Source organism: Aeromonas sp. D3, assembly GCF_027705025.1.
Taxonomy (GTDB): Bacteria; Pseudomonadota; Gammaproteobacteria; order Enterobacterales; family Aeromonadaceae; genus Aeromonas; species Aeromonas salmonicida.
Genome location: NZ_JAPDBE010000005.1, coordinates 56,177 through 157,981 on the forward strand (window position 1 = coordinate 56,177; position 101,805 = coordinate 157,981).

Annotated in this window: 101 protein-coding genes, 2 tRNA genes, 2 pseudogenes and 1 riboswitch (1 of these 106 running past the window's edge); of the genes and pseudogenes, 39 read left to right on the top strand and 66 right to left on the bottom strand. The window is 55.4% G+C overall.

The genetic code is table 11. The features are described 5' to 3' along the window. The 5 genes from fliG to OKC28_RS05055 form a co-directional block, all read right to left on the bottom strand. Positions 1-787 carry the 5' portion of a flagellar motor switch protein FliG gene (gene fliG / locus OKC28_RS05035; protein ID WP_017412370.1) on the bottom strand. Its footprint begins 275 nt before the window's first position, so 787 of the gene's 1,062 nt are visible here — the first part of the coding sequence; it begins with the start codon at positions 785-787; the stop codon falls past the left edge of the window. Then, entirely contained in the window at positions 780-2,489 is a 1,710-nt protein-coding gene (gene fliF, locus OKC28_RS05040; protein ID WP_058395672.1) for a flagellar basal-body MS-ring/collar protein FliF, read from the bottom strand. The genes fliG and fliF overlap by 8 nt, the downstream gene beginning before the upstream one ends. 46 nt (positions 2,490-2,535) lie before the next feature. Then, entirely contained in the window at positions 2,536-2,853 is a 318-nt protein-coding gene (fliE, locus tag OKC28_RS05045) for a flagellar hook-basal body complex protein FliE (protein ID WP_011898507.1), read from the bottom strand. Positions 2,854-3,047: 194 nt separating this feature from the next. Then, positions 3,048-3,824: a beta cell expansion factor BefA gene (befA, locus tag OKC28_RS05050; RefSeq protein ID WP_021138433.1), complete on the bottom strand. Its 777-nt coding sequence runs from the start codon at positions 3,822-3,824 to the stop codon at positions 3,048-3,050. A gap of 198 nt (positions 3,825-4,022) precedes the next feature. Further along, a complete protein-coding gene (locus OKC28_RS05055) occupies positions 4,023-4,391 on the bottom strand; it encodes an ArsR/SmtB family transcription factor (RefSeq protein ID WP_021138432.1) in 369 nt (122 codons plus the stop codon). 251 nt (positions 4,392-4,642) lie between these two features. On the opposite strand from OKC28_RS05055, the gene OKC28_RS05060 reads away from it, so the two are divergent. Genes OKC28_RS05060 through OKC28_RS05070 form a run of 3 tightly spaced genes read left to right on the top strand, consistent with a single transcriptional unit; the run spans position 4,643 to position 5,639 of the window. After that, complete coding sequence (locus OKC28_RS05060; RefSeq protein ID WP_270687896.1) at positions 4,643-4,951, top strand: DUF134 domain-containing protein; 309 nt, start codon at positions 4,643-4,645, stop codon at positions 4,949-4,951. Next, on the top strand, positions 4,948-5,472 hold the full coding sequence (locus OKC28_RS05065) for a NifB/NifX family molybdenum-iron cluster-binding protein (RefSeq protein WP_270687898.1): 525 nt from the start codon (positions 4,948-4,950) through the stop codon (positions 5,470-5,472). The genes OKC28_RS05060 and OKC28_RS05065 overlap by 4 nt, the downstream gene beginning before the upstream one ends. Beyond that, positions 5,457-5,639: a hypothetical protein gene (locus OKC28_RS05070; RefSeq protein ID WP_270687900.1), complete on the top strand. Its 183-nt coding sequence runs from the start codon at positions 5,457-5,459 to the stop codon at positions 5,637-5,639. Before OKC28_RS05065 ends, OKC28_RS05070 begins: the two co-directional genes overlap by 16 nt. Positions 5,640-5,679: 40 nt before the next feature. Here OKC28_RS05070 and OKC28_RS05075 read toward each other — a convergent pair whose 3' ends face one another. Then, complete coding sequence (locus OKC28_RS05075; protein WP_270687902.1) at positions 5,680-6,816, bottom strand: HD-GYP domain-containing protein; 1,137 nt, start codon at positions 6,814-6,816, stop codon at positions 5,680-5,682. 293 nt (positions 6,817-7,109) lie between these two features. On the opposite strand from OKC28_RS05075, the gene rimO reads away from it, so the two are divergent. Continuing rightward, positions 7,110-8,438, top strand: a complete 1,329-nt coding sequence (rimO, locus tag OKC28_RS05080; protein ID WP_265448718.1) for a 30S ribosomal protein S12 methylthiotransferase RimO — start codon at positions 7,110-7,112, stop codon at positions 8,436-8,438. A 155-nt stretch (positions 8,439-8,593) separates the two neighbouring features. Here rimO and OKC28_RS05085 read toward each other — a convergent pair whose 3' ends face one another. Together OKC28_RS05085 and OKC28_RS05090 are read right to left on the bottom strand one after the other, a co-directional pair. Next, a complete protein-coding gene (locus OKC28_RS05085; protein ID WP_270687906.1) occupies positions 8,594-9,085 on the bottom strand; it encodes a TIGR00645 family protein in 492 nt (163 codons plus the stop codon). A 63-nt stretch (positions 9,086-9,148) separates the two neighbouring features. Continuing rightward, positions 9,149-10,171 (bottom strand): CNNM domain-containing protein, encoded by a 1,023-nt coding sequence (locus tag OKC28_RS05090; RefSeq protein WP_059112912.1) that lies wholly within the window; start codon positions 10,169-10,171, stop codon positions 9,149-9,151. Between the two features lie 299 nt (positions 10,172-10,470). Here OKC28_RS05090 and OKC28_RS05095 point away from each other — a divergent pair, with 299 nt between their 5' ends. The 4 genes from OKC28_RS05095 to OKC28_RS05110 all read left to right on the top strand — a co-directional run bounded on the left by OKC28_RS05095 (position 10,471) and on the right by OKC28_RS05110 (position 14,851). Further along, complete coding sequence (locus OKC28_RS05095; protein WP_219590268.1) at positions 10,471-11,268, top strand: undecaprenyl-diphosphate phosphatase; 798 nt, start codon at positions 10,471-10,473, stop codon at positions 11,266-11,268. 13 nt (positions 11,269-11,281) lie between these two features. After that, the gene (locus tag OKC28_RS05100; protein WP_270687910.1) at positions 11,282-12,352 is read left to right on the top strand and encodes an AI-2E family transporter; all 1,071 of its coding nucleotides are present in this window, start codon (positions 11,282-11,284) and stop codon (positions 12,350-12,352) included. Between the two features lie 439 nt (positions 12,353-12,791). Next, positions 12,792-13,466 (top strand): response regulator, encoded by a 675-nt coding sequence (locus tag OKC28_RS05105; RefSeq protein ID WP_270687912.1) that lies wholly within the window; start codon positions 12,792-12,794, stop codon positions 13,464-13,466. Further along, entirely contained in the window at positions 13,466-14,851 is a 1,386-nt protein-coding gene (locus tag OKC28_RS05110; RefSeq protein WP_270687914.1) for an ATP-binding protein, read from the top strand. The genes OKC28_RS05105 and OKC28_RS05110 overlap by 1 nt, the downstream gene beginning before the upstream one ends. 363 nt (positions 14,852-15,214) lie before the next feature. On the opposite strand, the gene glk is transcribed toward OKC28_RS05110, so the two are convergent. Further along, the gene (glk, locus tag OKC28_RS05115) at positions 15,215-16,183 is read right to left on the bottom strand and encodes a glucokinase (RefSeq protein WP_005319365.1); all 969 of its coding nucleotides are present in this window, start codon (positions 16,181-16,183) and stop codon (positions 15,215-15,217) included. A 349-nt stretch (positions 16,184-16,532) separates the two neighbouring features. On the opposite strand from glk, the gene OKC28_RS05120 reads away from it, so the two are divergent. Both OKC28_RS05120 and pyk read left to right on the top strand, forming a co-directional pair. Continuing rightward, positions 16,533-17,387, top strand: coding sequence for a MurR/RpiR family transcriptional regulator (locus OKC28_RS05120; RefSeq protein WP_165484139.1), 855 nt, complete (start codon positions 16,533-16,535; stop codon positions 17,385-17,387). A 163-nt stretch (positions 17,388-17,550) separates the two neighbouring features. Further along, positions 17,551-18,990, top strand: coding sequence for a pyruvate kinase (gene pyk / locus OKC28_RS05125; RefSeq protein ID WP_017412636.1), 1,440 nt, complete (start codon positions 17,551-17,553; stop codon positions 18,988-18,990). A gap of 61 nt (positions 18,991-19,051) precedes the next feature. Here the strand turns inward: pyk and OKC28_RS05130 are convergent, their stop codons facing one another. The 4 genes from OKC28_RS05130 to OKC28_RS05145 all read right to left on the bottom strand — a co-directional run bounded on the left by OKC28_RS05130 (position 19,052) and on the right by OKC28_RS05145 (position 26,379). Beyond that, a complete protein-coding gene (locus OKC28_RS05130; RefSeq protein ID WP_270687918.1) occupies positions 19,052-20,098 on the bottom strand; it encodes an efflux RND transporter periplasmic adaptor subunit in 1,047 nt (348 codons plus the stop codon). Between the two features lie 15 nt (positions 20,099-20,113). Beyond that, positions 20,114-23,179, bottom strand: a complete 3,066-nt coding sequence (locus OKC28_RS05135) for an efflux RND transporter permease subunit (RefSeq protein ID WP_270687920.1) — start codon at positions 23,177-23,179, stop codon at positions 20,114-20,116. Between the two features lie 173 nt (positions 23,180-23,352). Continuing rightward, positions 23,353-25,677: an acyl-CoA dehydrogenase gene (locus tag OKC28_RS05140; RefSeq protein WP_270687922.1), complete on the bottom strand. Its 2,325-nt coding sequence runs from the start codon at positions 25,675-25,677 to the stop codon at positions 23,353-23,355. A 48-nt stretch (positions 25,678-25,725) separates the two neighbouring features. Next, positions 25,726-26,379 carry a TetR/AcrR family transcriptional regulator gene (locus OKC28_RS05145; RefSeq protein WP_099993976.1) on the bottom strand — a complete coding sequence of 218 codons (654 nt, stop codon included), beginning with the start codon at positions 26,377-26,379 and terminating at the stop codon, positions 25,726-25,728. A 466-nt stretch (positions 26,380-26,845) separates the two neighbouring features. Between OKC28_RS05145 and OKC28_RS05150 the strand changes: the two genes are divergently transcribed. Next, the gene (locus OKC28_RS05150; protein ID WP_270687925.1) at positions 26,846-27,586 is read left to right on the top strand and encodes a phosphatase; all 741 of its coding nucleotides are present in this window, start codon (positions 26,846-26,848) and stop codon (positions 27,584-27,586) included. Positions 27,587-27,673: 87 nt separating this feature from the next. After that, positions 27,674-27,749, top strand: a tRNA-Thr gene (locus OKC28_RS05155). Positions 27,750-28,230: 481 nt separating this feature from the next. Here the strand turns inward: OKC28_RS05155 and OKC28_RS05160 are convergent. The 27 genes from OKC28_RS05160 to OKC28_RS05290 form a co-directional block, all read right to left on the bottom strand. Further along, complete coding sequence (locus OKC28_RS05160) at positions 28,231-28,527, bottom strand: TM2 domain-containing protein (protein WP_042044646.1); 297 nt, start codon at positions 28,525-28,527, stop codon at positions 28,231-28,233. Between the two features lie 206 nt (positions 28,528-28,733). Further along, complete coding sequence (locus OKC28_RS05165) at positions 28,734-29,405, bottom strand: hypothetical protein (protein ID WP_042044645.1); 672 nt, start codon at positions 29,403-29,405, stop codon at positions 28,734-28,736. A gap of 141 nt (positions 29,406-29,546) precedes the next feature. After that, positions 29,547-31,091 carry a formylglycine-generating enzyme family protein gene (locus tag OKC28_RS05170; protein WP_156991612.1) on the bottom strand — a complete coding sequence of 515 codons (1,545 nt, stop codon included), beginning with the start codon at positions 31,089-31,091 and terminating at the stop codon, positions 29,547-29,549. Then, on the bottom strand, positions 31,081-32,295 hold the full coding sequence (locus tag OKC28_RS05175) for an ABC transporter permease (RefSeq protein ID WP_232534702.1): 1,215 nt from the start codon (positions 32,293-32,295) through the stop codon (positions 31,081-31,083). Before OKC28_RS05175 ends, OKC28_RS05170 begins: the two co-directional genes overlap by 11 nt. Next, on the bottom strand, positions 32,282-32,992 hold the full coding sequence (locus tag OKC28_RS05180) for an ABC transporter ATP-binding protein (protein WP_042044643.1): 711 nt from the start codon (positions 32,990-32,992) through the stop codon (positions 32,282-32,284). Before OKC28_RS05180 ends, OKC28_RS05175 begins: the two co-directional genes overlap by 14 nt. Further along, the gene (locus OKC28_RS05185; RefSeq protein WP_232300573.1) at positions 32,992-34,893 is read right to left on the bottom strand and encodes a vWA domain-containing protein; all 1,902 of its coding nucleotides are present in this window, start codon (positions 34,891-34,893) and stop codon (positions 32,992-32,994) included. The genes OKC28_RS05180 and OKC28_RS05185 overlap by 1 nt, the downstream gene beginning before the upstream one ends. A 68-nt stretch (positions 34,894-34,961) precedes the next feature. Continuing rightward, entirely contained in the window at positions 34,962-36,101 is a 1,140-nt protein-coding gene (locus OKC28_RS05190) for a hypothetical protein (RefSeq protein WP_042044640.1), read from the bottom strand. 5 nt (positions 36,102-36,106) lie between these two features. Then, on the bottom strand, positions 36,107-38,794 hold the full coding sequence (locus tag OKC28_RS05195) for a putative virulence factor (protein WP_199428685.1): 2,688 nt from the start codon (positions 38,792-38,794) through the stop codon (positions 36,107-36,109). Beyond that, positions 38,791-41,859, bottom strand: a complete 3,069-nt coding sequence (locus OKC28_RS05200) for a virulence factor SrfB (protein WP_042044637.1) — start codon at positions 41,857-41,859, stop codon at positions 38,791-38,793. The genes OKC28_RS05195 and OKC28_RS05200 overlap by 4 nt, the downstream gene beginning before the upstream one ends. A gap of 18 nt (positions 41,860-41,877) precedes the next feature. Then, positions 41,878-43,356, bottom strand: a complete 1,479-nt coding sequence (locus OKC28_RS05205; protein WP_171269243.1) for an SrfA family protein — start codon at positions 43,354-43,356, stop codon at positions 41,878-41,880. A gap of 65 nt (positions 43,357-43,421) precedes the next feature. Next, positions 43,422-44,579, bottom strand: coding sequence for a hypothetical protein (locus OKC28_RS05210; protein WP_042044636.1), 1,158 nt, complete (start codon positions 44,577-44,579; stop codon positions 43,422-43,424). Positions 44,580-44,680: 101 nt separating this feature from the next. Then, complete coding sequence (locus OKC28_RS05215) at positions 44,681-45,172, bottom strand: hypothetical protein (RefSeq protein ID WP_042044635.1); 492 nt, start codon at positions 45,170-45,172, stop codon at positions 44,681-44,683. Positions 45,173-45,249: 77 nt separating this feature from the next. Beyond that, positions 45,250-45,972, bottom strand: coding sequence for a hypothetical protein (locus tag OKC28_RS05220; RefSeq protein WP_270687936.1), 723 nt, complete (start codon positions 45,970-45,972; stop codon positions 45,250-45,252). 229 nt (positions 45,973-46,201) lie between these two features. Then, the gene (locus tag OKC28_RS05225; protein WP_042044633.1) at positions 46,202-46,549 is read right to left on the bottom strand and encodes a hypothetical protein; all 348 of its coding nucleotides are present in this window, start codon (positions 46,547-46,549) and stop codon (positions 46,202-46,204) included. Between the two features lies 1 nt (position 46,550). Then, positions 46,551-47,093 (bottom strand): hypothetical protein, encoded by a 543-nt coding sequence (locus OKC28_RS05230; protein WP_171269241.1) that lies wholly within the window; start codon positions 47,091-47,093, stop codon positions 46,551-46,553. Between the two features lie 80 nt (positions 47,094-47,173). Continuing rightward, on the bottom strand, positions 47,174-47,536 hold the full coding sequence (locus OKC28_RS05235) for a hypothetical protein (protein ID WP_125602574.1): 363 nt from the start codon (positions 47,534-47,536) through the stop codon (positions 47,174-47,176). Next, on the bottom strand, positions 47,529-47,747 hold the full coding sequence (locus tag OKC28_RS05240; protein WP_256684712.1) for a hypothetical protein: 219 nt from the start codon (positions 47,745-47,747) through the stop codon (positions 47,529-47,531). Before OKC28_RS05240 ends, OKC28_RS05235 begins: the two co-directional genes overlap by 8 nt. Beyond that, on the bottom strand, positions 47,744-48,253 hold the full coding sequence (locus tag OKC28_RS05245) for a hypothetical protein (RefSeq protein WP_256684714.1): 510 nt from the start codon (positions 48,251-48,253) through the stop codon (positions 47,744-47,746). The genes OKC28_RS05240 and OKC28_RS05245 overlap by 4 nt, the downstream gene beginning before the upstream one ends. A 102-nt stretch (positions 48,254-48,355) precedes the next feature. After that, positions 48,356-48,547 carry a hypothetical protein gene (locus tag OKC28_RS05250; protein WP_270687944.1) on the bottom strand — a complete coding sequence of 64 codons (192 nt, stop codon included), beginning with the start codon at positions 48,545-48,547 and terminating at the stop codon, positions 48,356-48,358. After that, positions 48,544-49,041 carry a RadC family protein gene (radC, locus tag OKC28_RS05255; protein ID WP_270687946.1) on the bottom strand — a complete coding sequence of 166 codons (498 nt, stop codon included), beginning with the start codon at positions 49,039-49,041 and terminating at the stop codon, positions 48,544-48,546. The genes OKC28_RS05250 and radC overlap by 4 nt, the downstream gene beginning before the upstream one ends. Before the next feature lie 90 nt (positions 49,042-49,131). Continuing rightward, complete coding sequence (locus OKC28_RS05260; RefSeq protein WP_111875162.1) at positions 49,132-49,434, bottom strand: hypothetical protein; 303 nt, start codon at positions 49,432-49,434, stop codon at positions 49,132-49,134. After that, a complete protein-coding gene (locus OKC28_RS05265) occupies positions 49,409-49,837 on the bottom strand; it encodes a hypothetical protein (RefSeq protein WP_111875161.1) in 429 nt (142 codons plus the stop codon). The genes OKC28_RS05260 and OKC28_RS05265 overlap by 26 nt, the downstream gene beginning before the upstream one ends. Before the next feature lie 10 nt (positions 49,838-49,847). Continuing rightward, the gene (locus OKC28_RS05270) at positions 49,848-50,273 is read right to left on the bottom strand and encodes a DUF2787 domain-containing protein (RefSeq protein ID WP_270687949.1); all 426 of its coding nucleotides are present in this window, start codon (positions 50,271-50,273) and stop codon (positions 49,848-49,850) included. 524 nt (positions 50,274-50,797) lie between these two features. Beyond that, the gene (locus OKC28_RS05275) at positions 50,798-51,187 is read right to left on the bottom strand and encodes a hypothetical protein (RefSeq protein ID WP_270687951.1); all 390 of its coding nucleotides are present in this window, start codon (positions 51,185-51,187) and stop codon (positions 50,798-50,800) included. A 102-nt stretch (positions 51,188-51,289) separates the two neighbouring features. Then, positions 51,290-51,505 (bottom strand): hypothetical protein, encoded by a 216-nt coding sequence (locus tag OKC28_RS05280; RefSeq protein WP_270687953.1) that lies wholly within the window; start codon positions 51,503-51,505, stop codon positions 51,290-51,292. Between the two features lie 74 nt (positions 51,506-51,579). Beyond that, a complete protein-coding gene (locus OKC28_RS05285) occupies positions 51,580-52,050 on the bottom strand; it encodes a hypothetical protein (protein ID WP_111875158.1) in 471 nt (156 codons plus the stop codon). A 70-nt stretch (positions 52,051-52,120) separates the two neighbouring features. Further along, positions 52,121-52,912, bottom strand: coding sequence for a hypothetical protein (locus OKC28_RS05290; RefSeq protein WP_270687955.1), 792 nt, complete (start codon positions 52,910-52,912; stop codon positions 52,121-52,123). A gap of 147 nt (positions 52,913-53,059) precedes the next feature. On the opposite strand from OKC28_RS05290, the gene OKC28_RS05295 reads away from it, so the two are divergent. Beyond that, positions 53,060-53,404: a helix-turn-helix domain-containing protein gene (locus OKC28_RS05295; RefSeq protein ID WP_216955735.1), complete on the top strand. Its 345-nt coding sequence runs from the start codon at positions 53,060-53,062 to the stop codon at positions 53,402-53,404. Here OKC28_RS05295 and OKC28_RS22970 read toward each other — a convergent pair. The 3 genes from OKC28_RS22970 to OKC28_RS05305 form a co-directional block, all read right to left on the bottom strand. Next, positions 53,393-53,962 (bottom strand): lecithin retinol acyltransferase family protein, encoded by a 570-nt coding sequence (locus OKC28_RS22970; RefSeq protein ID WP_106552070.1) that lies wholly within the window; start codon positions 53,960-53,962, stop codon positions 53,393-53,395. The genes OKC28_RS05295 and OKC28_RS22970 overlap by 12 nt on opposite strands. An 11-nt stretch (positions 53,963-53,973) precedes the next feature. Then, a complete protein-coding gene (locus OKC28_RS05300) occupies positions 53,974-54,924 on the bottom strand; it encodes a DUF932 domain-containing protein (RefSeq protein ID WP_270687958.1) in 951 nt (316 codons plus the stop codon). Positions 54,925-55,018: 94 nt separating this feature from the next. Continuing rightward, on the bottom strand, positions 55,019-55,351 hold the full coding sequence (locus tag OKC28_RS05305; RefSeq protein ID WP_106552072.1) for a hypothetical protein: 333 nt from the start codon (positions 55,349-55,351) through the stop codon (positions 55,019-55,021). A gap of 115 nt (positions 55,352-55,466) precedes the next feature. On the opposite strand from OKC28_RS05305, the pseudogene OKC28_RS05310 reads away from it, so the two are divergent. After that, a pseudogene (locus OKC28_RS05310) lies at positions 55,467-55,637 on the top strand (IS481 family transposase); the annotation flags it as partial. Between the two features lie 141 nt (positions 55,638-55,778). On the opposite strand, the gene OKC28_RS05315 reads toward OKC28_RS05310, so the two are convergent. From OKC28_RS05315 to OKC28_RS05325, 3 genes are read right to left on the bottom strand one after another with little or no spacing between them, the layout of a single operon-like run. Beyond that, the gene (locus OKC28_RS05315) at positions 55,779-57,650 is read right to left on the bottom strand and encodes a methyl-accepting chemotaxis protein (RefSeq protein WP_270687963.1); all 1,872 of its coding nucleotides are present in this window, start codon (positions 57,648-57,650) and stop codon (positions 55,779-55,781) included. A gap of 59 nt (positions 57,651-57,709) precedes the next feature. After that, complete coding sequence (locus OKC28_RS05320) at positions 57,710-57,922, bottom strand: type I phosphomannose isomerase catalytic subunit (RefSeq protein WP_265328522.1); 213 nt, start codon at positions 57,920-57,922, stop codon at positions 57,710-57,712. Next, complete coding sequence (locus OKC28_RS05325; RefSeq protein WP_320205440.1) at positions 57,919-58,143, bottom strand: type I phosphomannose isomerase catalytic subunit; 225 nt, start codon at positions 58,141-58,143, stop codon at positions 57,919-57,921. Before OKC28_RS05325 ends, OKC28_RS05320 begins: the two co-directional genes overlap by 4 nt. Before the next feature lie 587 nt (positions 58,144-58,730). Between OKC28_RS05325 and OKC28_RS05330 the strand changes: the two genes are divergently transcribed. Further along, complete coding sequence (locus OKC28_RS05330) at positions 58,731-60,026, top strand: methyl-accepting chemotaxis protein (RefSeq protein WP_171268796.1); 1,296 nt, start codon at positions 58,731-58,733, stop codon at positions 60,024-60,026. 16 nt (positions 60,027-60,042) lie between these two features. Here OKC28_RS05330 and OKC28_RS05335 read toward each other — a convergent pair. The 5 genes and pseudogenes from OKC28_RS05335 to OKC28_RS05355 form a co-directional block, all read right to left on the bottom strand. Further along, a pseudogene (locus OKC28_RS05335) lies at positions 60,043-60,482 on the bottom strand (DDE-type integrase/transposase/recombinase); the annotation flags it as partial. A 54-nt stretch (positions 60,483-60,536) separates the two neighbouring features. Beyond that, on the bottom strand, positions 60,537-60,998 hold the full coding sequence (locus OKC28_RS05340; protein ID WP_270687966.1) for a hypothetical protein: 462 nt from the start codon (positions 60,996-60,998) through the stop codon (positions 60,537-60,539). Positions 60,999-61,002: 4 nt separating this feature from the next. Beyond that, a complete protein-coding gene (locus OKC28_RS05345) occupies positions 61,003-62,910 on the bottom strand; it encodes a hypothetical protein (RefSeq protein ID WP_270687968.1) in 1,908 nt (635 codons plus the stop codon). A gap of 253 nt (positions 62,911-63,163) precedes the next feature. Continuing rightward, positions 63,164-64,057: a YagK/YfjJ domain-containing protein gene (locus tag OKC28_RS05350; protein ID WP_270687970.1), complete on the bottom strand. Its 894-nt coding sequence runs from the start codon at positions 64,055-64,057 to the stop codon at positions 63,164-63,166. A 375-nt stretch (positions 64,058-64,432) separates the two neighbouring features. Continuing rightward, positions 64,433-64,648, bottom strand: coding sequence for a helix-turn-helix transcriptional regulator (locus tag OKC28_RS05355; protein WP_270687973.1), 216 nt, complete (start codon positions 64,646-64,648; stop codon positions 64,433-64,435). Positions 64,649-64,987: 339 nt separating this feature from the next. On the opposite strand from OKC28_RS05355, the gene OKC28_RS05360 reads away from it, so the two are divergent. Continuing rightward, the gene (locus OKC28_RS05360; RefSeq protein ID WP_270687975.1) at positions 64,988-66,616 is read left to right on the top strand and encodes a hypothetical protein; all 1,629 of its coding nucleotides are present in this window, start codon (positions 64,988-64,990) and stop codon (positions 66,614-66,616) included. Between the two features lie 372 nt (positions 66,617-66,988). On the opposite strand, the gene OKC28_RS05365 is transcribed toward OKC28_RS05360, so the two are convergent. Further along, complete coding sequence (locus tag OKC28_RS05365) at positions 66,989-68,341, bottom strand: tyrosine-type recombinase/integrase (RefSeq protein WP_270687977.1); 1,353 nt, start codon at positions 68,339-68,341, stop codon at positions 66,989-66,991. Between the two features lie 682 nt (positions 68,342-69,023). On the opposite strand from OKC28_RS05365, the gene OKC28_RS05370 reads away from it, so the two are divergent. The 11 genes from OKC28_RS05370 to OKC28_RS05420 all read left to right on the top strand — a co-directional run bounded on the left by OKC28_RS05370 (position 69,024) and on the right by OKC28_RS05420 (position 76,485). Next, positions 69,024-70,241: a tyrosine-type recombinase/integrase gene (locus OKC28_RS05370; protein ID WP_270687979.1), complete on the top strand. Its 1,218-nt coding sequence runs from the start codon at positions 69,024-69,026 to the stop codon at positions 70,239-70,241. 218 nt (positions 70,242-70,459) lie between these two features. After that, complete coding sequence (locus OKC28_RS05375; RefSeq protein ID WP_270687981.1) at positions 70,460-70,660, top strand: helix-turn-helix transcriptional regulator; 201 nt, start codon at positions 70,460-70,462, stop codon at positions 70,658-70,660. Positions 70,661-70,669: 9 nt separating this feature from the next. After that, positions 70,670-71,020 (top strand): helix-turn-helix domain-containing protein, encoded by a 351-nt coding sequence (locus OKC28_RS05380; protein WP_270687983.1) that lies wholly within the window; start codon positions 70,670-70,672, stop codon positions 71,018-71,020. A gap of 12 nt (positions 71,021-71,032) precedes the next feature. Continuing rightward, complete coding sequence (locus OKC28_RS05385) at positions 71,033-71,803, top strand: antA/AntB antirepressor family protein (RefSeq protein ID WP_270687986.1); 771 nt, start codon at positions 71,033-71,035, stop codon at positions 71,801-71,803. 365 nt (positions 71,804-72,168) lie between these two features. Beyond that, positions 72,169-72,336, top strand: a complete 168-nt coding sequence (locus OKC28_RS05390; protein WP_270687987.1) for a host cell division inhibitor Icd-like protein — start codon at positions 72,169-72,171, stop codon at positions 72,334-72,336. Next, positions 72,333-72,491: a hypothetical protein gene (locus OKC28_RS05395; RefSeq protein WP_270687989.1), complete on the top strand. Its 159-nt coding sequence runs from the start codon at positions 72,333-72,335 to the stop codon at positions 72,489-72,491. Before OKC28_RS05390 ends, OKC28_RS05395 begins: the two co-directional genes overlap by 4 nt. Then, a complete protein-coding gene (locus OKC28_RS05400; RefSeq protein WP_270687991.1) occupies positions 72,488-72,742 on the top strand; it encodes a hypothetical protein in 255 nt (84 codons plus the stop codon). Before OKC28_RS05395 ends, OKC28_RS05400 begins: the two co-directional genes overlap by 4 nt. A 14-nt stretch (positions 72,743-72,756) precedes the next feature. After that, positions 72,757-73,116, top strand: a complete 360-nt coding sequence (locus tag OKC28_RS05405; protein WP_270687993.1) for a hypothetical protein — start codon at positions 72,757-72,759, stop codon at positions 73,114-73,116. A 224-nt stretch (positions 73,117-73,340) separates the two neighbouring features. Next, the gene (locus OKC28_RS05410) at positions 73,341-74,681 is read left to right on the top strand and encodes a YagK/YfjJ domain-containing protein (RefSeq protein ID WP_270687995.1); all 1,341 of its coding nucleotides are present in this window, start codon (positions 73,341-73,343) and stop codon (positions 74,679-74,681) included. Positions 74,682-75,161: 480 nt separating this feature from the next. After that, positions 75,162-75,599, top strand: a complete 438-nt coding sequence (locus tag OKC28_RS05415; protein WP_270687997.1) for a hypothetical protein — start codon at positions 75,162-75,164, stop codon at positions 75,597-75,599. Further along, positions 75,583-76,485 carry a hypothetical protein gene (locus OKC28_RS05420; RefSeq protein WP_270687999.1) on the top strand — a complete coding sequence of 301 codons (903 nt, stop codon included), beginning with the start codon at positions 75,583-75,585 and terminating at the stop codon, positions 76,483-76,485. The genes OKC28_RS05415 and OKC28_RS05420 overlap by 17 nt, the downstream gene beginning before the upstream one ends. 1,211 nt (positions 76,486-77,696) lie before the next feature. Here the strand turns inward: OKC28_RS05420 and OKC28_RS05425 are convergent. Continuing rightward, a tRNA-Ser gene (locus OKC28_RS05425) sits at positions 77,697-77,786 on the bottom strand. 440 nt (positions 77,787-78,226) lie between these two features. Here OKC28_RS05425 and OKC28_RS05430 point away from each other — a divergent pair. Together OKC28_RS05430 and OKC28_RS05435 are read left to right on the top strand one after the other, a co-directional pair. After that, entirely contained in the window at positions 78,227-79,144 is a 918-nt protein-coding gene (locus tag OKC28_RS05430; protein WP_270688001.1) for a L,D-transpeptidase family protein, read from the top strand. 30 nt (positions 79,145-79,174) lie between these two features. Then, complete coding sequence (locus tag OKC28_RS05435; protein ID WP_270688003.1) at positions 79,175-80,173, top strand: DUF481 domain-containing protein; 999 nt, start codon at positions 79,175-79,177, stop codon at positions 80,171-80,173. Positions 80,174-80,309: 136 nt separating this feature from the next. Here the strand turns inward: OKC28_RS05435 and OKC28_RS05440 are convergent, their stop codons facing one another. From OKC28_RS05440 to OKC28_RS05450, 3 genes are all read right to left on the bottom strand, one after another. Further along, a complete protein-coding gene (locus OKC28_RS05440; protein WP_021138405.1) occupies positions 80,310-81,017 on the bottom strand; it encodes a MaoC family dehydratase in 708 nt (235 codons plus the stop codon). 242 nt (positions 81,018-81,259) lie between these two features. Beyond that, positions 81,260-82,216: a 23S rRNA (adenine(1618)-N(6))-methyltransferase RlmF gene (gene rlmF, locus OKC28_RS05445; RefSeq protein ID WP_270688005.1), complete on the bottom strand. Its 957-nt coding sequence runs from the start codon at positions 82,214-82,216 to the stop codon at positions 81,260-81,262. 150 nt (positions 82,217-82,366) lie between these two features. Continuing rightward, positions 82,367-82,831: a C40 family peptidase gene (locus OKC28_RS05450; protein WP_059113016.1), complete on the bottom strand. Its 465-nt coding sequence runs from the start codon at positions 82,829-82,831 to the stop codon at positions 82,367-82,369. Positions 82,832-83,129: 298 nt separating this feature from the next. On the opposite strand from OKC28_RS05450, the gene OKC28_RS05455 reads away from it, so the two are divergent. Both OKC28_RS05455 and OKC28_RS05460 read left to right on the top strand, forming a co-directional pair. Beyond that, positions 83,130-83,852 carry a 4'-phosphopantetheinyl transferase family protein gene (locus OKC28_RS05455; protein WP_270688006.1) on the top strand — a complete coding sequence of 241 codons (723 nt, stop codon included), beginning with the start codon at positions 83,130-83,132 and terminating at the stop codon, positions 83,850-83,852. Continuing rightward, a complete protein-coding gene (locus tag OKC28_RS05460) occupies positions 83,849-84,697 on the top strand; it encodes a tetratricopeptide repeat protein (protein WP_270688009.1) in 849 nt (282 codons plus the stop codon). The genes OKC28_RS05455 and OKC28_RS05460 overlap by 4 nt, the downstream gene beginning before the upstream one ends. Positions 84,698-84,840: 143 nt before the next feature. On the opposite strand, the gene OKC28_RS05465 is transcribed toward OKC28_RS05460, so the two are convergent. Both OKC28_RS05465 and ribB read right to left on the bottom strand, forming a co-directional pair. After that, positions 84,841-85,083, bottom strand: a complete 243-nt coding sequence (locus OKC28_RS05465) for an Lpp/OprI family alanine-zipper lipoprotein (protein WP_005334342.1) — start codon at positions 85,081-85,083, stop codon at positions 84,841-84,843. A 225-nt stretch (positions 85,084-85,308) separates the two neighbouring features. Continuing rightward, entirely contained in the window at positions 85,309-85,962 is a 654-nt protein-coding gene (gene ribB / locus OKC28_RS05470) for a 3,4-dihydroxy-2-butanone-4-phosphate synthase (protein WP_005316761.1), read from the bottom strand. A gap of 104 nt (positions 85,963-86,066) precedes the next feature. Beyond that, a riboswitch (FMN riboswitch) is annotated at positions 86,067-86,226 on the bottom strand. 209 nt (positions 86,227-86,435) lie between these two features. Between ribB and purU the strand changes: the two genes are divergently transcribed. Then, positions 86,436-87,272, top strand: coding sequence for a formyltetrahydrofolate deformylase (gene purU, locus OKC28_RS05475; RefSeq protein ID WP_059113012.1), 837 nt, complete (start codon positions 86,436-86,438; stop codon positions 87,270-87,272). A 69-nt stretch (positions 87,273-87,341) separates the two neighbouring features. Here the strand turns inward: purU and OKC28_RS05480 are convergent, their stop codons facing one another. Both OKC28_RS05480 and cls read right to left on the bottom strand, forming a co-directional pair. Beyond that, positions 87,342-88,604 carry a DUF945 family protein gene (locus OKC28_RS05480; protein ID WP_270688014.1) on the bottom strand — a complete coding sequence of 421 codons (1,263 nt, stop codon included), beginning with the start codon at positions 88,602-88,604 and terminating at the stop codon, positions 87,342-87,344. 95 nt (positions 88,605-88,699) lie between these two features. After that, complete coding sequence (cls, locus tag OKC28_RS05485) at positions 88,700-90,181, bottom strand: cardiolipin synthase (protein ID WP_021138398.1); 1,482 nt, start codon at positions 90,179-90,181, stop codon at positions 88,700-88,702. A gap of 96 nt (positions 90,182-90,277) precedes the next feature. On the opposite strand from cls, the gene OKC28_RS05490 reads away from it, so the two are divergent. Beyond that, entirely contained in the window at positions 90,278-90,820 is a 543-nt protein-coding gene (locus OKC28_RS05490; RefSeq protein ID WP_005316771.1) for a DUF1439 domain-containing protein, read from the top strand. A 4-nt stretch (positions 90,821-90,824) separates the two neighbouring features. On the opposite strand, the gene OKC28_RS05495 is transcribed toward OKC28_RS05490, so the two are convergent. Then, complete coding sequence (locus OKC28_RS05495; RefSeq protein ID WP_270688017.1) at positions 90,825-91,265, bottom strand: GNAT family N-acetyltransferase; 441 nt, start codon at positions 91,263-91,265, stop codon at positions 90,825-90,827. 473 nt (positions 91,266-91,738) lie between these two features. Between OKC28_RS05495 and OKC28_RS05500 the strand changes: the two genes are divergently transcribed. The 3 genes from OKC28_RS05500 (at position 91,739) to OKC28_RS05510 (ending at position 95,409) form a co-directional block, all read left to right on the top strand. Then, on the top strand, positions 91,739-92,902 hold the full coding sequence (locus OKC28_RS05500; protein WP_270688019.1) for a M23 family metallopeptidase: 1,164 nt from the start codon (positions 91,739-91,741) through the stop codon (positions 92,900-92,902). A 192-nt stretch (positions 92,903-93,094) separates the two neighbouring features. Then, a complete protein-coding gene (locus tag OKC28_RS05505) occupies positions 93,095-94,492 on the top strand; it encodes an alpha-amylase family protein (RefSeq protein WP_270688021.1) in 1,398 nt (465 codons plus the stop codon). Positions 94,493-94,647: 155 nt separating this feature from the next. Continuing rightward, on the top strand, positions 94,648-95,409 hold the full coding sequence (locus OKC28_RS05510) for a lytic transglycosylase domain-containing protein (RefSeq protein WP_270688036.1): 762 nt from the start codon (positions 94,648-94,650) through the stop codon (positions 95,407-95,409). A gap of 68 nt (positions 95,410-95,477) precedes the next feature. Here OKC28_RS05510 and aqpZ read toward each other — a convergent pair whose 3' ends face one another. The 3 genes from aqpZ to OKC28_RS05525 form a co-directional block, all read right to left on the bottom strand. Next, complete coding sequence (gene aqpZ / locus OKC28_RS05515; RefSeq protein ID WP_059113043.1) at positions 95,478-96,164, bottom strand: aquaporin Z; 687 nt, start codon at positions 96,162-96,164, stop codon at positions 95,478-95,480. A gap of 337 nt (positions 96,165-96,501) precedes the next feature. Continuing rightward, positions 96,502-97,023 carry a crossover junction endodeoxyribonuclease RuvC gene (gene ruvC, locus OKC28_RS05520; protein ID WP_017412842.1) on the bottom strand — a complete coding sequence of 174 codons (522 nt, stop codon included), beginning with the start codon at positions 97,021-97,023 and terminating at the stop codon, positions 96,502-96,504. A 183-nt stretch (positions 97,024-97,206) separates the two neighbouring features. Continuing rightward, on the bottom strand, positions 97,207-98,118 hold the full coding sequence (locus OKC28_RS05525) for a Gfo/Idh/MocA family protein (protein WP_270688024.1): 912 nt from the start codon (positions 98,116-98,118) through the stop codon (positions 97,207-97,209). Positions 98,119-98,393: 275 nt separating this feature from the next. On the opposite strand from OKC28_RS05525, the gene OKC28_RS05530 reads away from it, so the two are divergent. After that, positions 98,394-98,924: a DinB family protein gene (locus OKC28_RS05530; RefSeq protein WP_265457508.1), complete on the top strand. Its 531-nt coding sequence runs from the start codon at positions 98,394-98,396 to the stop codon at positions 98,922-98,924. Then, on the top strand, positions 98,921-99,361 hold the full coding sequence (locus OKC28_RS05535) for a hypothetical protein (protein ID WP_256684766.1): 441 nt from the start codon (positions 98,921-98,923) through the stop codon (positions 99,359-99,361). The genes OKC28_RS05530 and OKC28_RS05535 overlap by 4 nt, the downstream gene beginning before the upstream one ends. A 223-nt stretch (positions 99,362-99,584) precedes the next feature. Here the strand turns inward: OKC28_RS05535 and OKC28_RS05540 are convergent, their stop codons facing one another. Continuing rightward, positions 99,585-100,535, bottom strand: a complete 951-nt coding sequence (locus OKC28_RS05540) for a transposase (RefSeq protein ID WP_270688028.1) — start codon at positions 100,533-100,535, stop codon at positions 99,585-99,587. 129 nt (positions 100,536-100,664) lie between these two features. Continuing rightward, positions 100,665-100,880, bottom strand: coding sequence for a hypothetical protein (locus OKC28_RS05545; protein WP_270688030.1), 216 nt, complete (start codon positions 100,878-100,880; stop codon positions 100,665-100,667). A 415-nt stretch (positions 100,881-101,295) separates the two neighbouring features. Here OKC28_RS05545 and OKC28_RS05550 point away from each other — a divergent pair, with 415 nt between their 5' ends. Next, a complete protein-coding gene (locus tag OKC28_RS05550; RefSeq protein ID WP_270688032.1) occupies positions 101,296-101,628 on the top strand; it encodes a hypothetical protein in 333 nt (110 codons plus the stop codon). Positions 101,629-101,805 lie beyond the last annotated feature (177 nt).

Below are 101,805 nucleotides of genomic sequence, written 5' to 3' on the forward strand. Positions count from 1 at the left end.
CGTCGATGAGGTTCTCGAACACGAACATCAAATCCTGGATCTGCTGGCTCATCTCTTCGTCCGACTCGCGGATGGAGTCCATCAGCTGGCCTTCGATGTTGGTATCCAGGTAGTTCATGATGTTGGCTGCCGCCTTCAGGCCGCCCATCTTGGCTGCCTGGGCACCCGCCGCACCGGCGAACTGTTTCTCCATGATGTCGTTCAACTCTTGCAACGCCGCCGGTTGCACCTCTTCCAGGTTGGCGATCCGCATCACCAGATCCAGGCGCACCTGCTCCGGGAACTGGCTCAGGATCTCGGCCGACTGCTCAGGCTCCAGATAGGACAATACGATTGTCTGGATCTGCGGGTGTTCGTTCAGGATGATGCTGGCCACCTGGCGTGCATCCATCCACTTGAGGGAGTCGAGGCCGCGGGAGCCCGACCCCAATATGATTTGATCCACCAGGTTGCTGGCTTTGTCTTCGCCAAGGGCCGCCACCAGCGCCTTGCGCACGAAGTCTTCGCTGCCGATGCCGATGTTGGTGTACTTCTGGATATCGTCGATGAATTGACGATGCACCGCCGCCACCCGATCGTGGCTGAAGTCAGACATGGAGGCCATCGACATACCGAGTCGCTGTACCTGCTTGGGCTCGAGGTGACGGAAGATCTGGGCAGCATCCTCTTCATTGAGGCTCAGCATCAATACGGCCGCCATCTCCATCCCGCTCATCTGATCCAGGATCAGGCGCTGTCCCTCGGTAATGTCATTACCGGTGACTTGGGTCTTAATTTCTTCAGGCATCTTTGTTGCTTACCCATTCTTTAATGACCTGTGCGGCCAGATCCGGTTCGTTCGCCACCAGCGCACGTACCGCCTTGAGCAGATCCTCGTCACGGTGCAGATCCGGCAGTTTCAGATGGCCGTCACGTACCCCGAATACCGGCTCGGACTCGGCCTGAGCGGCCAGCAGACTGAGCTCGTCATCCCCACCCAGCACTATGCTGTTGTCCAGATCCAGATCCCCTTCCGGTCGTGCATCCGGGTAAAGCAGACGCTTGAGCATGGGGCGTACCACTGTGACAATCAATACGATAATCACCAGCACTGACGCTGCTATGCGCACCGCACGCCAGAACCAGGGTTGCTCGTAGATGGGCGCGTCGGCCACATTTTCAAGCTCGGGACGGTTGAACGGAATGGCGACCACTTCCAGAGTATCACCGCGGGTCACATCAAAGCCAAGCCCGCCGCTCAACAGACGACGCAGGGTATCGAGTTCGGCCTGGGAACGGGCCTCACGGGTGACGGCGCCATCGGCACCGGCGATGGACTTGTAATCCACGGCTACCGAGACTGTCATGCGGCGAATGCCCCCCATCTGGCGACGAATATGGCTGACGGTGGTATCCAGTTCGAAGTTGCGGGTTGCTTCCTTGCGGGAACGACCGGAGGAAGAGGCGGCTCCGCCATCCCCGCCTGCGGCTTCCTCGGGAATATTCGATGCAGCGGGTGGCTGATTGGTGAGAGCACCCGGCACACCGCCGTTGCCGCCGCTGGCACTGTTCTCTTCCAGCGTCATCTCGGAACGCACGGCAGGCAGGTCCGGGTTATAGGTCTTGCGGGTCTGCTCCTGCTGGGAGAAGTCGAGGGAGAGGTCAACCTCCGCCGTATAATTGTCGGCGCCCAGTACGGGTATCAGGATGGCGTCAATTTTTTGTTTGTATTCCACTTCCTGCTTCTGCTGCATCGCAAACTCCTTGCGGGTCTGGGCAGAGACAGGATCTTGCGAACCGGAATTGAGCAGGCGACCGTTCTGATCGGTCACAGTGACACGGGTCGGCTCCAGGCCATGAACGGCGGAAGCGACCATGTCGACGATGGAATCCACTTCCCCCTGACCAAGGGCATTGCCCTTGAGGCTCAGCACCACGGTCGCACTGGGTTTGCGCTCGTTGCGGGCGAACACGTTGTCTTTCGGAATGGCCAGCAGCACCTGGGCCTTGGCCACGTTCTGGAACTGCTCGATGGCGCTCGCCAGCTGGCGCTCACGGCTTAACTTGAGGCGCTCCGTCTCCATGCGCTGGCTGACGCCAAAGCTGGAATCCTTGAGCAGGATGGACTCGCCATCGTTGCTGGCATCGGTATTGGTGGCAAGGCCGGCGCGGGTCAGGCGCAGGCGGATATCGGCATATTTTTCGGCGCTGACCAGCACGCTCTTGCCATCCACCTCATAGGGGATCTTCTGGGCGTCAAGGTAGTCCAGGGTCTTGACCAGCTCCTGGGTGCTGTAGGTGCCAAGGGGACGCATGTCCGGCTCCTTGCCCCACAACAGGATGAAAACGGCGATCGCCAGACAGATGGCCAGCCCCAGGATCAGGGTAATTTGCCGCAGCACATCCGTGTTGGACAGGAAGCCGAGAGCTGAACTCTTTTGCTCGTTCTCATCGAGGGCAGCGGAGCTCTCCTCGTTGATCAGCAGTTCGCCATTTTGGTCAGTAGCCACGATTTATGTCCTTATTGCTGACATGTGCATGATATTCAGTAATCTCTTATACCGGCATGTTCATGATGGTCTTGTAGGCATCGACCATCTTGTTGCGCACCTGCACCGTAGCCTCGAAGGCGATAGAGGATTTCTGGCCGGCGATCATCACATCGGACAGATCGACTGACTTGTCGCCCATATCGAAACGGGTGCGCAGATCATTGGCGGCGCCTTGCAGTTCGTTGACGTTGCCGAGCGCCTGCTGCAGCAACTGACCAAAGTCAGAGGTGACCTGACGACCGGGCTGAGTCAGCGGCGTGGCGCCAGCTTCAACCTTGAGAGCCTGCATCTCTTGCATCAGGCTGCTTGCACTAATTTCCATATCTCATCCCCAGACAAATCATTGACGCTGGCATCCAACAAGCAATTAGAGTGCCAATGCGTTGCAAGCTACCAGTATCAGGAGATGACGGCGAAAAAACATGGGTAGACGAGAGTCGATGTGGTCATCAGTGCGGAATGAAGGCAATAAAATGGCCCGCATAATGCGAGCCATGTTGTGAGGGAAATAGAGGACTACCGGGTCAGATCCTTGTCCACCCAGTATTTGGATCCCGAGATGCTGGCATCGAGCAGCAGCCCCGTCTCGCCGATCTGATAGATGGCCATGCCGCCATTGTACTTGGCGGTGAGTCCGGCGCTCTCCTTGCCCGCTACCGCCCCCACCTCTGAGGTCGCCTCCCAGCCCTTGGTCACGAAGGCATCGAACCTGGCCTTGTCTTCAAACAGGATCACCTGCTGGTAGAACTTGCCGCCAAGGCCGGCCGAAAGGCCAGCGCCCAGCATTTTCATGTAGGTGTGCTGGCCGCTGCCGCGATTGATCGCCACCCCTGCCCCCTGATTGGTTTGCAACATCAGGGAGAACTTGCGTGAATCGAACACCGCATAGCCATACGCCCGGTCAAACAACAACTTGGCAGAGGGTTGTTCGTTGAACAGTCGCACCAGCGCGGTATCGGCCATGGTATCGAGGGCAAGCCGCGCCTCGTCGGCCGTCTTGGGCTCACGCATCTCGTCGAGCTTCTTGTCGGCTACCACCAGCCACTCCTTGCCGGTTGCTATGCTCTTGTCGGTCCAGGCCCCGGCGGTATTGAACGCCTCCGAGCCCCACTGGGAGACGGACGCCCAGGTCGCCTTGGAGAAATCGGTCACGCTCCGCCACGCCTCCTTGCTGGTGTCGCTCACAGCCGTGCCAAGGTCGGCGGCGGCCTCCTTTACCTTGGCCCAATCGGCCAGGATGGGGGTCGAGGCCAGCGCCAATGTCGTTGCCAATACCAAGAATCGAATCTTCATGGGTTCTCCACCATCTGTGATGAGCTGACCCTCACAGTAGCAGAATAAGGGACCGCCGGATAAGTGTGAGGCCCACAACACCAGTCAGTGGATGACGCACGGCCTGACCTCATATGAACACCTGAGCACCCAATCCGGTATCCGCGATGCCCGGCAAGCCTGGTTGAAAGGGTCAGTTCCCCCATGACGGCGCTGGCGTTATCCCTTGTCGCAGCAGGCGTTGGCAGGCAGAACATGAGGGGAACAACTGGACTCGGCACGCATCATGCCGCATGCCTCGGGGTGACCGGCGCAGCACTCCTCCGTGAGGTAGCCTATCAATGCCAGCATGAGAGGGATGTTTGCGCGATAACGCAGGAAGCGACCCTCTTGCTCCACCGACAGCAAGCCGGCGTGCAACATGGCCTTGAGGTGAAATGACAGTGTGTTGGGGGCAATATCGAGACTGCTGGAAAGCTCCCCGGCCACCCGTCCCTCCAGGCCCGCTTTCACCAGCAGACGCCAGACATCGAGCCGAATGCCGGAGGAGAGGGATTCAAACACCTTGGTGGCCATCGCTTTGTTCATGTCATTCACCTTGAATTTTCATCAATAACTCATTATTTCAGCAAGATACGTACGATTAACATGCGTGAGACAAGCAGCTCGCCCCTCCCGGGAACGAGCACTGATCGTTGCACAACCAGACCCAGCCATCTTGTGACCAGCGCACTGTAACAGGGCCTTCGTCCCTGATATGCAATGAAAACACATGTTTTATTCATTTGCATACCCTGATTGTCCGGCGTATAAGTGGCATATGCTAAATAGGAGTGCTTATGCCCAGACCCAAGATTGCCCGCCAGATCTGTGGCCGCCCCGCCAACAGTTGCTTCAAACCCAATGGCCGCCCCATACACCAGCTGGAACAGGTCGCCCTCGCTGCCGACGAATTCGAGGCACTGCGCCTGGTGGATCTGGAAGGCATGCAGCAACAGGAGGCCGCCGTCGTGATGGGGGTCTCTCGTCAGACCCTGGCCAACATCCTTAAAAAAGCCCGCTACAAGGTGGTGGACTGTCTGAGCCAGGGCAAAGCCTTGATGATGCAGGCGAGCGAGCCCGACACCAGTGGAGACATATCCCAATGAATACAGAACATGGCCTGATGATGGCGCCAGCAGCCAACCGCGCCGTCATGCTGACCCGGGGCCAGCTGGCCAGTCACTTTACCCGCGCCGAACAGCTGCAAATAGTAAGCCCCCAGGGCACTGTGCTCGCCACCCTGCCCAACCCGGCAGCCGGTGAGGGTTGTGGCGGCAAACAGGCGCTGCTGGTCACCCTCAAGGCTCATCAGGTCAACCAGGTAGTAGTACGCAATATCGGTGAGCGGATGCTGGGACGCTTGTTGACCGGCGGCATGCAGGTGGTGCAGTGTCGCTCGGCGCGACTGCCGTGGCCGGCACTGCTGGCTGAAGGCAATTTGCAACCTCTGACCGAGCCAAGCCAGGGCCGCAGGTCACAGCGCCATGCTGGCAAATCCGTCATCCACGCCATCAAACGCGATGGCCATGACGGCGCTGAGCGTCCCCCTTGTCAGGGAGGCTGCTGCGGCGAAGGGAACACAGGGTGCCACAACACCAAGGAGGCAAACTCATGTCACTGCTGCTGATCACCATACTGGCCGCCTTTGTGCTGATCGTCGCCATGGTCTCCCTGCTCTGGTGGCGCCAGTACAGGCTGGCGCAAAAGCGCGCGGATAAAGCGGTGCGTCCCTGTGGCTGCGCGAGCGCCTGCGCCGATCACCTCTACCAGATAAGCGAACCTGGACCCAAATAAGAAATGTGAGAAGCGGCGAGACTGGGGCAAATTGCTGACATCAGTGGCTTGAACCGCGGCCAGGTCTCGAAAGATCGCTGCCGACCTGGCTGGTGGCGGGCTCCTGATACTGCTGATGTATGGTGCGAAACGCCTCCTTGTTGCGAAGCGCGGCTTCTACACAGACGGGGTCAAACTGGCTGCCGGCATGATCTTCGAGGTAGAGAAAGGCCGCCTCGAACGTCCAGGCCTGTTTGTAAGGTCGCTCGCTGGTAAGGGCATCGAACACATCCGCCACCGCAACGATGCGGGCTTCCAGAGCAATGTCTTCCCCCACCAGCCCTTGTGGATAACCTGTGCCGTCAAAACGCTCATGATGGCAGGCGATGATGTTTTTCAACATGTCGGTGTGATGAATGCCATCGAGGCCAAACTCGCTGATCATCAGGGCAATCATCTCCCGCCCCTTGCCGGGGTGGATCTTCATGATCTCGAACTCCTCCGGTGTCAGCTTGCCCGGCTTGAGCAAGATGGCGTCGGGCACCGCAATCTTGCCGATGTCGTGCAGCTCGGAAAAGAGGTAGATAAACTCCACCTCCTCGTCACTCAGCGAATGGCGCGTCGCCACAGAGCGGGCGATCAGCCGGGAGTAAGCCGACATCCGGCGCAGGTGGTTGGCGGTCTCCTCATCCCGATAACGGCTGAACTCCCGCGCCGTGGTGAGGGCGCCACTCAGGGTCTGAATGGAGAAAAACTCAACGGCTATGATGGCTGCCAGCATCTGGGCATAGGTCGCCAGCTCGGTGCGAATGGGGGCATCGAAATAACCGGGCTCCCTGGCATCGCAAAACAGAAAACCGAACAGCTTGCTGTTGAACAGCAGCGGCTCCGTATAGCTGGAGGCATACCCCGCTTCCAGCAGCTTGCGGCTGTGCTCCGAGCTCGACCCCAACAGGGAGTCCAGGCTGTCTAGCACCCTGGGCTGTTTGTGTTCCGCCAGATAGCGCAGGGAGGGCACCTCGCTCAGTTTGACCTCGTACTGCACCAGAGGAGAGCTCCCCTCGGTGCTGTGGGCAAAGGTCTTGAGCCTGTCCGTATGCGGGTCATAGATAGCGATGGCCACCCGGCTCAACTTGTCAAAGCGCTGCCTGAGCGTGGCATGCAGATGCTGCATTCTCTCGCCAAATGAGCTTTCCATCCCGTCCTCCCTGCTGGTGTGCCTGTTGGGAGTATAGTGACGCCCATCAGTAGCCCCCCATCTCGTTAACTGAAAACTCAACAAGATGTGAGCGGGTCGACGATTCGGCTGACCCCGTCGAGACGCACCCAAAAGGGGTAGCCTGGCTGGCGCAGTACTTGGGTGCTGTGTAGGGGAATCTGCCTCCGCCAGAGATATTGTTCCGTTCTACCGTGCTGGCTGTATAGTTTTTGGTTAGCCATTCCGGTAAAATCCGCGCCCTTATAAGAGAGCCACCTAAGAGTGATTGAGCGATGTCCAACACAAAACAGGCCCCCAAAGTAGGATTCGTCTCCTTGGGTTGCCCCAAAAATCTGGTCGATTCCGAGCGCATCCTGACCCAGCTGCGTACCGAAGGGTACGATGTGGTGCCCAGCTATGACGATGCGGAGCTGGTGGTGGTCAACACCTGCGGCTTTATCGACAGCGCGGTACAGGAATCCCTGGAAGCGATCGGCGAAGCGCTGGCTGAAAACGGCAAGGTGATCGTCACCGGCTGCCTTGGCGCCAAAGAGAACCAGATCCGCGAGATCCACCCCAAGGTGCTCGAGATCACAGGCCCACACGCCTATGAAGAGGTGCTGGGTCACGTCCACAAATACGTGGCCAAGCCGACCCACAACCCCTTCACCAGCCTGGTGCCGGCCCACGGCGTCAAGCTGACCCCGCGCCATTACGCCTATCTGAAGATTTCCGAAGGCTGCAACCACCGCTGTACCTTCTGCATCATCCCCTCCATGCGCGGGGATCTGGTGAGCCGCCCCATCGGCGAAGTGCTGGCCGAAGCCAAGCGCCTGAAAGAAGCCGGCGTCAAAGAGATATTAGTGATCTCCCAGGACACCTCCGCCTATGGCGTCGACGTCAAGCACCGCACCGGTTTCTACGACGGCATGCCGGTCAAGACCAGCATGGTCGCCCTGTGCGAAGAGCTGGCCAAGCTCGACATCTGGGTGCGCCTGCACTACGTCTACCCCTACCCGCACGTGGATGACGTCATCCCGCTGATGCGCGACGGCAAGGTACTGCCCTACCTCGACATACCGCTGCAACACGCCAGCCCGCGCATCCTCAAGCTGATGAAGCGCCCGGGTACCGTCGAGCGCACCCTGGAGCGGATCCAGAAGTGGCGCGAGATCTGCCCCGAGATCACCCTGCGCTCCACCTTCATCGTCGGCTTCCCCGGCGAGACCGAAGAAGAGTTCCAGATGCTGCTGGACTTCATCGACAAGGCGGAGCTGGACAGGGTCGGCTGCTTCAAATACAGCCCGGTCGAAGGCGCCAAAGCCAACGAGCTGCCGGATCCGGTACCGGAAGAGGTTCAGGAAGAGCGCTTCCAGCGCTTCATGGAGCTGCAGCAGCAGGTCTCCATCCGCAAGCTGGCTCGCCGGGTCGGCAAAGAGATGACAGTGCTGATCGACGAGGTGGACGAAGAGGGTGCCACCGGCCGCTCCTTCGCCGATGCCCCCGAGATCGACGGCTTGGTCTACCTGAACGGTGAAACCGATCTGAAGCCCGGCGATCTGGTCAAGGTCCGCATCGATGAAGCGGACGAATACGACCTGTGGGCCAGCCTGATAGGCTAAGTCCGCAGTCCATGATGGCACCTGCCCGGCAGGCGCCAATAAAAAAGCCAGTCAGTGACCCTGACTGGCTTTTTGTTTATCCACTCGAGCCAACTATGAGTGATAAAAAACAGACCCGACAAGGGTGCAAAATCTCATCCCCCCAGCAGCAGCCATTATTTTCCCCGGGTTATTTTATCCAAGTACCCCATGGCAAACGCTGACAACACAAAGGTGATATGAATGAGTAAATACCATTTTATTTTATCATTTGGAATGTTCTCAGTATTCATGAACACCTTCAAAAGATGAATATATGATATGGCCACAATAGAGGCGGCAACCTTGTTTTTCAGGGAGCCAGCATCCAGTTTCCCAAGCCATCCCAACTTGTCATCACTGTCACCAACATCCAGTCGAGAAACAAAGTTTTCATATCCTGAGAACATGACCATTACGATCAATCCGCCTACCAATGCGATATCAATAAGCGACAAGGTCACCAGCACAAGGTCAACTTCACGGATTTCCAAAATATTTGGCAGGACGTGTAATATTTCCTGAAAAAATTTCACACCCAATGCCAGCAACACCAAACTCAAACCAAGGTAAATCGGTGCCATGATCCAACGTGAAGAATACATCAGTTTTTCAAAAACTCTTTCCATAAAAAACATATAACCTATGAAATGATACAAGTTGGTGAGATATTCTGGGCTTTCAAAAAACCATTAATCTTCCGTGATATTCTTCATTCTGTGCTGCCAGCGACGCTTGGCAAACCGTCTCATGTTGGGGATTTCATCAGTTTCATCCATAATTGGCTTGCCAATAATAGTTTCGATGACATCTTCCATAGTAACCAATCCCAGCCAGGTACCGTATTCATCATATACAAGAAACATGTGCTGTCTCTCTTGCATAAACTGACTCATGACGCTTTCCACATTGACCTTGTCGGTCACGATCGTGACCGGCTTCATTAGACTTGATACCGTCTCTGTATGGTCTGCATTTATCACATCATAACGGAATACCAATCCCAACGGATTTTCATCTTTATCAATCACCGGATAACGAGAAAAGCGACTGGCATGAGCATGATTGGCAAAATCAGCAACTGTCATCTCTGGAGTAACAATCTGGCACACAGTGCGCGGAGTCATAATGTCCCGTACACTGGTTTCATGAAGGTCCAGGATATTTGCAATAGTACGCTGCTCATCTTCATCAAGTTTATTCAGCTCACGACCAAGAATAGAAAGCGCCTTGATCTCTTGTCGTATGTCATGTTCCGGGGTATGACCACCAAACACTTTCATAATCTGATCAGAAACCCAGATAAAGGGTTTCAGCAAGAAAATCATCCCATTCAATAATCCAGGCAATACCGGCGCCAATGCGCGCCAATGGCGAGCACCAATGGACTTAGGCATTATTTCTGATAGCACGAGAATCAACACAGTCATAACAGCAGATGCGATCCCCAGATAACCATCCCCAAAGACAATCGTCACTTGAGCACCAACGCCTGTGGCGCCAACGGTGTGAGCAACTGTATTAAGCGTCAAAATCGCAGCCAATGGCTGATCTATCCTATCCTTTAACAGGCGCATACGCTCATAGAGCTTGGGATTTGATAGCTTCAGTTGGGCTATGTAACTAGGGGTGATCGAGAGGAGTGCTGCCTCCAAGATGGAGCATATAAAGGAAACACCAATAGACAATACAGCAAATGCTATAAGTAAACTCATAAAACTGAAATTGACCTTGCATGGTTTGAATTGACAAGATTTTAACGACTTTCAGGGCCCAAATGCAACGGATATTTAAGTAACCAACAGAACAAAAAATACATTCATTTCAATGACTTGCTTTGACTTATATTATTTTTTAATTTTTGTTTAATTGAGGGTGCCGATTGCCCTGAAGCGCCCCCAGGCACTATATGAATGTAACATGAACAATATGGGTTGTTTCAAGAAAAGTTGCCTTGGCATTCATGCGGGAAGAGTGATAAATTTTGCCATAAAAATAGAGGTATATTTATATAATGGACTTTTTACAATCAGCATTTCTTGCCTTGATTCAAGGGCTAACAGAGTTTTTACCTATCTCCAGCTCAGCTCACTTAATATTGCCAGCCAAAATTTTCGGATGGCAAGATCAAGGGTTGGCATTTGATGTCGCGGTGCATGTGGGTACTCTGTCTGCGGTTGTAATTTATTTTCGCACCGACATTAGTGCCATCCTGCTTGGCTGGCGACTGTCATTGACAGGCAAGAAAACGGAGCAAGGCCGCCTTGCCTGGCTATTAATTTTAGCGACCATTCCGGCTGCACTAATTGGTCTTTTAGGAAAGGGATTGATTGAAAGCAGTGCGCGTTCCACTCTGGTGATATCAATAACCACGATTATTTTCGGATTACTGTTATGGTACGCGGATCGCAAGTCTACTTTATCTAAAGAAACAAAGGATATTAGCATCAAGGATGCACTGAAGATTGGTTTAGCACAATCGGTTGCCTTGATACCAGGCACATCCCGTTCTGGAATTACCATGACAATGGCGTTATTACTGGGTTTTGACCGTAGAACAGCTGCTACATTTTCATTTCTCTTATCAATTCCAATAATTACACTTGCTGGTTTGTATTTAGGATGGCAGCTATTGATGAGTCCAATCCAAATAGAAATGGGGGAGCTATTGATTGGCATTATGGTAAGTTTTGTTTCAGCATATCTTTGCATTCATTATTTTTTGAAAGTAATAGAGAGTGTAGGTATGCTGCCATTTGTTGCTTATCGTTTAGCTTTAGGTACGTTACTGCTCGTCTTTAGCTTGCAATAATAGGGATTCATAAATGATTGCATCACTAGAAAACAGATCATTCATACTTACACTTGCCATTATTAGTGGCTTTTTTGTATGGATGTTACTACCATTTTTTTCTGCTATCTTTTGGGCCTGTATCATTGGTGTGATGTTCTTGCCAATAAAAGAGATAATCAGTAAAAAACTTAAACTAGGAAAAAATTGGGCATCGCTGCTAACCCTTCTCCTGTGTGTCATTGGGCTTGTCGTACCCGTACTTTTTATCGGCTGGTCGTTTGTTAACGAAATCAATAGTCTTTATCAAACAATGCAAGATGGAAAAATAAACTTTGGTGAGTATTTGGATACCATCAAGTCGTCCTTTCCTGCATTACAAAATATTATGAGCTCGCTGGGGATAGACTATGATGAAGTAAGAAACCAGTTAACCAATGCTGCCGTTTTTATAACTCGCTACATAGCACAACATGCACTCACTGTAGGGCAAGGAGCATTCACATTTGTTCTTGATATTTGTGTCATGCTTTACGTCGCATTTTTCATGATAAGAGATGGTCAGAATTTAGTTGAACGCATTATTGATGCTCTGCCACTGGGTAACAATCGAGAAAGGCTAATGCTTGCCAAGTTCTCCGAAGTGGCCAGAGCAACGATAAAGGGTAACTTTGCAGTCGCAGTGTTACAAGGGGTGCTGGGTGGAGGAATTTTTGCCGCTTTAGGCATTCAAGGTCCCATTATATGGGGTGTTGTGATGACATTGCTATCCATGATCCCTGTCGTAGGCGCAGGTTTGATTTGGGGGCCTGTAGCAATTTATCTATTTGCCTCTGGCAATATCATTGATGCAGTCATTCTTACTACCTTTGGGGCGCTAGTCATTGGTTTGGTTGACAATATACTTAGACCCATATTGGTTGGCAGAGACACAAAAATGCCTGATTATTTAATCCTGCTATCAACGCTAGGCGGCATCATTGTATTTGGCATCAATGGTTTTGTCTTGGGGCCAATTATTGCCGCCTTGTTTATCACCACCTGGCTGATATTTGGTGACGAGTTAGGTCGTGACAGCCAAGAGAATGAACATAATGCTAACTGACGGGTATGTTTGCATCTATGGTCACGCATCACCAGCTCTTCTCCAGGAGAAGGAGCAGAGGCAGCAAGCAAGATGACCACAGCGTTTCCCCATTAAAAAAACCTGCTCCGAAGAGCAGGTTTTGATTCTGGTCAATGCAGCGACGTCAAACCTTGCCCTGTTGAGTGACACCTAGTCGATTTAGAAGTTGGAGAACAGTTACAAACCTCTAAATAACTCTGATTTCCTTAAAGCTTTTCTCCTGTGATGATGGTTAAGCATCACAGGAGAAAAGCTTTATATTTCATCAATCCCTTGGCCAGCCAGCTAATGGCGCCAATGTTAGTAAAGGTTCCCCTCGATTCAGTCCCGATACAGGCGCGCCTGCTAGGATCCGGATTGACTCGCCCTGGCATAAACCCTCTAATTGACAGCCTGGATTCCCATGATCGCGCACCTAATGAAAATATTGTTGGTCGAAGACGACAAGCTGCTCAATCACCACCTTGCTACCCTGCTGACCGAGGCCCAGAATCAGGTCCACAGCACGGACAACGCCCAGGTGGCCCTGCATTACGCCACCGATTATCCCATCGATGTCGCCATCATAGACTTGGGGCTGCCTGACATGGACGGCCTGCAACTCATCAGGCAGTTGCGCGAGCGGCAGATCCCCTTCCCCATCATAGTGTTGACCGCCCGTGGCAACTGGCAGGACAAGGTGGAAGGACTGGAGGCCGGTGCGGACGACTATCTGGTCAAGCCTTTCCAGAAGGATGAGTTGCTGGCTCGCCTCAATGCCTTGGTGCGCCGCAGCGCCGGTTTCATCTCCCCCAGGGTCAAGGCGGGTGACTATGAGCTGGATCTCTCCCGCAAGGAGCTGACCATTGGCGGCGATCCTGTGGTGCTCACCAGCTTTGAATACCTGATCCTCGAGTACCTGATGCGCAACGCCCGCCAGGTGGTCTCCAAGCAGCAACTGCTGGACCAGCTCTATGGCGATGGCGAGGGTGATCCCAACACCATAGAGGTGATGGTGAGCCGACTGCGCAAGAAGCTGGACCCGGAGGGGAACATACAGCCCATCTCCACCATCCGGCGCCAGGGTTACATCTTCAACCTCTCGTGCAACTGATGGGTCTTCGCTTGTTGTCACGCCCCATGCAGCTGCTGCAGCGCTCGCTCCACATCAAGCTGATGCTGAGCGCCATGCTGGTCATAGCGCTCATCATGGCCTTCTCCGTCTATATCCTCTATCTGGGTCACACCGAAGAGCAGGCCCAGAAGGCCAGCACCCGCATGCAGGAGAACCTCTCCAAGCTGTTCTCTTCCAAGTTGCCGGAACCCCGCTCCACAACCGATCTTGGCAAGATAACGCCGGATGCCATCGACCCCAATCTGGATACCCTGATCTGCCGGGCGGATGGCCAGCTGAGCTGGTCCAGCCTGCATATGCCAGAGGTGGTCCAGGCCAGGGACACAATCTGTCAGGATCTGATGAATTACCTGGGCGGACTGGATCAGGACTACTTCTTCAAGCGCCACACCATCAAGAACGGCGAGAGCTACTTCATCTACAGCCTGCGTTTTCTACGCAATCACGGCGATGGCCCCACCACCTACTATGTGGTGATGGTCGATTCGGCCAAGCGCTATCTGGCCCAGACCCGCAACTACCTCTACCAATGCATTCGTCAGGCACTGCTGGCTTACTCACTGCTCGGAGCCCTCTTGCTGCTCACCAGCTTCTGGAGCCTCACCTCCTTGCGCACCATGGCGCGCCAGATAGACGAGATCAGGGCGGGCAAGCGGGAGGCCCTCTCCAATGACTACGAGCGGGAGCTGACGCCACTGACCGAGTCGGTCAACCAGCTGCTGGAGAACGAACGCCAGCAGAGCCAGCGCTATCAGCACGCCTTGAACGATCTGGCCCACAGCCTGAAAACCCGGCTGGCCCTGATCCAGATAACGGCGCAGGAGGTCAAGCTGGGGCACGACATCCACGACAACATCAATGAGCAGATCCTGACCATGGATCAGATCATCCAGTACCAGCTGCGCCGCGCCGTCACCGGTCGCCAGCGCCTCGCCAGCAAGGGCACAGAGCCGGTACCGCTCATCGAAAAGCTGCTGGCCAGCCTCGCCAAGGTCTATCGCCACAAGAAATTGCAAACCCGCTTCAAGTTCGATGACGACGTCTTCTTTGCCGGTGAACAGGGGGATCTGATGGAGCTGATGGGCAACCTGCTGGATAACGCCTTCAAGTTCGCCATCAGCGAAATCCAGGTCACTGTCAGTCGCCGCCTGGATCGGCTGCGCATAGAGATTGAGGACGATGGCCCCGGCATAGACCCGGACAGATCACAACAGATCTTCCAGCGCGGGGTGAGGGCCGACAGCTCACCCGGCCAGGGCATAGGCCTGGCTGTGGTCACCGAGATAGTGCACAGCTACGGCGGCCAGATCATGGTGGATGAGTCCCCGCTGGGGGGTGCCCGCTTTACCCTGGACCTGCCTTAAGCCACTCGGCTCATGCCGCCTCACGCCAGCCCATTCAGCACGCCTGCCCCTTCGCAGGCGTGCTTGCTGTTGCCTTCCTCCTGATGCCCAGATAGACACCCGCAACCCTCGTCATATCGATCACATATCAGCAAGGAAGCGACACACAAAAGCAGGATGCAGATCAGAAGATAAAAAAAAACCGGCCTCAAGGGCCGGTGAAACAGTTCAGGCTTGTCAGGTGACAAACGTACCCAGCGGATGAAGACAAGTTCCAACTCCCTGTGGAGCCCTGGCCTCTTGAGTACGTGCATTCACTTTATGCCATGGTCACTGAATCAAGGCTGAACCATGACGCAGTTGGCATTCCCTCCCTGTTTCTGCTTACAACTTGATACCGAGCGACTGGCGCAGATAGGCACCGGCACCGAGCAGACCCGGCCCCTCGTGAGTAATGAGGAAGACGGGGATATCCTTCAGATAGGATTTGAAACGCCCCTTGTCTTCAAACGCCACCCGAAAGCCCGAGCCAATAAAGAACTCCTGAAAACGCGGTACGATGCCGCCTGCGATATAGACGCCGCCGAAGGTGCCCATGTTGAGCGCCAGGTTGCCGGCAAAGCGGCCCATCAGCACACAGAACAGGCTCAAGGTGCGGCGGCAATCCAGGCAATCCCCCGCCAGCGCCCGCTCAGTGATGTCTTTGGGGGCCAATGCCTCTGGCTCGCGCCCATCGGACTTCACCAGACCGCGATAGATGTTCACCAGACCAGGGCCGGAGAGCAGCCGCTCGGCCGAGACATGACCAAGCTCGGCGCGCATGACCTGCAGCACCGCATCCTCTTCTTCGCTGTTGGCGGAAAAATCCACGTGACCGCCTTCGCCCGGCAGGCTCAGCCATTGCTCACCCGCCTGCACCAGGTGGGCGACACCAAGGCCGGTCCCCGCCCCATAAATGGCGATGGGTTTGTCCGCCACAGGGGCCCCGCCCCCCAGCTGGATGCGATCGGCTTCTGCCAGCACGGGCACCGCCATTGAGACGGCGGTAAAGTCATTGATCACCTGCAAGCGGGTCAGGCCCAGATTGGCCTGCATCTCGCCGATGGAAAACTCCCAGCTGTGGTTGGTCATGGCGACCCAGTCGCCGTTGATGGGGCAGGCGATGGCGATGCAGGCCTGGCTCACCTGCGCAGCGTGTTCGTCCAGATAGAGGCGCACCACGGCTTCTAGGCTGGGATGGGCCAGCCCGGAATAGGTCTTGGCCCGGGAAATGGTGCCGGTCGCCAGTTCGCACAGGGCCAGCCGTGCATTGGTGCCACCGACGTCACCGACCAGCGCATGGGTATGCTGCATAACATAACTCCTTCGTTACTTGGGTCGGGGCGGCGCTTACCGTCCCGCAATTATTATTTGGCAGCAATTCTACCCGAGCCCCTCCCCCGGCGGCGTGTTTGATCAATGCAACTGTGCGCCCGCTCACAGTGTTGTTGCTTTGCAACATTTGTAAGCGTTTTCATGGAGTGGATGGAAGTTTGTAACCAAAAAGACGAAATAATTAGACATGAGTCATACTTTGCAGGGCCGAGATTAGTTTCAATAAGAGCTTGTCTTGTATAGTCATCCAGTTGATTGGAAACATGCTTAGCCGTGAATTTAGTGCAAAGACACTGAAGCTAAATTACAAAAATGCCTGGTGGTGATGATGAATACCCTTGATAAAATTACTAACAATTTGGAAAGTTTCAGTAAATCAGAGCGTAAAGTGGCCGAGGTCATTCTGGCCTCGCCACAGACGGCCATCCACTCCAGTATCGCCACCCTCGCCAAGATGGCTGACGTCAGCGAGCCGACCGTCAACCGTTTCTGCCGCCGTCTCGATACCAAAGGCTTTCCCGATTTCAAACTGCATCTGGCCCAGAGTCTGGCCAATGGCACGCCTTACGTGAATCGCCACGTGGAAGCGGAAGACGGTCCCGAGACCTATACCGCCAAGATCTTCGAATCCACCATGGCCTGTCTGGACGCCGCCAAAAACAGCCTGGATATTTCCGCCATCAATCGCTGCGTCGATATTCTGACCCAGGCCAACAAGATCAGCTTCTTTGGCCTGGGCGCCTCCTCCGCCGTGGCGCGCGACGCCCAGAACAAGTTCTTCCGCTTCAATATTCCGGTAGTGAGCTTCGATGACATCGTCATGATGCGCATGAGCTGCATCAACAGCAGCGAAGGGGATGTGGTGGTGCTGATTTCCCATACCGGCCGCACCAAGGCGCTGGTAGAGATAGCCGCGCTGGCCCGCGAGAACGATGGCACAGTGATAGGCATCACCGCCAAAGACTCGCCGCTGGCCCGCGAGTGCAATCTGGTGCTCTCCATGGATGTGCCGGAAGATACCGACGTCTACATGCCGATGGCGTCACGCATCGCCCAGCTGGCGCTGGTGGATGTGCTGGCGACCGGTTTTACCCTGCGCCGTGGCATGAAATTTCGCGAAAACCTGAAGAAAGTCAAAGAAGGTTTGCGCGAATCCCGCTTTGATACTCCCCACTCCTCCTGAGGCAACGGGGGCCCCGGCCCCCGGCTGTCTATGCCACCCACCTTGGTGTAGTATTGTAATTTAGTAACAGAAGCCACCCAGATGGCTTGCAAGCGGATGCTATGGGTCATGCGCTTGCCGGGGCAGTATCTCAAGTCATATCAACTTCAAACTGGAGTCTTTCATGCCAAGACGTACAAAGATTGTAACCACACTCGGTCCGGCGACCGATCGCGAAGGGATCCTAGAGGCGATCATTCGTGCCGGCGCCGACATGGTGCGGATGAACTTCTCCCACGGCACCGCTGAAGACCATATCTTGCGCGCCAATCAGGTGCGTGACATTGCCGCCAGGCTCGGCCGCCACGTCGCCATCATGGGTGACCTGCAAGGCCCCAAGATCCGCGTTTCCACCTTCAAGGATGGCAAGGTCTACCTGGCCATCGGTGACAAATTCATTCTCGATGCGGCGCTCGGCAAGGGTGAAGGCTGCCAGGAACAGGTCGGCATCGACTACAAGAGCCTGCCCGACGACGTGATCGCCGGTGACATACTGCTGCTGGACGATGGCCGCGTGCAATTGAGAGTCGAGCTGGTCGAAGGCACCCGCATCCACACCACAGTGACGGTGGCGGGCCCGCTCTCCAACAACAAGGGCATCAACAAGAAAGGCGGCGGTCTCTCCGCCCCGGCCCTGACCGAGAAAGACAAGGAAGACATCAAGACTGCCGCCCTGATGAACGTGGATTACCTGGCAGTCTCCTTCCCCCGTTGTGGCGATGACCTGCGCTATGCCCGTGAACTGGCCCGCGAAGCCGGCTCCAACGCCAAGATTGTCGCCAAGGTCGAGCGCGCCGAAACTGTCGCCACCGACGAGGCGATGGAAGACATCATCCTCGGCTCCGATGCCGTCATGGTGGCCCGTGGCGATCTGGGCGTCGAGATCGGCGATCCCGAGCTGGTTGGCGTGCAGAAGAAGCTGATCCGTCACTCCCGCCGTCTGAACCGCGTCGTCATCACGGCGACCCAGATGATGGAGTCCATGATCAACGCCCCGTTGCCGACCCGTGCCGAAGTGATGGACGTGGCCAACGCCGTGCTGGATGGCACAGACGCTGTGATGCTCTCCGCCGAGACCGCCGCCGGCCAGTTCCCCATCGAGACTGTCATGTCCATGGCCAGCGTCTGTGTGGGTGCCGAGAAGCACCCAAGCCTGAACGTTTCCAACCACCGCATGAGCTACACCTTCACCTCGGTGGAAGAGGCAGTCGCCATGTCCACCATGTATGCCGCCAACCACCTGGAAGGGGTCAAGGCAATCGTGGCGCTGACCGAATCCGGCACCACACCGCTGCTGATGTCCCGCATCAGTTCGGGCCTGCCTATCTTCGCCATGTCTCCCCACAACAAGACTCTGGCCTGGACCAATCTCTACCGCGGCGTCACCCCTGTGCTGTTTGACGGCGACGAGACCAAGCCTGTCTACGAAGTGTGCCGCGACGCGCTGGATGTGCTTAAAGCCAAGGGGCTGGTCCAGAGCGGCGACATGGTGTTGCTGACCCACGGCGACAAGATGGAAACCGTGGGCAGTACCAACACCTGCAAGGTGATGATGGTCGAGTAACTTCCCCCCATCAACAAAAACGGCTCCCGCGGGAGCCGTTTTTCATTGACGAGTCTGGACCTCAACCGCGAAACAGTTCGACCTTGTCACCATGGCGCAGGCTACCTGCACCGCGTACCACCACCCTGTCCCCCTGCTTGAGCGCCCCGCTCACCGCCACCTGCTGACTGTCACCAAACAGCACTGTCACCGGCACCCGGTTGACCTTGAGCCCCTTGCCGCTCTGCTCCACCTGATAGACAACGCTCCCCTCGGTGTTGAGCACAAGGGCATCCCGTGGCAGCAGCATGGTGTGCTGCTCACCCAGCGGCAACGCCACCCGCACCGGCGACCCTATGATGAAGCTGGCCGATTCTGGCTTGAGGCGCAGCTCGATGAGGCGGGATTTGGGATCGGCACTCGCCGCCCGCTGGTAATAAATGCCATGGCCGCTGAGCTGATCACCCTCAACCCGCAATCGGGTCCGGGGCTCCAGGCGCTGAGCCCAGACGATGGGGGCCTGCAGGCGGATATCCGGCTGATCCGGGTTGACCAGCTCCAGCGCCTGCTCGCCGGCATCCACATGCTCCCCCGGCTGGATGAAGTGGTTGTTCACCACCCCATCGAACGGGGCGAAGATATGGCTGCGACGCAACTGCTCCTCAATCTGGCGCACCTGCACCCTCGCCAGCCGCTCGGCAAGCTCTGCCTGCTCCACCTCGTAACCGGCCTTGTCATACTGGCTGGCTGAGGCACTCTTCTGTTGGTGCAGTCGCTCGAGACGCACAAACTCGGCCTTGGCATAACGCACATTGCTGGCCCACTTGGCCTGCTCGGCCCGCGCCTGTTCCAGTGATAGCTGCAATGCAGCGCTGTCGAGACGCAGCAGCTCGTCCCCCGCCTTGACCCGACTGCCGAACTCGGCAATCCACTCCACCCGTCCGCTCACCTCGGCACTCAACGCCGCCTGCTGACGGCTTGCCACAGTGCCACTGACCCAGATGCTGGCCGCCGCATCCCCTTGGGTCACGTCGGCAAGGGTCACCATCTTGCCTTGTGCCAGGGCGGGAAGCCCCCCTCCCGCCAGCAGGGCCGCACCCAGTACCATCCTTGTGAAAATTCGTTTCATCGATGAGCTCCTTGCTCAGGCCCGCTGCCGCAGGGCGAGCGGTGGCTGTTCAGTCTGCTCCCCCAGCCGCAGAAAGGCGGGTAACAGGATCAGGGTAAACAGGGCGCTGCAACTCATGCCGCCGACGATGACGGTGGCCAGTCCCCGGTAGATTTCGCTGCCCTCGCTCGGGCTCAGCATCAGCGGCAACATGCCAAAGATGCTGGTGAGGCTGGTCATGGCGATGGGCCGCATCCGGCTTCGCAGCGCATCGGCTACCGCACATTGACGACTCATGCCGTCCCGCTCGGCCGAGCGGGTCTGGTGCACCAGCAAGATGGCGTTATTGACTACCAATCCCAGCAGAATAACGAAGCCGATGATGGTCAAGAGATCCATCGGCAGCGGCACCAGCAGGCCGCTCAGGTGCAGCGTCAGCACACCGCCGACCGAGGCAAGCGGCAAGGTCAGCAACACCAGAACGGCATCCTTGAGAGAGGCAAACACGCCCCACAGCAGGATCAGCAGTATGATCACGGCGAACAGGAAAATGGCACCCAGATTGTCCAGCGCCTGTTGCAGACTGTCGGCGTTGCCAGCAATCCGCAACTCCCCACCAACGGGCAGCAGCGGGCGGATGGCGGCAAAGCTCCTGCCTTGAAGGGTGTCGAGCACCTGCTCCATGCTCATCCCCTCAGGCGGGGTGATCTGCAGGCTGATACTGCGCCGTCCATCGACCCGCAGTATGCTGGCCGGCCCCATGTCGTGTTCCACCTGCAGCAACTCACCCAGGGGAACGATCCGGCCGGACGGCGTCGCAAGCGGCACCGCCTTGAGCTCATCGGGGTTGGCGGAGGTCTGCCCCATCAACATGATGTCGAGCCGCTCCTCCCCATCAAAATACTCCCCGACCCGCAGGCCGTCGCCGAAGGTCTGGATGATGGCGGGCATGGGAGTGCGATCCCATCCCACCTCGGCGAGACGCCGGTCTTGGGGCACCAGCCGCAGCTCGGGGGCGGTGAAGTCGAGATCCGGCTCGGGCCGGACCTGGGCTCCCGGCAAATCCCGCTTCACGATGGCCATGCTCTCCCGGGCTGCCTGATAGAGCTCGGGCAGATTGCCCCCCTGCAGCAAGAGAGAAATACCGTTCTCGCTGTCAAAGCCACCGAACAAGGAGCCCTGGCCACCGAATGTCTGGGTATCGGGAATGCCCACCAGCAGTTGCTTCATCAGCAGGCTTTCCAGCTCCTTGATGCGGTTCTCATCCTTGGGCCTCACCCCAATCTGGGCACCGCCCGGGTAGCGCATTATGTAGTAGTTCTTGAGGGCAGGCTCCTTCTCCCCCTTCATGTAGGGAGCGAGCCGGGCGATCAGGGTGTCGATCACTTCTTCCCGCTGGGCCTTGAGATTAAAACCCGGGGTGAAGCTCATCCAGACATCCACCGCATCGCGTTTTACATCCGGCAGGTAATCCATCTTGGGCAGCAGGGCCCAGGTCGCCAGGGCTGGCAGACTCATCATCAAGATGATGATGCTCCAGCGGCGAGGCGCCGTGCCAGTCCAGCGGATCACATGGCGGGTTGTGCGCTGCCACAGTGAGTCATAGGGATCGACCAGTCGCTCGCGCCCCATCCAGCGCGCCGCTACCGCAGGCAGTACTGTGACCGCCACCAGCATGGAGACGGTCACGGCGCAGGCGATGGTCAGCGCCAGATCGGCAAACAGTTGACCCTCCACGTCGTTGAGCAGCAGTACCGGCAAAAAAATGGCCACTGTGGTCAGGGTGGAGGCCACCAGCGCAGTCCACACCTGTCGGGTACCCTCCAGCGCCGCCTCGGCCTTACTCAAATCACCCCGCTCATGGCGCCGGTAGATACTTTCCAGCACCACTATGGCGGCATCCAGCACCATGCCGACCGCAAAGGCGATGCCCGCCAGCGAGATGACGTTGAGGGTCCTGCCCAGTACCTTGAGCAGACAGAAAGTGAGCATGATGCTGATGGGAATGGCGAGCGCTATCATCAGGGTCGCCTTGAGCTGGCGCAGAAACAGCCAGAGGATGGCGCAGGAGAGCAGCACGCCGAGCCCCAGGTTGGCCGTCACCATGCCCACCGCCCGGTTGATGTAGAGAGAGGCATCGAACGACTGCTCCATGTGCAGCCCGACCGGCGCCAGCACGTCGCGGTTGAGATCGCTCACTTTGACCTTGATCGCCTCCAGCGCCGCCAGGGCATTGGCGCCACTCTCCTTGAAGATCTGCGCCGCTATGGCGGTATTGCCATTCTGGATGCGCAGTACCGGGTTCTCTTCCCGGGACAGCCTGATCTCTGCCACATCACGCAGATAGATGGGCAGACCATCGCGCCAGTCCACCACCTTGTCCCCCAGGGTATCGACGTCATAACGCCCTGCGAAGCGCAGCTTGTATTCCCAACGGCCTATGTCGAGGGTACCCGCCGACACATCCCAGCCGGTACTGGCCCGGCTGGCGAGCACTGGGATCTCCACCCCCAGCTCGGCGGCGCGATAGGGGTCGAAACGTATCTGGATCTGGCGCTCGTTGATCCCCTCCACCTCCACGGTCGATACCCCCGGGATCCGCTCCAGCTCAGGCTTGACCCGCGCCTCGATCAGCGCCTGATGATCGTCAATCTGTCCCTTGGCACCGGGCAGTTGCTGGATAAAAAAGAAGGTGAGGGTGTCGTTGCTGCTGTAATTGTTGACGTAGGGGCCACCTATGTTGTCCGGCAACCCGGACACCCGGTTCAGGCGAGAGATGACATCGAGCTGGGCCCGCTGCATGTCGGTACCGAGGGCGAACTCCAGATCAATTTCGGTAAAACCGGGAAAGCTGTTGCTGGTGAGACTCTTGAGCCCCTGCACGCCCTGCATCTCCTGCTCGATGGGGTCGGTGATTTCCGATTCCATCTCCTGAGGGGAGGCCGAGCGCCAATCCACCGAGATATTGAGGTGCGGGCGGTCTATGTCCGGGAACAGCTGGATGGGCAGCCCCCGAATGCTGAGCAGGCCCAGCAGAAAAATCAGCACGATCGACACCGCCACCCAGATGGGACGTTCGATCGCCGTTTTGGCGAGGTTCATTCACTCTTCCTGAGTTGTTGTTATCGGCCATTCCGCTGGCCTTGCTTCCTGCCCCAAGGGTGGGGGCCATTGCATTAAACTGGAATTAATCCAGGTTGTAAATCCATGGTTAACAAACAAAAAAACCGGCCAGATTGGCCGGTTTCTCGTCAGGTTCAGTGCCAGCGACGCGGTCAGGCGGCGTGCACCACAGGGTTCGGCTGAGACAGACCTTCCAGCTCGCCAGGAGCAAAGTTGTCCACCTGGATGGCTTCGTAACGCAAGGCATCGGCAGCCAGCAGCTTGTCGGCCTCATCCTTGCTCAGGATGGACTGGGACAAGGCGGCATCGACCAGCTCGGGCAACGCCATCTTGCGGGGCAGCTTGCCCTCTTTCTGGGCCTGTACCAGCTTCTTCTCGTAGGGCTGCACCGCCACCATGGCCAGGAAGGCACGCTCCATCAGACCGACGGGATCCGCGTCATCCTTGCCCACATAGCACAGTGCCGTCAGACGATCACGAAATTCACCCGGCTTCATCATGGCCAGACAGATGGCATGGCAGCGATCATCGGCCGGCATCTGGTAGCCGACGCCGAACGGGAAGACGACCCGCTTGAGCACGACACCCACCACCTTGTTCGGGAAGTTCTGGAAAAAACCATCGAACGCCTTGCCAATCAGGTAGAGGCTGCGTTCCACAGCATACTGCACGAACGGCAGATCGGAGACCATGCGGCCCTGATCTTCGTAATGCTTGAGGGTGGCAGAAGCCAGATAGAGGTGGCTCAGCACGTCACCCAGACGGGCAGATATCATCTCCTTGCGCTTGAGATCGCCACCCAGCATCAGCATGGAGACATCTGCGCACAGGGCCAGCCCTTTACTCATGCGAGCAAGCTGCTTGTAGTAACGGGCCGTCTCGCCCCCTACCGGGGAGCCATTGAACTGACCCAGGGTCAGCCCCTGGAACAGGGCGCCGAAGAAGTTGCCGGCACCAAACGCGATATGTTTGAGAAGCAGGTCGTCGAACTTCTCGAGGCCACGCTCAAAATCAGGATCGGCCGCCGCTTCCATCTCGCCAAACACATAAGGGTGGCAGCGGGTAGCCCCTTGCCCGAAGATCATCAGGTTGCGGGTCAGTATGTTGGCCCCCTCCACCGTGATGGCCACCGGAATGCCCATGTAGGCATAACCAGTGTAGTTTTTCGGACCCAGCTGAATGGCACGACCGGCGTGGATGTCCATGGAGTCATCCATGATCTGGCGCGCCATTTCGGTCATGTGGTACTTGGAAATGGCAGTGACGATGGCCGGAGCCTGACCCAAGTCCAGGGAACCTGCGGTCATGCGACGGGCCCCTTCCAGCTGATAGGTAAGACCACCGATGCGGGCCAGCGCTTCCTGCACCCCTTCAAACTTGCCGATGGACATGCCGAACTGCTTGCGCACATAGGAGTAGGCGCCGACGGTGCGGCTCGCCATGTGACCACAGGCGGTGCCGAGCGCAGGCAGCGAGATGCCGCGACCGGCGGAGAGACACTCCACCAGCATGCGCCAGCCACGGCCGGCGTAATCCGGACCACCGATGATCCAGTCGAGCGGAATGAACACATCCTTGCCGAAGGTCGGGCCGTTAAGGAATGCCAGCCCCATTGGATAGTGGCGATCGCCGACCCGCACACCCGGGTGGCTGGTGGGGATGAGGGCGCAGGTGATGCCGAGTTCTTCCTTGTCACCCAGCAGTTTTTCCGGGTCAAACAGCTTGAACGCCAGACCCAGCACGGTAGCGCGCGGGGCCAGGGTGATGTAACGCTTGTTCCAGTTCAGGCGGATGCCAAGCACTTCCTCACCCTTGTACTGACCCTTGCAGACGATCCCCTTGTCAGGGATGGCGCCAGCGTCAGAACCGGCTTCCGGACCGGTCAGGGCAAAACAGGGCACTTCCTTGCCATTGGCAAGACCCGGCAGCCAGAAATTCTTCTGGGCCTGGGTGCCGTAGTGCATCAGCAGCTCGCCCGGGCCAAGGGAGTTCGGCACCATGACGGTGACCGCCACGCTCAGACTCTTGGTGGCAATGCGAGTCACTATGGTGGAGTTGGCAATGGCCGAAAACTCGCGACCGCCATAGGATTTCGGGATGATCAGGGAGAAGAAGCCCTCCTTCTTCAGATAGTCCCACACCGGCTCCGGCAGATCTTTGGTTTCGTTGACGATCTTGAAGTCATCCACCATGGCGAGCAGGGTCTCGACCTGATTGTCGATAAAGGCCTGCTCTTCGGCGCTCAGTTCGGCCTTGCCGTAACCGTGCAGTTTTTTCCAGTCGGGGTTGCCGCGAAACAACTCGCCATCCCACCAGACGGAGCCGGCTTCCATGGCCTCCCGCTCGGTGGCCGACAAGGGCGGCAATATCTTCTTGAAGATGCCGAACACGGGACGGGTTACCACCTTTTTACGGATGGAGGGCACGCCGAGCAGGACGGCTATCGCCAGCACCAGCAGGATAAGCAATGTGATCATACCGAAGTTCCTTCTATTTCACTGTTTCCGTTGATTTATTGTTGGTTGTTACACGGCCAGGGAGAGCCTGGTCGACTCCACGGGCGCCCCGACACCAGACGCCAGATAAGGAATTACATTGCGCACCAGCCCTTCCACATCGAGCTGCTGACCAAAGTCGGCCAGGGCGATGTCGCGCAGGGCATCGGCGGAGGCCATGGTGAACACGACGGTGCCCAGAGTGAAATGCAGCCGCCAGAAGAGGTCGGCCGGTGACAGAGCCGGATTGGCCTTGGAAATCGCCTGGGTGATCCGCAACAAGATGGGGCCATAGTGAGCAGTAATGAAGCGGCGCAGGTGACCCTGACTGTCGATATAGCCACGTCCCAGCAGCTGCATGAAGATGGCGGGGCCATTGGCTCGCACTGCAATCAGCTTCATCAAGGGATCGACAAAGCTTTCAAATACCTGCAGCAGGGTCAACTGCTCCTGCTCCATCAGGGTATGCAGTCGTGCATCCAGATCCGGCATAAACAGGCTCAGATAGCGATCAAGTACAGCCTGGATCAGCTCCTTTTTGGAGCCGAAGTGATAGTTGACCGAGGCGAGGTTGACATTGGCTTCACTGGTGATCAGACGCAAAGAGGTATCGGCGAATCCCCGCTCGGCAAACAACACCTCGGCGGCATCAAGAATACGGTTTTTGGTATCGATTTTACTCACAGGACACCTCACTTAAAACGAATGTTTAAAAAGTACGTTTCACAACCATTTGTGTCAAGAGAATGTGAACATGTGTTAGCGAAATGTTTTTGCTAAAAAGGGGGAACAAGGCGGGAACTTAGCTGACAAACAGCACTCTATATCTATGCCACTGCAATTAAACATTAAGTCTCGCCCAACCTGCTCCATGCTAGTTGGGCATTTTTTTGCACTGTTGGTATTGGTGCCGATACGGGGGCAAAAAAAACCGTCGCTGGTAGCGACGGCGGGGAAAAGAGGTTGCACCATCCTGATCCAACCCATCGATGCGAGTTCAGGCTTTCATCGATTTGCCCATCATGGCGGCCAAGCGTGTTCAAACTTTGTCAGCGCCCCCGCAATTTGTGACAAAGTATGACAAGCCACAACATGGTCTCGACCCGCCACCTTTGTTATGCTGGCGCCTCACGCCAGAAGGGGAGAGAAGATGAAGTATACGGTCGATACCCACACCCATACCGTCGCCAGCACCCACGCTTACAGCACCATTCACGACTATCTGCCCATCGCTCGCGCGAGGGGGATCAAGCTGTTCGCCACCACGGATCACGGCCCCGACATGGCCGATGCACCTCACTTCTGGCACTTCGTCAATCTGCATGTGTTGCCACGGGTGGTCGACGGGGTCGGCATACTGCGCGGCATAGAAGCCAACATCAAGAACATTGATGGCGAAATCGACTTCCCTGAGCGCTACGAGTCGCGGCTCGACATGATAATGGCAGGCTTTCACGAACCTGTATTTCCCCCCTGCGATCAGGCAACCCATACCCAGGCCATGATCAACACCATCAGGAGCGGCCGGGTCGACATGATAAGCCACCCGGGCAATCCCGCCTTCCCCATCGACATCCAGGCCGTGGTCAAGGCCGCCGCGCAATACAGAGTGGCGCTCGAACTCAACAACTCCTCGTTCAGCCATTCCCGTCAGGGTAGCGAGAACAACTGCCGCGCCATCGTTGAAGCGGCGCGCGACCTCGGTGCCTATCTCACCTTCGGCTCCGACTCCCACGTTGCGTTCAGCCTTGGGAATTTCGAACACTGCCACCGACTGGTGACCGAGGCACACTTCCCCGAGGATAGGATCCTGGCGCGCTCTCCCCGCGCCCTGCTCGATTTTCTCGAGAGCCGCGGCCGAGCCCATATCCCGGAGTTTGCAGATCTCTGATCGTTTGGCCGTAACACAATGAGCCCACTCATAAAAGTGAGACAGGCTCATTGACTTGAACCTGCATTTTCGGGAATCTGGCCACACGCCGGTATAGCTCAGTTGGTAGAGCAGCGCATTCGTAATGCGAAGGTCACAGGTTCGACTCCTGTTTCCGGCACCATTTAAAACAATGATTTATGATTTCCACATGGCTGAAAAATTGTAGATTTTTGTCTTGGGTACCACATGGGGTACCACATTTGGCACGAGGTAGGAACTAACCTTACTCCCTAAGGGCCTTCCTAACGGAGAGTGCCACATTATCTCAATGTATTCCCTTAGTCGGGTAAAGCTGTGTTCATGAAGGAAAGTGTTACAACACCAAGATGACTCATTCGACCCCCAAACAACCTTTGGCGGCTAAGATATCAAGGGTGATAAAACATGTTGTTCTCTACGGCATGAACTAAGCCATAACAACTAAGCTATTGAAAAAAAGCACTTTCATATTAATGAAAGTGCTTTTTTAGTTTTGAACCCACATTTGAACCCACACCTACTCAACTAGACATCATTGTTGATGTTCCAATTGAGGTAAATGGTAAATCCTGAACCTAAAAAGCCCGCCGTGTAGGCAGGCTTAAGTGAGCACCAACTCCTGGCTACGCTTTGGCGTACTTCTCTGCGAACTTTTCATCAGACATACAGATGTACATGACGAACTCAATAAAGGCGATGACTGCCGGTATAAACGTCCAGCAAAAGATTAGATATAGGAACCCTTGCAGGGCCTTGCCAAGGTAAAACTTGTGAATGCCAATCCCACCAAGGAAAAAAGCGAGCAGGGCGGCAGTGATCCGGCTCTTGCTTGCGCCATATACCGCTCCACAATGGGGACATGATGTCGCTGTTTTGTGAATTTCTTTACCGCACCCACGACAAAAAACCATATCTGACATATAAGCTCCCTTTTTATATGATCGTTATTTATGAAAATTAAACCGCATACGATGATGTACGCTCAAAAAGATCGAAACATCCTCCTCTATTTACCCCACGCATCAGGAGTATATCTTTCCAATTTTGTCAATTTTACCACCGCGTTTTCCATTTCCCAACATAATTGCTCCATGAACTATTCATGAAATTTTTTCCGTGGTAGTTGTCAGTTCTTGCGTAGCATCACGCTGTTGATATCCCATACCCAACGCTCACTGGGATTACCGGGCAGATTGAGGGTAAAGCCGTTGGTGGTGGGGCTCAGTTTGCCTAGGTCACTACAGGTACCAAATGCTTCAGACATCATGGTGGGTGAGTCTTGTCTGACCACAACCAGCTGGTAGAGCACGGGGCAACCCACACCACCGCTGAACAGCTCAAGAAGTGCGGCTTTACCATCGGGTATTGCAAACTGGTGGGCCACATCGACACCGGCATAACTGTCGTGATGAGTCAGTAGCTCACCATTGAGCAGCACATCAAAGTTCAATTCGTCATTTTTGCGTACAGTAAATCCAGCCGATGCTTTTACCAGCTTGGGCTGAAAATAGACACTCCCATTGGTGTAAGTCACCATAGAGCCATCAAATGCTACCTGAGTTCCCACAAGTTCCATTAGAGCAGTGTAATCCTCATCGTTGAACCATAGCTCCACAGCATCTTTCCCTGATACTTCGACCCAGAATTTCATGCTGGCATAGCTCAGTTTTCCACTCAGAGTTGCAGGCACCTTGGTCTCAATCTCAAAAGTACCATCAGCAGCGAAGGTGGCCACCGAACATGTCAACAGAATACTAAATAAGGCCACGCGTAATATTTCGGTCAAAAAGTGGGTCATGATTTTCTCCATTGGTTTTGGGTAATCCCTTCATCTTTAGGGGCGTGATGACCCCTTCGCATGGGGACTCATAGATATTGGAATTCAGAACATGACCTCGCTATTGCTCAAATAGGCTAAGCATTTTTAAATTCAATTAAGTCATTGCAACTTCTTACAGTTTTCCAACCACATTACAGCATCAATTTTTCCATTTTGTAGATAACGCTGCTGGTTTGCCCAATGAGTTGCAAGAAATGGTCTAAGTCCATACAGCTTTTTATTAATTGTCAGCATTTGATTAAATACTGAAACTTGTTCTTTAATTGGGTCCTCACCATATAGGGATGCAGACTCGACCAAACCACTGGCGTAATAGCCCGTAAGTTGGCTGAGCCGCTCTTTTTGCTCATCCAGCTTGGTCTTGCGAACCGCGCAGTTTTTATCGGCTTTATCGCTACAGAGCAGCTCATAGTTGGAGCTAAGAAAATCCAAGAACTTGCCATCATCTTGTAACTTGGTGCAGAGGAAGGCACCCAAGTTAAGGCTGGCGCGAATCGACTGAGCACGCTCTTCCTGCTGCTTTTGGTTGCTCGCCCTAAGCTGCCCTTCCAGGTTTTTCAGTTTCTGCTTGAGCGCCTCATCGTCAACCCCAGAGGCCAGCGTGCTTAACTCGCTGACCGCATCCTTCTTGTCGCTGGCCTCCCCCGCTGGTTTGTTTGATCCCAGTTGCCGCCAACTGCTTTCGATACTCTTGACTCGCTGCGTCGATGTCATGGTTGGGGAGACCAATACCAACCGCAGCCCAGTACTCTTGCTGGTAAAGTGGCGATCCTCATCGTAGTAACTCACCTCTTTGCGGGCTGCGCTGCGCAAGGCAGCCTGCTCAGTGAGATAGTTACCACCGCGCACCACATAACCACCGGCCTGACCATGTTGGCGATCGAGCTTGTTGAGATAGAAGGGTTCAAACATCATCTCGTCCACGTTACCCAACATGTCGTGCAATCCGAGAGGGTTAGGAGCCAGCAGCCCCGCCAGTTGTAAGCGGCCATTGGCTGACTGGGCTCCGGCAAACCATTCATGCTCTTTGAGATCGTTCATGGGATATCGGATGTCACGAAAATCGGCGCTGTTGACCTTGAGCCCACCGCGCGCGGCAAATTCCCACTCAATTTCAGTCGGCAGGCGTACAAACCCCGCTTTACCATCTTCTTTGGGGATCTGGTCAGCGGCATGCTGTCTCAACCAGAGATTGTATTTATCGGTTGCCGCAACCGCGTCGAACCAGCTAATAGCGCTTACCGGGAGGCTCAGCTTTTTCGACTGTGTGGGGCAGGTATCTGCGGTAAGTGCCTGATATTGGAGCTGAGTCAGCTCATATTTGGCCATCAGGTAATAGCGGCCCTGCTCCTTAGCCGGCTGGGTGAAACTACCAGCAATAAAAGCAGGATGAGCGTGCTCGATAAAGCCCCAGTCACCGCCGTCTTGACCTACCTGGATCGGCAAGTCTTCCAGCGGGCCGTTGACCGGTACCTGCACTCGCCGAAAGGCCATGGCCCCCTCGCACGGCATCGGCAGGATCACATCCTCCACATCGGGTTTCGGATTGTAATTTTTATCTGGCCATGGTTCGGCGAATGTGCTGCCGCTGGACATGGCACATCCCATGATGATGAGCCGGGATAAGGTCTTCTTAGAGTTCACGCAAACTCTCCGCAGGTTGAATGGCAATGGCCCGTCTCGCACCAATAATGGCCACTAGAATGGCCACCGTCAGGGCCAGGAGCAGGGCCAGTAAGCTGTGTAATGGGGTTATCCGGCAGATCATCTGTTCAGTACTCTGGCTGCTGGCCAGCGTCCGATTAAACAGTGCACTGCCGCTCAGGTAGAGCAAGAGGCCACCACCATAGGCAAGCAACGTCAGGATCACCCCCTGAAGGATGATATAGAGGCCCACCGCCGGGCTGGTAAATCCCAGTAAGCGCAATACAGCAATATGCTTGCGCTTGCGATCCACGTTCGCGAGGAAGGCGCCGATCAAGGATGCGACACAGCCGATCAGCGCGGTGCCAGCGATGACGTTGAAGATGAGGCTAAGTACCCGGTTGATACTCTTTATGTTCTCGATATCGGCCAACCGGCTCACTGTCTCGATGCGCTGTTGCTTGAGCCAGAGATCGAGAGCTGCCACTTGGTCAATGCTGTTGGCATAAAGACGGGCGCGGGCGAATATCGGCGGTTTATCCGTTAACGGCTGACCTGTGCTAATCCCCAGCATAGGGATGCGATAGCCATCACGAAAAGACTCCAGCGCCAGCAGCAAGGGCTCATGCACGAACAGAGCGGGACGGTTGAAATAAGTGGGCGCCAATATTGCTCCCACAGTTAAGGTACGCTCCCCCCACTCTCGCCGATCTTCGAGCTGGCGCATGACGCGCAAGCGGATGGTTTCACCAGCACTGACCGCCAAGCGGCGTGCAGCCTCGGCACTGAGGATCACCTCATCCTCGCTCCCCAGTTGCAATGTTCCTAACAGAGGGTCGCCCTGAACGGTCGGGATTACCTCGGCATTTTCAATGAAATGGCTCATATCTTTCAGCAAATCGGCTTGGGTATTGAGGGATCGGGTTTGGCCGATGGCAAAGCCTACCTCCGATTTTTGCCGCAAGGCGGCGATCCATTCTGCTGAATAGTGGCCACTACTCACCATGCGGATCTCCAGATTGCGCGGATCTCGCGCGAGATCCTGCTGCAACTGGCTCACCACCCCATAACGCAGACCAAACATCAGCAGCAGCGGGGCTATCACGGCGATCAGTGAGGAAATAATACAAAATGATACCGAACGATCATGCCAAAGATCTTGCATGGCCAAGCGCAACAGTAGTCCGCGTTTATGAGAACGCAAAATGGGTCTCTCCCTGCGTTAAATTAGCCTTGAGACAGGGTAAGCCAAACGTCTTAACCAAACCCCAATCATGAGAGGCCACCAGCGCCGCAATGCCCCACTCTTGTACCAACTCGATAAAGAGCGCAAAGAGCAACCTGGCTGTGTGGGGATCAAGAGACGCGGTGGGTTCATCGGCCAGTAGTAGCTTTGGGCGGTGCGCCACCGCCCGCACAAAAGCGACTCGCTGCCGCTCCCCGATAGAAAGCTGGGCTGGTTTCTTGTGCAGCAATCCCTCCAACTTGAGGGTCTGGACAGCCCGCGTGAGTAAATGCTCATCTTCCGCTATGCCCAGTAGTTGGCAGGGTAACCGGATATTGTCTCTCACCGTCAGGAAGGGCAGCAGGCCGCCACTTTGCAACATGAAGCCAATTCTGGCGGCGCGGATGTCGGCTAATGCCGCTTGATCGTTAGCCGCCAGCAAGTGGGCAATATCGACAACAGCTGGGGCGGCGTCAATGAAGTCCATCTCAAAACGGCCAACGCGACTGGGGCTCAGTAATAGCCCAATCACCTCAAGCAGGGTGCTCTTGCCGCAGCCACTTTCGCCCGTCACGGCCACTACTTGTCCCAGAGGCAAGGTCAGTGCGGGCAAACAGACCCGGTGGGCCTGTTCACCGCTGCCCCGCACTATGCTCATATCTTCGATACATAGCATCAGGGCATCATTTCCAGGGGAATCGGATAGACGTGATCACGGGGATCGCTATCCTTGGCTAGCGCCACCCAGCGATCGACATCGGCGTTGTAACGCTGGTAATGGCGCAGCTTGGTCGCGAGGGTGCGGATAAACTTCTCCTGTGCCAATCCATCCCAACTCTTCCAGGTCTCCTCATCCAGATTGAGCACATCACTGCGATAAGGCAGATCGGCAAGGTATTCCCCCATCACTCCAAGATCCGTGATGCTGGTGTTATCCAACTGCTTGAGCTGGTTAGGATCTGCGCCCATGGTCGCCGCCACCGAGCGTAGTCGCTCGAACATCTTGGCCGGTGAGATCATACCTTCATTGGCCGCATCCAAAATCTGTTTCACCACATCGCTAAGGTCACTAAGTTGGCCCTTGGTGAGCAGCACCCTGACCTCGGTGGTAGGGATATTCTGCTTGATCAGATCCCGGTCGCTGATCCAGGCCTCGAACACCAAGGGAGCCTGAGTTCCACTCTTTTTACCGAGGTAGGAGAGTTGCATGGCATGACCGATCAGTGCTGTATCTTGCAGCAATTTTTGCGCCGGGGTGAGCGTGCCCTCCTCTTTGGCGTTACTGGCGCTGCCTACGGCCGGCTCACCAAAATAGGATGCTTTCACCTGATCGGTAATGGCGGTAGCCAATGCATCAACCTTGTTACCAAACTCGTTAACATCACCAGCATTAACCGGGTAGTAAAGCGAGGTATTGGTGCCACTGTAAGTTGATAACTCCTGATATTGGCTTGCGGCATTGGCGTGATCTTTCTTACCCGCCGCAGTTTTCAGGTGCAGGGTATATATCGCCACCCCAGGGTTGGCGGCTTCCAACCGGATCTGCTTGGCATCCAATCCAGTGGTAGACAGCTTGTTATCCCCTTCGATAGCCCCTGCATCGGTGATCAGCACCACATAACGGGCCCCAAAACGGCTCCAGTCGATCTGGTCTATCGCCTGCATTACCCCCGCATACGCGTCTTCATTGAACAGCTTGCTAGAAACGGTAGCCTGCTTGAGGTCGGCCACTTTTTTCAAGAAATCGGCACCGCCTTTGATTTCATTGGGGTCGGCATACATGCGGGTGGTGTACTCCAGACCCGGTACCTCCTTGGTACTGGAGCGAAAGGAGATCATGCCAAACTTCACCTGCTGCCCCAGATTTTCCTTGTTGATCCGCTCATAGACCTTGCGCACGGCCTCGCGGGTACGTTCGATATAAGGTCCCATCGAGATGGTGGAATCCACCACGAACACCACTGCGGCATTGAACTCTTTGAGCTGGCTCACCTTGGCGCTTGGTTCAACCGTGGCCGTATCAGCCTTACTGACCGAGGCCACATTGAGCAAGCGGGTGTAGAAGCCATCCTCGGTCATGACCTCTTCACCACTGAGGATGGGTAGCAGATAAAACTGTTGCTGCAGATCGACAAAGTATTCAGGCTCTTGTGCCAGTACCCCGGCGGCGTTGCCCTGCTTCTTCAATGCAGCGCGCAGCGGTGCTACCTTAGCGACCGGATCCGCCGCCTCCAGGATCTGGTTGAGTTGATCTCGCTCCTTGAAAAAGAGCAGGCGATCCCGGTTGGCAGGATTGGTGAAAGCCAGGGTCAGCTGCATCTTCCAATCCACGGTACAAGACTTGGGCAGCCAACCGATACTCTGACCATAACTGTCAGGGCCGACCTTAATCCAACCGGCCCCCTTGGCATTTACGTGCTCATAGACATAGAAGCTGCTGAAGGCTGGCTGCAGCACCCCTGACGCTTGACCCGCCTCGGCCACCAGCTCGCAACCTGGGGTGGTCAAGACTCGCTGATAAAGGCTCTTTTTTCCCTCCTGTAACAACGGGCGATGCTCGGATGTCGTCTCGGCCACGACAGCACCTGTACCGCCCAACAGCAGTAGGAGTGCTGCCGAGCAACGCAATGATCTGGTTGTTGCCATCACTTGCTTAACTCCTCATAGCGCTGTTTTGCCTCGGCATTATCGGGCTCAACCTGAAGTGCGGTGTCATACCAGTAAGCGGCAGTGGCGTTGTCGGCTTCTTTGAAGCAGTCGTTCGACTGGTGGAACTTGGGATCATATTCACGGGCATAGGCCAGGGCCACCTTGCTGTCCCCCCCCTGCGCACGGTTGGCATAAAGGCGCTGCGCCACCCCACATTTCTGGGCGGACTTGGCGTTCTGGATCACTGCCAATAAGGCATCGGTTGGCGGTTGCTCTGCGATACAGGCCTGCACAAACGCTAATTCGCTCTTGGTTGCCAAGTTAGTTGCACTGCAACCATCATCCGTTGCCTCACCGCTGGCCTCATTAACCACCGGCTCTGCAGCAACCAGTTCGGCAGCTGTTTCAGCAGTGGGATCGGTCACCGGTTCGGCAGCCGTGTCAGCAATGGAATCGGTTACCGGCGCAGCGGCGGATGGTGCATCTGCCGGGCGGCTAAACCAGAAGATCAGAGCACCGAGCAGCAGCAACAGCACGACACCACCAAGGATCAGTGGGGTCTTGGATTTGGGCGCAGCCGTAGAGGCCATTGGTAAGGGCGTAGCCACCGGCACGGGCTCTGGTTCTGCTTCGACCTCGGGTTCGGGTTCGGGTTCGGGTTCGGCACTGAAGGCTGGCAGCTCAATTTCAACCGGCACCCCAACAGGCGCTAGCTCTGGTACCTGAGGAGCTTCAACCACGGGCGTGCTAATGACACTACTGCCGCCATATTCACCCACCTCTCCTCGGGCACTGGAAGGGAGCACTGCCTCGCGCGCTACTTGCAAGGTGGTATGACGGTCTTCGCCAGAGGCCAGCTTGACGTGGAGCTGGATCGGACTCTGGTTGACCAGCAAGGGATCCACTATCGCGGCACCCACGCGAAAACCGCTACCGCTTTGCAGTGGATAACCGCCGCTGATGCTGAACCAATGGGGAGCCGGGCTCCACTGGTCCCCCTCTTGTAAATAGTTCTGCTGATTATTGAGCAGGGCAAATTCGAGACTCTCCACCAGATCGGTGACGCCCCGTAGCCGGATCAGTAGTTGGGCTTCGCCTGGCACAGCGGGGTCGGTAGCAATTATTTTGGCTAGCATGGTGCTTACTCTTGTTTTAATTGATGGATGATCTGACCCAGACGCTGATTCTGATCGTGAGAAATGTCCCGTGTGGCACTGTGGCCTGCGTTATCTTGCGTGATCAGTACCAGGGAAGAGAGCCAGTCCCCCAAATACGCCATGGCAGGGCTGAGCGGGGTAGGGGGTAGGCAAGGCAACTCGTTCGGGCCTATTTCAGCGCCACGGGCAAACAGCTTGCCCTTAACGCCCGTAAAGCTGTTTGGCACCTTCTCTGGTGGCATGCCCAAAAAACCAAACCAAGCCACGAAATCACGCAAGGTGAACTGAGCCTTCATCACTTGCCGTGCCAGCTGTTGTTCTCGCCGCACGCCCGCCTGCTCCTGCCCGGCCAAGGTTAGTTTCAACATACCTTCCAGATCCAAACGGTTGGCCGCTGTCACCAGCTCTTCGGTGAGCAAATCGATCAATTCGGTCTCGATACCAAGCTGAGCCAGCAGGGTTTTCTGCGTGGGCAAATCACGCAAATGAGCGACCCACGCCTTGAACGCCTCACGGGCGAAGCCATCATCCTGGCCTACCCGAGCTTCAGCCTTGGCGGCGGTGCTCACCACGGCGACATCAGCCGGCTCGAAGGGGCTGCTATCAAAAGGACTCGTGCCAAATGGCATCTGCCCAAATGGACTGGCAGGGCTACTGCCATAGGGCGAAATAGCAGTCGGTTCTGCCCCTGTCTCTCTGGATGCATCCTCGCGAATACTGAGGTAGATATTGCTCAACTCCGCTGCGGGCAGATCCAGCTGGCTAATCAGCTCACCGAGGGAGTTAACGCGGGCCCCGAGCCCGGTCCAGAGCAGCTTGCCTATCTCCCGCTTTTTCGCCAGTTGGCCGTCACCATCTTGCTCATACCAACGACCCAGCAGGTGCTCCGCCAGCTCTTTGCGCTTGGCGTGCAGCTGCTGTTGGATCCGGTCGAGCTTGAATTCAAGATGAGCCACCCCCCTCAGTTCGCAGCCAAGCCGGGTCATACCCCCATCGTTAAGCGAAAGCATGGCCTCCCACGCCGCCTTGGGATCGGCCAGATGCTGTGCCACGCCTTTTCCTGTCACGAAGGAGGTAGCCATCTGTTGCAGGACGCCGGCGTATTGAGGCGCAACATCCACTTCTCGCCCCCCTTCCATGCTCAAGAAAGGGACCGGCATACCGGGTTTACGCACCAAGAAACAGTTATTAAATGCCTGACCCGGCGCCCACTCCTGGATCCAGTCATATTGGCCAAAACGCTCCAGCAGGGTTTGCTGCATCAGGCCATCCCACCCTTCCTTGAGCTGAGCCTGCGTCAAGTTGAGCCCGCTGTTGATTCGCATGTCGAACATGGTCAGCGCCCAAAACAAGCCGGGTTTGCGACTCTTCCGCTCATTGGCGCTCTTGCCTTGGGTCTTCTCTACCCAGCGAGTGAGCACGGGGCCCACACTGGTCACGTCACTCTGCTTGGCGGCACTGGCACAGACCACCAAGGCATTCATCTCCTGGTTATCCGTATAACGCTCGAAGAGATATGCCACCTTGCCGCGCAGCAAAAGCTGAGAAATAGGGCTGCCGCCTGCGCTGGTGGCCTCCTCCAGCTTGCTAATAGCAAGGCGACCTCGGTAGCCGGGGAAATCGAGCAGATCCACCTGCTCCACCAAGCTATCCTCTGACCCCTCGACCATTGGAAAGATCAGTTCGGTGGTAAGGGCTGCCAGCTGGGCCTGGGCAATCGATGCGGGCGTGTGCCGGCCATCATCCCCCTGGCAACAGATCTCGATGTTCCTGTCCTGGGCGGATCCCAACAAGCTGAGGCTATCCACGTTCATGATACTGACGCTGCCGCTACCTTGATTCAACAGGCAATCAAGGGGGGCATAGACCGTCTTGGCATGCCCCAGTCTGGCAAGGCTGGTCGCTAGGCTGCGATAAGTCTCGGTCAGCTCAGCTTGCTCCCCCCACAACAGGGAGAACAACTCGGCCCGCTCGGTGGGCGTCAGGGTGGGTGCCAGCTGCAATACCCGCGGCCAATAGCCATGCTCGAGCTTTTCCACCGATTTTCTAAAACTGCCGTTCAGATAGTCCCACAGTGCCACCACATCATCACGGCTGACACCGTTGTTGGCCACTGGGTTGATGGGGCGATCCTCAAACGGTCGCAGCCGCGCCTCGATGCGCGCTTCATCGAGCTGATAGCTCAGCAGCTCGTGGTTGAAATCGTTGAACCAGGTGTTGGCCAGGATCTTGGCCAAGTCTATTTCGCTAAACAGCTGCAAGGGCACCGGGTAATTCGCCGGGGCTGTGGTCTTGGCACGGGTAAACCGCGTGACCAGACCGGTGGCCTCTTTGCCGCCGCCCACCGGGTTAACTTCCTTGATGAAGTCAACCGGACGCTCCCCATAGCGTCCCTCCAGCGCGCCATTGCAGCCCGCAGCCAAGGCTGAGATCAGATAGGATTTACCGGCTTGGGAAATGCCGAAAAACCCCACCGTCATGGGTGTGCCAGCCACCCGTTTGAGGCTGCTAGCCAGATTGCGGGCCCTGTGCAGACTGAGGTTGAGCTTATCCGCCTCGTTGTCGAGACGATGGGAGTCATGGCGTACTGCATCGACCCAGGCAAGTGCATCTAGGGCGCTGCGTTCGATGGTTGCCCAGCCCTGGCTTAGGATCTCCTGTTGAGGCTTCATTGTTGTTTTACACTCCCGCTATCTAGCCAGTGTCTGCTATCGATGAGTCCGGCATCTGGCATGGTGTTGAGCTCCAGTTCGAGATCCCGCTTATTGAACGTTTTGTCGGTGTTGCTGCTCACCTCGCTGACCACCAGCTTGTCACTGATAAGTCCCAATGCCCTGGCCCGGTTATCCTTGCCAATGGCCAGCTTTACCTCGAGATAAGGCGAGCTGCCATCCGTGGACTTGGCCTGGGTATATTTGGCCCGTCCCTCGTCACTGAAACGCAAGGTATAGAGGGGGGCCGCAGTCCAGCGTTCGGTATCGAGTTGGCGATACCCGAGTCGCAAATCACCACGCATGATCCAAGCTGGGGTATCAGTCTCTGAACTACCGCTGCTAGGCAGTCGGATCTGGCCCTCGTATGACTGAATGTCACGGTAGGTCACATCATGATCTCGGATGATATTTTGCAGATCGATGATCCCCATATGGCGGATGGTGGAGTAAGGCTTGAGCGCCGCCGTGCGGAAATGGAAGTTAGGAATACTGTGGTTGGCACACAATAAGGTGATCATGGCCCCCACCGAGGCGGTACTCTTCGGATCATCGATTTGGCCATTCTTGTGGAACGGATACCAGTTGCCGGTATGGTAACCATGAAGCGGTAAAATGCGTCCCGGCGGCAGTGGCAGACACATCCGAATAAAGGCCTGAATGCCCGGCAGCAAAGAGGGTCGCCCGGTTAACAGCAACATGTCGCAATGGTAATTGGCCATCACCTCACACAGCGCGGTTAATACCTTACAGATGTTAAAACGGCCAGACAGCAGCGCCTGATGCAATTGCGCCAAATTGAAGGTGATAGGTACCTCGCACAAATTTAAATCACTGCCACCGCCCGCTTTTTGTACCTCCCGCCGCACAAACGCCTCGACCGCCTCACTGATATTATTGGCTGGCAGCAAGTCGCCATAACGCAGGTTCTCGTTCACTTTCGCACTAGGCCCCTGCGGATCGTACTGCTCATAGCGACCCAACAGATTAAGGGCAATCGGGACAAATACCTGCAAGTTGAGTTGCTGGCGCAGCACCGCTTCCGCAGCACTGACGTTGTTGGCACCACAGAGCTGAGACAATAGGGTGTCCACTGATGCAACGCCGGTCTGCTTTAGCGCGGCCTCCAACGCAGGTAGCACCAACAATTGGATCACATCGAGCAGTATATCGTCCCCCGCAATTTTGAAACTGTCGCGAAAGCGCTGCTGCGGAACGATATGGGCATTCACGCCTGCCCCATGTTGCCCGCTGCGATCGAGGGCATAATCGGTGATCACCAGATCCGTGGTGCCGCCACCAATATCGATGGATGCAAGGGTGATGCTTTCACGGTTCTTTCTGTCGGGACGGCCCAGCGCGGCAAAAAACTCCTCCGGATGACCGGCAAAGTTTTGGTTGATCTCGGTATAGAGGTAGACCAGTTGGGCACAGGAGGCCTCGTCCCACTCCACCCGGACGCGGGGCAGTGGCACCTGGATGTTATCCTGCACATTCCCCTCTTCCTGACAACGGTAAGGGTCTTGTTCCCCCTGATGCCAGCGCAGCGCCTTCCACACCAGCCCCACGGCCTGGTGCATCCGTTCATCAAGAATGCAGCGCTCTGCCATCGGCATGCCGGGCGGTACGGTGAGGATAATATTGCGCAACTGACGCGGGATACCGGCATGACCCTGGCGAGTGCGCTGGGCCGGGCTGTTGATTTGGGTCAGCGTCTGGGTCAGTACCTCTGCGAGCATAAAGGTCATCAGGGCACTGCGTGAGTAGCGCGGCGTAAACACCGGGATGCGATCCATCTCATCCTCTATGGTGTGCAACGCTTCCCCTTTTTCATTGATAAGATTCGCAAACGGGGCTGCCGTTGCCAGCGGATGGGTATCGTGTTGCTGGTAGGCCGTGTTGAAGCGCCAACCCTGACCATAGAACTTCTCATCCCACAAGTAGCGCTTCGGACTGGACAGGCCAGTAGAGCCTTCACTGCCGCGACGGCGGCTGGCCAATCGGCCAGCTTCGTTGCCGATCCTAGCGATTGTCGGCCATTGGAACGCATCATGGCGGCCACTGCGTACCGAGCAGTGATCCTTGCCAAAGAAGGCCTGTGAAAATTCGATGCGACTCTCGAAGGGCTGGCTGTAAACCTGCTCGGGGGCATTCAGATCCCGCAGTTGCAGCACATAGTTGTGCATCAGGCCGGATCCGGACTGACCGTGATCCTCAATCAAAATGCCGCAAGTACGAGAGTTACCCACATCGAGCACTAGATCTACCGGGATCGGTTTGATGGCATTGGTTTCGCCGTTAGCGATGATGCGGAATTGTGGGATCTCGACCCGTGGCGGCTCCTTGCTTTGCTGATCGGCGACCGGCTTGGCCAGCAAGGAGAGCAGATTAAGGTAATGCGCAACCGGGTATTGTTGCTGTATCTCGCTCTCCCGCTCCTCTCTATCGCGCCCCTTGCTCGCATCATTAAAGACCTCAAGTAGCCACTCCTTTAGCCAAGGCTGGGTCAGATACCAACCAAGGGCATAGGTCGAGGTGGCTATCTGGAACGTGGCTCCCGCACTGACATCTTCCTGATTTGGTCCCAGATCGGCGGCACCGTGTAACTTGGCCATGATCCGGGTATCAAAAACCAGGGTCAGGCGATGGGTATGGCCATCCAGATCCGGTTCTTGCAGTTTCACCAGTCGAAAACGTGACCAGTTGATCGGCCCCTCGTTGTAGACGTGGGGAGGATTAAACCGGAACAGCGGTAGCGGCAGCCAGATCCCGTCCAGCAACTCGAGGCTATTCTTGAGTGCGATATCGTACTTGGCGCGTGCTTTTTCGATGGCGTCGGGCCCTGGCTGGAAAAAATGGAAATCCTTCTCTTCGTTGTACAGCAGACGAGTGAGCACGCCGCTGGCCAGCTCCACAAATTCGCCAGCCTGTTCGCGACCCAGTGTCAGACCGAAATCCATAAACTGGATCCCTGAATCACCCACCAGGGTGACCTGACGATCAAATGGTTTTATTTCTGGCAACATGATTGTCTCTTCCTGCCCTTAGGGAGTTTTCTGGCGCATTTTGATGGGGAACTGCTGCTCACCGTCATTGCTACCCACGCAGTCGGTACCATTGTCCGTACCCGGCTGGCATTCGATTTTGGGGATCATATAGCTGGATCCATCACTGCACTCAGCCGGCCCCTGATTGTTAATACTCAATTGGCCATCTGCCATCACTCCGTTTGCCGCCCCCTGACACACAACCCCATTGGACTGACGCAGGCTGACTTGGCCTTTACCATCTTTGAAGCTGTATTGCAGTTGCAAGGGCTTACCGGTCTGGGTGTCCTGAATACCCCCGTTGACTTTCCAATCACCGTCTAAAAACTGAGCTGGCCCATTGGCAATGGTCGGCGGTATCGCCAGCGCCTTATCTTGAGGAGCCAACTCGTGCGGGGCTCTTTTACTCGTCACTTCGCCAGCGGTGGGCGGACTCGCTGGCGGCGTGAGGTTAGCGGCTGGCGCGACTGGCATCGGTGTTTTCGGGGGATTGGATGGCGCGGATGCCTCACTGTTAGCCAAAGCGGCAGAAGGCGGCGTGAGCGGATCACCTGACGCTAAAGCGGCGCTAGCCGCAGATTTATCCTGCTCTGATGCCCGGCCAGGCACCGCAGCTGCCATATCAGCGCTCCCACCAGCACTATGCAGCGCAGGCAGCGAGTACCCTGATGATGGAACCGTTACCGTACTATCCCCGAGTATCGGCAAGCCCGTCGATGATACGCCTGGCAGCGAGATGCTGGGGGCACAAGCTCGTAGACCAAATAGCAACAACGCCAACAGTGCCAGCAACAACAGCGGCCAGAGCAACCAACGCCAGCGCCAGCGACACCACCAGCCTTCTGTCTGAATAGTCGGTGTTACCGGCTGGACATACACGGGAATCGTCTGCGCCGAGCCTGTGGCAGGCACAATCTCAAGCGCAGGGACGGGGGGACTAACGGCCGCTCCCGGCATGACCGAGCTCGAGCTAACGGGCCTTAGCCAGTGCATTGGGTCGCGCTGTTCGCCGTTATCGTGCACAAATCCCCAAAACGTGATCACTAACACCCCATCCACCAGATAAACAAAATCCTGATCCGGAAAATTGACCACCTGTTTGAGTAAACTCGCGAAGACCCGTTTGTCGCCACCACTGTGCTTGTCATCAGTGGTAAGTAGCCGCTCGCTAAGTGCCAACACCGCCAGCGTGAAGGATTCAAACTGCGAGTAAGCCGCTGCTCGCTCAGACTCCGTGGCACTGTTCCAAGGGATCACATCTCCCGCAAAGCTGCTGTACCAGTCAGTTCTATCTCCCCCCTGATCGTTTTGCGGGATTGCCAAATGGCGCGCAAGATTGTGGCCCGTATCCAAGCGGCGAATGGTCTCCCGTAATTGGGAGGCCATGCGGTAGACAGGGAATCCGGTCTCACCGAGCGCCTTAAACGCGGAATTATGACCACTGCGCAGTAATGGACCCTGAATGGAACCCTGCATCTGTAAACCCTCGAAAAGTCTAATTATGCTGTTGCGAGATCTAGTCTGCGTTGCAGCAGGCTAGGTCAGCGTTTACCCTTGGTTGGGTGCCACTCAAGACCCCATCCGAACGCCTGATCGATGCTCTCTCGATCGTCGAAATACTGGTTTATCCGTTCAACTTTGATGGTGCCATCCACATTGATTAGCCGGGCGATGACACCAACGGGTCTATCATCACCCCCTTCGGTCAAACGAGTCGTAATGGATGGCTGATCGGGAATGTGGATAGTGATGGTGGCATGAGTACTTTGCCAATTAGAAGCACCGCTATAGATGAAGGCATAAATCAGTACCTCATCGATCTGCTGCCAATGAGTGCCGTTAATAAATAGCCACTCCCCATGACTGTTGTCCCCACTGCGATCATCCCCTTCCAGCGCCACATAAGGCGCATTGTTATAATCACCAAACAAACGACTGAGCGCTTCAACCCCGGTTTTTTTCTGATTTTTCAGTCGCACTAAGGCCGCGACATCCAGATCAATAGCGCTGTCTGCGCTAGGATTGGTCCAATTGAGGTTGACCCGAATACGGCCAAAATCATGTTGTTTGGCTAGGCTGACGCTGGGCTGTTCTTTGGTCAGCTCGGTCAGCAGCTCACTGCCAGATGGGAGATCCGATGGGAATAATGCGGGCCAACAGCGCAGCAGCAGGATCCCGAGTAGCAGTGCCAACAACATCGCCGCCAGACAGCCAAGATGCCTGGCGGTAATCCAGCGCCCCTTGCTAAGCCTCGGGGTGGGTTCTGCTAACCGTATTGGCTCCTCTAGCCGCATTGGCTCAGCGGGCTGCGGCGGGATCCCCCAGTGAACCAGCACCGGCTCGCCATTGATGCCGTAGCATGACAGTTGTGGCGTCTGCTTAAGTAAGGTATGCAGTCGCTCGGCAAGAGCTGGCTCACCACGGCGAGCCAGCTCTTCTGCCAGTTGACGGATCGCCTCTTGGCGAAGCTGACATTTCTCCTGCAGCAAGGCTTGTTCGGTAGCAGGGAGTGCACTCAGCGGTATGGGTTGCCCTTCACGCTCGCTCCACCATTCCAGATTACCATCAAAGCTACGACGCGCCGTCGCAAACAGGCTGGTAATGAGGGGAGGAAAATGACGACAGAGCACAGCAAGGCTCTGCTCATAATTTTCGAGCGTTTGTTCGTCAATCGGAGTACCCGATATTATTCGCTGCATAAAGAGACTTCACTTCCAAGAGGCGGCTAGAGAGTGCTGGCTAGCAATCACTCGTCCGCTAAGCCTGATTAATCCAGTAACCCAGGTCGAATATTTCAGGTCTAGTAACCCAGGCTCTGATTCAGTTCTTTAACCTTGGCTTCGAGGATTGCGGCTTCTTTTTGTCTCGCTGCAACTTGAGCGGCATTATCATTTGAGGAGGGGGTGAACTGCTGTTCGGCCTGCTCCAGCTCGGTGATCTGCTGCTGTAAACCGGCTTGGTTGCTCACTTTAAGTTTCAGTTGGGACACCAATTGGCTCAATGAGGCTTTCAGTGCCTGCTGATCCGCTTGCTCTTGTGCCAGAGTCGTGTTTGAACGCTGCTTGCGGTTTTCCATGTCGGTCAAGATCTGATGCGACAGTGCATTGAGTTCCTGATTTCGTTGCAGCTGTTGCTCTTGGTCGTTGACCTTTTGGCGATATCCTCCAGAGGAATCACAACTCATTTTGGTGAGTAGACTAGCGCTGCGGTTGGCAGGATCGCAATCCGCAGGGGTGGTGGCACAACCAGTTAATACCAGCAAGCTACTCAGATAGACGGCTCTAAATTTCATGACGTTTTCCTGTCAATACCCCGGTAAACCCGAGATATTGACGATTTCCTTAACGGTAATGATGCAGTGGTTGATAATCAACCAACAGTGATGGCGCTGCGCTGGTCATAAAGGCCATTGACCTCTTGTTCCAATACTGCAATCTGTTTGTTCAGCTCAAGCACTTTGGTATTGACCATCGCCAACTCTGCCTCTGTTGCCTCACTCTGCTCACTTTTGGCAACTTGCTGGTACTCGGCCGCCTTCTTACGCATATTGGTCAACTCTTTGTTGAGTTGAGCCAGATCTGCATCGACTTTGCCGAGCTGGCGCTGTGCTACCGCCTTGTCAAAACCCGCTTGGTCTTTATCTTTAGCAATTTGGGTCAAGGTTTTACTATTGTCAGCAATTACCTGCTTTGCAGTATTGGTGCGAGCAACCACGACCTCGGTATCTTTTTGAATATCGTTGTTCATTGCCTGCAAACGATCGGTGGTATTGGCATACTCGGCGCGACGACTATCAAGATAGTAGTTAGCCCCCATCGCAACACCACATGCAGCTATGCCCGCTTTTATTGCACACTGAGTTTTTTCTTCTGACTTCAAAAGCATGCAAGCTGCAACACCCATACCTGCCGCAACGGCACACGCCTGGAATCCAGATGCACTAAAAAATTCAGCCTCTTGGCCATTAGTGAGTCTTGAATCTGTTGCCGGTTGATTCCCTGTCATCGAGCTCCCAGTGCTAGCACAGCCAGAGAGAATAAGGCTGGCGGAAACAATTAAACAAATAGCTGTGCGTCTAGCAGTAATTTTCATCTTCAAAAACCCCGAACGTTGTAAAAAATGAATCTATGCCTCTAACCAGCAGTAATAACTCCGTTTGGCACCAGACCCTATAGGCTCTCTATACTACAGCGGCGCACTTTTCAACACACCTTGATTCAGCTTTGACAAACAAAAAACTTGAGAATGATCAATTTTCTATCTAAATACGACCTAATCTGTCACTTAAGCGGTGTTGCATCGTGTGCATTGACCTCTTTCGTCAACGAGCGCAGTCAGCTGTCTCATTGATAACCAGTTTGCCATTGAGCAGGTACTGCGAGCCGTATTGAGCCACCAGCCGGTCCATCGCTATCTGGGCACAGGCTGTTCTGCTGGGCTTATTTTCAGGAATTGCGTAACGAGCGGTGAGCCAGCCGCCGAGCAGGGCAATGCGGTAGCCACTCGGGATGTGGGTGAGCGAGGTGCCGATACCCCTCCCGTGAATCAGGAAGGGCACCGCTTGCCCACCGATGTCGATATCCATGCGCTGGCCTTTGAGTTCGAAGGTTGTGAGTTCCCCGGTTTGTGGATGTTTGCCGGGCACCTTGATGGTGATGTGTTTGGCCATCTCACACCTCCGGCTTGCGTTCAAAGTGGTGGGTCACAACACCTGCTTCCGGGTCGATGCTGATAAAGGCCGGTGCTTGCGGGTGGTACTGGTAGAGCCGCGCCAGCTCGGCACGAAACGCCTCGATGTTCGGCGCAATCACATGACTGGTATCCCCCTCGGCATAGGTAAAGGTCTCCAGCTTCTCTGTGTTAATCCAGATACCGTAGTACCAGGCGTCCTCCTCGGTGTCGTATTGCTGCCAGCCCTGGGCCAGTAGTGTTCGGTCGTAGTAGTAGCGGTCTGCCTGATGGCTCCCCCGGTCGATGCGACAGCCCGTCACGGTGAGCTCAGGTGGGATGCGGCCCGTCTTGTGGGCTTTTTTGACCCGGCGCAGTAGCTTGAGGGCCTTAGCTCTGCTACGGCCATTACCGAGCGGGTGTGGCTGTCTGGCCCGCAATGCCAGGTGGGTCATTATCTTCGGCGCAGTGTTGTGGTTGAGCTGACCGATAGCAGCGGTTATCTGTCGAGCAGACAGAGTCTTGTAATCACGCAGGTCGTGCATGGTTGGGTTCCTTAAAATGCATACAGCCCCTCGGAGTGAGGGGCTGTATGGGAGCATGGGTGTGTGCTGGTGGCCGTGGCTCAGGTATGACTACTCCAATCCGGCGCGTCATTACTGCCGTGGTTGACATAGGCCCCGACAATCACTCGTTGCCACTCGCCGACCGGCTGACCCGCTGCATTACAGGCACAGCGAAAACGGGCGAAGTTAATCTCACGCGGCAGGTGCTCACGCATATCTCGTGGACTGACAAAGAGCGTTGTTTTGTGCAGTACCGGGTTGGGTGCAACCAGCGGGCCGCCAATACGCCGCCCCTCCACATCGTGGGCATAGGCAAAACCCGGTAGCATCAACTGCTGGCTGATGAGTTTGGCAAGCGCGGGATGAGCACACATGGCCTCCGCTACGGCGGCTTGGCTAAAGCTGTCATTGAACTCAATCATGGTGTTTCTCCATTTCCGCTGGTGAACGGTAAGCCGCTGCCAGCAGCGCAAATTGTTCGACCAGATAGCTGATACTGAACCCCAGTTCATCGCTGACCCCATCCCCCAGCCGGTGATGCAGGTGCGCCATGTCATCGGCGATGCGTTGGGCTATGTGGGCAGTTGAACTTGGCGGTGAGCTCGTCATGGTCAGGGTGATGGAGAGATTCATCGCATCTCTCCCCAAGGGGCTTGCTCCCACAGTGACAACCGGGTCAGCACGTCTTGCGCCAGGGCCTGCTGCAACTGCTGTATCACCTTCACAGGCCGCGGTGCCTGCTCTGGGCTGCCGGTCCATTCACTCGATTGGTACAGAGCGCAACAGGTGAATTTGTACAGGGCCACCAGCTCGCTATCGGTAAGTGGTGCCTGGTGATAACGATGGGCAGGTTTAAGCGGGCTCAGTTTGGACGAGCGGAGCTGGTGTGGTTCCTTGTGGTCTTGCTGACGCCCCAGCTGATAGCGATGCCAGACTGCCCGCCGGTTGGCGAGCATCATCAGCCGTACCAGCTGGTCGACCCGCCACGCCCAGGTGCTGGTGACATCCGCTGGCGGTATCCACCAGAGGGAGCGCAGCAACTCAAGGGTGTAGTGCGGTGGCATGGGGGCATTGCAAAAGCGGTGTAACTGCACGGCAAAGGCAAGGTAGTCCTTGCGATCGATCATGAAAGCAGACATAGGGTGACTCCTTGAAATGCAAAGGCCACCAGCAGTGAGGTGGCCCTTTGGGTGATGTCGGGATATCCGGATCATGGAGCGAGCGCTGATGATCCGGATTGGCTAATCGCGCAGCTGATGTAGCAGCACATCAATGACCTCGATGCAGTCAGCCTGGGTGAGCAGGTAGCCGTTAGGCAGGTGAACCACGATGGCGGGCTCTGCCTGCATCTCGACGTTGTCTGCCAGCCAACAGCGCAATTCGAGGAGGATATCGAGGGCGGTGAGGTGGTTTTTGCCTGGAGGAAGGTTCATAGCAGGTTTCGCTCTGCCAGTGACACCACGCCCTCAGCCCCGACCACAAGGTGGTCGAGCAACCGGACATCCACCAGCGCCAGTGCCTCTTTGAGGGCTTGGGTGAAGAGCCGGTCAGATTGACTGGGCTCCGGGTCACCGCTGGGGTGATTGTGCACCGCGATGATGGCCCCACTGTTAAGTAGCAAGGCCCGCTTGACCACTTCCCGTGGGTAGATGCTGGCACTGTCCAGGGTACCCCGAAACAGCTCCTCAAAAGCCAGTACGCGATGCTGGGAGTCGAGGAACAGTGCCCCAAACACTTCATGCTCCCGGTCCTGCAGCAGGGTTTGCAGCCGCTCGGCGGCCTCAGTGGTCGAGGTGATCACGGCGCCCTTGGCCAGCCGCTTGCGGGCAATCTGGTTAGCCATGCGCAGCAGGTCTTGTTCGGTCACCGGTTCGGTAACGACATAAGTGCCGGGGCATTCCCCGGCTTTGAGTTTGTGGTAACGCATAGTGGTCTCCTGAAAAAGAAAACCCCGGCAGCGCGAGGCGTGCCGAGGTCAAATAGATGTAGAGGGGGTGTTGGTTCAGATGAGGGGAGTTCAGTTGGCCGTCGTGATGGCTCCTGCTCTGGCGGTGGGTTCACGCTTCACTGGCACTAGCGATTTGGGGGCCAGTACGTTGAACGGGATAGCGAGCTCCACACTCAGCCGTTCTGCCAGTTCATAGGCAGGGCCGATGGTGTCGTAGTCAGCTACCCAGGTAGCCAGTGCCAGCCCACTGGTCTCTACCGTCCGTAGGTAGACGCTGTAGCCTTGAACTGTCAGGCCACTGTCACGCACAACCTGCGTCTCGCCATCTCGATTAATCGCCTCAAGCTCAACGGCGATCGCTTGGCTGGGCATCGTGTGCCTCCTCTGGAGGGAAGGGATCACTCTCCACGCGATAGCCGTGATGAATGCAGACTCGCTGCAGGTCGCTCAGAAAGCTGCCCAGTACACGGGGCTGCTCAGAGAGCGGGACGGGCCCCGCCTGGCTACGCCAAAAACAGCGGCGCGTGGGGTCAATACAGATTTCATCCACGGGCTGGCTCATCGTGCGCCAGTCCTCGGCATTGGTGAGGGAGAGCAGTTGCCACTGCACGCCAGACCAGCGCACTTGTAAGGTGACTGTGCGGGCTGGTGGGCTATCCGGTGTCAGGTGCAGCAACCAGCGCTCGCCTTGGCGAGTTGGCTGTAGTTTGGCCTTGGCAGCAACCAGCCCCAGCCACTGGCGTGAGAAGTGGGAGAGCGGCAGTTCGTTAGTCATCACACACCTCCTAATCCCCACTGACCGTGACGGTGAAGCACCCCATTCGACAGTAGGCAATAAAGTTGGTCTGCCACAGGGTGAATAACTCATGGGCCTCGGCGCGTTGCATCGGACCCCATCCTTGCAGATAGTGTTCGTCATCCAGGAAGTTGAAATCGAGCTCCTTGCAGAGCTCGGCATCCTGGCCGAGTCCCTGGTAACTGAAGTCGGTGACGTAATCGAACAGCCAGCCATCAAGGCCGCGTATCAGGCGTATCTCGACCGGGTGAGTCCCTCCTTGTTCGGGGCTGTAAGTGGGGCAGCGAAAGTTGAAGGTGAGCTGGGTCAGACGCTCGAGATTGAGGCCGATATTGGCGACCTCCTGATTGAGTAACACGAGCAGAGCCTGGGTAACGGGCAGAGCAAAGCCGTCCCGGAAAAAGGGAATAGTCATAGGTGTTCCTTGTCAAATCCAATAAATCGAGGGAGGCGTTAGCCTCCCTCTGATTAGCGATCTGCGTAGTCAATCAGGCTATGCAGTGAAAATGCGAGCTACCGTCCTCATTGTGCGTTGCAATTTGTGGTAAATACGCTCCAGACGCTCAGTCACCGAGTGCCACATACGCTCATACCATGCTTGCGTCTCGTCCGTTGAGGAAAGATGCCTGGCGACCATTTGCGTTTGTGACATATCGGCAGTCGTCGCAGGGATGGCAAATCGATCCAGGTCGATGTCACCCTCTTGCGTGGCAGCCTGAATCACCCTGTTCGCCTCTTCCTCCGTGAGATATCCCGCTGAAGTCTGTTGATGACTACTCGCTTCGTCACGGTTCGGTTGGGTATAGCAGCTGAAGTCTGGGCTGTTTGAGGCAGGGAGGACCTCAATCCCCTTTGTCGGGATCTCCGTCAAACCACGTGATGTGGTGATATAGAGAGTCTGGGCTTGACGCAATAGGTCCCAAAATTGGTCAAATTGCGCTAAGGAAGGTGCGAATAAGTCACCAAACATAAAAATGCGCCTTTGTAAGTATTTGAATTTAATAAACTAATTTTTTCAGTTTCGTTGTGGAGGGTGCTTATTCGCACCCTCCCTAACCGATAGGGAGGCTTGAGGTATTCGCTGCCATCGACCATCAGCCGAAAATCTTGCTCTCCGGAGCCATACTCTTTGCCCTTGATGGTCGCGAACATCGAGACAGGCTCGGTATCTTTGCAGACGATGGTCAACGCTGTGTCACCATCGACATCAATCGCATAATTGGCCTGCGTACCAGGCCCCGACCAACTGTACCAAATCCCCTGTTCTTGAGCAGTTACATGAGCGCTCAAGGAGAAGCAGCCTGCCAATATCATGGCTTTTGTTTTCATGATGAAATCCTTTGTACTTTAATGCGGATCGCTGTTGCATACAGCGTTTATGCCCCTGTGATTGATGGCAGGACAATTGCTATTGGCTCAGACCGCACCTGGTTACTTTGAAAATGTTTTACGACACGCAAATGATGCATCAATGACCTCTTGCTCTGTAGGATGTTCAACATTCCCATCCAGCTCATTCGCAATGCACTCGCAAACTTGGGTCGGTGCGCCGCTGGATTGGCATCCCGCGATAAATTGTTTTTCTTTAACATCTGAGCAACCAAACAGCACCGTGGTTGCCAGCAGCATCGATAATGCTTTGTTCATTGATGTGTCATCCTGAGGCATGAATAAGAATAAAAATTGGCAGCCGAGCAGGCTGCCAATGGGGAGGGGGTGGATCAACGTTCTACAGCAGGGCTTGTCTGGCCACTCAGGATCCGTTGCTTCCGCTCTGCCTCTGGTAAGTCATTGATGCAGTAATTGATATAAAAGACATGGAAAATGATGGTGTAAAAAGCATTCATCTTGAGATCAATGCGATGCTCGTTTAGTGCATAGGACGTCAGTGCAGCTCTGGCTTTAAATGCCCACACGACATGCAGCACCATGCTGGCAATAGTGAGAATGCCAGACAGTATGCTCACTATTTCGTCACCAGTTCCAGACAACAGGTAACTCATGCCAAGGCATACGCTGACCCAAATAATGTAAGTGTTATCTACCAACTTGGTCTTGGTCGACTCAGCGATGATTTGCGTCGCTTTATTCATCCACAGAATGTTATAGATGCTGCCGGTCACCAATCCCAACAACGCAAAGTTTAGTGTTTTAGTATCCAACTTATCTTTCAATTCATTAATGGTAGACATGTTATTTCCTTATGTTTCATTGGCATGGATATATTGATTGCTAGGAGGAGGTAGGCATCACAGCCCACCGTTACTGGTCAAATGAGAGGGTTTGCTCACCCCCCAGGGTGGTCACCGTGACTTCAAGGGGATTGCAGTCGGCGGGCTGCATCGACAAGGTTATCTTGCCGCCAAAGCCCATTCGAAAGGGCAACTTGGCTTTCGGATCGATCGTGCAACTGCCTCGGTTGATCTTGAGGTCGGTGATCACCATCCGGTTACTGCGGCTGGTGATATCGAGCAGGTACTTGTTCCAAGTCGTCTTGCCGTAATAGGGATTACCGCGTTTTCTCAACTGTACATCGCCCTCCTTCAGCGGTTCGATGTTAGCCAGGTCTTCGTCGAGGACGGCGGCGTCATAGGTCTCTTGTGATTGGCAAGGAAAGCCTGGCGAGCCCAGCGCCGGTAGCGTGTTTGCAATGTTCGCTGTTGGGAACGAAAATTTGCGGCTGCCTTTTTCGCGTTGATATACGCCTAGTTCTTTCGCATTTCTCAGTGCGGTCCAGAGTTCCTCAAAACTTTTCTTGTCTTGAAGAACCCGGTGGCCAATGAAGATCTTGCCATCCACTTCAAAAACGAAATCACTTTGATAGTCCTGAGAGCCGTATTTTCCGACACTCATGATGTCCACATTGATGGTGGCGGGTTTGTTAGGGTGACAATGAATGGTGAATGAATCCGCCCGGTTATAGACACCGTAGCTGAATCCCTCAGCTGCGTTACCAAACTGCTTCCAGCCTGGGGCATCAGCGGCTGACTCACTGAGGGCATGTGCTTGCTGAGTGGCTGCCAGCATTACTAGCAATAGCATGGATTTTTTCATGTTTGTTTCCTTCTAAAATGTCTTGATGTAATTCGACCCATTCGGTCCAGCCTCAACCAAAATCAACCATTAAGGGCGATCCTCATCGTTTTGAGTCCTTCATGTCAACAAGTCCGGGTGTCAACTTTAAAAGTTGAATCTGGAGGTGTGATGGATATCAATCAGGACGCGTTAGCCAAAGCAGTGGGCAGAGCTATTGCTTATCAACGTCAACAACAGGGAATGACCCAAGAGGAAGTCGCGGAACGACTGCAGATTGGGATGGAAGCGGTATCGCGCATGGAGCGGGGGATTGTGGTTCCCACTATCGTTCGACTAGCTGAGTTGGCACAGATATTTGGATGTGAGCTGACGGACTTGCTCCGTGAAACCAGTTCGCGGCCCCTTGAGCAAGCCGTCAGATTAGCTCACCAACTCGAGCAACTCACCGACGATGATCGTCAATGGGTCACTGATACCATGACGGCCCTGATGAGCCGTCTAATCCGTTAACCAGTTCCACAGCTTGTGGGCGCCGTAGGCTGCAGCAGCACCGACAGCCAACGGCGCCCACGCTGGCGCAGTGGACACCCCTACCAAGGATGTCAGTGCCGCCGTGGTGGCACCACATGCTACGGATGAGCTCAGGGAGGCCCCTGTTACCCCTGCGGTTGCCACTGAGGTCAGGTGTCCCAGTGAAGAACGCGCGACTTGAGCCGCCAGCAAAGTGGCTGCTGCCTCAGTGACCTGGGGTGAGTGGTGCAAGTCTTTGATACACCACATCACGAAGTGCTCACAGTTGTTGAACAGCAGGTTATAACTACGTTCGCCCAGACGGCTGTGCGCTCGGTTGACACTGTGATCCGGGCTCAGTCGCTGAGGATGGGTCCTGATAATAAAGTCCTTCTCCTGGCAAAACGCCCCTAACGTAGACATGACAACCTGACACGAGTCATGACCAGAAAACGGGCCCTGGTAGTGGATCACCCAATCGTCACCGGCGTAGATCCCGTGGTGCTCATACCCGATGCGTGGGGAGATAAGGTGGTCGCCATAGTTCAATGAAGACATGCTGTTCTCTCCTACTGCAGCAGAGTGATGGCTTGCGCCAGGGCACGGGATTTGAGTTGAGCCCCTTGGCCAAACCAGGCGGAATCCAACCGATGATCCTGGCTGCGGGTGCGGCGATGGTGATCGACATACTCGGTCACCGCATTGACCAACCCCCACGCGGTGTTATGCGAGCTGGCCAGTTCTGCCCCCATCCCAGCCCCTTGATAGAGCTCATACAAACGCTGTACAGACCGGGTGAGCACAATGCTCTCCTCATCCAAAGGCTGTGCAAGCAGGTCACTGAAAAAGCGCAGTGCCTCTTGAGGGGCCACAGGCCGTTGGCTGAGTTCTTTGGCGTACTGGCCGAAATGGTCCCACTGGCTTACCCCAAGCCCCAGAGCCTGTTTCACGGCAGTTGCGTCGAACTGGGTTGAGTGTGGCACCTTGATAGCGCCGGTCTGGTTCCCTACCGCTACCTGCAGGGTGTTGTTGCACACCACCCGCACCGAGGTGAACTGCGCCGTGGTGCAGAGGGTGCCATCACAGCTGGTCGCCAGCAGCAGATAGGACTTCACCAGGTCACCGCCCTTGAGCATTAGGTCCCGGCCGGTCTTGGCTAAAGCCCAGAGTTTGCGACCACCTTTCAGTGAGCCTGCGGTCTCCAGCTCGAAACCACCCGCTTCTACCAGATCTTGATAGAAGTGCAGCACCTCATGGGGCTGTACCACGTTGTAGCGCTGTGAGACCACCGACAGCGGTGCCAGGGTATCGGAGCGGTAGAGCACCTTGCTGTCGGGGTAGGTGTGAAGGATGGGATTATCAGGCGCGCCCTGATACAGCACATCGCTTTGCTCGATGGTCCAGTTCATCCCGGCGGCTTGCAGCCAGACATCAAGGGACTGTTGTGGGGGTAAGATATTGCCGAGGCCATGCCAAGGGGTTTGGCCGGTGTAGGCCATGGAATCAATCAAATGAGCCATAGAGATCTCCAATGAAAAAGGGACTGCCGAAGCAGTCCCTGAGGTAGGTTCATGGAGATAACATATGTTTCAAATTTGATGGATTAGAGCAAATCTATCTAAATAAGATAGTAATGATACCGATAGATATTCCCGCCGCGCCGATGAAGATACCAAACCTGCGGCCAGATTGACTTTTTACTTCGAAAAGGGCGACCGCCACCAAGAGTATTATGTAGATGGCAGGAGCAGAGTTGAGGCGATGCTGACCAGTTAGTATGGATAAATGATCGTCAGGTCCTGCCAGAAAATTATGCAATATATTATAGCTGACAATGACTAACAGCAGCACACTCGTGATGAGTCGAATTGATTTCCAACCCATCATCAGAGACACCATGACGACACCGCCAAGCACCAAGGAAAGGGCACCCTCCATGGTCACCATCAATCCTTCTGGTATGCTCAACTGAGGCCATACATACGCCGTAAGACTCAACAAGCCTGACATGAAACTGTAGATTAACAGAACATAAAGCCAAGCTTGGAGTCTGATGCTACCGTATGAATCAGCGGGGCAAATGCAGATAGACTTGGATAGCTAACTGGAACACTACAACACCCAGCGGCCACATCAGGACAGGATTATGGAAGGACAAACGCCCTACAGCATGTTCAAGAAGGGTCTGAAATTGATACCGAAGGAAGTGCGCACTCGCACGAAAGTAGCCTAAACAAGACACCGGTTTGAGGCCGGTGTCTGGTGATAACTAGATCTGTACAGACAGTACATGAGTGATGTCATCTTGTCATTCAACACCTCAATTATGGTGGCGACTGTACCACCTAACATGGTGTCAGGGATCATTAGACCACTACAGGATGAAAGTCGCCACCTCAGCCTTTAATTCTTGAGCTCGACTCTTTAGTGCTTTTGCTTGCTCCAAATCTCGCAATGCCGACACAGTGATATCATCGGTTACATCCTTAATAGCAGTTGTGTTCAAGGTGATCTCCCCTGTAACCTGACTTTGTTCCTCCGCAGCAGTGGCAATTTGGCCTGCCATGTCAGAAATCAAGTTAACGGCCTGGGTTATTTCTTCAAGTGCCTGAGCAGCAGAATCCGCATCACTCACGCTATTATCAGCAAGCCGTTGACTACACTGCATTAGCTCAACAGCTTTCGCTGTCGTCTGCTGTAACGTATCGATAGTTGAATGAATTTCAAGCGTTGAGTCTTGAGTCCGCTTAGACAAAACACGAACTTCATCTGCAACAACAGCAAAACCTCGCCCCTGTTCTCCAGCCCGAGCGGCTTCAATAGCGGCATTCAGTGCCAAGAGATTGGTTTGCTCTGCAATTCCTTGAATGGTTGCAAGAATGCCTGAAATATCTTGTGCATGTCGACTCAGTTGGCTAATAACCTCTGTTGCTTCACAAATTTCATGTGCAAGACCATTGATAGATTTACGAGTTTGATTTACTAATCGTTTACCATCCTCACTGCCTTTGGTTGACTGGTGTGCAGCAGTAGCTGTATTTTCCGCATTATTAGCAATTTCTTGGGTTGCACTGGCCATCTCGGTGACAGCCGTGGCTACCATCGTGACCTCTTGCTGTTGACGCTGGAGCTCGCTGACCGTTGTATTACTCGATGCTAGGCTTTGCTCTGCATCAGAATCTAACTCGCTAGCCAAGGATCGAATATGAGAAATAAGTTTATGCTGACTTCCTACAAAGCGGTTAAAACTGTTCGCAAGTTCCCCGACCTCATCGTGGGTATCAATTTTGATACGCTGAGTTAAGTCACCATTTCCGTCAGCAATATGCGCCAATGCATGGGTAACCTTGATCAACGGGCTAAGCAGCACTTTAACCAGCCAAGAAATTGCCAAAATACTAGCAATAATAACAGCCAGAGATAGACCCATTTGTGTCAAGATGAGTTCATCAAGAGGAGCCTCTAAGGCCTCTTTATCTAGAACAATTACTAACTCCCAATCAGTATTAGGAACGTTGGTTGACCATACTAGTTTCTCTGTGCCATCGCTCCCAAATCTGGCTGAAATCATCTGACTATCATCACTTTTTGAAGATAGATATGACACTGTCAAGTCCGTAGAAATTTCATTGGCAGGCCGCATAATCTTTGATGCGTCTTTATACGCAATGACTGTGCCATCCTTATGCATAAGGATGGCGAAACCATTAGCTGGCAACGACATTTTTTTAATGTCTTCAACCATATCAGTTATAGAAACATCTCCAGCTACGACGCCTGTTGATACAGCTTGCGCGATAGTAACAACTAGGACGTCATCAGTAACGTCCATATAAGGCTTTGTGACGCTCACTCCACTCTTCATTTTCGCTTCTTGATACCAAGGGCGAGATCTCGGATCGTAGTTGCTATAATCTTCGGTAGGGTCATAGTTAAACATTTTACCTTCTTGAGTACCGAAGTAAGTACTAGAGAACCGACCAGAGTCTTTTGCTTGTTGTAGAGATTTTACGATATCGCCATCAAGCTTGGTTGATAGTGCTTTGACAACATCCATTCTAGCTACAAGCCAATCACTAATTTGTTCTGCTTGTTGTTCTCCCAAACGTTCTGCTTGCTCTTTACTATCATCAATAATAATGGTTTTTTGCGCTGAGTAACTACTCCAAGACAGTACAGCAACACTAACAAACAAAGCCATAGCAACCGATATTAGAATTTTATCCTTTAGTGACATCTTTATCATGAACAACCTCACTTTGTATTCTATGGTATGTATCGACCTAAGCACCAAATGTCGGCTTGTCACCATCCAAGGCAAGATAAGGTCGAAAACGCCTCTGGTTTGTGGTTGTCATCGCGATAGTTACGATGGGGTGCATCTTTGGAGAACCCAATATCCTCTTCACGCATGAAGCCAGCCTCTGCTTGTGTCTTGCTCGGATGCACCTGAATGGAAAGGGCCTTCTCAGCACATAGCACCTTGAACAGAAATGGTAAGGTACCAAAGCTGTTCATGGTGTGCTCCCCCAACGTCCGGCGATAAGAACAGACAGTCTAACTACCAAGCCATCTACCTCAACGAGGGAGCATCCATTAGGATGAGACCCCATCCAAAGTTCAGCCTGTGGCTTTCTTTCGGAGTTTTTAATCCCAAACGGCCGAGTCAGGGCATCTGCACTACCCCAGCGGTATCCTTGTATAGGTTTTTTCATCCGTAATGCGGTTAAGCGATTCATGATAAAGCACCCCGATACGTTCACTAGATAACATACAGAAATGTATCATGAACGGAGATGATGGCAACCGGCTTCCCGTTGATTTCTCAGAAACAGCTTTCGAGATATCAGGGCAAGTTATCTTTAGAATTACTTGGCAGCGGTGTTCGAGAGCTGTTATCATAGATGTGTTATCTCCCCAATCAGAAGATCAATACTGGTATGCATAGCCAGTCGTTTGGTTACCCCACAGATAACTTATTACATATCATGAAGTTAATTAGGTAAGCTACCAATATAACAGATATGTTGATCCACATCGGAGAAGAACCCGCCGTATACCCAAAGTGTTCCAAATAAGGGCCATTCAATACTGGCCCTGACCTCTGCGCTTTCCGCGTTACGGTGCCCGAATGCTGACATCCTCCCCAGTTTATGCCATCCGTATGAATCGCCCCTACTTTCCTAGACACCCCAAGTGCCTCTATGCACTGCGCGCCCCATGGCCCAAAGTCATCTAAATACTCATATTGGGACTGGCGGTGCCGATACAGTCATTGGGGTCAGGCTGTGGTGCCGCTCCGGATCGTCAACGAGGTAGGAGTGTCATGTTCAATCACAAACTCAAGGCGCAGTTGCTGGCCTGTCAGACCCGGCTCGATGAGCAGCAGAGTGTCGTCGAGGCGATCAAGGACGGCGCCGCGACCATCATCTTCAGCCCGGACGGGGAGATCCTGGAGGTCAGCGAGCCCTTCCTGAGCCTGATGGGGTATGGCGCGAGCGAGCTGCTGGGGCACCACCACCGCCTGCTCTGCCCCGAAGGCTGGACCGGCTCCACCGACTATCAGCAGTTCTGGCGCCGCCTCGCCCAGGGGGAGGTGCAGTCCGGCATCTTCGAGCGGGTCAACCGGCAGGGGGAGACGCGCTGGCTCGAGGCGAGCTATTTCCCGGTAAAGACACAGGGCAGGGTGACCCGGGTAGTGAAGATGGCCAGCGATGTGACGGCCCGGCATCAGCGGCTGCAACACCTGGAGGCGCTGTCCCAGGCGCTGGACCGTTCCCGGGCCATGATAGAGTTCACCCCGAGCGGCGAGATCATCAGTGCCAACGCCAACTTCCTCGACGCCATGGGCTATCGCCTGAACGAGATTGCGGGCAAGCATCACAGGATCTTCTGTGACGAGGTATTCCTGAGCGAGCAGCCCACATTCTGGGAGGAGCTGGCCCGTGGCCAGTTCAAGTCCGGCCTCTTCATGCGCCACAACAGCCGGGGGGATTCCGTCTGGCTGGAGGCCACCTATAACCCTATTCGCGATCAGAACGGCAAGGTGGTGAAGGTCGTCAAGTTCGCCAGCGACATCACGGCCCGCATTGAGCAGAACCACGCCACCCGGGAAGCGGCCCGCCTCGCCCACAGCACGGCGCAGGAGACCTTGAGCAGCGCCGAGGCCGGTGCCGAGCTGCTGCGCGCCGTGGTCGATACCTCTTCTCTGATCGCCGCCCAGGTGGATCAGGCCATCGCCCTCATAGCTCAGCTCAACGAGCAGTCCAGGAGCATCGAGGCCATCGTCTCGACCATCAGTGCCATTGCCGATCAGACCAACCTGCTGGCCCTCAACGCGGCCATCGAGGCGGCGCGGGCGGGGGAGCAGGGACGGGGCTTTGCGGTGGTGGCCGACGAAGTGCGCCAACTGGCGGCCCGCACCTCCCTCTCCACCGGCGAGATAGCCAAGGTGGTGCAGAAGAACCGCGAGCTGACCGCCAGGGTGACCGACGACATGGCCGGGGTGGCGGGCAGCGCCGAACTCGGCAAGCAGCAAATCAGCGAGGTGGACAAGCTGATGAGCGACATCCACCGGGAGGCGAGCCGGGTCTCGCAGACGGTCTCGGCACTCTCCATCTGAGCAAGTGATGTAGTGGTCAACTTAATACAGACACTTGGTTAGGCCGAATCTCGGCTTTTGCTGGCGGCATCCCGTCATTGTATTGATGTGGACGCCGCCAGTTGTAGTAATCCATCCGGTAGTAACTGATATCCTGCTTCGTTTCCCGCAGGCTCACGTATCACGTTGTCGGGAGCCACTCAGTCTTCAGACTCCTGAACAACCGCTCCATCGGGGCGTATCCCAGCAGTTGCCACATCGACTCATTCTCTGGGTCATGCTATAGCGCCACAGCCGCTGCCGAAACGCACGGCTGCCATATTGGCTGCCCTGAGCGGAGTGAAACAGCACGCCTGATAGGCAACCTCGTTGCTGATAGGGCATATCGAGCGCTTTTATTGCCAGCTCTGCATCAGGTTTGTCAGACATCGCCCAGCCCATGGCTCGCCGGGTATGAAGGTCGAGTACCGCGACGATTCAGGCTCCATCAGTATGCACACGGTCTTAGGCGCCGTAGACCATTCTGCAGGGTCAACGAAGGGGGCGGTGATAGTCCCGGTATTGGCCCAGAACCTCACCGGAAAAGCTGAGCAGCCGGGCGCGGGGAGCATCCAGTACATGATGGACGGGATCAAATCGAAGAGAGTCGGCCAGCATGCGGCCCTCAGGCAGGGTCACTTCCGTGTTCCCCATCATCAGCATGCCGTCCTGATAATGCCCATGCTCGAAGCGCACGATGACGTCATTCACCATCAAGGTGCCCTGCTTGAGCTGCAGTGATGCTCGTTGCATCTCTCGCAACGCAAACAGACTGGACAATGACGGACGCCCGCTGGGCATCCGCTGTAAGTATTCGTGGGTGGTCAATTGATATTGCAACTGACCCTGACGATCGAAGACACGCTCCCGATAATCGGTGTAGCGCGTCAGCATGCCGGCAGCCTGTGCCACCGGCATCCACAACAGGAGCGCCCCCGTCAGGAGCGCTCCCACTGGTTTACAGCTGATCAGCACAGCTGACCTTGTTGTCATCCAGGTCGGTACAGGAGACGAAGACCTTGTCAAAGGTCGACCCGGCCACCGGTGTCATCTGGGTTGACCAGTCATAACCCACCCCCTTGGCATAGATGGCGGTGTGGCTCTCCTGATCTTCCTGCATCCAGCCGATGTACTTCAGTGCGCCGCGATCGCTCTGGGCAAGTGCCTTGAACTCGTCGCTCGTGATGAGACACATGGGCTCTCCCATGGCCTTGGACAGCTCGGCATCCCGCGCCCCCACGGCGCCATCACAGCCGCCGGTCACCTTGATGGTCATGTCACTGCGATCCAGCATCTCATCGAAGAACGGCAGCACATTGATGTTGTACTTCACCCCCACCTCTTGAGGCTGCCAGCCCATGCCGGTATTGACGTATCGGGTCTCGACGCTTTCCCACTGGATAGTGGGCACAGTGCCTGCAAAGTGGTTCGCCAGCTCCTTGAGGGTCGCGGCATTGGCCTCGATCTCATCCTGGGTCAACGACTCGTCCAGCTTGCTCTGATCGATGGTCAGAGCGAGGCTCACCGCATCCTTCAACTGCGACTTGGCCTTGGCCAACCGTGCCTTGGCATCGTCGGTCAAACGGAAGAAATCGGCGTGCGCCACCAGCGCATCCGGCTCGATTTCCTGCTGACTGAACTGGGTCTCGAAGGTGCTGCTGCTCTCTTCATAGTTGGTGGTCGGCTGCATGCCCCAGGTGTCCTTGATGTGCATACGCGGCAAGGTCACTTCTTCCTGCTGGGTGACATAGGCGCTGTCCGGACCGTACTGGTAGGAGGCGGCGATATTGAGGGCCGATGCCATCGCCATCGCCGACGCCCGCAGTGCCTTGGCACCGTCGAGGTTGAGGGTGACGGTATCGTCATCGCCATAGGTGGCGCTGTAATCCGGATCCTGGATATCGGCCAGGGCAGCCGCGACGTTTTCCAGGCTGTCGGCATAGGCGCCCATCAGCTTGGCCACGTCACGGGTATATCCCTTGCCACCTTCGAGTGCCACGGAGGCGGTGCCGGGGGTGTGGATGATGACATCCATCACCTTGGCCAGGCTGGTGCTGTAACCACTGCCAATGGCGGACGAGGTGAAGCCCAGGCGTTCAGCCACCACGGGGTTGTTGGTCACCTCCAGCATGGTCAGCATGGCCAGCACGATCTGGCGATCGACCTTGCCACTCTCGCCGGTCTCGGCCTGCAGGGTCTCCTTGTACTCCTTGAACTTGCTCTCGACGTCCAGGTTTTTCAGATCGGTCAGTCCCTGCAGATCGCTCAGCAGCTTGTCGACCGCCACGGAGCGGCCATTGACGCCAGCCAGGGTGGCGGAGAGGTGGGCTTTCGCCGCAGCCAGAGAGACGACGGCCTTGGTGAGGCCCGCTGTTTTCAGCGCCTCGACCAGGGAGGTGTTGAAGGCGTCATCGCTACCCAGTTCGACGATCCCCAGTTGCGCGACCTGCGCCTTGTCGAGGGTGATGCCGTTCTCCGGATTGCTGTCGCTGTCGAGCGTCTGCAGCAATGCCGCAATGCGGATCGCTTTCTCCTTGTCGTCACCCGCCAGGGTGTAAGGGGTCACCAGCGAGTTGCCCGCCTTGAGGGTCACCGCCCCCAGGCGTTGGTTGCCCAATGCGAATTCGCAGGTGTCGCCATCATCAAACAGGAATTCACCCTTGGCATTGGTGACACCGGTGTAATCGTTGCACCGATAGTCGAGGCCACCCACGACGGAATCCAGGAAGACGGCGGTGTGAAGAGGTTTGCTGCCGGTGTCGGTGCCACCGCCATTGTTGCCACCATTGCTGCCGCCCCCGCTATCGTCACCACCGCCCCCGCAAGCGGTCAACATGACACCGGACAACACACAAGCCACTGCCATACTCAGCACGTTTTTTTTCATTTTTATCACCCGAACAAATGTAAAAAATACGGCCCCATCCCGGGGGCCAAGTTAATCCGGGTATAACCTAGCGTACCCATATGACAAACACCAATGCATTTCCACATGAGTGTGCTCACCATCACGCACGCCCCCTAACCGAGCAGAGAAACAAAGCGCTCATAGATGACGAGCCAAGGGAGGGGGCTGTATTCATCAATCGTTGACCCACAAGCTAGGCTGCCCGGTGGCGCTACATCGGGATCTCCACCGGGTTGGCATCATGAATCGCCCTGGGTCTCCCACCGGACCCTCTTCTGCGAGGCACCTCCATTTTACCCATCCTATTTGAGCGTCCACATGTTTGAGCCAACACGGCCTCGTCCATTTTGACTAGATATTTCATGGCATACTGAAATAGCTTCTGCCGCTTCTCGTCATCACTTCGATGTATCATCCCGATACCATCCGTTCCCCATTCCTCATATTGAGACCGCTTAGCATTGCAGTTGTAATAACTACCTGCATGCCAACACTCTCCCAGCAAACGGCCAATCTTAATATCATTTTGCAAGTATTTACCATTGAATATAAACGCGATGTGATAGTGATAGCCTCTACTTTTGCCATATTCTAACTTCCAGATATAGCCTACTAATCTAGTAAACTTGCGCTTAATAGTACGCAAGTAATACTCTCGTTCCTCTTGAGCCTCCTCTAGGGTTACGTCATCACTAAAGTGAACATCCACTCTGACTATCAGTAATCTGGCATACTGAGCAAAAAGAGCGTTAATGTACTTCTGGATGCTATCGCTATTACGCTTATCTGCACGCTTTAGATTGTGTAACTGCTTCTGATGACGTGGTGACTTCAGCTGAAGCATAAAATCACTTAGAACGTCATTTAGCTCAGTCAAAAGCTCATTACGTGTTTCAGTAGATAAACACTCATCGTATACATCAAGGTCATGGTAGCGATAGAAGGATTGCAGGAACAGCTCAACGGAAGGATGAGCTGATTTAGCCTCTCGGTAGTGATAGTAATGTTCGGTAACTGCATCCATTGCTTTTTGGAAAGCATGGATGCTGAATAATGGGTATCTTACTTCCAATTGATGAATGAAGTGCAGGATATCTGTAGACATGAGTAATCCCTCATTGAAGAGTGTTTAGTGAATAGGTCATGAGTGTGTATAGGTAGCTAACTTAGATGTTAAATGGTTAATGTATCTAGTCACTACAAATGATGAATGAATTCAAATAACATAAAGCTCCCCCTCCTACGAATTCATATCGCCAGAGTCACAGGTACAATATGCTGAGTGAAATAGTGAGAGGGGGCTATGTTATTCATGATGAGCATTGGTATATTAACGTCATCCATATGATGTTTAGGGTAATTATTGCTACGTCAGCTTTACTTCCTACTTGCAGTAGGAGCTCTGCATCATAATGAATTTGGCAAGATGTAGTTATATTGATGGCATGTGTTCATGCTACCCTGTGGAGAATTTAGCTGTTCAATAAAACCCCCTCATTGATGCTTGTACTTGAAACCAAGCATCAATTTCATGTTCAAACCAGCCGACAGCTGACAAGCCCAACTTAAGTGGCTTTGGGAAATTTGGGTCATAACGAGGGGATTTCTTGCTGATACGGTCATAGATAGTTGAGCGGGCAAGGCCGGTCTTTTGGATAACGTCTTTGATGCGCAGTACTTTGGGGGACGTGTTCATGGTGTACTCCTGATGGTATGGGTTTCGTTCATCAGAAGGGATTGGGGGTTGAAAAAAACTGGCTCTAGACATCCTGAGCAGGGATGTATAGTGTGGGAGATGGCTAGGATGAGGACGACACTATGAAAAGAGGCGTAAAAAAGGATGTTTGAGAGCAGCTGGAAGAGTGCCAGCTTGATTTGTAGCTGCATGACTGAGGTGGTATGGTAGGCTGCATCAATTAAGCCATGTTTAATGGTTGTTGATGGCACGCTTTAGAACCTAGGTGCATGTGCCACCTAGGTGGGTTTTTGGTGTTTTTTTTGAGCGTGTTTTTCATTTAATGAAATTGGTGTCAGTATGGATTTAAATAGGGTTTTTAATTTTTTATACTTTGGGTTTGTTGGTGATGATGTTGGCCTTAGGAGGAGTGGCGATACAAAGACTGAAATTTTAATAAATATTATAAAGGAACGCGGGGTTACTATTCATAGTGGAGTTAGTGTCAATTACGATGAGTATCGTGCATTAATGTCAGCTGACTTGATATATCGATATTCAAATAACTCAAAAATAGATGAAGACCAATCAAAAAGGTGGCAGGTAAAATATTGTTTTCTACGTAATGTTGCAATGAACAGGGAAAGCCTGAGTGTCCATAAAATCAAAAATATACAGTATGATTTTGAACAACTTAATATCTTCCTTGAGTATTATAACAAGTTGGGGGAGTATGATGAGACCATAAGCGAGGTAACAACTCACCTGAATAATTTCGAAAAATGTACAGAAGATAATCCTAATGAAAGAGCAGCTATTTTTTTAAAAAGCTGTGTCAGCCTGATGGATGTTGAACTTAACAAGAAAAGCATTTCTCTTTGTAATGTGTTGAAGATCGGAGATCGCTCTGTGATGGAGTATTCTCATTATATAATTACGGCAATAGCTGTAAAGCTAATGTCAGAATTTAGCAAGACAAAGCCAACTGGCGAATCTGGTGTGAGATTCTTATATGGTGATCTATTTTCGTTTTATGTTGAAATTATCAGGAAGGATATATTTTCCAGGCGAACAGATGAATTAATCAATAGGTTGCAGGCTTTTATAGATATGTTCCTTATCGGCATTTGTTACAACAAAGAACAACAAGATGCCAGAAGGAAATATATCTTGGATATCATTCATTCTGTACCAAGAGAGTGTATTTGCCTTCAGGTCGAAAGTGTAAAAAATAGTGTTAGGCAGTTTGTTGAAAAGTATGGCCATTCGTTTTTTGATTACATGTCTAAAAATAGATTCAATAGGTACTCAAATAGAAAATGGTATCATGAGTTATATCATTTAGCTGGGAAAGATAAGGAATATTTTGGATTTATAACTACGGTGATGTCCTTCTTGCCACGAGAGCATCATGATGTTAAAGAAATCATGTCACTGTCAAAAAAGGCATTAGGGAAAAGAGAGAAGGAAAGGGAAAAAGGTAAAAGAATTCAACTAAATGTACAAGTTGATTCTGAAACCATGGACAATCTAGAAAGTTTAGAAAAAATGCTAGGTAAGAAAAAGTTTGATGTAGTCATAGAAGCTATCAAATTACTATATAGAATGCGTATAAGATCGTCACGTTCATACGGTCCAAATTTGGGTGTGAAACCTGATCAAATCAATAGCAATCAGGCTGATGAGAAACAAGATTCAAATTCACGTAAAAAAAATAGTTCCAGAAGAGCTTCGCCTTGGAATAAAAAGACCCAGCTTTCAAATAATGAAATACAAGATGCGCCACATGCATCTACTTTATTGGATAGCGTGAGTGAAAATGGAGCCAGAGGAGCCCCACCTGAGGAGTCTCAATCTCATCAACCGCCTACTTCTGCTGAACTACCAGCATCTGAAGAGGTAGATGAAGCAGAAAGTTCCAGCTCCAAAGCATTGCAAACATTAGACGATAACTTAAGGTTCGGAAAACGAGAAGAAGCGGCCAAATGACCGCTGCCTTCTTATTCAGTGGGCAAACCGCCTGATACAAACTGACTGAGCCCACGAATCCATCATGGGGCGACGCTGATTCAGCAGGTCAGTTCGGTGGCACGCAGCCCATGTCAACCCGCTCTCGGTAAACTGTGCCATGGCCGCAGAATTGGCCGAGAGCATCTGTGCTTTCTGGCAGGTCAGAGGCAATATTGCTGGGTATTCTAAGTGGCAGAAGGTTTATCAGGATCACCTGCAGCAGACCACCTGACAGGTAAGGCGCTGCATCAGCTTTATGTCCATCAGCTGCGTAGCATATCAGGCTAGCCTGGCTCATAGAAGGAAGCGGCCGATGGCCGCTTCCTTCTTGGGTCTGAACGAGCTGAAAACTCAGCGTTTACCGAATGTCCCTTGGATTACGTTCCCTATAACATCAGGTGATTTTTCTACTTCATGTTGGGCTATTTGATGTTTCACAATATCCCCCCACCGAAGAAATAAACTCCTCAGTTTTTCAGGGTTACGTAAAGCACCCGCCTGATAAGTTCGCAGGAGTTTGTCACTGATCTGGTGGTTCAGCATATGCTCTATCTCTAGAGGTCCTGCACCAAGTTCAATACCACAGCAGTTTGCAACACTGCGCCGCAGGTCGTGTACGCTAAAAGGCTCAAGTTCAGCCAGCTTACGCTTCTGTAGCCGGTCAAGGGCGCGCATAAGTGCGTCACCTGTGATGGCATGACCCAGCTTCGTCGTCGATTCGAACACATATGGACTGGTAGAGGAGGTTATCATTCGCTGCTCTGAAATGATTTCCTGAGCCAAAGGCGACAAGGTCACCACATGCGGGCGCCCATTTTTGGTTTCCGGAATCGTCCAGCGATCACCATCCAAGTGTGCCCACTGCATCGATATGACTTCACCTCGACGAACCGCGCTTAATATGACGATTTTAATTGCATTGGCGACACTTCCAGAAAGAACAGAAGTCGCAGCAATGCCACGGCCACCAGCAGCTAAAGCGCCACCACCTCCAACCCCCTCCCCCAATGCATGCCACAAGGCTCGTAATTCAGAGATTGGTAGCCATCGCTCTCGAGGTGGATTGGGGGTCGCATTGTAAACTTTGGGTTTAAGCGCCAACGTGGGGCTCATCTCGATAAGCTGCCGTCGCATAGCCTCTTCCATCACCTGGTTCATTATGCCCATTGCTTTGCGAAGTCCTTCCAGAGAGACCTTCTGTAACTTCTGATAGTGATGGTGGAGGACAGCCATGGAGATATCGCAAATGCGATATTTACCAAGGGCCTTTTGCAAGTGTGTTTGATAAATTCGACGATAGTCAGTGACTGTCCGAAGGCTAATTTCAGATCGAACGCCATCACGGCGTTTTACGCTGGCTTTGTGGCTAAGCCATTGCTCAAACAGTTCATCAAGCATGAGCATCTGTTCGTTCTTTTGTTTAGCTTCTGCAACAACCTGACGGGGATCGATGCCCTGTTTGACTTGCCCCACCGCCACACAATGTCGCTCACGAGCTTGAGCTAGTCCCATCGCAGGGTATAGCCCAAGGACCATCGTTTGTTGTTTGCCAAGTAGCCTAAATCGATACACGAAGCGCTTTTGCTTACCGGCACGAACCTCGAGTGATAACCCGTTACCATGTTTAGAGCTGATAGCAAATCGGGTTGCGGTCGCGCCTTCTTTAAGTTCTGCCGCCGCGACTTGTCGATCTTGAGAAATCATCCTAAAACCTCGTATTGGGGTACCACATGGGGTACCACATTTGGCATCGTATAGGGTTGTATGTAGTTGGACAAGAGTGAATTTGGTTTGCACACAAGCTGTTGAATTTGAATGAAATGTAATTTTTTGTTGGATTTGTCAAGACAGGATTAAACGTGAGTTTATTGACTTCGTAATGCGAAGGTCGGGGGTTCGACTCCTCTTACCGGCACCAGATATATAAGGGTTAACCACATATGAGGTTAACCCTTATATAGCTTTTGGCTGACACAGAAGATGTTTCATCACAGTTGACGCCGGGTGCTCCATTGGGAACAAGATGACTATCTGATGCCATCAGGTCAGTCTAGAGAGCTCTAACGCCGATCAACACAGGCAACAAAAAGCCCGCAATGCTTGAAGCGATGCGGGCTTTTTATGTTTGTCGGCTTGCATTAGACAACTGAATGGCGGAGAGACAGTCCGCCAACACCAGTTCCTTACCATGCTGCCACATACCTGAAAAACCCCTTGCACAGCCTACAGATACAACATAACCATTCCGAGCCATTCCGATGGACACCCGCAAAATCCGGCGATAAAGTATGGGCTGAAGTATGGGCTGGCGAGTTATGTTTCCAGTATGGGCTGAAATAATCAGCACTCGCCTAACCTGTTGAACTAGCTGAGGCGGGGACACAAAGTGGGGAAACTAACAGCACGCACCGTTGAGGGTCTATGTAAGTCTAGAGTGCCCGGCATGACCAACGATGGGGACAGTCTTTACTTTAAGATTGGGAAAGGTGGTGGTGCATCCTGGATCTTCCGGTATCGCCAAACCGGCAAACTTCGAGACATGGGACTCGGGGCATACCCGGGTATCAGCTTGGCAGAGGCTAGAGCCCTTGCGTTCGAGGCTCGAAGAGCAATTCAACAAGGCGGCGACCCGATTAGCGAGAGACGAGCCGCATCCAAGGCCGCTGAAGATGAAGCAAGGCGGACGATCACTTTTGCCGAGTTAGGAGCGCAGTACATTGAAGCTCACCGAGCAGGATGGAAAAGCACCAAGCACGCCCAACAATGGGGTAACACCCTGGAGCAGTACGCCTACCCAGTAATTGGAAAGTTACAGCCCAGCGAGATCTCCACCGAGCACGTACTGAAAATTCTGCAGCCGATATGGCAGACCAAGACTGAAACCGCGTCGCGCGTCCGTAACCGCGTCGAGCTTATATGGGATTCAGCAAAGGCTAGAGGGGTTACGTCCGGCGAGAATCCGGCCAGATGGAAGGGCCACATGGACGCGCTTTTACCCAAGCGCTCAAAGGTAGCGAAGGTGAAGCATCATGCCGCCATGCCTTTCCGACAGGTTGCCACTTTCGTCAATCAGATCTCGCAAGCAGGTGGTATGAGTAGCCGGGCACTTGAGCTGCTTATTCTCACCGCCGGGCGAACCAGTGAGGTTCTAGAGGCCACATGGGACGAAATCGATCTGGAGCGGCAAGAATGGGTGATACCTGCCGGAAGGATGAAGGCTGGCAGGGAGCACCGGGTACCACTTAGCAAGCGTGCCGTCTCCCTGCTTGAAAGCCTGCCGCGGCTTCAGGGGTCACTCTACGTTTTTCCTGGACAAAGATCAGGTCGTCCAATGTCAGACATGGCGCTAACTATGTGTATGCGACGACATGGGGGGAGCGCGTTCACGGTACACGGGTTCAGATCTTCTTTCCGTGATTGGGCCGCCGAGCGCACCAGCTACCCAAGGGAGATTTGTGAGATGTGCCTTGCTCATGTGGTAGCCCAAGGGGCAGAGGCTGCCTATTGGCGCGGGGACATTTTGGACAAGAGGCGTGGACTGATGGATCTATGGGGGCAGTATGTAGCAGATGAAACCGGTGGGTCTGTGATCAAAATTGCGTGATGGTCTACACCGAGCCTATTGACTCTTAATTGGTCTTGGCACAAAATCTCCCCAACATGGCCAGAGTTTCACGACTCTGGCCTTTTTCGTTTCCAGACCCGGCCCTCGCGCCGGGTTTTTGTTTTGGAGGTTCCCACCCAGAAAACGACGCCAGTAGAGAGCAACCCCTACCCGTAACCCGCCATTGTGCGGGTTTTTTCGTATCAGGAGACCAAACAATGGCAATCGAGTTGAGCCAAGTAACCCTGCTTCGCCGCAAGCAAGTTGAGGAAATCACCAGCCTATCCCGGAGCACCATTTACGCCATGATTGCAAAAGGCAGCTTCCCAAAACCCGTCAGACTAGGCCCCCAGCGAGTGGCGTGGCGTCAGATGGATGTGGTTAGTTGGCTTGAAAGCTGTAGCGCGAATGCGGCATAAGGGGGCGACATGACCGAAAAAGAAAAGGCCGTACAGAAAAACTGTACGACCCCAATTACCCGCAGCGATGTTAACACCAACCGCACAGCCCCGATAGTCACCGGACAGAGGGCGCTGGTGCTGAGTATATTGCGCCGAGGCCCAACCTTGAGCCTGAGTCTGACAGCTGATCATGCAATACCAGAGGCCGCAAGCCGTATCCATGAGCTTCGTGAGCAGGGTTTCAACATCGAGACAGTGCTCCAAAATGCGATCATGTTCCGCGGTAACGAGCGACGCAAGGTTGCCCTCTATGTTCTGAAAAATCCAGAGTGGCCAAGCCCCGACTTCACCCCTGACAACCTTCCGCCAGCCGCTTAACCCGAGGTATTCATGAACAATCACATCAATGGGCGTCACGCCCAGGGCGGAGCCATGCCCAAAAACAGCCACCCTACCCTGGCTGAGTTGCTGCCACTGCATGAGAACACCATCGGCGGGGAGCTGATCCAGACCGTCAACGCCCGCGAGCTTCACAGCAACCTGAAGGTGGGCCGTGACTTCTCAAACTGGATCAAAGACCGGGTTGATGAGTACGGTTTTGTCGAGGGTGTGGACTACATAGTTTTCGCCAAATTTGGCGAAAACCCCAAAGGTGGTCGCCCCCAAAAGGAATACGCCTTAACCATCAGCACAGCCAAAGAGCTGGCAATGATCGAGCGCAACGACGAGGGCCGCCGGGTCAGGCGTTACTTCATCGACTGCGAGCGCCGCCTTGTTGAGGTGGCACCGGAACAGCAGCGGTTGGCTCTGGAGCGCTGGCAAGCGGAACGAGCAGCAAGCAAGGACTATCACGCCATCATGTGCCGGGCATTGCAGCAGCACCGCACCGAGCAGGGCAAAGAGACCCTGGCCCGTCACTATGGCAACGAGGCCAACATGCTCAACCGGCTGGTGCTGGGGATGGATGCCAAACGCTGGGCTGAAAAGCAGGGTGTCACCCGTGAGGTGCGCCAGCACATGAGCAGCTACCAGCTTGGGCTGATCGCCTACCTGGAACGCAGTAATACCACGCTACTGGATGCCGGGATGCCCTTTGCCGAACGTAAAGCACGCCTGGCTGCCATGCTAGCGATCCAGATTGAGCGAGGGGGCCGGGCATGATGGGAGACACTACCACCACAGGTACAGGCACTGACAGCAACGTCACTCACCAACCGTCAATATTCCGACGCCTGCCAATTCCTGCGATTGACTTGTCTCATCACGTCCAACGAGGTACGATCCAGTCTGTTGCCACCTTAAGCAAGTGGCGGCATGGCTGGCGGATTAAGCACCCGCAGGCTGTGACTAAACCAAGGACAATTCGCACCTCTTCCCCCATCTTCGGCTCCCTGCCGGAGATCTATCCAGTTTTGGGGGCATGGGTCGGGAGCCAAAGAAAACGCCCCCACTGTGCCTTCCTTGGTTTGGCACTGCTTTGCGGCTACCCGATCCGCCTTGGTCTACCCAAACCAAGGACTATTCCCATGATCTTCACCTTCCTGATTACCTCGAGCGCTTGCCGTTTGGCAGATCTGCGCCGTATCCGCACCATTTCCGCCGTAGCCGACACCGAGGCTCAAGCCCGTTCTGCTCTGGCTGGCCTGCCGTTGGTGTTCCTGTCCCGCACGCCGAGTGGGAGGGATGCCGTATGAACCCGACTAATCAATCCAGCATGAATGCACTGCTTGAACAACTGACCGACACCCTTGAGCAAACTGACCTGACCATCCAGGAAAGGGCGCACTTTGGTGCCTTGTTGGGCGCAATCCGAGTTGAGGCCGGTATCCGTCAGGAGGTGGCCGCATGACCTACTTCGCATGGGCGCAGCATGGCCCAGAGCCATCATTCACAGGCCCAGACAACCCGCACAGCGGGAAACGGTCACAAGTGGGCAGCCTGAGTGCCTTCATCAGTCGCAAGGAGAGGGGGCTGTTCATTGGGCAGACCCTGGGGGCAGCGATAGCCGTCACCGCCAAGCAGGCCCGCGAACTGAAAGCTGGTTTGGATGACCGAGCGTTCAATGAGTTGGTAGCCGTACTGACCGGGGGTGACCAATGAAACAGGGGGTTGCAATGCAAGATGAGATCACTGGGCTGGTGGAGCGGCTGGCATTCGCTTATCTGGCGGTGCGGGGCTGTGACTTTGACCATCTGGGGGTGCGCCTGCCATTGGATCCCGAGGTGCTGACGTTAGCCATTCACAACAACATTGTGGGCGCTCACTTGGAACATGCCGGCGGTAAGCAGGGGCGAGATGACGCCTTGCTGATGCTGCGCCATATGTTGGCTGGCGATGAGTTAACGCCGCTGGGTAGTCTGGTGCTGGACGAAATGAACAAAGCCTTCTGCGCTGATGTGCGGCAGATGCTGGACGAGGGCAAAAACCCGCTGGCAGAGCTGGCGAGGGAGCAGACCGGGAGGGCGACGCAATGACCAAAAATGGCGGCGTGTCGGTTTGCGATTACCGCCATGCGATTACCGCCAAAAGAGCAATAACTCTAATTGCTGGAGGCCGCGCCCCGTCTGTGCTGGCGCGGTATTCGATGGTTACTACCAATTACAAAAACCGCGCGGTATTGAACTAATACCCTTTTCCCCCTGATAGCAGTTCAGAGGAATTTATAGGGCTGATACCGTGTGGCCATTAAGGGGATTGCATGGGCGATATTCACCAGGCGCGGCAGATGAGGACAAGCCGGAAGCAGGGCAAGATTGCCGGGGATACTACGCAAGCGGGGGAGCTTGAGGTTGACGGGGTATCGTATCCGCTCAATACAGGCCCAAAGCGTTCGCCGCTAATGGTGGATTGGATGAAGCGCATGATCCGGCACGTTGATGCCAAGCTGATCGAGTTTGGGCGAGTGCTGATTGTCCGCATCGACTTGCACCACCCAGAGGGTGGCAACGACAACGCCATGATCACCCGCTTCATTGAGGCCATGACCAAGCAGATCCGACGCGAGTACGACCACAAGCCGGGGTACGTCTGGGCGCGTGAGCGGGAGACGGCCAAGGCGCACCACTACCATATGGCCTTGATTCTCGACGGAGATCGGGTTCAACAGGGGATCGGAATCAACAAGCTGGCCGCCAAGGTCTGGGGCAAGATGGGCGGGACCATGGGGCGCTGTGACAACTATTGGCAGATGGTAGGGCGTGGGGGTGTGGCGCTGCCGGAGGTGACGCGCTGGCTTTCCTACCTGACTAAGATCAGGGGTAAGGGCTACCGGGCCGACTACGCGCAAGACTTTAGCACCGGGCGCGAAACGGTCCGGGTGCGGGCCAAGAAGAAGGGCCAGATCGTGAAGGTGACACCGGCTGTTGTACCGGGGCACGTTCCGATGTTTAGCTTCATGCGAGTAGGTCAAGCGGGACTGACTGTGGGGGAGTTTCGAGCCATGGGGCTCGATGTGGTGGCTGCGCAATCGTGGGGCAAGGTGGGAGGGCTGAGGGCTGTAGGTAAGCGCCTTGGCATCGCCCCGAGTACAGTCCGATCCTACGTGAAGGCCGCCCGCCCCGGTGAACTGGAAAACTCCAACATGTTGCGGGAGAAGCAGCAGGAGGCTACCAAGGCCAAGGGGATCGCCATGCTGCGCGATGGTGTAACCCGGCAGGAGGTGGCCGCCACCTTGGAAGTGGACAGGGTTACGCCGTGGCGGTGGAACAGAGGTACGCCGGATCTGGTCAAGCAGGCTAAGGCCAATGCCACGCGGGAAGGTCGCAAGGAGCTGAGGCGTAGGGCGCGCGAACTTCTGTGTGCTGGTGCTGGAACTATGGCTGTGGCCGCCGAGCTGGGAGTAAGCCCTAAGACCATAGTCAACTGGAAGGAGCTGGAGGGATTGGGCAAGCGCAAGCAGGCGAAGTATGCCCGGGAGGTGCGAGAGCGGGCCGTTGCCATGAAGGCCGAGGGTATGAGCTACGCCGAGATCTCCGAATCGATGAAGGTGCCATTCAATACCGTGGCCACATGGTTTAAGCAGGCAGCCATCAAAACATGACCTCCAATGCCTAGGGCAAAAAAGGGCTGTTTGTTGGGCGGTCTCATGGCGAAAGCGCCAAAAGTTGAGGTGAACAGAGGGCTACCGAGTGTGGCCCTTTTCTTTCCTGCCTCATACGCGCACGTGAAAGAACATGCAAAATCAGTGGTTACAGTGGTTACACGACTACTGAACAGGGCTGTAAGCCTTATGTAACAAGGGATAGAGCTGTAACCACCTAGTCAATATTCAGTGGTTACAACGTGGTTACAGTGGTTACACCGAGGGCCTATAACCACCGTTCAAAAGACTTGTAACCACCTGTAACCAACAGTTTTTGGGGTAGTGGTTACAGCACAAACCCAGCAGTGGTGAGGGTTAGCGGGGAGTTGTAACCACGTAACCACTGTAACCACTGTAACCACTGTAACCACCATTTTTTTCTTATATACAGCTCAAACAGCCGATCAAGATCACACTTTTTATGCAACAGGGGGTTTCATGTTTTGCAGAATCGACCTAATGCCAACAGATAAGCAACGAGCAGAGGCCAAGATAGAGGCACACAAAAAGCGCGTGAGGAAACAAACAGACGAATTGGCACAGGGTACTGTCGATCGGTTGAGTAAATTTCCTGAGTCCGTCAGCGAGCTGGTGTTCCACCCAACTAGGCGGTGGCGCTTTGATCATGCTTGGCCAGACCACATGATCGCCGTCGAGATCCACGGAGGGGTATACACCGGCGGGCACCATGTTAGCGCGGAAGGTTTCATCAATGATCGGCACAAGATGAACGAGGCAGCATTGTTGGGATGGCATGTGATTGAAGTCACCACGGACGACGTGCGAAACGGCAATCTTGAAAAGTGGCTGACACGCGCCTTTGAGTTGTGGGGAAACAACCAGAGCAGCGAGGGGCGCAATGCGATTAACCGATGAACAGCGGGAGCAGGTGATCGAGTTGCGCCGCCGCCATTCACTGAGCGAGGTGGCTTCTCTGGCTGGCCTCTCTTTGGGGACGGTTAAGACTATCGTCAGTCGGTCAGGCCTCTTCACCGACAACCCAAGGCAGCGGGCCATGTTCACGCTGCCACCCATAGAGAGCAGCGGGGAGACCTTGCCAGCGGCTCAGGAACTGCCACCCCAACAGGCCGTCACCGGGGACAAGGAACTTGATGCGGTGCTCTGGTTGCGTCAAGTGATAGAGATAGGTGATCCGGCCCGCATTGAGCAAGCCAAAGAGGCCGCCGGGCGGATAGCCACCCCCCTCGATGAGCTGGAAAAGCGGTACAGTAAATGGCTGCTGGCCAGATCGTCGGGCAATCCCTTCGCAACCTTTGGAAGTATCGGGCTCGCCAACCTCGATGCTCTAGCCAAGAGAGCTATTGAGCAGCGAGCCAACCAAGCAGAGGCGGTAGGGCGCTTTGGTGGCGAGCTATGGGCTGAGACGAAAGCAGAGTGGTTCTGTATCGAGGCGATGCGCAGCGTTGAACAGGATCGGCTACTCGAATATGACAAGACCCAGGCCGCTGAACGATTCAAGGCACTACCTGAGCTGATGCCGCACACCCTGGCGGACTGCCTTTGGGAGCTGAACTACTGGGATGGCCTCTATCGGCTGCGCCATGCCAGCGATCGGAAATACATGGATCAGCGCCAAGAGGTATACGCCCGCTACGATTTTGTATTCAGCCTGCTGGCAGAATTGAGGCCGAGAAGTAGTGATGAAGCAAAGGCCGTACTGAGGCACCTGTTGACCAGTAGCCACACGGAAGGCAACAGGATCGCTGATGTAGAGGCGATCCTGAATAACCTGATCAGGTGAGGTATACTGTGCTGGCTGGTGAACCACGCTTGGGCAATTGGAGCCCTTGGGTCGTACCACGCGAGAGCCGTTTTGGACGTTCGCCTTGGGTCATTGAAGCCCAGAAGCATGAAGCCAAGCGGCTCTACCCTTTCTGCGATAAGAGCACTTCGCACCATGAAGAAACCCCCACCTCCATTCACGCCAAGGATGCTGACCGAAGCCGAGATCGATGACCTTCGGCAGGACATGCGCCGCCGTCACGAATCGAACAAGAAAGCGATAGAGATGATGGATCTCTCCCACCTCATGGCATCCACTCAGGTTGATGATGTTGGGGCAGATGATAACCAGACTCCCACCCCCAAAGGCCACGCCCCTTCACGGTTTTAGAAACGGGAAATCCCGCTTCTTACCCCAAGGCCCCGTCACTTCAACGGGCCTTTGATTGCGCCTGAGAAAGCGGGTAGTTCTACCCGGATAAGGGGGCAAAAATGCCTCGCTAGTGGGGCATTTCTGCCCACCAATGCCGCGTTGATTACCGAAGATCCGCCCCACCAACAGCAGCCCTGACTCATGCCAAACAACCCCAGCCTAGGGTTATTGACCCCGATATGGGGTTAATACCGGGATCTAGGCATCGACCAGGCAAACTGTCATGGTTTCTCTGACAGTGACCGAGGAACCACGACAGAACGGTCACTGTGCTGGTGACATTTTGACGGACGCCGGCGCTATGCGTACCATGGGGGCAGAACCACCCACGCTTGAACCTAAGGGCAATTGCAGCCCGGTGCGTAAAGAGCCAGGGTGGTTTTTCATAAGGCCAACCTAAATCCGCGCTTAATCCGGCAGCCCCCCGCCATACCCCGCGCCAGCACTGGCCGCAAACTCCGCGCCAAATCCGGCGAACCAAAGGGCGTAACGGCTCGTGACCCCCACGGCAGGCAAGGCAAAACACAGCGCCTACCAGGTGAACCCCTTCCCTTCTGGATGGCGTCTTGTCTCTGGTCACTACTGCGCACCGTGCGCAACTGGCCACGGTTTAGGGCTCGAGTACAGATGGAGAAAGGGGCAGAGGGTAATAGGCAGGCCTTGCCATCTGCGCACATACAGTGAAGCTCTGGGCTAAAAGAGAAGGCCATGGCCTAGCACAAGTATGGGCTGAAGTATGGGCTAGCTAAATAATGAAATAACAAACCCGCTACTGGCGCGGGTTTTAAGGACGTAAATGGCGGAGAGACAGGGATTCGAACCCTGGGTGGCATTGCTGCCACAATTGATTTCGAGTCAATCCCGTTCGGCCACTCCGGCATCTCTCCACGGGACTTAATTTTTACCGGACCAGGTCTGATAAATCAACTTGAATCTCTTTAAAGATCAAATGACTGTCGATAAAAAAGACAATGCTACTGCGCTTGTTACCATGACTGCTGTGATGGCCCGAGGCACGACACGCAGGCACAAAGCGTTGGTGATCCAAGGCTCCTGGTACCTTACTGGCGCCCAAGTCGCCAGACACAGGCTATGACAGATACCGGCTTGTTCACCACCCTGCCCTGCACATGACCCCATTCGTCGCATTATCCGGCACTGTCATAATAAAGTGCGAAAATTCCTCAAAATAGTGACTTATCCAGAGCAGACTCCTCTGTACCCCTTGCGGGACAGGCTGGTAATCACGAGTGGATTGGTTAACAATTTCACTTCTTTTTTCTGGGTGGGTAGTGACCCGCCTTCACGCGATCTGATAGGAAGTACCATGTTCAATGCTCGAATCGTCTCACTGCTGCTGGTGGCAGCCAGCCTCTGGACAGCGCCAAGCTGGGCTACAACCTATCCCTTGCCACCGGCTGGCAGCCGCCTGATCGGTGAACTGGAGGACTACATAGTCCAGCCAGATGAACACCTTGAGCTTATCGGCAAGCACACCCAGATTGGTTTTTTGGCACTGCTCGAGGCAAATCCCGGGGTTGACCCCTATTTACCCAAACCTGGCACACGCCTGACCCTGCCGACCCAGATGCTGCTGCCGGATGTGCCCCGGGAGGGCATAGTCATCAACCTGCCAGAACTGCGCCTCTACTATTTTCCCAAGGGGAAAAATGAGGTGATAGTGCTGCCCATCGGGATTGGCGACATAGGGCGGGAAACCCCTGAAATGACCACGACAGTGATCGCCAAGAACCCCAACCCGACCTGGGTGCCCGGCCCCATGGTGCGCAAATCCTGGCTGGAGCAAAAGGGGATCTCCCTGCCTGCCGTCGTGCCGCCGGGTCCGGACAACCCCCTCGGCAAATTCGCCATGCGCCTCGGTTATGGCAAGCGGGATTACCTCATTCACGGTACCAACAAGGAGTTTGGTGTCGGGCTGCGAGTCAGTGCAGGCTGCATTCGCTTGCGTCCTGATGATATAGAGGCACTGTTCAAACTGGTGCCTGTCGGCACGACAGTGCGCGTGATCAATCAGCCGGTCAAGACCGCCATCGAACCCGATGGCAGTCATTGGCTGGAAGTTCACTCCCCCCTCTCCCGCACCGAACAGGAACTGGCGCATGGCGCCCCCCTGATCCTCTCACCCGAGGTAGAGGCCTTTATCGCAGTGTCCGAGATCGACGGCAACAAGGTCGCTACCGTGCTGAACAATAAGAACGGCATTCCACGCCCCGTCAGCGGCTAACGGCAACCCTGTGTTCATGAAGGACTTTCCATGAGATACCACTTCTGGTTCTTACTCTCCCTGTTGCTCAGCCCGATGGTGCTGGCCGATATCCTCTGGATGCAAAACGGCGATCGGCTGACCGGCACCATAGAGGAGATCACGGATGAACAGGTGCGCATAGCGCTGCCCTACAGCTCACCGGTCACGGTCAAGCGCGAAGCGGTGAAACGCTGGCGCCTCGACAAGCAGGACAAACCAAAACCGACGGTAAAAACTGGCATCACCTTGCTTGCGCTCACTCCGGATGACGAACACGCCTGGCTCTGGACCGGCAGCAGCGATCTGAACGTGAAGCTGAAGCACAGCGAGAAGAAAACCAACAACGTCAACCTGAAGGCCACAACCGAGGTTGCCAATCTCGACTGGCGATACAGCCTGGATGGGGAGTACATCTACGAAACCGCCAACAACGTCACCAACAGCCATGAGTACCGGCTCAAACCCATGCTGGACTTCTTCTTCGACCAGAACTGGTTTGTACGCTCCACCGTCGACTATCAATACCAGATGCTTGACCCAGACTACCTGAAGTTGAGCTATGCCTCTGGCCCGGGTTACAGGTTCTGGAACGACAAGAAACGCCGCCTTGAACTCATCACCCAGGTCGGTCTGGAACGCTCCTACCTCAGACCTGCAGTCTTCGATGAGCCCGGCATTGTAAACATCTTTGATGAAAGGATCATCAACTACCCTCTCCTCAACTTGGGCTGGGACTACCGCCAGCCTGTCTCCTTGTGGTCGGAGAACATAGAGCTGTTCAGCAAGGGGGGCTACAAGCGCTACCTGGCCCAGCCCTCTCCTTATGTGACCCAGAAGCAATCCATGCAAGGAAGCCTGGGGCTACGTTACTACTTCAACGATCACTTGCGACTCTCCTGGTCGAGCGAGTTGGACTGGGATGATGTCTGGTTGGACTACCTGGGTACTCACCAACAACTGGCGGGCAAGGAGTGGCGCCACCTCATCAGCCTGGGGGCCAGCTTCTAGTCATCAGGGCAAACCATTCGACGAGTGGATGAGCCACAGACAGGTGGCACAACGCCAGAAATAAAACAGGCTCACCGAGGTGAGCCTGTTTTATTTCAACACAATTTACGCCACGGCGGTGACAACCGTCACGACATCAGAAGTAGATCCGGGTGACGGATTCAATGACACAGCCGGGACGACGAATGCCCTCAATCTCGACCTTGATCTCCTTGAGCAGCTCAAGACCGCCCTTTATCGGTGTCACCCTCAGCAGCTTGGTACGTGCGCGGATGTTGCTATCCACCTTGATTGGATACGGAAAACGCACCTGATCCAGACCAAAGTTCACCACCATGCGGGCAGCCGGAAACTCGGGTGTCGCTTCATTGATACTGCCCGTCAGACGTGGCAACAGCGCCAGGGTCAGAAACCCGTGGGCTATGGTGGTCTTGAACGGTGACTCAGCAGCAGCACGCTCCGGGTTTGTGTGGATCCACTGGTTGTCGCCGGTCACGGCGGCAAACTCATTGATCATCTGCTGACTGACCAGCAACCACTCTCCCACATGGGTCTCTTCACCAATGCTCGGCTGCAGAGCAGCAAACAGGGCAGCCGCCTCACCACTCAGTTCAACCGCAGTCTCGTCAGTCTGCACTGGCTGACCATTGGCGGTCTGCACTTGCCGTACTGACTGGCTGTCAGCTTGCAGGTCCAGCACACGACCCAACAGAGGGTGGAGGTGTGCCTTTTGCTGAAACTCACGCCAGTAGTCACGGATCGCCGGAGAGAGCCAATCCTTGAGCTCAAAGGGGTGCTGCGCCAGGATTTCGCGCTTGCGCTTCAGAAAATCGACAACCTTCATCTACCGATCCCTATTCAATTCAAAGCCTGTAAAGAGGTCTAACCAGTCCTATTTTATGAAAGTTTCAACTGCAAGTGCAAAAAAATCTCAGCGTACAGCTGTACCAAGCAAAGAAGTGGTCACTAACACAAGTACGGCAAGCCTGATGGAACAAGGAGAAAAACGATTATCATGGCAGGTGCTTGCCACCATGAGTACAGATATAAAGAGGGGGATACCGACAGGAGGCAGCCCCTCCCCCGTCAAACATCGCCACGAGGCGCGGGTTGCCACCATTGCCCACAGGCGACCTCATCCAGGAAAGACCAGGCGAGGATCCGGCTCACCTTGTTGCCTTGCGCCATGTCGATCACCCGCACCTGACGGGCCCCGGCCTGGGCCAGCGCCTTCTTCGCCGCCGGCAGGTTCTCCTTCTTCGACACCAGCGAGCTGAACCAGAGGCACTGGGCAGCAAACTCCTTGCTCTGGACGATCATGGTGGCAAGAAACCCGGCTTCTCCCCCTTCACACCAGAGCTCGGCCTTCTGGCCGCCGAAGTTGAGCACTGGCTGCCCCTGCACGGTTTTACCAAGATTGCGCAGCTTGCGCTCACTGCCCTTGCTGGCCTCATCGAGCGATCCATGGAACGGCGGGTTGCACAGGGTCAGGGCGAAGCGCTCCTGCGAGCTTATGATGCCGCGAAAGACGTGTTTGGCATTGCCCTGATGGCGGCACTCTATCTGCCCGCCCAGACCGTTGCTTTTGGCCAGCAGAGCCGCCGCCTTGACGGACACGGGGTCGATATCGGACCCAACAAAACGCCAGCCATACTCGCGAGCTCCCAGCAGCGGGTAGATGCAGTTCGCCCCCACCCCTATATCCAGTACCCGCACGCCCTTGCCGGTCGGGACGCAGCCCGCACTCTCGGCGAGCAGATCCGCCACCCGATGCAGATAATCCACCCGTCCCGGAATGGGCGGGCAGAGATAACCCGCCGGCAGATCCCAGTGCGCAATGCCGTAGTGCAGTGCCAGCAAGGCCTTGTTCAGCGCCTTGACGGCGGCAGGATCGGCAAAATCCAGGGTCTGGGTACCGTGCTCGTTGACGAATACCAAGGGCCGAAGCTCGGGGGTACGCAGGCAGAGCGCATCAAAATCATAGGGAGCCTGATGGCGATTGCGTGGGTGCAATCCGGATTTGCGGTCGGAGTGGGTCTTCATGCTGGGCCTGCCGAGGGAAAACGGGCCCACACTATAGTGATTTGGCCCCAGAAAGTCTAAATCGCAGCCACAAAAAACCGGGCTTCAGGAGCCCGGTTCAAGTGAGGTTGGAAAAACAGTCCGTACTGCGAGCCGTTTGTCCAGCCTGACTCAGATATCGATCCGGCGTGCTTGCCAGAATCGGCTGCGCCAGTAGGAATTGTCCAGCTTGGAGCGCGTCACACCAGCACGGGTCGAGGCATGGATGAATTCACCATTGCCCACATAGATGCCTACATGATTGAGACGACGATTTATCTTGAAGAAAACCAGATCACCTTCGACCAGGTCTTGTTTGGAAACGCGAGTGCCTTCATGGACTTGGGAGCGGGTATCACGGGGTAATTCGATGCCGACGGCATTGCGGAACACTTCACGGGCAAAAGCGGAACAATCTATGCCGCGTTCACTGGTACCGCCAAAGCGATAAGGGGTACCGCGCCACTCTTGGAACACTGTCAGGATTTCATTCACATCTGGGGTTTGCGAAGCTTCCGGTTCAATCACGGGTTCCATCATGGAAACTTCAATCTTGCTCGCAACCTCGGGCTGGGGTGCAGATGCACAACCCACCATTCCGAGCGCGACCAGTAGTAGTATCAGGTGGCGCAATCCTTTATCCCCGCAATGAGTAAAACTTGTTAAAATACGGCCCGGAAGGGCAATTTATAAGGCAACAGCACCCGACTATATCCAAGAATTCTATCGAGGCAAGCGAAAATCCCTATCGACATCACATTTTCGCAAGGAAATGCATTATTTTTCATGATTAATGTGATCATGGCCAAACAATATACAATCTCGAAAGCGCCCATGCAGACTCGATCAAACTGACTTTTATCGCTGTTTCAGTCCTCTTTTAAAGTGAAAAATCATGATCTCTGTGGATCTCTATTTGTTAAAACCCGCTCGGGTCAGCGCAACTCAGTTGGCCATGCTGCCAGAAACGCTTTCACCAACAGAGCTGCAACAGTGGCAGGAGATCCAACATCCGGATCGGCGCCAGGAATTTCTGGTCAGTCGGTCACTGCTAAGGTGCTTGCTGGCCGCTCGCCTTCAATGTCAGACCAGCGAACTGCTTTTTTGTACCCATCTCCACGGCAAGCCGGCGCTGAGTAACCCGCGCTGGCAGTTCAACCAGAGCCACAGCGGCGACTGGCTGGTTATCGCACTGTGTGCCACAGGACCGCTCGGAGTAGACATAGAGATGGGCAGGCGCCGCCGGCAGACGTTGCCACTGGCCAGACGCTTCTATGCCACCAGCGAGTATGAGTGGCTCGCCGCCCTGCCGGCAGAAGAGCAGGACGGCGCCTTCTATCGGTTCTGGTCACGCAAGGAGGCGGTACTGAAGGCCCATGGCGGCGGCATTGCCGCCGGGCTCGACAAGGTTTGCTTTGTGCCGCAAGAGGGATGGCGCCTCGATAACCGGCTCGATGAGCACGAATACCGGGTGCAGGATTGGCCTATTGGCGGCGGCTGGCTCAGCCTCGCCGCCCCGACCCTGGCCGTCAACGGTTACCTGCTGGATGAAAACTTGAAATCCACCGCTATCAACCCCATGTTAACTCACACCATTTTCCAAGAGTCAGCCTCATGATCGTCGACATCAATCCCCAGAATTTTCAAGCCGCACTGATCGATGCTTCCATGAAAAAGCCGGTCGTCATCTATTTTCACGCACCCCAGATGCCGGAATGTCATGGCATGACCCCGCTGGTGGAGTCACTGGTTGGCCCGGACAATCCCCAGGTAACCCTGGCCAAGGTCGACATGAACGATCCGCAGTTGCAGCCATTGGCCAGCCAGCTCGGCCTGCGTGCCCTGCCCGCTCTGGTACTGTTCCATCAGGGGCGCCCGGATGAACAAGCCATTTTGGAAGGGCCGCAGGATGAAGCTACCTTGCGCCACTACTTTGCCGCCTTCGCTCCCAAGGAAGAGGAGCTGCTGTTCGAGAAGGGACAGCAGGCACTGGCAGACGGTCAGGCAGATGTGGCCTATGCCCATCTCACCAAGGCCCACCAGCTGGTGCCAGATCGCCACGACATCAGCCTGTGGCTCATTCAGGCGACGCTGGATATCAACCTGCTGGATGAAGCCCAGGAGCTGCTCGGCAAGATCCCCATGGCTGCGCAGGATGACCACTACCAGACCCTCAGTTCTCGTCTGGCGCTGGCGCTGCAAGCCGCAGACAGCCCTGAGCTGCGTGCGCTGGAAGCCCGTTACGAGCAGGAGCCGGACAATTTCGCCCTGACCCAGGAGCTGGCGGTGCAATACAGCCAGGCGGGCCGTCAGGAGGAAGCACTGGCGCTACTGTTCACCATTCTCAAACGCGATCTGGCCTTTGGCGATGCCAAGAGGACCTATCTGGACATTCTGACCACCATGGGCGCCCATCCGGCCGCGCAGAGTTACCGTCGCAAGCTATACAGCCTGCTCTACTGAGTAATGAAGGGATAAAAAGTGAGGGTGATGCCGAGAGATCGGCATTGCTCTGACAAGGCGAGAGCATATGGAAGAAAAGCGGGGAATTGACGAATTTCAGGCAAAAAAAAATGGCGCATGAATGCGCCATTTTTTCGCATGGATTACTTCTTGTAGGAAGTAGCCATGTTGTCGATGCGCTGGTTAGCACGCATAGCTTCTTGCTTGGCTTCTGCAACATCAGCAGCAATCTTGGATTGATCAGCACGAACTGCGCTAACATCTTGAGCCAGTTGGTCAACTTTGTTAGACAGATTCTGAACGGAGGTTTCCAGTTCGCTGGTGTTTGCACAACCGCCCAGCAGAGCGGACAGACCAACAACACCTACCAACAACAATTTTTTCATTTTTAAAAGCTCCCTTTAACTCGCCAGACGTTTAGCAAGCGGCGTGATTATGGCACAAAAGAATCATACTTTGGATAGGCCTCATCACAGATAAATGCATTAAAACCCTCATTTTTTTTTAGTCGCACACTTTATGTGCAAACTTTAAGCAAAAACGAGTGCCTCTGGATGAGGTTCGCACAGAGCGTAACCAAATTTTGTACTTATTACAATTTCGTATGAGGCTCAGGCAGAACGTTCTGACAGCAATTGTCGATACTGCACCAGGTCTTCGATGGTCAGTACCGGCATCTGATGCAGGCGGCCGAAGGCAACCAGGTCTGGCAGACGAGCCATGGAGCCATCTTCTTTGGTCAGCTCACACAAAACCCCGAACGGTTTGAGGCCGGCAAGCTGCATCAGATCGACTGTGGCTTCGGTATGGCCGCGGCGCGTCAGCACACCACCGGTACGTGCCCGCAACGGGAAGACATGGCCTGGGCGATGCAGGTCGGACGGTTTGGCACCATCGGCGATGGCCGCGCGAATGGTCGTGATGCGATCGGCCGCAGAAACCCCGGTAGTGACCCCTTGCGCCGCCTCTATGGTGACGGTGAAAGCGGTCTGATAGTGGCTGGAGTTTGCCTCCACCATCATGGGCAACGCCAGCTGGCGAACGCGCTCATCGGTCAGACAGAGGCAAACGATGCCAGAACACTCGCGGATCATCATGGCCATCTGTTCATTGGTCATGGTTTGTGCGGCGAAAATGAGATCCCCTTCGTTCTCCCGATCTTCATCGTCGGCCACCAAAACGCCGCGACCGGCGCGCAAGGCCGCGAGCGCCGCTTCGACGCGGGCAAGGGGATCACCAAATTCACTGAGTAGAGACTGATTCATGGTAAGACTCCTAAATAAGACAAGGACCAGAATCAGGGCATGGAAAGGCAGACAGAGATAGGTATGCAGCGGCCGGCCCAACGGGGGCATGCCTGCAATATCTGTCTTATCCTCTTTCATCCGGACTATGACCGTCGGCTCCGGCATCTCACCGGATCTGCTGACCCCGACTCAGGTGTGAAACCAAAGTCGGGCGCTCGCGGGCTCCCCGAGTCAGATCGGGATACCGCCGGTGGGGAATTGCACCCCGCCCTGAGAATAAGCGCAGACAGCCTAAAGAAAAAAAACGCAGGATACCAGCCCAAAACCCATCAAAGATGAATACGGAACCGACCAGCGCCCGCAGACAACGACTTGACCCAAGGACGCACGGCGCGCTGTCTTTTCTGATTTTGTTTATGGCATAGTGCCTGAAAAAACGCGCTGCCTGCGCAGACTCAGGCGCCAACACCACAAACGGAATCATGACAGAGATGGAAAAGAAAATACTGCTGACGGACTGTCCGGACGCCAAGGGCCTCATCGCCAAGATCACCAACATCTGCTACAAGCACCAGCTCAACATCAACAAGAACGACGAGTTCGTGGATCATGAAAACGGCCGCTTCTTCATGCGCACCGAGCTGGAGGGGCGTTTCAACGACGAGACCCTGCTGGCGGATCTGGATGATGCCCTGCCCGCCGGCGCCCAGCGCCGCCTGGTCAAGGCGGGCAAGAAGCGCATCGTCATCCTGGTGACCAAGGAGACCCACTGCCTCGGCGACATATTGATGAAGAACTATGCCGGTGCGCTGGACATGGACATAGTGGCGGTGATCGGCAACTACGATACGCTCGCCGAATTGACGGGCAAGTTCGACATTCCGTTCCACACCGTCAGCCATGAGGACCTGAGCCGCACCGAACACGAGGAGCAGGTACGTGCCATCATAGACGGCTACCAGCCCGACTATGTGATCCTGGCCAAGTACATGCGAGTGCTGACCCCGAGCTTCGTCGAAGCCTATCCGCGCAAGATCCTCAATATCCACCACTCCTTCCTGCCCGCCTTCATCGGTGCCCGTCCCTACCGTCAGGCCTTCGATCGCGGAGTCAAGCTGATTGGCGCCACCGCCCACTTCGTCACCGACGATCTGGATGAAGGTCCCATCGTCGAGCAGGACGTGATCCATGTCGGTCACGCCTTCAGTGCCGATGACATGGCCAAAGCCGGTCGTGACGTGGAGAAATCCGTGCTGAGCCGCGCGCTGGAGCTGGTGCTCAACGAACGGGTGTTCGTCTACGGCAACAAGACGGTGGTGTTCAAGTAACCCACCTTTGGCGCCACGCCAGAAACAACAAAGGCTCCCGAGGGAGCCTTTGTTGTTTCTGGCACTGACTTACAGCGGCAGGCCATTGATGGTCATGGCACCCTTGTCGAGCTTCAGCTCGGCGGTCAGCCGGGCCTTGTCCGCCTTGAGATAGCCCATGGCGGCGAACTGTTCCAGCATGGGAGCCAGCTGCGGCACCGCCTTGCCCAGTTTGTCACTGAGATTGGCATGCATCAGGCCGGAGAGGGCATGCATTCCCTGTTCGCTCTGGAACAGCTGTTCCAGAGAAGTGGATGCCAGCTTGACGTCCCCCTTCATGGAAACAGGCTCACCGTTGAGCTGGGCGCTCAAGTCCACCAGCTCCAGGGTCGCACCGCGCTTGAGCAGCTTGTCCAGGGCTTGCTGGATGGCTTCATCTTCCACCCCTTGCCCGCTGGAGGCTTGCAGTGCCTGATAACCTTCCAGATCCAGCCCTTTCAGATTCAGGGCCAGCTTGCTCTGGGTCAGCGCCAGATTATCGGTCTCGTTCTCCAGATTGAGAGTCTCCACCTTCATCTGATAGCTGCTGGAGAGGGTCTGGGCATCATCGCCTTCCAGTTGGGTTTCCGTGGTCAGCCCCTGCAGTGACACCTTGACGCTGTCTGGCAGTTGCACCGACAGCGCAGAGAGGGTCATGTCGCTACGGGGAGAGAGCCAGATCCCGCTGATCTCGGCCATGTCGGCGCTGCCCTTGAGCTCGGCCAGCACCATGTCCATCTTGCTCTGCTCTTCATGCAGTGTCATGCCCTGCCAGTGGAAGGTAACGTGACCGTTGCCATCCATATCGCCGCGGTAGTCGCCCGTCATCGGCAGGAAACTGAACTCGTCGAGCCCCTGCTTGACCTTGAACTCGTTGGCCCAGAAGCGGCTGCTGTTGCTCATGGTCCAGAGGCTGCTGACCGACTCTATGCCAAACTGCCACTGCTCCAGCTTGAGGGCGCTGAACACAGTGGCCAGCGTTCCCTGCTTGGTGTCGAGCAGCATGTTGCTCTTGATATAGAGCGGCAGAATGCGACTGTTGACGATGAACTGCGCCTCGACCGGCTCGCTCCCTTCCAGCTGACCGTCCAGGCTGGCCAGAGTTTGCGGTGTGATCACTACCTTCAAGATGCCGTCACGGGTAAACAGGTTGCTGGCGCCAGGCACCCAGCTCAGCTCGACGCCGCTCTCCTGCTTCACCTTGGCGATCTGCTCGTCCATGATGCGGTCAAACGTATTGCCCGTGTACCAGCAGGCACCCAGCCCACCCACTACCAAGGCCGCACACACGGCCAGCGTTACTCGCTTCTGCATTTTTATATGATTCTCCAAAGGCTCATTGCCGCACTCTACGGGGCGATATCGGGGCTAGGCAAGTCCAATTCAGCATCGACCGCAATTATGTAATGTCACAGCAAGGGACTGAACAGATAGAAGATGTTCTCCATTACCTTCTTGTACCTGGGGCGATCGCGCCACTTGGCCAGGGACATGGGTGTCGCCTCCGTCATATAACCCTGTACCAGATGGGTCATCTCGGCGACAAACAGCGGGTTGTCGATGAGCAGGGTCACCTCGAAGTTGAGCCAGAGGCTGCGTCTGTCCAGGTTTACCGTGCCCACCAGTGCGAAGTCGTCATCCACCAGCACGCTCTTGGTGTGGAGCAGTCCGGCATCGTAGCGATAGACTTCAACCCCGGCCTCCAGCAGCTCCTCCATGAAGGCATTGCAGGCATGGTTGGCCATGATGGAGTCATTGCGCGCGGGCAACACCAGCTGCACCTGCACCCCTCGCGCCGCCGCCGAGGAGAGCGCCGCCGCCAGAGGATCGTCCGGCACGAAATAGGGGGTGGTCAGCACCAGGTGGTGACGGGCCTGGTAGATGGCCAGCAACAGGCTCTGCTGGATGCAGTCACCGCCAACGAAGGGGCCGGACGGGATCAGCTGGGCCCGGTAGTTGCTCTGGGGCCAGGCTTCCGGATCATGCTGCAGGCTGTCGAGCAACCGCTCGCCGGTCTCCATCTCCCAATCCCAGACGAAGATGGACCACATCAGCGGCACCACGGGCCCCTGCACCCTGATCATGATATCGACCCACTGGCCTACCCCGGCGTTCTGCTTGAAGAAGCGGGGATCCACCATGTTCATGGAGCCGGTGTAACCCACCCTGTCATCGATCACCACCAGCTTGCGGTGCATGCGCAGATCCTGGCGCTGGAACGGGATGCGCCAGGCACCGACCGGCAGCACCTCCACCAGTTTGACCCCGGCCTTGCGCAGCTTTTTGGGCCAGTGCGAGCGGAAAAACGTCTTGCTGCCCATGGAATCGAGCAGCAGACGACAATCCACGCCGCGCGCCGCCACTTCCATCAAGGCGTCGCACACATCGTCGGTATCGCCGCCCGGGTGCCAGATGTAGTACTCCAGATAGCAGGACTGGGAGGATTGGCGGATGTCGCGCGCTATCTCGCGCAGTATCGATTCGGGTTGGCTCAGCAGGGTCATGCGGTTGCCGGAGAGCATGGGCATGGCCAGCCGCCCCTGGATCAGATCGTGCAATGGCTGGGCCTTGCTGCCCACCTCGCAGCAGTGCTGGGGAAAGAGCCTAGCCAGCTGCCGGATCCAGATAGCGTAGGGGCGGTACATAGCCTTGGCCCGTTCTGCACGGCGGCGACCGAGCCGGATCTCGCCAAACAGCACATAGAAGCCGACCCCGGCAAACGGGATGGCATAGATGAGCGCCAGCCAGGCAAGCGAGACTCCAATAGGGCGCCGCTTCATCACCACCCGCAAGGAGATCCCTGCCACGATCACGGTGTGAAATAGCAGCAGCAGCCAACCAAGAAACTGGGAAAACAGCAGCTGGATGTCGTACTCCAAACCGTTGATCAAGAGGACTCCTTTTACATCAGGGTAAATGCAGTGGGCAGACCCCACGGGGCCAGGATGGTATGCTGTGAAACACATCCATTCTATCAGGTCGTTAGCATGATCCTGCAATCTATGCTGCTCAGTCTGGCCATGCTAGGTCAAGGCTCATATGACATCAATGAGCAACAAATAAATCAGTACCTGCAATCCCAGGTACAAGTGAACAAACAGCTGGAATTACCCGGCATCATCAAGGCCCACGTACAGCTCGAGCAGAGCGACGTCCAGATCGGGCGTCAGAGCCCGGATACCGCCCGTGTCTATGGCAAGGGAAAACTGAGGATCGCCCTGCCGGATCAGACCGAATACGATGCGCGTCTGAACATGACCTACGAGGCCAGACCACGCTATGACAAGGCTCAGAGCGCCCTCTTCCTCGACAACATCAAGTTGATTGAGTACAAGCTGGAACCGGAAGCGGCGCAGCAGAAGTTCGGCTTCATGCTGGGCATGCTGTTGCAAAGCATGGAGAAACGGCTGGAGACACAGCCCGTCTATCGGCTGAACGACAAGGACCCGAACCAGGCCTGGCTGAAAGAGAATCTGCTGGGGCTTGAGTTGTCACCGGGCAAGATCCACCTGCTGACCAAGCCGCAGTGAGTCGTCAGTTGTAGACGGGAGTGTTGGCCTGACGGACCAGCAGCTCGATCTGGTAACCCTGTTCGCGCTGCTGGTCATAGAGAGAAAAGAGGGGGCCATCGAGCTCATGCAGGGGAAGGTCAGCAAAACCGGCCTTGAGGTAAAACGGCTTCTCGAATGGCAATGCCTGACACACCACTGGCTTGTCCACCAGATCACTGCAGGCATGTTGCAGCAAACGGGAGCCGAGCCCCAGTGAGTGATAGTGGGGCAGCAACCGAAAACCGCACAGGTGGTAGTAATCCTGCTCGTCGCGCAGGCGTACGGCGCCCACCAGCCAGTGCGCATCGCGCACCACGAAGATACGCTCAGCCAAATCCGGCACGTAATGGGAGAAAGTCGTTTCGTAGTAGTCCCTGATCAGGGAAAGATCCGCATCACAGTACTCTTCGAACGTGAGTTCCATCGCCCGCTTGCTTATCACACCCGTTCCATCCTTGGCCGCTCGGCCAGTCTTCAAATGTCAGTGGCTGCCCGGAAAGAGATCCGACCAGACAAGTCAGCAAGATATCACGCCTTTTAGTAACAAAAAAGCCAGTAACCGCGCCTGTTTGTACACTTTTCAACACACTGCTGACCGCATAAATCACAGGCAATGCTACCACGGTATCCCAATGTGGGCACGGCTTGCTCGCGGCGATTAATTTTACGGCAAGGGACTATTTAATCGAACGTAAGCCCATGATTTAAAATATAAAAATCACTTCGTAAACATTTATTAACAAGCCTAATGAGTTACACCCAGCCATAAAAAGCCTCAATCGAATAGCAATCTTGGTGTTTCACCCTATGGTGAAGCCTTGGCATAGCATAGCGCTGTCGTTGCCTGAGTGGGACAACCCCCACGCTGTCACCTCACCACTTTGCCAAGGAGATACCATGTTCAAACCCACCCCCTCCCTGCTGATGCTGGCACTACTGCCCACCGCCAGCTGGGCCGGCGACATCCACATCCCGATTGCTCCCTATCACTTCACCCAGCAGCAGCTCAACGCCAGCGGCGGCATCACTGTGCCACTGGACGAGGCCCACTTCGTGTTTGGCGAGGCAGCCATGGCGTTCGATCTGCACGACTTTTTGCTGCAACAGGCGCCTCACCTGCTGCCCAAGGAGGAGGTGATCCTGCACTGGAGCGGCATTACCAGCCTCAACCCCCAGCTGCTGCTGGCCTTGATGGAAGCAAACAGCCAGCTCATATCGGCCCCCTCCAAGCAAGCCATGGCGGCCCCCTTCGCCAAGCTGGTCAAGGCCAGGGGATTCGATAACCAGCTCGAACAGATTGCTCGCCAGCTCTCCGAGCGCTTCTACCAGGCCAAAGCCCAGTTGCGGCTGAGCCAGCGCAGCGTCCCTGCCCTCCCCCCGCTGGCGGCGCATCAGGCCGCCCTGGGCAGTCTGCTCACTCCCCACGACCAGCAAGAGTTGAGCGAGCAGTGGCAGACCCTGTTTGGCAAGGAAGCCATGACGTCGCCCAAGGCCCCTGCTGCGGTTCCCTCGGCCCGGCTGGCCGGTGGCCAGTTCCAGCTGCCCTGGCGCCAGGGCTACAGCTGGAAGGTGAACGGCGCCCACTCCCATACCGGTTCGGGCTACCCCTACTCCTCCATCGACGTCTCCTACGACTGGCCGGGCTGGGGCGGTGCCACCTACACGGTCACCGCCGCCAACAGCGGCACAGTCACCGTCTTCTCCCGCTGCCAGGTGCGGATCACGGCCCCCAACGGCTGGGCCACCAACTACTACCACATGAGCGGCATCTCGGTGCGCAGCGGCGACTATGTGGCGGCGGATACCCCCATAGGCACCTATGCCAGCAACCGCAACGAGGCCCTGTGCGAGGGCGGTTCCTCCACGGGTCCGCACCTGCACTTCTCCCTGCTCTACAACGGGGTGTTCCAGTCCCTGCAGGGGCAACGCCTGAGCAGCTATGCCGTCAACGTCGGCGCCAACAACTACGACGACAACTGCAACCGCTTCTGGCTGCAGAACAGCCGCAACGGCCAGCGTTTCTGTGCCTGGCAGCCGCTCTACAACAACGGCCTCGACTGAGTTGCCAGCCAACCGCTGCAGTGATGGGAAAGTCAGTAATGACGGGGCCAGGCGGTTTTATGCAAGTCGTCACAGATCTGCACAGTCCGCTTTGAAAACGCTCACAAAACAGTCAAAAGGAGATTGCCGGCCCGAAGGGCCGGTGTGAGGCTCTGGGTGCCCACATGGGCACCCAAACAAGGACAGACAATAATGAAAAAAACAGCGGGAATCTGGGTGATCGCAGGCATGCTGATCGCCCCTCTGGCACACGCCGACGTCATACTGCACGCCTTCAACTGGCAATACAGCGAAGTCACCGCCAAGGCCGATCTCATCAAGGCCGCCGGCTACAAGCAGGTGCTCATCTCGCCCCCCCTCAAATCATCGGGCAACGAGTGGTGGGCACGCTATCAACCGCAGGATCTGCGCCTCATCGATACCCCCCTTGGCAACAAGCAGGATCTCGAGCAGCTGATCGCCGCCATGCAGGCAAGAGGCATAGCCGTCTATGCCGATATTGTGCTCAACCACATGGCCAACGAGAGCTGGAAGCGCAGCGATCTCAACTACCCCGGCAGCGAACTGCTCGGTCAGTATGCGGCCAACCCCACCTACTTCGAACGCCAGAAGCTGTTTGGCGATCTGGGCCAGAACTTGCTGGCCGGATCGGATTTTCACCCCGAAGGCTGCATCACCGACTGGAGCGATCCGGGCCACGTCCAGTACTGGCGCCTGTGTGGCGGCGCCGGTGACAAGGGGCTGCCGGATCTTGATCCCAACAACTGGGTAGTGAGCCAGCAGCAGGCCTATCTCAAGGCGCTCAAGGGGATGGGGATCAAGGGCTTTCGGGTCGATGCGGTCAAGCACATGAGCGATTACCAGATCAATGCCGTGTTCACCCCCGAGATAAAACAGGGCATGCACGTCTTTGGCGAGGTGATCACCACGGGGGGCGCCGGCAGCACGGATTACGAGCGCTTCCTCAAACCCTATCTCGACAACAGCGGTCAGGGGGCCTATGACTTTCCGCTGTTTGCCTCCCTGCGCGGGGCGCTCGGTTATGGCGGCAGCATGAGCCTGCTGGCCGACCCCGGTGCCTACGGTCAGGCCCTGCCTGGCAGCCGCGCCGTCACCTTCGCCATCACCCACGACATTCCCACCAACGATGGCTTTCGCTACCAGATCCTGAACCAGACCGACGAGAAGCTGGCCTATGCCTACCTGCTCGGTCGCGATGGTGGCTCGCCGCTAGTCTATTCCGATCACGGCGAGACCCAGGCCAAGGATGGGCTGCGCTGGCAGGATTATTACCAGCGCGCGGATCTCAAAGGCATGATCCGCTTCCATAACGCGCTGCAGGGCCAGCCCATGCAACTGGTCGGCAGCGGCGACTGTTTCGTGCTGTTCAAACGGGGCAAGCAGGGGCTGGTCGGTGTCAACAAGTGCGAGTACGAGCAGGAGTACTGGCTCGATACCGCCAAATTCGAGATGAACTGGTATCGCAACTACCGGGATGTGCTCGATCAAAACGCCGTCATCAATGTGCAGAGTCAGTGGGTACGGGTCGCCATTCCCGCCCGCAGCGCCCGACTCTGGCTGCAAGAATAAGGAGTATCGCCCTGCCAGGGGCCGCCACTGCGCGGCCCCGCTTGTTTACTCTGCCTATTTCAACTCGGCGCTCATCGGCGGCTTGTTCTGCCACCATCAGGATGCTTTACTCACAATGCCAATCAGGCTGAAGGAGCAAGCCGTTGAAAGCATGGATGTTGATGGGGCTGATCCCGCTGTTTTCCCCGCCCGGCTGGAGCCGGACGCCACCGCCGGCGGAGGTGGTGATCCTGACCGCCGAGACCCAGGCCCCCCTTCACATTCCCAAGGCGGCGCCTGCCCCCGGCGTGTCACCCTCCCCTGTTTCTGCACCGGCCCCAGCGCCTGCAAAAATCACGCAGCCATCCGGCACTCGCCAGATCCAGGTTTACAAATCGGTGCAAAAAAATGGCGTGGTGCGCTATTCCGACATGATGCCGGATCAGGGTCACTATGAGTTGCTGCTGTTCAACGACTGCTACGCCTGCAACCCGGCCTCAACGGTCAACTGGCACACCACGGGTCTCTTTCTCTATGACTATGCCAGCACCATACAGGCGGCGGCCAAGGCCTATCAGGTCGAGCCCGCACTCATACGGGCGCTGATCCACGCAGAGTCTGCCTTCAACCCGCAAGCCATCTCCCGCAAGGGGGCCATGGGATTGACCCAGCTGATGCCCGCCACGGCCCGTGAGCTGGGGGTCGGTGATGCCCTGATGGCGGAGCAGAATATCTTTGGCGGGGTGAAATACCTGGCAGGTCTGCTCAAGCAATATGGCGGCAACATAGCGCTGGCGACCGCGGCCTACAACGCCGGGGCCGGTGCGGTACAAAAGCATGGGGGTATCCCCCCTTACGCCGAGACCCGCGCCTATGTGGAACGGGTGCAACTGCTGCACCTGCGCTACAAGGAGATGCTGAGCGCTCGGGGTCTTTGAATGCCTCCCCCCTGAAACGAAAAAACACGCCCGGGGGCGTGTCGATACCACACTTTATTCGTCACGGATCACGCTTTCGTTGCAATCACGCGATAGGCCAACGCACCCAGAATGGCACCGACGATCGGTGCAACCCAGAACAGCCACAGCTGGCTGACGGCCCAATCCCCCACAAACAGGGCAACCCCTGTGCTGCGCGCCGGGTTGACCGAGGTATTGGTCACCGGAATGCTGATGAGGTGGACAAGCGTCAGGCACAAACCGATGGCAATGGGGGCAAAACCGGCCGGTGCACGGCTGTCGGTGGCACCCATGATGACGAACAGGAAGAAGCCGGTCATAACCACTTCACACACCAAGGCCGCCAGCAGGCTGTAACCGCCCGGTGAGTGTTCGCCATAGCCGTTGGAGGCAAAACCGGCACTCACATCAAAGCCGGCCTGACCACTGGCAATCACATAGAGCACGGCCGCGGCAGCAATCCCGCCCAATACCTGAGCGACTATGTAAGACAACACGCCGGATGCCGGGAAGCGGCCACCGGCCCACAACCCCAGTGTCACGGCCGGGTTCAGGTGACAACCTGAAATGTGGCCGATGGCATAGGCCATGGTCAGCACAGTCAGACCAAATGCCAGCGCCACGCCCAGCAGGCCAATCCCCACGTTCGGGAAGGCGGCGGCCAAGACGGCACTGCCACAGCCCCCCAACACCAGCCAGAAGGTGCCCATAAACTCAGCTGCAAAAGGTTTCACATTTATATCTCCCAATGATGGATGGAACATGAGCCAGAGCTCATGAGGTCGCCGTTATTCAACGGGCGACACATTATGGGAGTGTGAAATAACAAGGCGAAGTGGGCCTGCCTTATTCCTGAAATGTGATGAGAATCACAAGTTATTGATTAATTGGGGAGATTTCCGTCAAGATGCAAACTGCACCAGACGGAGCTCATTCATGCCATGCGACAACTTGTGACCTTGCTGACTCTTTTGACAACAAGTCAGCACGCGAGTGGATAAATGGCGCGGATAAACGAGGAGGGCGCACGGGCGCCCTCCTCTCACACAGGTCCTCAGACACAGCCAGGATTCAGCGATAGCGGCCGCGCACCGAACTGGTGGCCCGCCCCGCCATTTTGATCAGGCTCTGGCGGGTATGGAAGTGGCAGATCGCCACCCCCAGCGCATCCGCCGCATCCGCCTGGGGCGTGGCCGACAGCTTGAGCAGATGGGTCACCATGTGCTGTACCTGCTCCTTGGCCGCCCCACCCGTACCCACCACAGCCTGCTTGATCTGGGTCGCCGAGTATTCGCTGACCGGCAGCAGGGCGTTGACCGCCGCGACTATGGCACTGCCCCTGGCCTGACCCAGCTTCAAGGCCGAATCGGCGTTGCGGGCCATGAAGACCCGCTCTATGGCGAACTCGTCGGGCTTGAACTGGGTGATGATCTCGCTCACCCCGTCATACACCTGCTTGAGGCGCGACGGCAGCTCGCCCAGGTCGGTGCGAATGCAGCCGGAGCCCAGGTATTCCGCCTTGCCTGCGACTATGCGGATAACGCCGTATCCTGTGATCCGGGAACCCGGGTCTATGCCCAAAATAATGCTCATGACACTCTGTTGCTCTGAAGGCAGTTCATGGGCGCCAAGATAGCAAACAAGCGTCCGCTTGGCTCGCGCGGCGGCGCCCTCGCCGGCTGACTGCGCAGGGATCCGTCATTTTGTACAGTGGTCGGCCTGTTCCTTCACCCGTGAGGGCCCGCAAAATCAGGCGCGGCAGGCGCAGGAGAAGGATCAGTCCGCCAGCGCCACCAGCCGCTCGGCCAGTCGATGGCCGTGCAGATAGCTCTCGATGAGTGCCCCATCGGCCTTGCCTGCCTCGATCTGCCGATACCAGTGATCGAGCATAGCCACGAAGCCCCGCTGGGCCAGTACCGGCTGCCAGTCGTCCGGTGTCAGGGTCTGCACGATTTTGTCTCGGGCAATCGTGCCCCGGGTGCAGTTTTCCAGGTGCAGGGAGAGGTTGTCGCCGTAAGCATCGACACGCTCCTCCGTGATGCCGGCGCTACGGTTCATGCTGCCGCTCACCGCCGTCTGCCCGCTTTGCCAGGCCACGCTCACCCCGGCCAGCAGCTCGGGCTGTTGACTGCTGCGTCTCAATACAGCATGCAGATCTCCCCTCGGAGCGCCGCCATAGAAGCAGAGGCTGTCGAGCACATGGATAAAGTCGTCGAACAGGAACTGGCGCGGCAGCCCCGGCAAGGCGTGTCTGTGCTTTTGCCAGTTAAGTTCGGTGAGCGGCTGATTATCTGTACGGGCGGCGCGCATGGCGGGCAGATAGCGGCGGTTGAAGCCGACAAACAGCGGGCAGTCCTGCGCCATGGCGAGGTTGGCGAGCGCCTCCACCTCGGCGAAATGAAAGCAGAGCGGCTTGTCGACAAAGGTGGGGATGCCGGCACGCAGGCACTGCTGGGCCAGCTTGCCATGCACGGCGGTGGCGGCGTGGATCATCACGGCATCCGGGCGACTCCCTAGCAGCGCATCCACATCGGTAAAGCACTCGGGGATCCGGTACTGGCGGGCCAGCTTGCCCAGCACCGCCGGATTGCGGGTGCAGAGCAGCGGGGTGACTCGCTCGTCGCTGGCCAGCAGCGGCAGATAGGCCTTCTGGGCAATATCGCCGAGGCCAATCAAGGCAATGCGCATCTCGACTCCTTTTCACTCGATAACGGGATAACCGGCTAAGTTGCCCGCACCATCTCAGGATTTCCCCCGCAGATCCAGCCTTGCCGCAACCTGTGCTGCCTCATCCCTCTCAGCCTTCCCCTTCGCAAGGGTGAGGAGCAGGCGGGAGTGGCTTTACTCCCTCCCCTGCCAAGAGACAAGGTGGGCTGATATTTATCGCCAGCAAAACGGGTTTCGTATTGCACCCATTTTGGCTAACATGCCCCACTTTCAGGAGACATAGGGGCAAGGAACTGATGAGCAACAAGACGCTGCAATCCCTCTTTCACTACAAGCGTTGGGCCGATGGCGAGCTGCTGGATGCGATCGCCACGCTGGACTCGCAGCAATATGCCGAAGACCACCACACCTGCCTTCGGATCTTCAACCATATCCATGTGGTCGATGCCATCTTCAAGGCCAATCTGCTGGGGGAGTCTCACGGCTTCAGTGCCACCAATACCCCGGAGACGCCGACCCTGGCGGCGCTGCGCAGCTCGGTCACGGCACTGGATAACTGGCTGGTGGATTACGTCGCGACCCTGAGCCCGCAAAAGGGTGCAACCCCGCTCTCGTTTCGCTTTGTCGATGGCGACAGGGGGCAGATGAGCCGCGAGGAGATGCTGCTGCATCTGGTGACCCACGGCGGCTATCACAGAGGGGCAATCGGGCGCATTCTGGTGCAGTGCGGCATCACGCCGCCACGGGATACCCTGACCACCTTTTTGCATCGCAGCGAACCCGAGCGGCGCGGTGAAGATGACTCAAACAGAGTCCTGCCCTTATGAACCGATCCATGCGCTTCTCTCGCCCGTTACTGCTCGTGCTGCCATTGCTGCTGGGCGGATGTGCCGCTGCCATCGATCACTACTCGGGGCGCTTTCGCAACACCCTGGCACAGGGGGAGACGCGCGCGACCATTCGCGCCGAACTGGGCGATCCCCAGCTTTGCCAGCAGGCCGCCTTTCTGGCCGAGGATAATGTGCAGGGCTGCGATCGCTTTACCGTGCTTGGCAAGATCCACAAGCGTGCTGACGGCAATGGCCAGGCCACGGCGAGCGCCGTGACAATGGGGCTGGGGGAGCTGATCCTGATACCGATGACGGTGGCTGGCGTTGCGGCGGACTACACCCAGCGCCATACCATTACCGTCTATTACGATCGGGACGATCACTATCTGTTTCACACCCTGCTCAATGGCAAGGGGCAGGAAGTGTGGCAATAAGCTCCTCCAATTTGGAAGCTCCTCCAATTTGGACACCCACCTTTTGGAGCAAACCGCTATCAGGCTTCTGCTGAAATAAAAAGGGTGAATACATTCGAGATGGCACCAGCAAAAGTCGGCTCGGGAGAGACTTTTGGAGGTTTAGAAAGCAGCTGCCCCTGCACAGCCATCCACTGAACTGTGTGCAATACCCGGCGCTATCGGCAGGAGAGGTGCAAATCAATCATAACCGTGGTTGATGGCATCGCCGCTGGCCACAGTGGTGGGCGAACTGCTTGCAATGATCCCTGTCCCCCACCACTCTGATCCCTTGTCGCCTAAACAGCATCACCTGTTTCAACCAACGGGGGCCATCAAGACCCAACCGCGCCAGGATGGGGGCAAGGCGGGCCGGAATATGACCCCGCTTGTCGGGCCGAATAGCACGACCGGTCCAATCTACCAGCATCAGGTAGTCAGTGAAGGCATAGGGCAATCCTTCAGGCTTCCCCTGGCTGGCAAACGGCAGCAAAAGTGGTGGCAGAACATCGGGAGTGGCGGGCTCGTCAAGACGCTGTTTGATGCTGGTGTAGTCGCTTTGTTCTGGCCGGTCGGTCAGCGCCGCCCGTATCGGATTGAGGTCAACATACGCCATGCAAGCCAACAATGCTGACTCGGTGAGCAAAGCCTGACTCTTGAAACGCCCCTCCCAGAAATGGCCTTTGCAACCATCTTCCTGATTGGCCTGACGGGCCAGATTTTCATTGAGTAGCCGAATAAACCAGCTGATGGAATAAAGCCGCTCTCGCCATTGGGCAAGCAATTGCTGTACGACAGCCAGTTCAGGCTCGATCAGCGTCTCCCCCTGATACCAGCGTCGCACCAGCAGCGGCCACTGGAAAAGGGCCGCCCAGCGTTCGGCTACCTCCCGATCGCTCCAGCTGGCAGCGGTATCGGACTCCACCTTGAGCACCAGATGATAGTGATTGTTCATCACCGTATAGGCACAAACACCGATGGCAAATAGCCGCGACAGTTGCCCTAGCTTATCGACCACCCACTGACGCCGATGTGCGTAACTCTGGCCAGAATGTGCATCCTCCCCACACAGGAAGGCTCGCCGCACGCAGCGGCTGACCACGTGGTAGTAAGGCGTATCCTGCAAACTGATTTGACGTGAACGGGCAATGGTCATGGCACATCCCTCGACTGTGACTTCTCAAGTCAAGAACAGCACTACGCCGCTGTCAAAAAGGTGGGTGTCCCAGATTTTCTGCCCCATGGCCAGGTGACAGCCGTTTGCAGGGTGACTCGGGAAATCCCGCTAAGATTGCTCTCTGCGATCCAGCCATTTACCCACTCTGGCCCCCAGCCCGGAGCAGAGCAGGGCGCTGACAATGGCCCCTATCATCCGGTTGGTCTCGGAGAACGCTTTTGTCTCAACAAACTGGTAGGCAATCAGATTGAAAATAAGGATCCCGAGCAGCAGCCCCAGCCCGCTGCCCATCTTCTCTCTTCTGGATCTCGCTTTCACCGCCATTCATTGCTCCTGTGCAAGGGAGCCGGCCATTCAGCCCCTCCCCTTATCCATAGGCCGAACAAGATAGCAAAGCCGCGCCTGCTTGCCCGCCTTTATCCCGTCCGCTTAAGCGCTTTGATGACGCAGTTCAAAAAACGATGATTTCCTGATGGTTGCATCAGTTTTATGCTCGCGGGCCCAGCTTCGTTTGACTTACCATAGCCATCCAGAACCTATTGAACTGCGATGGGTTGCTGCCAGTGCGGGTCAAAGGAGCATATTGGAAGCTGTCATCCACGGGCGGTAGCGTGAGATTTGGTAGCGTTACGCCTCACCCGGAAAGGTGGGTGTCCCAGATTTAGCGTGTTTTTCATCGGGTGGCACTGAGAGACACAAAGTCCAGTAAAAAAATATCAACTCAACTTATGTGGTTTTTATGAAACATTTTTCTGTAGAACAACCAGAATTCAAAAGAACGCTTATTAGCTGCATTGAAAACTCAGGTCTAATTCCAATTATTGGAGCTGGTTTTACCAAAAGGATGGAGTCATTTAAAGGCAAAGTTCCTGATGGTGAAGAGTTAAGAAAGTTAATGATTAAAAGTATCCGTTCAGAAGCTCTAGCCTCTGCAGATAAGATATCAAAAATAGAGTTAAGAGATCTCAAAGAAATCTCTCGCTACTATATGAAGAATGATTATGTGTCTAAAGAAAAAAGACATGAAGACCTAAGGAAGGTGCGAATAAGCGGGGAAATTCTTCTCAGCTGACTCAGTCATTTCATTTCTTCATGTTTGAGCCGATTTTTTCTCCCGTAAATGCCTCGAATCAGCCTATTTAGACCGTTTCTTCGCCATTTAAGGCGTTATTCCCAGTTTTTAGTGAGATCTCTCCCACTGACGTATCATTTGGTCCGCCCGAAACAGGTTGGCCAGCGTGAATAACAT

What these genes read in the sequence shown, in the direction of transcription:
- fliE (WP_011898507.1), bottom strand. Translation starts at nt 2,853, where the DNA reads ATGGAAATTAGTGCAAGCAGCCTGATGCAAGAGATGCAGGCTCTCAAG.
- befA (WP_021138433.1), bottom strand. Translation starts at nt 3,824, where the DNA reads ATGAAGATTCGATTCTTGGTATTGGCAACGACATTGGCGCTGGCCTCG.
- OKC28_RS05055 (WP_021138432.1), bottom strand. Translation starts at nt 4,391, where the DNA reads ATGAACAAAGCGATGGCCACCAAGGTGTTTGAATCCCTCTCCTCCGGC.
- OKC28_RS05060 (WP_270687896.1), top strand. Translation starts at nt 4,643, where the DNA reads ATGCCCAGACCCAAGATTGCCCGCCAGATCTGTGGCCGCCCCGCCAAC.
- OKC28_RS05065 (WP_270687898.1), top strand. Translation starts at nt 4,948, where the DNA reads ATGAATACAGAACATGGCCTGATGATGGCGCCAGCAGCCAACCGCGCC.
- OKC28_RS05070 (WP_270687900.1), top strand. Translation starts at nt 5,457, where the DNA reads ATGTCACTGCTGCTGATCACCATACTGGCCGCCTTTGTGCTGATCGTC.
- OKC28_RS05075 (WP_270687902.1), bottom strand. Translation starts at nt 6,816, where the DNA reads ATGGAAAGCTCATTTGGCGAGAGAATGCAGCATCTGCATGCCACGCTC.
- rimO (WP_265448718.1), top strand. Translation starts at nt 7,110, where the DNA reads ATGTCCAACACAAAACAGGCCCCCAAAGTAGGATTCGTCTCCTTGGGT.
- OKC28_RS05085 (WP_270687906.1), bottom strand. Translation starts at nt 9,085, where the DNA reads ATGGAAAGAGTTTTTGAAAAACTGATGTATTCTTCACGTTGGATCATG.
- OKC28_RS05090 (WP_059112912.1), bottom strand. Translation starts at nt 10,171, where the DNA reads ATGAGTTTACTTATAGCATTTGCTGTATTGTCTATTGGTGTTTCCTTT.
- OKC28_RS05095 (WP_219590268.1), top strand. Translation starts at nt 10,471, where the DNA reads ATGGACTTTTTACAATCAGCATTTCTTGCCTTGATTCAAGGGCTAACA.
- OKC28_RS05100 (WP_270687910.1), top strand. Translation starts at nt 11,282, where the DNA reads ATGATTGCATCACTAGAAAACAGATCATTCATACTTACACTTGCCATT.
- OKC28_RS05105 (WP_270687912.1), top strand. Translation starts at nt 12,792, where the DNA reads ATGAAAATATTGTTGGTCGAAGACGACAAGCTGCTCAATCACCACCTT.
- OKC28_RS05110 (WP_270687914.1), top strand. Translation starts at nt 13,466, where the DNA reads ATGGGTCTTCGCTTGTTGTCACGCCCCATGCAGCTGCTGCAGCGCTCG.
- glk (WP_005319365.1), bottom strand. Translation starts at nt 16,183, where the DNA reads ATGCAGCATACCCATGCGCTGGTCGGTGACGTCGGTGGCACCAATGCA.
- OKC28_RS05120 (WP_165484139.1), top strand. Translation starts at nt 16,533, where the DNA reads ATGAATACCCTTGATAAAATTACTAACAATTTGGAAAGTTTCAGTAAA.
- pyk (WP_017412636.1), top strand. Translation starts at nt 17,551, where the DNA reads ATGCCAAGACGTACAAAGATTGTAACCACACTCGGTCCGGCGACCGAT.
- OKC28_RS05130 (WP_270687918.1), bottom strand. Translation starts at nt 20,098, where the DNA reads ATGAAACGAATTTTCACAAGGATGGTACTGGGTGCGGCCCTGCTGGCG.
- OKC28_RS05135 (WP_270687920.1), bottom strand. Translation starts at nt 23,179, where the DNA reads ATGAACCTCGCCAAAACGGCGATCGAACGTCCCATCTGGGTGGCGGTG.
- OKC28_RS05140 (WP_270687922.1), bottom strand. Translation starts at nt 25,677, where the DNA reads ATGATCACATTGCTTATCCTGCTGGTGCTGGCGATAGCCGTCCTGCTC.
- OKC28_RS05150 (WP_270687925.1), top strand. Translation starts at nt 26,846, where the DNA reads ATGAAGTATACGGTCGATACCCACACCCATACCGTCGCCAGCACCCAC.
- OKC28_RS05160 (WP_042044646.1), bottom strand. Translation starts at nt 28,527, where the DNA reads ATGTCAGATATGGTTTTTTGTCGTGGGTGCGGTAAAGAAATTCACAAA.
- OKC28_RS05165 (WP_042044645.1), bottom strand. Translation starts at nt 29,405, where the DNA reads ATGACCCACTTTTTGACCGAAATATTACGCGTGGCCTTATTTAGTATT.
- OKC28_RS05180 (WP_042044643.1), bottom strand. Translation starts at nt 32,992, where the DNA reads ATGCTATGTATCGAAGATATGAGCATAGTGCGGGGCAGCGGTGAACAG.
- OKC28_RS05190 (WP_042044640.1), bottom strand. Translation starts at nt 36,101, where the DNA reads ATGCTAGCCAAAATAATTGCTACCGACCCCGCTGTGCCAGGCGAAGCC.
- OKC28_RS05195 (WP_199428685.1), bottom strand. Translation starts at nt 38,794, where the DNA reads ATGAAGCCTCAACAGGAGATCCTAAGCCAGGGCTGGGCAACCATCGAA.
- OKC28_RS05200 (WP_042044637.1), bottom strand. Translation starts at nt 41,859, where the DNA reads ATGTTGCCAGAAATAAAACCATTTGATCGTCAGGTCACCCTGGTGGGT.
- OKC28_RS05205 (WP_171269243.1), bottom strand. Translation starts at nt 43,356, where the DNA reads ATGCAGGGTTCCATTCAGGGTCCATTACTGCGCAGTGGTCATAATTCC.
- OKC28_RS05210 (WP_042044636.1), bottom strand. Translation starts at nt 44,579, where the DNA reads ATGCAGCGAATAATATCGGGTACTCCGATTGACGAACAAACGCTCGAA.
- OKC28_RS05215 (WP_042044635.1), bottom strand. Translation starts at nt 45,172, where the DNA reads ATGAAATTTAGAGCCGTCTATCTGAGTAGCTTGCTGGTATTAACTGGT.
- OKC28_RS05220 (WP_270687936.1), bottom strand. Translation starts at nt 45,972, where the DNA reads ATGAAAATTACTGCTAGACGCACAGCTATTTGTTTAATTGTTTCCGCC.
- OKC28_RS05225 (WP_042044633.1), bottom strand. Translation starts at nt 46,549, where the DNA reads ATGGCCAAACACATCACCATCAAGGTGCCCGGCAAACATCCACAAACC.
- OKC28_RS05230 (WP_171269241.1), bottom strand. Translation starts at nt 47,093, where the DNA reads ATGCACGACCTGCGTGATTACAAGACTCTGTCTGCTCGACAGATAACC.
- OKC28_RS05235 (WP_125602574.1), bottom strand. Translation starts at nt 47,536, where the DNA reads ATGATTGAGTTCAATGACAGCTTTAGCCAAGCCGCCGTAGCGGAGGCC.
- OKC28_RS05240 (WP_256684712.1), bottom strand. Translation starts at nt 47,747, where the DNA reads ATGAATCTCTCCATCACCCTGACCATGACGAGCTCACCGCCAAGTTCA.
- OKC28_RS05245 (WP_256684714.1), bottom strand. Translation starts at nt 48,253, where the DNA reads ATGTCTGCTTTCATGATCGATCGCAAGGACTACCTTGCCTTTGCCGTG.
- OKC28_RS05250 (WP_270687944.1), bottom strand. Translation starts at nt 48,547, where the DNA reads ATGAACCTTCCTCCAGGCAAAAACCACCTCACCGCCCTCGATATCCTC.
- radC (WP_270687946.1), bottom strand. Translation starts at nt 49,041, where the DNA reads ATGCGTTACCACAAACTCAAAGCCGGGGAATGCCCCGGCACTTATGTC.
- OKC28_RS05260 (WP_111875162.1), bottom strand. Translation starts at nt 49,434, where the DNA reads ATGCCCAGCCAAGCGATCGCCGTTGAGCTTGAGGCGATTAATCGAGAT.
- OKC28_RS05265 (WP_111875161.1), bottom strand. Translation starts at nt 49,837, where the DNA reads ATGACTAACGAACTGCCGCTCTCCCACTTCTCACGCCAGTGGCTGGGG.
- OKC28_RS05270 (WP_270687949.1), bottom strand. Translation starts at nt 50,273, where the DNA reads ATGACTATTCCCTTTTTCCGGGACGGCTTTGCTCTGCCCGTTACCCAG.
- OKC28_RS05275 (WP_270687951.1), bottom strand. Translation starts at nt 51,187, where the DNA reads ATGAAAACAAAAGCCATGATATTGGCAGGCTGCTTCTCCTTGAGCGCT.
- OKC28_RS05280 (WP_270687953.1), bottom strand. Translation starts at nt 51,505, where the DNA reads ATGAACAAAGCATTATCGATGCTGCTGGCAACCACGGTGCTGTTTGGT.
- OKC28_RS05285 (WP_111875158.1), bottom strand. Translation starts at nt 52,050, where the DNA reads ATGTCTACCATTAATGAATTGAAAGATAAGTTGGATACTAAAACACTA.
- OKC28_RS05290 (WP_270687955.1), bottom strand. Translation starts at nt 52,912, where the DNA reads ATGAAAAAATCCATGCTATTGCTAGTAATGCTGGCAGCCACTCAGCAA.
- OKC28_RS22970 (WP_106552070.1), bottom strand. Translation starts at nt 53,962, where the DNA reads ATGTCTTCATTGAACTATGGCGACCACCTTATCTCCCCACGCATCGGG.
- OKC28_RS05300 (WP_270687958.1), bottom strand. Translation starts at nt 54,924, where the DNA reads ATGGCTCATTTGATTGATTCCATGGCCTACACCGGCCAAACCCCTTGG.
- OKC28_RS05305 (WP_106552072.1), bottom strand. Translation starts at nt 55,351, where the DNA reads ATGGTGACCATGGAGGGTGCCCTTTCCTTGGTGCTTGGCGGTGTCGTC.
- OKC28_RS05315 (WP_270687963.1), bottom strand. Translation starts at nt 57,650, where the DNA reads ATGATAAAGATGTCACTAAAGGATAAAATTCTAATATCGGTTGCTATG.
- OKC28_RS05320 (WP_265328522.1), bottom strand. Translation starts at nt 57,922, where the DNA reads ATGAACAGCTTTGGTACCTTACCATTTCTGTTCAAGGTGCTATGTGCT.
- OKC28_RS05325 (WP_320205440.1), bottom strand. Translation starts at nt 58,143, where the DNA reads ATGAATCGCTTAACCGCATTACGGATGAAAAAACCTATACAAGGATAC.
- OKC28_RS05330 (WP_171268796.1), top strand. Translation starts at nt 58,731, where the DNA reads ATGTTCAATCACAAACTCAAGGCGCAGTTGCTGGCCTGTCAGACCCGG.
- OKC28_RS05345 (WP_270687968.1), bottom strand. Translation starts at nt 62,910, where the DNA reads ATGGCAGTGGCTTGTGTGTTGTCCGGTGTCATGTTGACCGCTTGCGGG.
- OKC28_RS05350 (WP_270687970.1), bottom strand. Translation starts at nt 64,057, where the DNA reads ATGTCTACAGATATCCTGCACTTCATTCATCAATTGGAAGTAAGATAC.
- OKC28_RS05355 (WP_270687973.1), bottom strand. Translation starts at nt 64,648, where the DNA reads ATGAACACGTCCCCCAAAGTACTGCGCATCAAAGACGTTATCCAAAAG.
- OKC28_RS05360 (WP_270687975.1), top strand. Translation starts at nt 64,988, where the DNA reads ATGGATTTAAATAGGGTTTTTAATTTTTTATACTTTGGGTTTGTTGGT.
- OKC28_RS05365 (WP_270687977.1), bottom strand. Translation starts at nt 68,341, where the DNA reads ATGATTTCTCAAGATCGACAAGTCGCGGCGGCAGAACTTAAAGAAGGC.
- OKC28_RS05375 (WP_270687981.1), top strand. Translation starts at nt 70,460, where the DNA reads ATGGCAATCGAGTTGAGCCAAGTAACCCTGCTTCGCCGCAAGCAAGTT.
- OKC28_RS05380 (WP_270687983.1), top strand. Translation starts at nt 70,670, where the DNA reads ATGACCGAAAAAGAAAAGGCCGTACAGAAAAACTGTACGACCCCAATT.
- OKC28_RS05385 (WP_270687986.1), top strand. Translation starts at nt 71,033, where the DNA reads ATGAACAATCACATCAATGGGCGTCACGCCCAGGGCGGAGCCATGCCC.
- OKC28_RS05390 (WP_270687987.1), top strand. Translation starts at nt 72,169, where the DNA reads ATGATCTTCACCTTCCTGATTACCTCGAGCGCTTGCCGTTTGGCAGAT.
- OKC28_RS05395 (WP_270687989.1), top strand. Translation starts at nt 72,333, where the DNA reads ATGAACCCGACTAATCAATCCAGCATGAATGCACTGCTTGAACAACTG.
- OKC28_RS05400 (WP_270687991.1), top strand. Translation starts at nt 72,488, where the DNA reads ATGACCTACTTCGCATGGGCGCAGCATGGCCCAGAGCCATCATTCACA.
- OKC28_RS05405 (WP_270687993.1), top strand. Translation starts at nt 72,757, where the DNA reads ATGCAAGATGAGATCACTGGGCTGGTGGAGCGGCTGGCATTCGCTTAT.
- OKC28_RS05410 (WP_270687995.1), top strand. Translation starts at nt 73,341, where the DNA reads ATGGGCGATATTCACCAGGCGCGGCAGATGAGGACAAGCCGGAAGCAG.
- OKC28_RS05415 (WP_270687997.1), top strand. Translation starts at nt 75,162, where the DNA reads ATGTTTTGCAGAATCGACCTAATGCCAACAGATAAGCAACGAGCAGAG.
- OKC28_RS05420 (WP_270687999.1), top strand. Translation starts at nt 75,583, where the DNA reads ATGCGATTAACCGATGAACAGCGGGAGCAGGTGATCGAGTTGCGCCGC.
- OKC28_RS05430 (WP_270688001.1), top strand. Translation starts at nt 78,227, where the DNA reads ATGTTCAATGCTCGAATCGTCTCACTGCTGCTGGTGGCAGCCAGCCTC.
- OKC28_RS05435 (WP_270688003.1), top strand. Translation starts at nt 79,175, where the DNA reads ATGAGATACCACTTCTGGTTCTTACTCTCCCTGTTGCTCAGCCCGATG.
- OKC28_RS05440 (WP_021138405.1), bottom strand. Translation starts at nt 81,017, where the DNA reads ATGAAGGTTGTCGATTTTCTGAAGCGCAAGCGCGAAATCCTGGCGCAG.
- rlmF (WP_270688005.1), bottom strand. Translation starts at nt 82,216, where the DNA reads ATGAAGACCCACTCCGACCGCAAATCCGGATTGCACCCACGCAATCGC.
- OKC28_RS05450 (WP_059113016.1), bottom strand. Translation starts at nt 82,831, where the DNA reads ATGGTGGGTTGTGCATCTGCACCCCAGCCCGAGGTTGCGAGCAAGATT.
- OKC28_RS05455 (WP_270688006.1), top strand. Translation starts at nt 83,130, where the DNA reads ATGATCTCTGTGGATCTCTATTTGTTAAAACCCGCTCGGGTCAGCGCA.
- OKC28_RS05460 (WP_270688009.1), top strand. Translation starts at nt 83,849, where the DNA reads ATGATCGTCGACATCAATCCCCAGAATTTTCAAGCCGCACTGATCGAT.
- OKC28_RS05465 (WP_005334342.1), bottom strand. Translation starts at nt 85,083, where the DNA reads ATGAAAAAATTGTTGTTGGTAGGTGTTGTTGGTCTGTCCGCTCTGCTG.
- ribB (WP_005316761.1), bottom strand. Translation starts at nt 85,962, where the DNA reads ATGAATCAGTCTCTACTCAGTGAATTTGGTGATCCCCTTGCCCGCGTC.
- purU (WP_059113012.1), top strand. Translation starts at nt 86,436, where the DNA reads ATGGAAAAGAAAATACTGCTGACGGACTGTCCGGACGCCAAGGGCCTC.
- OKC28_RS05480 (WP_270688014.1), bottom strand. Translation starts at nt 88,604, where the DNA reads ATGCAGAAGCGAGTAACGCTGGCCGTGTGTGCGGCCTTGGTAGTGGGT.
- OKC28_RS05490 (WP_005316771.1), top strand. Translation starts at nt 90,278, where the DNA reads ATGATCCTGCAATCTATGCTGCTCAGTCTGGCCATGCTAGGTCAAGGC.
- OKC28_RS05495 (WP_270688017.1), bottom strand. Translation starts at nt 91,265, where the DNA reads ATGGAACTCACGTTCGAAGAGTACTGTGATGCGGATCTTTCCCTGATC.
- OKC28_RS05500 (WP_270688019.1), top strand. Translation starts at nt 91,739, where the DNA reads ATGTTCAAACCCACCCCCTCCCTGCTGATGCTGGCACTACTGCCCACC.
- OKC28_RS05505 (WP_270688021.1), top strand. Translation starts at nt 93,095, where the DNA reads ATGAAAAAAACAGCGGGAATCTGGGTGATCGCAGGCATGCTGATCGCC.
- OKC28_RS05510 (WP_270688036.1), top strand. Translation starts at nt 94,648, where the DNA reads ATGTTGATGGGGCTGATCCCGCTGTTTTCCCCGCCCGGCTGGAGCCGG.
- ruvC (WP_017412842.1), bottom strand. Translation starts at nt 97,023, where the DNA reads ATGAGCATTATTTTGGGCATAGACCCGGGTTCCCGGATCACAGGATAC.
- OKC28_RS05525 (WP_270688024.1), bottom strand. Translation starts at nt 98,118, where the DNA reads ATGCGCATTGCCTTGATTGGCCTCGGCGATATTGCCCAGAAGGCCTAT.
- OKC28_RS05530 (WP_265457508.1), top strand. Translation starts at nt 98,394, where the DNA reads ATGAGCAACAAGACGCTGCAATCCCTCTTTCACTACAAGCGTTGGGCC.
- OKC28_RS05535 (WP_256684766.1), top strand. Translation starts at nt 98,921, where the DNA reads ATGAACCGATCCATGCGCTTCTCTCGCCCGTTACTGCTCGTGCTGCCA.
- OKC28_RS05540 (WP_270688028.1), bottom strand. Translation starts at nt 100,535, where the DNA reads ATGACCATTGCCCGTTCACGTCAAATCAGTTTGCAGGATACGCCTTAC.
- OKC28_RS05545 (WP_270688030.1), bottom strand. Translation starts at nt 100,880, where the DNA reads ATGGCGGTGAAAGCGAGATCCAGAAGAGAGAAGATGGGCAGCGGGCTG.
- OKC28_RS05550 (WP_270688032.1), top strand. Translation starts at nt 101,296, where the DNA reads ATGAAACATTTTTCTGTAGAACAACCAGAATTCAAAAGAACGCTTATT.